We start from the raw sequence: 96,594 nt of genomic DNA on the forward strand, positions 1-96,594 counted from the left end.
TGGGAAAAGTATGTTGTTCACCGCTTCTATGCATGGCAACCCAGAAATCTATCAAATGAACTTGGAAACCCGTCAACTGCAGCGTATGACCAACGACAGTGCCATTGATACTGAAGCGCGTTATGCGCCAGATGGTAAGTCATTTATCTTTACTTCTGACCGTGGTGGTTCTGCACAAATTTACCGTTATGACTTGGCAAATAGCAGCTATAACCGTCTGACCTTCCGTGGCGCATTCAATGCACGTGGTACGCTCAGTGCCGATGGCAAAAAACTAGCACTGGTCCACCGTCCAAGCGGCAGTAACTATAAAGTCGCTATTCAAGATTTAAACTCAAGTGTCACCAATATTTTAACACCAACCAGTTTGGATGAGTCACCTAGTTTCTCGCCAAATGGGCAGATGGTGGTGTATGCAACGCGTGAAGGTTCACGTGGTTTGTTATCGATCATGTCACTGGATGGCCGTTTCCGTATGAATTTACCAAGTGAACAAGGTGAAGTCCGTGAACCTGCTTGGGCACCCAAATAACTTTTTAATGACTAGTCATTTAATAATCATCAATTTTCATGGAGATGAAGAATGAAATCGATCAAACTTTTAGCCCTTCCAATCTTAGCGACTGCTCTTGTGGCTACAGGTTGTGCGAGCCGCAAACCTGCTGCAACAATTGAAGCAGGCCAAAACCCAAATGGCTCAACCACAGTCAATACTCAAGGTCTAAGTGAAGATGCTGCTTTAAATGCACAAAATCTTGCAGGTGCATCAGCAAAAGGCGTGACTGAAGCCAACAAAGCATTTTTAGCAAAACGCGTTGTACATTTTGACTATGACAGTAGCGACCTCAGCAATGATGATTACCAAACGCTACAAGCCCATGCACAGTTCTTAATGGCAAATGCAAATTCGCGTGTAGCGTTAACAGGTCATACCGATGAGCGCGGTACACGTGAATACAATATGGCATTGGGTGAGCGCCGTGCCAAAGCGGTTGAAAGTTTCTTAATCACCACAGGTGTGAGCCCAAACCAACTTGAAGCAGTTAGTTACGGTAAAGAAATGCCAATCAATGCAGGCCATGACGAAAATGCATGGAAAGAAAACCGTCGCGTAGAAATTAACTACGAAGCAGTTCCACCACTTTTAAAATAATGCTGGTATCACAACTGAAATAAAAAAAGCGCTCCTTTCAATGAGCGCTTTTTTTATGACTTAAACTTGTTCAGGCTTAGGATTTTCATCAGATTCTTCAGCATGTTGCATAGATTCAATCATGTCATGTTTATTGAACTTTTTATACTCAGCCTTTGCTTCGTAGTCTTGCCACGCTTTTTTCACACTATCGTCTGAAATATCATCTAAGTTAATCCCTTCGCTCGGCGTTGGAGTCGCATCAAATTTTTGCGTTGTCATTGTTGTGCTCCTATTTTTACCTGATATCCCTTCCATCAACATAGCACTTTCCACAAGACTTGCAAGGGTAAAATCGCAGCAAATAGTCGAGTTTAATTGTTCTTTTGTCTCGTTCTCGACTAAAATATAGCGCAATGTTGATTTTGTTACGTATTCAAGTTTTAGTGGAGTCCTCCCCCTTATGTCATATCTCAATCTGTCCCAATTTTTAGAACAACAAACGGGAAATCTTACGCCTGAATTGGCACAAGTAATTAGCACCATTGCTGCTACTTGCCAAACCATCGATCAAGCTTTACAAAAAGGTGCTTTAGCTGGTGTCTTAGGTAGCGCGCAGCATGAAAACGTGCAAGGTGAAGAACAGAAAAAACTGGATGTGATTTCAAATGATTATTTGATTGATGCTCTAAAAATCCACCCACAAGTTGGTGGTTTAGCGTCTGAAGAATTGGATGAATTCACACCAGCTCAAGAAAATGGCAAATATTTAGTTTTATTTGACCCTCTTGATGGTTCAAGCAACATCGACATCAATATGTGTGTGGGTACTATTTTCTCAATCTTGCCTGCAAAAAATGCTGTGACACAAGCTGAAGACTTTATGCAAGCAGGCAACCAACAAGTTGCTGCGGGTTATGTACTTTATGGCCCATCAACCATGTTGGCACTAACAGTCGGCGCAGGTACGGTGTTCTTTACCTTTGACCCAGAAACTCAACAATTCTTGCTCACATCTGAAAATATTCAAGTGGCAGCAGATACCAAAGAATATGCCATTAACTCATCAAACCAACGCCACTGGGAAAACCCAGTAAAACGTTATATTGAAGAACTTCTCGCAGGTAAAACAGGTCCACGTGAGAAAGACTTCAATATGCGTTGGGTGGCTTGTATGGTGGGTGACATTCACCGTATTCTTTGCCGTAGCGGGATTTTCATGTATCCATACGACCTCAAAGATCCGAAAAAAGCAGGTCGCCTGCGTTTAATGTATGAAGCAAACCCTATGAGTATGCTAATTGAACAAGCTGGCGGTGCATCAACAACGGGTCGCGTTCGTATTTTAGACATCGAACCAACTGACCTACACCAACGTGTCCCTGTGATTATTGGTTCTAAAAACGAAGTCGATTTAGTGACCGGCTACCACAACTAATTTTTTTAAATGCGCATAGCCATCTGAAGCGTTATGCGCATGAGTCTCTCCCATGTCAATCGTTTTTCTTGAATCAAAAGACAACCCAAAGATTAAACATCTGCGCGGTTTAATAGAGCAAAGTAGCTACCGTAAAAAGCAAGGTCAAACTGTGCTTGAAGGGACACACTTAGGCTTAGCTTGGGTTGAAAAAAAGAAGAAACTCAATTCTATTTTCACCACTGAAAATGCACTCGAACACCCTGATATTTGCGATATTCTAGATGAATATGAGGGTGCTGTTTTTGTCATTGCTGAAAGCCTATATCGTGACTTAAGCACATTAGGAACCACTTTGCCCTTCTTGGCAGTTGTAGACTTACCAAGTTCAAGCCAAAGTGTAGACTTTAGCTTGGATACCTTGATTTTGGAAAACATTCAAGATCCAGGCAATGTAGGCACATTACTGCGCTCTGCTGCTGCAGCAGGTATTAAGCAAGTTATTTGTACCAAAGGTTCTGCAGCACTCTGGTCACCACGTGTATTACGCGCAGGCATGGGTGCACACTTCTCACTCAACACCTATGAAAACGTTGCCATCGAAGATGTACTCGAACGCTTTGAAATTCCAGTGTATGTGACCAGCTCACATCAGGCTGAAAGTTTATATCAAAAAGATTTAACACAAGCTTGTGTCTGGATCTTAGGCAATGAAGGCCAAGGAGTTTCTGACTTTGCTTTGGCACATGCTCAAGCACTGAGCATACCGCAGCCCGGTGGCCAAGAATCTCTCAATGTCGCTATTGCGGGTTCAATCTGCTTTTTTGAAATGGTACGTCAACGACTTTAAAATCGTTAAGTTATATTAACTAAAGTCTGCTCAGCAGAAAAAATAGATTACACTAGAAAAAATAATTACTTGTGTTGTCAACCAAACCATTATTTCCAACGTTATAGGCACATGATCGAGGAAATAATGGTGGGTATCCGATGACAGGATTTTCCATCTCTATGGATTTAGCACCCAAACAGTCTAAAACGCAGGATTCTAGTACTCTTAAGAGTACAGCAGAGTCTCGCCTAAAAAACTTCATGCAGGAAGTGACTGGTCGTGCGTTAGTAATGATGGAAAGTGCCACCCAAAACCAGCAAGGTATCGCCATGGATTTGGTGCAAGAAGCTTTTATTTCATTACACAAATCTTATTCCGATCGATCTACAGAAGAATGGTATCCCCTGTTCTATACCATTTTAACCAATAAATTACAGGATTGGCGTCGTAAAGAAGCACGTCGAGCACAACCCTTTTCTTTCTTTAAAAAAGTCAGTCTTGATGATGACGATTTTGAAGTCAATGAGGTGGTCGATGAAAGAGCGCTGAATCCTTCAGACTTCTTAAGTCAAGCTGTCACTGCGGATGAAATTCAAGAAGCCATTGCTGGTCTTCCGGTTCGTCAGCAGCAAGCATTTATGTTACGTGCATGGGAAGGTTTTGATACTGCAACCACTGCGCAAATCATGAATTGCTCTGAAGGCAGCGTTAAAACTCATTACCACCGTGCGATTCAAGGCTTACGCAATGCTCTCGCACATTTGAATCCACATCTAGGAGGATCATCCGAATGAAAGATGATTTCTTAAAGCAAGTAACCTCCAAACTTGATGGGCTCGCGCAACACCACAAAAACAAACCCGTGGTGATGCAACATGTTCTTGATGACATTCAAGATCAAAAGTCCTCACGTTATGGCCTTTGGAAAATGTCAGGTTTTGCTTTAGCCGCGGCTATTGCTGGCTTTGTCGTACTTCCGAACTCTGTAACCCTTGATGAAAAGCCACATAACCAAGTGGTTTCGACTCCTAAACTTTCACCTCAAATGGTTGAAGATTTAGAAATGTTATTGGTTTTAGGTGAGGACACTGTTCCACATGGCAGCTAAACGTGTCGCTTTCGCACTTTGCACGCTAGGTTTTTTACAAACCAGTTTTGCAGGTTTTGATCGTTTTTGGATTTTTTCTAAAGATGCAGATACCCAAGTGTCTGAAACATGGGAGTCGTTGTCTGAAGAAGAACAACGAGCGTTGATTCAACGTTACCAATCCCTTAAAGAACTGCCCGATGCGCAAAGTGCAGCCCTGCAACAACGTATGGACTGGTTTACTCAGTTACCTGAGCAAGAAAAGCAAAAAATGCGTGACACTTGGCAACAGATGAGCACCCAAGAACGACGTGATTTACGTGTACGCATGCAAAAAGCAGATGCAGATGAACGTGTGAATATTCGAAATGAATATATCAACAAGTACATCCATAGCAACACTGCTACACATTAAGATGCCTAGCCGAATATAAATACTATAGAAACGCTCATAAAAAAATGCCTCATGTGAGGCATTTTTTTATGCTTACATTTATATTTTTCGTCGTTGTCTAAACCACGCTAATGACAACAATCCAAGCACCCCAAGACCACCCATTGAGCCACCACCACCGCCACTCGCTTCCGTATTGGTATTTTTAGCAGTGTTTGTAAAATACATCATCGCAGATTTAGACTCTTCAGCCTCTGCATCATAGATCACATATTCAATTTCATAAGGGAATGGACTGAAATTATTGCGGACTTCAACTTCAATATTCCCACCATAACATACATATTTTTCATATTCCCCCGGACAAGAACCTGTACGTTCTGGCTTAATATTAATGCCTGCATCCTGACGTACAATACGAAGAGCAAGATCCTTTCCATTCGCATCACGGTGAAATGCTGGACGCTGATGTTCTGCCGCGACTGTACTAATCGGCCCATCACCATCATCACTATCATTTGCCAGTGGATTTACATTGAGTTTTAAAGTGCCACCATAATTCAGGGTGTATTCATCCGTTTTGGCAATCGGTTGTATATTGCTAAACTCCGCTTTTAAAATCCCCGAAGATGTTGCCTGCGTAGCCTTACTCTTCACGCTATATTGGCAATAGACATATTCCGTGCTGGTTGTAGGCTTACCATCGGTGCGGTAAATCATGATTTGTTTTAAATCATCCTTCCACTCACAGCGTAAAGTTGGATCCGCTCTGAGTTTTGAGGTATCCAACACACCATCTTTGGCGCTGAGAACACCTACACCTAATACCTGAGTTTCAGTAATGGTATAATTCTCAGTGTTCATTTCTTTTAAAGCCGACGTTCCATCAGCAGTGTTGACCACAGCCTCATCTTGCAAGACAAACTGAAAGGGATCGACATAAATCGCTCGGTATTTTTGATGTAGTTTGGTTGCCGCTAAAAGCTCTTTATAACGCTTTAACTCTTCATTAAACTCGATCAAAAAGTCTGGATTGGTGTTTTTATCGGCGATTAATTCTTCCAATTCCTTAATATTATTCTCATACGCCTGAAGACGTTCTGCCTGCGAGGTATTTTTCAAATCAGCAATATCCGCTGCTGCTAAACGACGCAACTCAACCGATCCAATATCACAGCTGTTAGCTTCCGCAGGTGCTAACATCAATGTTCCGTCGACAATACGGTCTAGACCACGCTGGTCACTATCATTGCAGCTCAATTTACTGTTGGTATCTAGTAAATCAACTCCTCCACTATTCACTTTCGGAAAATACATTGGGCGGAATAAATTATATTTTGATGGCGAAGTTAAGGAACTGAGTAGACTTCCTATAGCCACATTTTTCACATCAATATTGGTATCTGTCGTACCATCGAGTATTCGTGCACTTGCTGCCAGTTCACATTGACTAGTTGCAGTATCAAACGCATTGTAACCTGCCGTCACACCGGCATCATATTTGTCGGATAGTGTCTGAGAACCGACATAGCGGCATGATGTATTTCCATTATATGCAAGTACATTGTAATACAACGACTTCGTACCGAAATCATCATAATCCAAAACGCTCGCTGCACTGTTTTCTACAATAGTGTTATTTGACAATAATAAATTACTTTCAAGACTCAGATTATGCTCTCGGGTATTAACGGCATACAAAATGCTCCCGTTTACGGTACTCGCAGTATTTTTTGCAATCGTATTATTCGCCATAGCAACTTTTGGATTACCACAAAAATCAAATGTATTTAGATTCGATATCTGACCATTTGAAATAATACTATTCGCTCTAAACTCTATATTCGTTTTTACATCCAACAGCCCTGCATAGCATTGCATTGCAAGAACACTACCCACAGTCGCTTGGTTGTCTTGCAATACACTATTATTTACAGTCACCTGATGCTCACCAGGACCAACGAGATAGAGTGCTCCACCTTTTTTATCGGACTTTGAGTTTAGAATTTGTACATTATTTAAGGTTAATGCTCCACCGACCAGTAAAGCACCGCCTTCATCTGCCGAATAACCATTTTCTAGAATGACATTCTCTAGCGTCAAACTGGTCTTAGTAATGGTATTAAATAAACGTGACTTTCCACCCGCATCAATCCGTGAAGTCAACTCACCTAGGGCAGGATACTTAAAAGTGATGGGATTTTTTTCACGATCTAAATATGGGCTTTTCCCAAAAACCACCACTTTAGACTCGGGAACAATTTCCTTATTCAGTTTATACGTCCCAGCTTCTAACTGAATATAATCGGTTTGACCTGAACCCGTATTCCCAGCACTACAGCCACCATAAGCCTTATTTAAGCTGGCTGTTTTGATTGCCTCACGGAGTGAACATTGATTCATGTTTACATTATCTTCATCTTCAAATGTGTTGACATGAATTGTTCTATCTTCTGCAGCCATTAATGTCATAGCAGCTACCACCATGACACTCAATAATCCTTTTTTAAAGTGTTTCATGTTTGCCCTTTTCTTTTTATTTTCGACGCAGCAAAATTAAAGCAAATAACCCCAGTAAGCTCAGAATACCCGCGCTTCCCCCAGAGGTTTTAATTTTGTCACTTTCCATATGATTTTGCGGTTCTTGTACAATTTGTACATTCACTTCGACGAACGGAATATGTTCATCAAAACGTGTCGTGGTTGTGACCAGCTGTAACCTGAATATATCAGCACCATGCCATGCTCCATTTGGCGTGTAAGTAATATTTCCTAGTTCATCAATCACCACTTTGCCTTTGGATACCGTTTGCGTCTGCTGCACCCGCATACAACCCGGCTGCCATTCTTCACCGTTTGGCGCTTTAGCCGATTTGAACAAGCTTGCACATTCGGTTTTGGACAGTAAATCACTATCGCCAAGCAGATCTGCAACTGAAAGTTTAGCTACTTGCCCCGCAATCAGATCTTCACCAATTAAGCTAATGGTCGTTGGGACCTCAATCTCGATTGAACCACGGTCACAAAAGGTATTATTCGTATTTCGATTCACACCACGTTGATCTGAATTTTCACAGCCAATTAAAGAATCCGTTGTGTTTACAACCACTTTACCCTTGTTCACAATTGGAGAATCTAACCAATGCATCTGACTCATTAAAATGCGTGGACGGATATAGCCTAAAAATTTTTGGTTGGGAACAATATAAGGACACAATAAACTGTCAGCATCTGCAGACATGGTTTTACACTCACCCACCACATCACTGCCTGCAATCAAAGCGCCAGACCAAAACTCATTCGGATAATAACTCGCACCACTGCCACAGTCACTTTGCGTGACTAAGTTGTTCTGAAGAACTGCTTTACTTAAATCCCCAGCACAGTTTTGTGTGATGGTATTTTCAGCATTCCCTAAAACTATACTATTGGCCAGATAAGCCAAGTTTGTAGATGGATTGAAATAAATCCCTTTACTGTTTCCCACCACCGTTAAGTTATTCAAAGCCATGCCATCTCGGACATTGACGACATAACCTGTATTTTTCACAAAGGTACTACTGACCAGACGTGATGCTAAACTGGATAAGGTTGTATCTTCTTTAACAGCTGCATTATTGACAGAGTAAATATTGGCACTGCTTCCATCTGTTGTTTTATTTTCTTTGAAAACTGAATTATAAATCCGAAAAGAAGGCGCATCCCCATACAAAATAGCACCTTGTGCCGCTTGGTTTTGCTCAACCAGAGTAGAGCGAATTTCAACTAGACTACGACTGATACCATCTTCGAGCAAGGTTGCGACATTGTAAATCGCACCCCCTTGCCCTGCAAAACCACCTGTTAATTTGACGTATTCAAGACCTAAATATTCATTGTTATAAATTAAACCACCTTGATTCACACCGCAGTCTTTCGCACAGCCCTGTAGAGTAACCTCTTTTACTAACACACGAATTAAAGCATTCTCAGCATTATCAACCCTTAATAAGTTGTCAGAACCATTCATTTTTAAGATGGCATTACTTAAACCCTGAACAGTTTCTTCCCCCACAGAACTGTCATAACTTGTTCTGAGTGTTAAATCTTTTTTGATCGCAAGATGGGTATTTAGCAAATAGGTTTTATTTTTCTCAAGCATGACGGTGGAAATCGCATCTTTGCCCCCGCAGCCATAATAACCCGCCTCAGGCATACCCTGATTAATATAGTCGATAGCTTCGCGAAGTGAACATTCCGTGTCATTTTTGACAATATCGTCAGTGATGGTCACTTTAATATTGTCCGAATAGGCATGACTCGCCACCAATAGCGTAGCTACACCTATGCTCTTCTTGAGCATAACGATCTCCTTGCTTTTATTTTATCTTTTCTTTTTATTCTTAGATTGCAAAATCCCTGCAATATCTAACAATTTTTCGTACTCTGTCACAGCTCGGACAATTTCTCAAGTAATATTATGATTTACCGATATTCGTCAATTAGCGCATAAATTTGTCTGAGATTTGCATTACTCAGTTTGGTTTTCTCACCTTTTAGCAGTTGAATTAGTTGTTCTAAACTTTGCAATAATACCGAGGTTTGATGCGGCCCATGCGCAAGTAAATAATCAATAATCTGTTGATCGATATGAATCCCACGACGCGATAAAACCGACATCACTAATGTAGAACGATCGGCATACAAACTTCCGTTTGGTACTTTCACACTTACAGCTTGCGTCAGGCGAGATTGTAAATCAGGTAGTTCAAGTTTTAATTCAATCGGTGCAACACGAGAAGAGAACACCAATTGGCCGCCTTCTTCATTATTGTAGTTGATCAAGTGAAAAACCGCTTTCTGCCAATGCGGCACACCGCTTATGGCTTCGATGTCATCTAAAGCGACAAGGTCAAAACGCTCTAAAGAAGTAATTGCTTCTGTTGGCGCATCCAACAGTTCAAGTAGTGAAACTTGAATCGCTGTTTTACCCACATCCAAATAAGAATCACAAATTGCTGAAAGTAAATGACTTTTCCCAGAACCTGCACCACCATACACATAAAAACGATTCATTAAACCCGCATGTAACTGACGAATCGCATCGATAACATGCCCCCATCCCGGCCCAGAAAAATCACTGATTCGGGCATCGAGTTGGGGTTCAATATCTAGTTGCAATTGACGCATGCTGGTTTGTGTATCCTAAATTTCTTTATGGTCTATCTGATCAATCTTACTTGAATTTTCAGATGCTTGCTGAGCTTTTACCGTTTGATTTTTTAGTTCAATATCAACATCGACTTGATCGGTTTCAATCGTAATTGAACCCGCTGATGAATCTTGCACAACATAAGTAGATGTACTATACATTGGGCTGTTTTCATAAAACTCACGTGCATGTCTTAATAAGACCACAATCACAGCAGCGACAGGCAATGCAATTAACATTCCTAAAATACCACCCAATTGAGCACCAGCCAGTACTGCAAATACTACAGCAACTGGAGACAAACCAATTTTATCACCTAACAAGAACGGCTGTAGAATATAGCCTTCTACCGCCTGACCAATCATAAAGACTACGCCAACCAAGAGTAATTGCATCCAATCAATACCAAACTGGAATAAACTTGCAATCACTGCAGCAATAATCCCAACAGCAAAACCTAAGTAAGGAATGATACTGCACAGCCCAGCCACCATTCCAATAATCAAGCCCACTTCAAGTCCAATCAACTGTAAGCCCATTGCATAGACCACACCCAAGAGCACCATGACCAAAAACTGACCTTTGACAAAAGCACCAAGTACGCTATGGCATTCTTTAACAATCACTAAGGTCTGTTCTTCATATCGCCGTGGAATAAGACGACGGAAACTGTCCAGCATGCGATCCCAATCTAATAAAAAATAGAATGCAATAATTGGGATCAGTACAACCGTACCACCAATCTGAATGAAGTTCAGTCCAGACTGAGCCAATTTGGCAATCATAGCCTGAATACTGTCAGCACTATAGTTGGTCTGTACATATTCCATAATCGCAGCTGAAATCTGATCAACATCTAATTCCATTGGGACCAAATTAAAACTGTCAGATAACCAAGGGAGGAATTTATAATTTGCCCAATGTATACCTGAAGGAATGCTGTTCTTCGCATACATCAGCTGTTCCCACACCAGTGGAACCAAATACCAAAATGCCAATGTAATGACAACGCCAATACCGATAAAAACAGCACTAATAGACAACCAACGTGGTAAGCCAATTTTATGCAGTTTATCGACCAGTGGACTAAACAGATAAGCGACTAAAAATGCACCAATAAAAGGTAAAACAACAGGCTTGAGTAGATACAACACCCAGAGTATGAGCGCGATTCCTGCCAAAATAAAAATACGTTTAAGTGTACGATCTTGCATGCAATCTCGCCTTTGTCAGATTTAATCGTTATTGAGAAAAATATTTTAGTAAAGATAACATTTTAGCGCAGAAATAACATATGTGTTTCGTATATTCAGGTATAATCGCCCCGCGAATGCGGAGACTTCATTATGAGCAACTCAACTTCTACCCCAAACACTGGTTTAAGCTACAAAGATGCAGGTGTCGACATTGAAGCGGGCGACGCGTTAGTCGATCGTATCAAATCTGTCGCGAAGCGTACTACTCGTCCTGAAGTAATGGGCGGATTAGGTGGCTTCGGTGCACTTTGTAAAATCCCTAAAGGTTATGAAGAACCTGTTCTCGTATCTGGCACAGACGGTGTTGGTACAAAATTACGTTTAGCATTGAATTTGAACCGTCATGACACGATTGGTCAAGACTTGGTTGCAATGTGTGTAAACGATCTTCTTGTATGTGGCGCTGAGCCATTATTCTTCCTTGACTACTATGCAACTGGCCATCTTAATGTAGATGTGGCTGCAAACGTAGTTACTGGTATCGGTACAGGCTGTGAACTTGCAGGTTGCGCATTGGTTGGTGGTGAAACTGCCGAAATGCCTGGCATGTATGAAGGCGAAGATTACGACTTGGCAGGTTTCTGTGTAGGCGTAGTTGAGCAAAGCAAAATTATTGATGGCTCTAAAGTCAAAGCGGGTGACGTTTTAATTGGTGTTGCATCAAGTGGTGCTCACTCAAACGGTTACTCTCTACTTCGTAAAATTTTAGATGTGAAAAACGTTGACTTGACGCAAATCGTTGATGGTCGCCCACTTGCTGATGTTGCAATGGAACCAACACGTATTTACGTGAAGCCTATTCTTCAACTTTTAAAAGAAGTTGATGTACACGCAATGGCGCACATTACTGGTGGTGGTTTACCAGGTAACTTACCACGCGTATTGCCGAATGGAGCTCAAGCTGTTGTGAATGAAGCATCTTGGGAATGGCCAGAATTGTTTAAACTTCTTCAACGTGAAGGTGGTGTTGAACAGTTTGAAATGTATCGCACATTCAACTGTGGCGTAGGCATGGTCTTAGTTGTTGATGCTGCTGATGCGGATAAAACAGTTGAACGACTCAATAGCCTTGGTGAAAAAGCTTTCACTATGGGACATATCGCTGACAATGCTGAGTCAGTTGAAGGCGCAGACGAAAAAATCCGCGTGATATTCGCTTAAGCCATATGATTAAAATTGCTGTTCTGGTTTCAGGAAGTGGATCAAACCTTCAAGCCTTGATTGATGCCAATCTATCAGGCCAAATTGTGGGTGTGATTTCCAACAAACCTGAAGCCTATGCGCTACAGCGTGCTGAAAATGCAGGTATTGCAACAGCAGTCATTGAGCACAAACAGTATCCTCATCGTGAAGCCTTTGATGGTGTCATGCATCAACAATTGCTTGATTGGAATGTGGACTTAGTGGTTCTTGCTGGCTTTATGCGTATTTTAAGTGAGAAATTTGTCAGTGCTTGGGAAGGGAAAATGATCAACATTCACCCTTCTCTTCTACCGCATTACAAAGGTATGCATACCCATCAGCGCGTACTAAATACTGGCGATCAACTGCATGGCTGTACCGTGCACTATGTGACGGCTGAACTTGATGCAGGTCAAGCTTTGGCACAAGGTGTACTGAAAGTTGGTTCACATGATGGTGTGAATAGTTTGGCCCAACGTGTCCATACGCTTGAGCATATCATCTACCCGCAAGTGGTAGAGTGGATTTGTACACAAACGATTCAGCATACAGACCAAGGCGTTCTCTACCGCAATACCCTGATGCACGAGCCAATTCAGTTTTGCAAATTTTAAAATAAAAAAACGCCTCCTTGGAGGCGTTTTTTTTATGGCTACTGAAAAGTACTATTAAACATTTTCTTGAATCAGCGTCTTAATCAGAGCAACCGTTTCCTCTGGTCGCTCCAAAGGAAACATATGGCTTCCCTCAACGATTTGATAAGGAATGCCAAATTTCTTTTTCACTATTTGTGGAAAACCTGGACCAATAAAAGGACCTTTTTTAGCAATCATTAAATGCATCGGCACTTGTGGTTTGCACTGAGGCAGCCACCATAAAGAGGGATTGGTTCTGAAGATATGAACTTCATCCATTTTTGCAATCGTAAGTTCAACACCACCACGGACACGATCTTCCGTTAAAGCATAGTCAATATAAGCTTGAAAACAGTCTGAATCAAAGTCTTTATAAAAACCTTTTGGACGTAAAAGTTCAGCTGCTTGCTCACGGCTTTCCCAATGGTCACGACGCCGTAAAGATAGCGCTGCTGGTGACATGGTATCAACCATTTTTAACTTCAACATTTTCGCAAAGTGTAATGCAAATGAGGCTTTGCCCATGATCAAAGGTGGGTCCATCATGATGACTTGTTGAAATAGCTCAGGACGCTGTAACGCCGCCTGAAACGTCAACACTGATCCTAATGAATGTCCCAAACCAATCACTTTACGACCCTGTGCCTGACGAACAATACTGTCAATCACTTGCTGAGTTAAGCTTTTCCAATGGTTATCAATCGGGTAGCTTTTATCTGGCCCTAATAAAGGGACATAGATCACATCATACTGATCTGACAGTAAATCAAATAATTTCTGATAGACTTTAGAAGGCACGCCATTGGCGTGCGCAAAATGAATTAAAGGTTTCATTGGAGTTTCGTAGTCTGTTCAGATTGCATTTGATTTGAAAGTGAAGATGCAAAACCAGCTCCCATAGATGCACCTAAACGGCCTAATACAGCATCTAGTGGGCTATGTACCACCGTATAATCCATCGCTTTATCGGTATTTAGTTCACGTTTTAAAGTATGTAAATTACCAATACGATCAGCAATACCCAGTTTTACCGCCTGATCCCCTGTCCAGAAAAGACCTGAGAAGAGTGCAGGATCGTTCGACTTTAACTTCTTGCCACGACCTTGTTTCACAGCATTAATAAAATGCTCGTGTACATTATCAAGTACACCTTGAACATGTGCGCGCTGCGCAGGGTTAACGGGTTGTGTCATTGACAATAAAGCTTTGTTTTGACCAGAGGTCATGGTGCGGTCTTCAACACCCAGTTTTTGCATGAGACCATTCACCCCATAGTTCGGCATAATCACACCGATTGAACCCACTAAACTCGAAGGATTTACCAAGATTTCGTCCGCAGCGGATGCGATATAGTAAGCACCTGATGCACCTGTATCACCAATCACCGCATACAATTTTTTATCGCTATGCGCTTTTTTCAAATATTGAATTTCTTGCCAAATTTCATCCGACTGAACCGGAGAACCGCCTGGTGAGTTAATATTGAGCACCACCGCTTGGCTTTGTTTATTTTCAAAAGCTTTCTTTAATGACTTAATCGTGTCATCACTGTTTACGCTTTGCTCATCAGCGGCAATGGTACCAACAATATCAACTACAGCAATATGTTTAGATGCAGTTGCATCAGTACCACTGGTCGAACAGCTCTTGGTCATGGCTATCAGAATAAACAAAAGGTAGGCAAAAGTTAGACATTTGAAAAAGATACCCCAGCGACGTGCACGACGTTGTTCTTCAACTGAAGCTAAAACTGCTTTCTCTAAAAGTTTCCATTCGTTTCCTGTCGGCTGTTCATGTACAGGCTGTTGTTTCGGCGTTTCATTTTCTGGTTTTGGTGGCCAATCGGACATATAACAATCCAAACTTGAATAAAATTGCCCTCATTATATACACTGATTTGTAGAAAACTGTCGAAACCGTTTATTTTAGCCTATAATATTTTATGTTTTTATCCACATGTACCATTGACTCTAAAGAATGACTAAAGCACAAGAGCAAAACTCGACTTATCGTTTACTGCGTTTTGTAAGCAAACAACCTATTAAATTTGCACGTTTTTTTGCTAAGGGTTTAGCAGGCTTAGTCAATCTTTTAAAAATCAGTAAAAACAATGATGCTCTCAGACTCAACTTAAAAATTGCGCTGCCTGAGCTGAGTGATGAGCGACGCGAAGTGATTGCGAAGCAAGCAGTACGTAATGAACTGACCACCTATTTTGAGTTTTTTAGTATTTGGGGTTCAAGCAATCAGAAAAATATTGAACGCGTCCAAAAAGTACATGGCGAACATTTGCTACATGAGGCGCTTGCTGCTAAAAAAGGTTTAGTCTTAATCGTACCTCATTTTGGCACATGGGAAATTATGAATAGTTATGTTGCCCAATTTACTGAAATGACCATTATGTACAAGCCCGTGAAGGATCCTGGCGCCGACTTATTTGTTCGTGAGGCACGCAGCCGTGAAGGCGCTCACCTTGTACCGACCGATGAATCAGGGGTACGCCAAATTTTTAAGGCGCTCAAACAAGGGGGAACGACCGTAATTCTGCCCGATCATACCCCAAAACAAGGCGGTGAAATGATTCCTTATTTTGGCTTTCCTTTAGCTTCAAGCAACCTGAGCGCCAAACTGATTCAAAAAACCAAAGCCAAGGCTCTATTACTTTATGCTATTCGTAATGATGATGGCTTTGATATGTACATTGAAGAAATGAGCGAAAGTATTTATCAAGGTACAGCCAATGATGGCACCTTCGTCATTCACCAAGCCATTGAGGACTTGGTCCATCGTTATCCTGAGCATTATCATTGGACCTATAAGCGCTTTAAGGCCAACCCTAAAATTCGAGCACTGTATAACCTTCCCTTTAATGAGGCTGTGACGCGTTTAGAGCAATTGCGTATGGAACAACAGATTCAGTCGACTGCAACCACTGTCGACTCTGACGTTGTGTCGTCAGTTCAATAAGCCCTGTAGGCTGCACAATAAAACCGATACTACCTTGCTCTACTGTTGTTAAGAGTGGGATATTTAAAGCTTTCAAACGAGTTTGCGTTACTGTACTTGGATGTCCATAACGGTTATTGAACCCTGCTGAGGCAATTGCTAATTTCGGTTGATAATGTTTTAAAAACGCATAGGCTGAACTATGTCGACTGCCATGATGCCCCAAGACCAATACATCAACTTTTAAGTCCGGATAATCCTGTAATAATTGAAACTCGGTTTGCCAGCCAGCATCGCCCATAATCAGAAAAGACTGATAAGGCTGTACATCCTTCACCTGTATATAGACCACACAAGATAGCTCATTTTGCTGATATGGCACTTGTGCCAATTGATTGGCTTTCGGTGACAAAATTTTGATTTCCACTTGTTCAGACCGGTGCCAGATCTGACCTTGTTGGCAATAGTTAAAGTTTGACGTAGTTGCCACATCCAATTGCTGATTAGAGTAAACTTGATTGATCGACAACTCATTTTTTAATGTGGCATAACTTCCACTATGATCTTGATCCAAATGTGTAAGTATTAGCTGATCTAATTTCCTCACGCCTTGCTTCGATAAAAATGGCTGAATAATTTGCTTAGCAACACTAAACTTCGTTTCATCATAAGAGCCACCAACGTCAATCATGGCATGCTGTTGGCCATGTTGCATATACACGGCTTGTCCCTGACCGACATCCAGTACGATCAACTCAAAAGGACTGTTTTGGCTACTAAACCCCAACAAAGGAATCAAACCTAGCACCAGCCATGATTTTGGTAGACTCGGTTTGGGCATAAAAACAATGATTAAGAGCAAAATCAGTAAAATGACTTGCCAAGTATTGAGCGCAATCGGATACAACTTAATCGGTAGTAGCGCATCCAGCACATTGAATATGCCCAATAAAAATACCAGCACCCAATCTGCCAACTGAAACAAAAGGCTGCTCAGCGGTTCAAAAAGATAAAAAGTAAATGCTGCCAAAACCTCCAGTGGTACAACCAGTAAACTGATCAGTGGAATAGCGACAAGGTTACTGATTGGGCTCACCCATGAGACTTGCTTGAAGAAAATAATCACCAAAGGCATCAGAGCCACAAATATTTTCCACTGCGACTCAACCAAAAATTTTAGGCTAAAAACGAGTCTTTTCTGCCAAGACTGCGGGCGAGTCAAATCGAGCCGAATAGTGGTTTGATAAATGCGTAAAAGTACAAAGCACGCACCATAGGACAACCAAAAGGCAGCTGATAGAATTGAAAAAGGATCAAACAGTAAAAGGAGGGATGCACTCAATAAGAGTAACGTCAAAGCTGAAATTTTCTGTCTGAGCCAAATAAACACACTTAAACAGAAACAACTGAGTAAAGTACGAAGTGCAGGAATCTCAAAACCGACAAAGGCACAATACAGCAATACGCAGCAACAAAATGGCAGTAACAATGCATAAGGTCGTGGGATTTTTAGAAAAATCTGTGGCCAATAACGATTCAGCACCTTTTGTAACAGCCAACACAGCATCACGGCAAAGATCAACACATGTGGCCCAGAAATCGCTAACAAATGACTAATGCCAAAACGTTGAAAAAAGTCTGTCGTCTCCTTATCTAAGAAACTTTCATCCCCAGTCAGAAGTGCTAGAATTAAGCCCTTATGGCTTAAGGGCTGGCTATAAATAAAATGACGAATGTTTAATCGCTGATGTTCTATACCCAGTTGAATTTTATTGAGTACGCCCTGCTGTTTTCTTAAATAATGGGTATAGCCTAACGCATAAATTTCTGACTCAGACAAGGGTTGTATTTGCTTGAGTTTAAAACCCGACATGAGATTACGTTGCAGATACCACTGCTCAACATCGAATACACCTTGCACCGCATAACTATGTGCAGGACGAATTTCTCCTGTCAATCGGTAGTATTTCCCAAGTTCCAAGACCTCTTGTTGATCTGAGATCCTTTTTTGAAAACCCAACCACTGCACTGGTTGCACATGTCGGTTCAAGACCTGTATTTCTTGCTGAATGGTCTCAGCACCCAGTTGGTTAATTTTTGCTATATAAACAATGACTTCAGCATCTTCAACTTTTGTTTCTTTATAGGCTAGACGCTGTTGCAAAGCCGATTGTGCATAATGATATCCCGCAGTTAAAAACAGCATGGAATAAATCAGTCCACATATAAACTGCAAAATAAGGGCGTGTTTGTGCTTAAAGAGAAAAAGCTGTAAAGGCAAAAGTAGGATGACTAAAATCAGCGCTGGATAAAAAAGGTGATTTAGAATGGGGATGGTCTGCCCCATCAATGCAATTCCTACAATCCAAGCAGCAGCATATAAAAATTTCATTCTTTTATTCAGTTATTTTTTTTATTGGCGCCATAATAAAGCCCACCGAAGTGGGCTTCAATAGATAGTGGCTTTATCTCATATTTTTATCGGCACTCAGCCTAGTCATTGACCCAAAGACCATCCTGCATATGCAAAATAGAATCGGCGGACTGAGCCAGTTGTTCATCATGTGTCACGATCAACATCGCCATATTGAACTCCTGACGTAAATCCATCAGCAGTTCAAAAATTTTGCTTGCTGTTTTCCGATCCAAGTTGCCTGTTGGTTCATCTGCCATCATCAACGCAGGCTTGGCCACCAATGCACGCGCTAATGCAACCCGTTGCCGTTCCCCGCCCGAAAGCTCACCTGGTTTATGGGTTAAACGATGCGTCAATCCTACACGCTCGAGTAAATATTCGGCTTGCTTTTGTACATCCTTAAAGTTGGTGCCTTGACGTAACATCAATGGCATTGCCACATTTTCCAAAGCAGTAAATTCAGGCAACAGATGATGAAACTGGTAAACAAAACCTAAGTGTTCGTTACGTAAATAACCACGCTCAGCTTCATTCAAACTGTCAAAACGACTGCCCTGCAAAAACACTTGGCCCGAACTCGGACGGTCTAAACCACCCAAGACATGCAACAAAGTACTTTTACCCGAACCACTCGACCCCACAATCGAGACAAATTCACCTGCTTTAACTTGTAGAGAGAGACCTTTAATCACCTCAACAGTCGACTTACCATCGGTAAAATGCTTTTCAATATTTTGCGCTTCTAAAACAATTTTACTCATAACGTAATGCCTCCGCAGGTTGGATTTTTGCGGCACGCATTGCAGGATAAATAGTTGCAAGGAAACTTAAGACTAAAGACAGTGACACAATGGTTAATACATCTTGCCATCTTAAATACGATGGTAAGTAATTGATAAAGTAGGCATCAAACAGATGCAGTCCCATCACATTGTTTAGCCAACCCACAAAACCACTAATTCCAGAGGCGAAAACAATGCCGAGAATCGCGCCCGATACCGTACCAATTACACCAATAATCGTGCCCTGAACCATAAAAATACGGGTAATGGTTGCAGGTGAAGCACCAAGGGTACGTAATATGGCAATATCCGATTTTTTATCGGTTACAACCATCACCAAGGACGACACAATATTAAATGCAGCCACCAAGACAATCAGGAAGAGTAATAAGCTCACCATAGCCTTTTCCATTTGGATCGCACTAAACAAATTGCCGTGAGTATAGGTCCAATTCGAGGCATAAAAACCACTTGGCAGATCCATCACAATTTCATCAGCTACTTTAGGTGCTGCAAAAATATCATCCAATTTCAAGCGAATGCCTTGCGCGCCATCAGGTAAGCGTAACAACGTTGATGCATCATTCAAGGCAATGTAGCCCATCATCGAATCGACCTCAGCACCAATGCTGAAAATGCCCACAATTTTGAAACGTTTAAAACGCGGTACCACACCCGCTGGTGATGGTGTTGCCTCCGGTAAAACCAAAGTCACACTATCATTTAAACCTAAACCTAAGGCATCGGTCATTTGTTTGCCTAAAACAATACCAAACTCACCTTTTTTTAAGTTATCAATACCACCTTCAACCATGTGGTCTTGGATAATCGAAACCTTTTTTTCATATTGAGGTTCGATCCCCGTGACCATAATTCCAGCCACTTGGCCTTGTGCCGTAAGCATCCCCTGCAATTGAGTAAACGGTGCTACGCCTGTGACGTGTTCCTTTGTCTCAATTTTTTTTGCAAGTTCAGGCCAATCTGTTAAAATTTGTGTTGAAGAAACAGTGGCTTGAGGTATCATTCCAAGTACACGTGTTTTCAACTCTCGGTCGAAACCATTCATTACAGATAAGACTGTAATAAGTACAGCCACACCCAGTGTTAGACCGATCATCGAAACCAGTGCAATAAAAGAAATAAAGTGGTTGCTACGCCGTGCGCGAGTATATCTCAACCCTATATACAGCGAGATTGGTTTAAACATACCATCTAGTCCGAGGTCATAATTATGGAAAATTTACAGCATCAAAACGTTCAACCAGAACGTCGTGTGATGTCACGAATCGATGCGGCCTTGAGAATTAACTATCAGATCATTTCTGATGATGTTGCCCTGAATGACCCTTACGATCCTAATTTTGTTTTACCGCGCTATTTTCTACTACTCGCAGAATTAGATCAATTTGATCATGCACTAAACTACGAATTAGAACAATTATCTGAAAAAGATCAACAAATTGCTCGAATCTTATCCCTATTTAACCAGAAATTAAACCTGATCACGGGGTCTTTGTACGACACAATTGTACAAACCATGTTACCTACGCCTGAACATGTGAACTTTTCAGAAAGTGGTTTGAGTTTCTATAGTGATAAACAAATTCAAGATGGTACTTATATCCACTTAACCTTGAGCCATCCTGAAAACTTCTTCCATATTGCCGCGATTGCACAAGTGGTGTACAGCAATGAAGAGGAAAATGGCAAGTGCCGTACGGGAGCATACTTTATTACCTTGCACCCGCAAGATCGTGTCAAATTGGCCGACTGTATTTCTTTGACGGTCGAAGATCATTAAAGCCAGAACCTTGGACTATTTTTGGCTTTTTAACTTTTGGGCAAGTTTCCGACTTGCCTGAAGATCTTTATAAAAGTAAACAAACAAACCTGACAGTAAAACCACTGCACCCAAAATCACCATCATCGAGAGTTTTTCTTGATTCAGCACAGCACCTATAAATAAAGCAATCATCGGTGTCATAACAGTAGTCAGCGATAAAGTCGTGGGTTGAATTTTCTGCACCAATTTAAAATAACAGAACATCGCAATCAATGACGCCATGACGACCGTATATAGCAGCGCCAAGCAAGTTTTCAAATCGGGCATTTGCTGCGGTGCATGCTGCCAAATAAAAGGCACAATACATATAGCCGCCAATGTCGACACCAAAATTGAACCTGTCGCTTGTGCAACGGGTTCAATATTCGCATTGACTTTTTTCACCCAGAAAATAGAGGCTGCATAAGAAAATACACTAAGTAACATCAGTCCAATCCCAAACGGATGGACATGCTGTGCTGTACCTGCAAGGCAAATTATCGCAAGTCCCAGCAGTGCAATACACATTCCAAGCCACTGCATCGCACTCAAATAAGTCTTAAAGTAAAAACGCCCGATCAACCCTGCCATAATCGGTGCTAAGCCAAACATCAATGCAATCATGCCTGAACTAATATAGTTGGTCGCCACATAGGTAAAAAACTGCGAGCCAATCAAGCTAAAAGAACCAGCCAAATAACTATGCCAAGCAACTTTATCGGTAGGGAAATGTCGCTTTAAAACCAATAACAAACAAATAGCCAAAGGCAGCGCAATGAAAAAACGTAATACCAACGCCCACAGCATATGTAAATCGGTCACACTCCACACAATCGCTAAAGGCGTTGTGGACCAAATAAAAACCAATAATCCATAGGTTGCCATCAGATTGGCTTTAGAAGACATAATCAGCTCAATGCTAAATGGCAGTTTTGCGTTTTTGCTTTTGAATGGTTTGGTCTAAAGAACTAGAAAATTCGCGTTTATCACGCTCAGAAATAGGTGGTGGCCCACCCGTGTTTACACCTGCTCCACGTAATGAATCCATAAAATCACGTAAATGTAGGCGGGCTTTGATATTAGCGGTAGTATAGATTTCACCACGTGGGTGAATTGCGATTCCACCCTTTTCAATCACCTGTGCTGCCAGCGGAATGTCTTGTGTCATCACAATATCATTCTCTTTCATGCGTTCGATGATTTCTTTATCCGCGGCATCGGCCCCACTCATCACTTGAATTGAATTTATACGAACGGAAGGCGTAATCCCGACATTTTGATTGGCCACAAAGGTCACTTCAAGCTGATAACGATCTGAAGCACGTAAAATCACTTCACGTAAAATTTTAGGCAATGCATCTGCATCGACCCAGAGTTTAAATGGCAGCACTGCACATCCATAAACAAAAGAAACTACCTTAGTCTAACAAACTCAGTGCTTGAGCATAATAGATAAAACCGCTCAAAATCCCTAATACAACGCTTGTGTCATACTTTTTAAGTATCAGATGAAAATACTTTACTCTTTTGTCTGTCAAATAAAGTAAGGCTTTAGTCTTTTTTGATGATTTTCCAGTAAAAATAAAATATAGCACTTGAAATATAGAAATAACCCTCGATTTAATAGGGATATATAACCTCATTCAATCGTGCATATGAACAATCAAAATAGTCCAGAAATAATCACCATTGATGACCAAAACTTTGGTAGCCACGTCGAGCATTGGAATTTACTCACAGATAACCCTGCACAAGATGTCCCTAAATGGTTAGGTTTAGCTTTAAATGCACCAATCATGCCGATGGGTTTATGCCAGACTGAACAAGATATGGATGCGGGTTGTTGGCTCATTCAAGGTCCAAGTCAAGCGGCTGTTCAGCTGACTCAAGTCATCGCGGTTGAAGACAATAAACCCAAGGCTGTTAAAACTGCATTTCCAAGTTTTAATAGTCCCTATAAAGTGTCTGCTGTGGTTGAACGCATCATTCGCGGTGAATCCAACACACAAGCCGTTTTACGTTTAAACTTAGGCAATAACAGCATCGTCTACGCTTATGACAGCTTATATAGTGTCAATCATGCTCAATACCAAAAAGACCAAACCTATATTGCACATCTCAATGCATGGGCATATGAACTAGAAGCGGTCGCAGAACACGAGCAACTGGTGGTTGATGACCCGGCATCGATTAAACATCATCGTGCCTTGAACGATATTTTGGCAGCAAACAATGGCATTGCTCCTGCAAACCTACAAGAACAGATTGATGCATGGGAAGCAAAGTCGGATGATGACAAAGAACCTGTGACTGTTGATTTTTCAAAAATGGTCGCTTATTTGTATGGCGAAAAGATCGGTCAGGAAGATGAAGCATGGTTCCAAGGGAATATTGTGGGCAAAACCAATATGCAGTTTATGGAACAAGACTACACTCTGCTTGATGTTGCCTTGATTCATGAAGACAACCAACCTGCAACACTGATTCGTATTGCCACTAAAAATCCAGAGTACGCCAACTTTAATATTGGACAATACATTCGCGGCAATATTTGGATTCAAGCCAACATTTATGCATTAAATCAATAATTTATAAAAACAAGCCAACGTAAACTATGCAAGATCGATGTATAGTCTGCGTTGGCTTTTTTATTTATATCAATACGATTTATTTTAATTTGAATTCATTTGTATAAAACTTATCCACATATTTTATTATCTCTTGCTATTTTAAATTCATTTAAAAGAACTTTTATCCACAGTTTTAAATTCAATTATCTTATTTTAACGATGAATAATAAAATCCTAAGTTCTATGACTTTCAGATAGTTAGTTATTGATAGCTACTGGCTTCTGGGTTAACAGAGCATAAACTTGAATATTTAAGTGATTATGTATAGTGGAGATCTGATTATTTTTAATTAGTACTTTATTTAAGCATTTTTTTATGTTAAAAATACAAACATGCAATAGGATTTTAACGATAATTAAATCGGAATAAAAACTTCCATGAAAATTATGCAAGAAGAAAATATACAGCATGTTGAACATCAATTAGAAAAGCGTTATCAGCTTGACGCTTATTCGTGCATGTTTTTTGTGTTAGGCATGATGATTTCTGCCTACTTCTTACATCAGTTCATCCTGTAACTGATTTCACGTCGCAGCCCAATTCAAAAAAGCCAACTTTGTTGGTTTTTTTATGTCTAATAATATCTGCTACGCCATATCACTGGATCATTCTTTCCATGTTCTACGCTAAGAAACATGGCACCCGCAAAATTACTTGTATCTCATAAACAAAGTTGCTCCCTCCCCCCTTTACTTGTCGCACTCACCTACCATCGCACAAATCGTTAAAAAGTTTTAGGCTTTTAGATATGCCTGCACTTACAAAATAGCAATTTTATATATAAAAAAACCTGTAAGTCTAAACTTACAGGTCTCTGAAAATACTATAAAAATTAGAACAAACGGTTCATACCATTTAAAGTCGCTACACGATATGCTTCAGCCATCGTTGGATAGTTAAACGTCGTTTCTACGAAATAATTGATGGTATTGTTTGGACTATTCATCACCGCTTGACCAATATGAATAATTTCCGAAGCGTTATTACCGAAGCAATGCACACCCAGCACTTCCAAAGTTTCACGGTGGAATAAAATTTTCAACTCACCCACTGTGTCACCCGTAATTTGCGCACGTGCCAAATGACGGAACGAAGCCTGACCCACTTCATACGGAATTTTTTCTTCGGTTAACTCTTGTTCAGTTTTACCAATCGAAGAAATTTCTGGAATGGTATAAATTCCTGTCGGAATATCAACCACAGGTTCTACACCCACTTCACCGCTCATATTTGCACCTGCGCAACGACCTTGGTCATATGCAGCAGAAGCCAGTGAAGGCCAACCAATCACATCACCCGCAGCGTAAATATTTTCCACTTCGGTTTGGTATTGATCATTGACTGTAATTTGACCACGGCTGTTTGGCGTAATACCCACATTTTCTAAGCCTAAGCCATCCGTATTTCCTGAGCGACCATTACACCACAAAATAGCATCTGCTTTAATTTTCTTACCACTTTGCAAATGTAGCACCACGTGATCATCATAGGTTTCAAGATGATCAATCTGCTCATTATGGCGAATCAAAACACCTTGTTGACGTAAGTGATAAGACAAAGCATCAGAAATTTCATCGTCTAGATAACTCAACAATTTGTGCTGTGTATTAATCAAGTCAACTTTATGATCGAGTCCAATGAAAATAGACGCATATTCACAGCCAATCACACCCGCACCATAAATGATGATTTTTTGGATCGAATAATCGAGGTCTAAAATTTTGTCAGAATCGAATACACGCGGATGGTTAAAATCAAGCGCCGCAGGACGGTATGGACGGCTACCCGTTGCGATCACGATTTGTTTGCACATGATCGTTTCTTTGATGCCTTCAGGGCTAAATACTAAAACCGTATTCTGATCTTGAACATAGGCACGACCGTGGTAAATATCAATTTTATTGCGGTCATAAAAACGTGAGTGTGTATCAACCTGTTGTTGAATCACTTTATGTGCATTTTGAAGCACTTGCTTCATTGTAAACTGGCGCCAGTCACCCATTTTTTTAAACATTGGGTCACGGCGATAACGGATAATACTCGATACAGTTTGACGTAAAGCTTTACTTGGAATGGTCCCCACGTGGGTACAGTTACCACCGAGCTGCTCACGCACATCCACAATCGCAACACGCTTTCCAGATTTGGCAAGTTTCATTGCCGCGCCTTCACCCGCAGGGCCTGAACCTAGAACGACCGCATCGTACTTAACGAAAGTTCCACCAACGACCTCTTTTTTACGTGGCATTCAACGCTCCTTCTTTAAAAACTTATTACTTATCTTGGGCATATTATGACGTAATTGCAGGCAATTTGCTGTATTTAGCTTACATATATTAAGTGATAACCACATTTAGTAAATGAATAGTATTTCCGCCCTATCAATTCGCATTTCCGCTATACTAATACTGCTATTTTTAGCATCTCCCCCGTCAAAAACAGTGGAATAGTTGAATATGTCTGAAAACCGTAAACCTGAGCAGGGTATCAAACTTCGTGGCGCAGAAAAGGTCGCGCGTATACCTGTAAAAGTTATTCCTACGGTTGAAACGCCACGCAAGCCGGATTGGATTCGCGTGAAAATGGCAGCACCCGAAGAAGTACAACGCATTAAATCAACCCTACGTGAACAAAAACTGCATACCGTTTGTGAAGAAGCTGCATGTCCAAACCTACCTGAATGTTTTGGTGGCGGTACGGCAACCTTTATGATTATGGGTGACATTTGTACACGTCGTTGTCCTTTCTGCGACGTGGCACATGGCCGTCCAAATGCACTTGACGCAGACGAACCACGTCACATGGCTGAAACAATTTCAAACTTAGGTTTAAAATATGCCGTGATCACGTCTGTAGACCGTGATGACTTACTTGACGGTGGCGCACAACACTTTGTTGACTGTATTAAAGAAGCACGTGCATTAAGCCCGAATACTTTACTTGAGATTTTGGTACCTGACTTCCGTGGTCGTATGGACATTGCGCTTCGCATTATGACTGAGTGTCCACCTGATGTGTTTAACCACAACATTGAAACGGTACCGCGTTTATACAAAGCGATGCGTCCAGGTTCAGACTACCAACACTCTTTAAATCTATTGAAAATGTTTAAAGAATATTGCCCTGACGTTCCAACCAAATGTGGTTTGATGGTCGGTATTGGTGAAACTGAAGAAGAAGTCATTTCACTTTTAGATGATTTGCATGCACACGGCGTTGACTATGTAACAATTGGCCAGTATTTACAGCCTTCTAAAGAGCATGCGCCGATTGACCGCTTCGTTACACCAGAAGAGTTTGAACGCTACACTGCGCATGGTCAAAAGTTGGGCTTTAGAAATATTTGGGCAGCGCCGATGGTTCGTTCAAGCTACTTCGCTGACCGTCAATACTATGGCGAACCTGTACCAGCAGTACGTCGCAAAGCAGATCCTGCGAAAAAGATTGCTGTTCAAACGATTGAAGCTTAATTTGCTGTGGTGTTAAACAGTTAAAACGCAAGAATTAAAAGCCCTCATATGAGGGCTTTTTTTATTACGATCTTCGTTCTTTATATTTTTCAATTACGTATTCATACATTTCTAACACAGTCATTGTTCAATAAACATCCTAATCTAATTCAAAGTCTAAAATAATCGTGATGCTACACATCACATCAAATTCATTTTATTACACCTTTTTAGTCTACGTTTTGCCTTATTTTCCGTGGAGTTCTATAAAACGTATGACTCACCTCACGGTGTAAACAACGGGAGGTTTCAATGGGTTTCATTTTCGCCATTTTATTTTTAATCTGTATCCTCTGGGCCATTTTTTATTTTGAACTCAGTCGCTTATTTGGGGCTGCGATCATTATTTTTGCATCCCTCTTCGCTGCTATTTTTATCAGTCCGTGGTCATTACTTCTAGGTCTGCCCTTAATTATTCTCAGCCTGATTGTGGTTATTGATCCATTACGAAAGTCTTTAATCACTCAACCTGCCTATAAAGCTTTAGCCAAAGCCATGCCGAGTATGAGCAGTACCGAACGCGAAGCATTGGATGCAGGCACCAGTTGGTGGGAAAAAGAATTATTTATGGGTGCGCCTGATTGGAAAAAATTTGATGGTTATGTCTACCCAACTCTGTCTGCTGAAGAGCAATCCTTCTTAGATCATGAAGTTGAACACCTTTGTGGTTTACTGAATGAATGGGAAATTCATCATCACTTAAAAGATCTTCCTGTTGAAGCATGGCAATACATCAAAGAACAAGGCTTTTTAGGTTTAATTATTCCCAAAGAATACGGCGGTCGTGCCTTTAGCTCCTTTGCACAAAGCCGCATCATGAGCAAAATTTCTTCACGTTCACTAACCACTGCAGTCAGTTGTATGGTGCCCAACTCGCTAGGGCCAGGTGAATTACTTTTACATTATGGAACTGAAGAACAAAAACAACGCTACCTACCAGGACTCGCCAAAGGTAAAGAAATCCCCTGCTTTGGTTTAACCAGTCCCGAGGCTGGTTCAGACGCGGGTGCAATACCGGATACAGGCGTGGTCTGCTATGGTGTGTTTGAAGGCCAAGAAGTACTCGGTTTACGTATGAACTTTTCAAAACGCTGGATTACACTGGCGCCTATTGCGACTGTGATTGGTCTCGCTTTTAAACTCTATGACCCTGATGGACTATTAGGCGATGCAAGCAAAACTGAATATGGCATCACCTGCGCCTTATTACCTGCCAGTCATGACGGTGTCCAAGTCGGTGCACGACATAATCCTGGTTCACCCTTTATGAATGGCACGGTCGATGGACAAGATGTTTTTATCCCACTCGATTGGATTATTGGTGGGGTGGAAAATGCAGGTAAAGGTTGGCGCATGCTGATGGAATGCTTAGCTGTAGGTCGTGGGATTTCACTGCCAGCGCTCTCCACTGCTTCAGCTGAAATGGCCTATTTAAGTGTCGGTGCTTTTGCCAAAGTCCGCCAACAATTTAAAATTTCTGTAGGACATTTTGAAGGCGTGCAAGAGGCCACCAGTGATATTGCCAGTGGTACATATATGCTCGAAGCTTTCCGCTATATGGTCACTTGTGGTTTAAACGAAGGCGGCAAGCCCGCAGTGATGACAGCCATGGCCAAATACTATGCCACCGAAACCATGCGTAAAATTGTCAATCATGGGATGGATGTCGTTGGCGGACGGGCAGTACAAATGGGGCCGCGCAATTTTTTAGCATTGAATTATCAAGCCATCCCCATTTCAATTACCGTTGAAGGGGCCAATATTTTAAGCCGTTCTTTGATGATTTTTGGTCAAGGCTCAATGCGCTGTCATCCTTATTTATATGAAGAACTTCAACTCCTTCAAGCAGAAGATACAAAGGCAGCTTTAGCGCCTTTCGACACGCTACTTTTTAAACATTTGGCTTATACTTTTAACCGAACAGCCCGTTCATTTAGTTATGGCATCTTCGGTGTTCTTTCAGATGCTTCCGCACAGACAGATGCTTTCTCGCGTCCTTTTTACAAAACCATTAACCGTTACAGTGCAAACTTCGCCTTAACCGCAGACCTGTGTTTAGGGTTACTTGCAGGCGATATTAAACGCAAAGAAATGCTTTCAGGACGTTTGGCTGACATTCATGCCCATCTATTTATCGCGAGCGCTATTTTGAAGTTTTATGAAAAAGGACAACGTAGTGAGGCGGAACAACAACATGCTCAACTGGCTTTAGAAAAAGCATTTGTCCAAATTCAGGATGCATTTGATGGACTATTCGCAAACTTTCCTATGCGAGCCGCTGCTTGTGTAGTCAAGTTCATCTGTTTCCCTTTTGGTCGTGTTGCCCAGCAACCAAGTGATCAGCTAAAAACGCAATTAGGACGTGTGATCATGGAAAATAATCCTTTCCGTGAACAACTAAAGCAGCATGTTTTTTACAATACCGATCCCAATGACGTCTTTGGGCGTATGGAAAATGCCTTCCAAGCAGCATTAAAGATTGATCCACTGTGGACGAAGTTTAAAAAAGCGGAGTCTAAAGGACAATTTGAAGGCTTAGATTTTGAATCACATATTCAACATGCACTTGAAACAGGATTCATAAGCCCTGAAGAAGCAGATCAGTTGATTCATTACAATGCTCAACGCTTCGATAGTATGCTCACCGATATTTTCGATCATGAGCTTGAACAGACACTAGATTTAAAGAATCCCTACCATACTAAAGCTTCCGATATTCAACCATAACCCTCTCATCGGTTTTCGAAACCCCTAAAAGATAAAAGTCCGTTTACGGGCTTTTATTTTATCCACACAATATAACCCAAGACATCAAAGCGAAGTTTTAAATCCAATACACGTTTAAACGGTAATAGAACTCTTCCACTTCCAAACGGACTTGATATCCCAGCTGGGTCAGTTCTGCTGAAAGATGACGAATATCTTCTAAGGGTAAATGTTTTGGCAATACGGTAAATACTGCAGTATTTCCCTGTTTCGCACTCTCCTCAATTAGTGATGCTAAACGTAATTTATAGACTTCAATATCTAAATACGCTTGGTTGGACATAATTTTTGCCTGTTCGGCATTAATAAAAGCAGCCATCTTTTCCTCCAAATTCGCCCAAGTATTGACTATGAAACTAACGCAGATCAAAACAGCGTATAACGTGATTTGGTAACACTGTGTAGCCATTCCTTAGAGAAATAACAATAAGAATCAAATCTATTTAAAAAGGCAGCGACTACAATCCAAATTTTTCTGTTCACCAAACTCACTTACCGTTACAGAAAAAATAAATAAAGTTACCATCTATTTTATTTAAATAATAATTGTTATCATTTGCAATATTGTTTACTAATACACCAACTCTCTTCCATGAATAGCACCACTCAAATTGATGCCTTGGTTCATTCGGAAAAAGTCCGTCCGAAGCCTGCCAAAAAGAAGAAAGTCGACACACCACTTAGCTACCGTCTGATGGTGTTGTATCGATTTGCACTTGCCTTGCTTGGAGGTTATCTCCTTGCTGCGCTCTCTGCATTAACCATTGCCAAACTTTTTATTGCAAATCCTGTGAATGCAGCCATGAGCGCCACCCTCATTGCATTTTGTCTTAACTGTGCTGCCTTTATTTGGGTCTTTATGGTTCAAAAAACCTTAAAAGCAACGCTCGGCATTGCTGTGCCATGTATTGCACTGTATGCCCTACTCAAATTTTTAGGATAGTTTTTCAATGCGTGTTGATCAAAAAGCGGAAGGACCGCGCCAATCCATGTCATGGTTGCATACATGGGCCAGTCTCATTTTAGGGTGGCTGCTGTATGCAATTTTTGTGACTGGAACCCTGAGTTTTTTTCAAAATGAAATTTCTACTTGGATGAAACCAGAAACACATCAATCTATCCCTGCGCAGTCTCAAGTACAACAAATGCAGGTCGCGCTCAACTATTTACAGAAAAACCACCCAGATGCTGGCAGTTGGAACATTCAACTGCCCAACTCACGCCAAACCACAACTGAAGTGACTATTCGTGCTGTTGGCGAAGATCCCAAAGCACGTCGTGGTGGGACACGTATCACCTTAGACAGTGCGACTGGTGAAGTGATTGAACCACGGGATACGCGTGGTGGTGGATTCCTATATCGTTTCCATTTTGAATTGTACGGTTTACCCCGCCTGTGGACGCGTTGGTTGGTCGGGATTGCCACCATGTTCATGTTGGTCGCAATTGTCAGCGGCATCATTACCCATAAAAAAATCTTTAAAGATTTCTTTACCTTTCGCTCTGGCAAAGGTCAGCGTTCGTGGCTAGATGCACACAACGCAACCGCTGTCTTTGCATTGCCTTTTCATCTAATGATTACCTTTAGTGGCCTACTACTGCTCATGTTTATGTTCATGCCTTGGGGAATTAACCAAGCGTATGAAAATCGACAACAGTTTTTACGTGACCAACAGGCCAGCATGATTGAACAGCCCCAAAAGGCTGAAGATGTGCAGCGCGAAGATCGAGGTCAACGCGAAGGCGAAAGAGCGGCTCGTGGAGAACGCGGACAGCAACGCGGTGAACGTGCTCAAGGTCGTGGTGAGGAACGTCCAAAATCCGAACTCCGCCCTGCACCACTGACAGACTTAGCGCCAATTATGGCAGCGGTACAACAACAGTGGAAAGACAATCCAATTTCTTCAATTAACATTATTTCACCCAATACAGACCAAGCCAAAATTGAGTTGCGTGCCTTGCGTGCTGAAAGCGTCGCGCATCGCAATGTGTATGCAACCCTCAACTATAATGGGGTCACGGGTCAAGATGAAACGGATAAAAATATACGAATCAAAAATCCATCGATTCCAAGTGGCATATATAACGTGGTCACCGTCTTACACGAAGCGCGTGGCCTCGACTTAGCGCTGCGTTGGTTATTATTCTGCTCAGGTATTTTAGGCACGCTCATGGTGGCTACGGGTCTGATCCTTTGGTGTGTAAAACGTGCTCCCCAACAGCAGAAACAAGGCTATAAATCATTTGGTTTCCGACTGGTTGAAGTCCTGAATATTGCAGCCATTATTGGTTTGCCTTTGGCCTGCGCGGCATATTTTTATGCCAATCGTTTCATTCCAGCAGATGTAGAAATGCGTCTAAACTGGGAAATTCGTAGCTTCTTTACAGTATGGTTACTCACGCTGATTTATGCCATTTTCCGTACCCACCGCCAAGCATGGTTAGACTTACTTTTATTGGCAACACTCGCTTTCGCCCTGCTGCCAGTGGTCAACTTGATGACAGGCGGTCAAGCTTTGTGGAACAGCATTGCGCAAGGCCAGTGGATGATTGCATCGGTTGATTTAGCCATGTGGGTAATGGCAGTGATTTTCTATTTCGCTTATGACAAAGTTAAAAAACATCAAGGTTTGCCGAATAAAAAAGTGAAAGTACCTGTTCAGGAGGCCGAAGCATGATTTGGTTTCTGATCATTTGGACTTTAGCAACCTTAGGTTTTTTTGCTCTTGCTAGCAGTATGTCTAAGCACCAAAAACAAATCTTTGCTAAAGAACTGACACTTCAGCAAACACGCTTAGCAACCACTGTGGGTTGGTTCCTGTTAATTGTTTCTTTGCTCATTTGCTTAACACAAGGACATTGGAGCATCGAAATCAGTTATTGGGTCGGCGTAATTAGCTTCGCTGCACTGTTTGTTGGACTTTGCTTAAGTTATTTTGAACAAAAAATTAAGAATATCGCTGTTTCAGTTTTACTCTTATTTATATTCAGCCTAACTTTGCACCTGATCTGAACCTAAAAGCCAATCTTCGGATTGGCTTTTTCACTTGAAAGCATTAGGCTATCCACAGTTTAAATCTTTGGTTATTTGTATGCCTAAATCTCCTAAAATTCCTGCTGAATTGGTCAACCTTGCAACAACAGGCAATAGTGACGCTCAATTTGAACTTGCTGAACTGTATATGCAAAGTGAAAATGAAGATGACATTACGCTTGCAGAAGAATGGGCGCTCAAAGCAGCAGCATTGGGTCATGTAGAAGCCATGTATTGGCTGGGTGAAGGTTATGCTTTTTATGCCAAAGAACTTCGAGAAGAAGATCCAAGCGAAGCTGAAACCTACTTTGGACATGCACATCACTGGTTAAAACAAGCCGCTGAACTGAAACACCCTACTGCAATATTAGAGTTGGCTGGTTTTTACCGTCGTGGTGATGTGGTTGAAAAAGATGTCGCTAAGTCAATTGAACTGGTACAACAAGCAGCGGAACTGGGTGAGGCTCAAGCCATGCGTGATTTGGCATTCATTTATGAAAATGCGCTAGGTGTCGATACAGATGAAGCAAAAGCCAAATACTGGCACGACAAGGCAGATGCCGCAGAGCAAGAATAAGTAAAAGCCCATCCTTTGATGTCATGCCAGTTAGTGAATAAACTGACTGGCATTTTTTAAATTTCATTCGATACGCCATAAGGTCATCCGCAACCTCAGCAAGATTAAAAGCAATGCTTTTATTTGCAGCGTAAGACGAAGTAGTCGCCTTTAAAATGAATTGTTTTTTGCAACAAAAGGCGCTCTGCATTCAGAAAGTAAACAGATTTTTCGGAAGACAAATGTTTTTGGTTCTTTTGCCGAAACAAAAGAACGCCCAAAAAATTGAACTTAAAACTAAAACTTACGCACAAAAATAATCTCTAAATCCTGCTTCGGCACAAAATTCTTTTCTGTCATTTGAAATTGTGTCGAACTGATCTTTTTCACCTGACCCTTCCAACAAAATGAAACCAGCTCATTCGGGTCACGCTCAATGGTCAGTTTAAAACTTTGAATAGGTTTCGCCCAATTTGCACCCGTTTTTAAGATATAGCCCAAGGCTTGATAAGGTGGATATTGCGACTTGGCCTTTTTCAAACCCGCTTTGAAGTTTTGATCCATACAATAGATCTTCTCATCTTCTTCAGGATATAAAGAGACCGAACCACCGACCAATGGCATGTATTCATGTTGTACATGGGTCAACGCATTGGCCTTAAACTTCTGCTGCCAACTATAAATGATTTGCGATTCCCAATAAATTTCATCATCCGCCTGATAGGGCTTTAAAAGCTGCTGCACTGTTTTGTCCTGACAACGATACAAACGCTGATTAAGCGTAGAATCTTGCTGCAATAACCACGGATACATCAAATCTCGATCTGAAAAACCACATTTTTTCAAACCCGCAGTCACATCAACGACTTCACCATTGGAATTGAAGTCCCCACTAGCTGTTAAAGCGGGTAAAAATGCACGCACATGGGTTTCTGGCTGAATCTTTTGTGCATTGGCTTGTACTTTAAAGCTTTGAATCAATTGTTCGGTATGCGCAAAATCGCTTTCACGCGAACTGCCCACACGCGGCAAGGGAAATAAAACAGTTTCCGTAATATCTTGAGCGGTAAGATTTTTAAATTGGTAATTCACCCGAATGATGTTTTTACTAATAAACAAATCTTCACTTTGCATACTGATTTTTGGATTTTTCAGATATTGCACACCGCCCGTTGCCACATAACCCGCGCTGTCATTCGCACTGATCTGCATAGAAATGAACACGCATAGTCCGAGGATCTTTTTCATTTAACGTCTTCTTTTCATGTTTATTGTGCTGTTTCCATGCGAGCGCTTGAATGATCAAGCACAATCACTTGTCGGCAGATGCCCTCGACTTGACGTTGCTGTTCAAATACAGATGCAGGCATCGCATCAAAACTGTCAAAGAAACAGATTTCCTGCTCATCTATAGAATAAACCAGTGAATGGTTTCCGACGCCTTCTAAAGTATCGTAATAGACAATGATAAATTTATTTTGCTCAAATGCCTGTTGAATTTGTTGATAATTGATGGCCGCTAAAACTGGCAGCTTTAGTTGCTCAGCTTCTGCATAACTCAATTTTTCTTGTGCTTGAAGCTCTGTGTCTTCATCAGTATAAAATTGAACATCAAAGCCAAATTTCTTTAATCCGACTGCCAAGCCAATGGTTGTCGTTCCGTTTTCTGCATCGTAACCACAGACCTCTATCAACTGTTCAATATCCGCATCGATATATAAATGCTGGAGTAGCATCCATACTGCATAAATACCGCCATTAGCTTCAAGGTTCATTAAGGATTCAGGGATATTCACGGCCATAACACAATTCAAAAAAGATGATTGTGTTGATAATAAACAAAACATCGTTGGAACTGAATCAATTTCCAAGTACAATACTTCGCTAGTCGAGGGATGCTGCGACTTTTTCACAGGTACATAAATGTGAAATCGCTAGGCTCGACGATCCGGTTCAAATCCCTTTTGAATCAACAACGGCATCCGCGAACTGAATGATCAATTTTTTATATTAGGAGATCGTGATGAACGCGGTTACTGCTTCATTTACAGATTACAAAGTTGCTGATATTTCACTCGCTGACTACGGCCGTAAAGAAATCAAACTTGCTGAAGCTGAAATGCCAGCTTTAATGGGTCTTCGTAAGCGTTATGCTGCTGCAAAACCACTTGCAGGCGCAAAAATCCTTGGTTGTATTCACATGACCATTCAAACTGCTGTTTTAATTGAAACATTAGTTGAATTAGGCGCAGAAGTTCGTTGGACTTCATGCAACATCTTCTCGACTCAAGACCACGCTGCTGCTGCAATTGCAGCTTCTGGTGTTCCTGTATTTGCTTGGAAAGGCGAAACAGAAGAAGAATACATGTGGTGTTTAGAACAACAAATCAATGTGAATGGTACCCCTTGGGATGCCAACATGATTTTGGATGATGGCGGTGATTTAACCCTCCTTGTTCATGAAAAATACCCTGAAGTGATTGCAAAAATTCATGGCGTAACTGAAGAAACGACGACAGGTGTACAACGTCTGTATGAAATGCTTCGTGACGGTACTCTGAAAGTTCCTGCAATCAACGTCAACGACTCAGTAACTAAGTCTAAAAATGACAACAAATATGGTTGCCGCCACTCACTGAATGATGCAATCAAACGCGGTACAGATATGCTTTTATCTGGTCGTCGTGCGCTTGTGATTGGTTATGGTGATGTAGGTAAAGGTTCTGCTCAATCACTTCGTCAAGAAGGCATGATTGTACGTGTAACTGAAGTTGACCCTATCTGTGCAATGCAAGCATGCATGGACGGTTACGAAGTTGTATCTCCATACAAAAATGGCGTACAGACTGGTAAAAAAGAAGACATCAATGTTGACCTTCTTGAAAACACTGACCTGATCGTAACGACAACAGGTAACTACCACGTATGTGACGCTGCAATGCTTGATTCATTAAAAGCAGGTGCAGTGGTGTGTAACATCGGTCACTTCGACACTGAAATCGACACAAACTACTTACGTGGTTACAAGTGGGTTGAAGTGAAACCTCAAGTTCACCAAGTTTATCGTTCAGAAGATGAAAACAACTACTTGATCCTTCTTTCTGAAGGTCGCTTAGTTAACCTAGGTAATGCAACAGGTCACCCATCACGTATTATGGATGGTTCATTTGCCAACCAAGTCTTGGGTCAAATGCACTTATTCGCTGAAAAATTTGCTGATCTTCCAGAAGATCAAAAACAAGCGGCGATTCGTGTAGAACTTCTTCCTAAGAAATTAGATGAAGAAGTTGCTGCGGCAATGGTTGCTGGTTTTGGTGGTGTCTTGACTCAATTGACTCAAGAACAAGCAGACTACTTAGGTGTAGCTGTTGAAGGTCCGTTCAAATCTGACGCTTATAAATACTAAGTTGCAAACCTCTCCTAACCTCTCTTGCGCTGAACTTTAAAGCAGTGCTTAAAGTCTGCTCAGGAGAGGGACTTTCATTACCGAATGATGTTAGCAGTGAAATCTTGTTATCTCTATTCAATGTAATGAATCCCCTTCTCCCTCTGGGAGAAGGATGGGATGAGAGCAAATACAAAAAATAGCATTTATAAAAAAGGATTTGATGATGAGCAAAAAAGTTCCAATTTCTTTTGAGTTTTTCCCAACCAAAACCGATGCTGGTGCAGAAAAACTTAAAGTCGTACACCAAGAACTTCAGTTATTAAACCCAGAGTTCTTCTCAATTACTTACGGTGCTGGTGGTTCTACCCGTGAACGTACCCTTGCTGCCATTGCTGAATTCAATGGTAAAGGTACGCCTGTTGCACCGCACTTATCTTGTATTGGCGATGACAAAGCACGTATTGCTGAATTACTCGACATCTACAAAGATCAAGGCATTGACCGTATTGTCGCTTTACGTGGTGATTTACCTTCTGGTCAAGTCGGTTTAGGCGAGTTGCCATATGCAACAGACCTCGTTCGCTTTATTCGTGAGCATTCAGGTGATCACTTCCATATAGAAGTTGCCGCTTATCCTGAAATGCATCCACAAGCAGAAAGCTTTGATTTAGACATTCAACGTTTCTGCGACAAAGCCAATGCTGGTGCCAATGCTGGTTTAACTCAGTTCTTCTTTAATCCAGATGCCTACTTCTATTTTGTAGATCGCATTCAAAAAGAAGGTGTGAATATTCCAATTGCACCAGGCATCATGCCAATTACCAATGCCAGCAACTTGATCCGCTTTGCAGACGGTACGGGCGCTGAAATCCCGCGTTGGATTCGTAAGCAACTGGCAACATATGGTGACGATACCGCAAGTATTAAAGCCTTCGGTCATGAAGTGATTGTGAAGCTTTGTGAACGTTTACTTGCCGGCGGCGCGCCAAGTCTGCACTTCTACACCATGAACACGACTGACCCTACCCGCCAGCTTGTACTAGACCTCGGTTTAGCATAAGCATTTAAACTAGATTCACCCTATTTGAGAGTAAAACCGAATGCCTCGTTTTTTTATGGAAGCAGAACTCAATGTTGATCACACTGTCGAACTGACTGAAACTGTGTTTCACCACTGGGTAAAAGTTTTGCGTGCTCAAGTCGGTGAAACGGCTACTTTGTTTAATGGACAAGGCGGCGAATATGAAGTGACCTTAAGTGACGTTGCTAAAAAGTCAGCATTAGTTCAGGTCACTGCTTTTAACCCAACCAATCGTACGCCTGCGTTTAAAACTTTACTCGGTCAAGTCATGAGTAAAGGTGATCGTATGGACTATGTCATTCAAAAGGCAGTTGAATTAGGCGTTTCGGAGATTCAACTATTAACGTCTGAACGCTGTGAAATGCGTTTAAAATATGACCGCGATCAAAAGAAAATTGATCACTGGCAAGGCATCGCCATCGCAGCTTGTGAACAATGCGGCATGAATATTGTTCCAAAAATCCTTGCACCACTCAGTTTAGAGAAATGGCTCGCATCCGAATTACCTGCGACTCGACTTGTACTCGCCCCGAATAAAGAAAAAATCGATGTTTTGGCACATGCGACACCAAACATTGCACTACTCATTGGGCCTGAAGGTGGTTTAAGTGAGGCTGAAATTACAACAGCCAATGAGAACGGTTTTATTAACTGGTGTATTGGTGAGCGTGTATTGCGTACAGAGACAGCGCCCGTCGTCGCTTTGTCAATCCTCAACTACAATTTAGTGATTTAAATCACATAAACAGCCGAGTCACCCTTTTGTTCTGTTAATATATTGATTATTATGTACAACAATATTACCCTTGACTTATATCAAAATATAAATTGATTGTGTTTTACACAATGTATTTAAATTTGAAAAAAGACACAACACAACGCCATTGGGTCATAAAAAAAATAAGGTTTCGCGATTCATGCCAGATATTTCTACAGAAAATCTTGATCGGCACTTGCAGACTGCGCAAATATCGCATTCCATTAGCCATCTTCGTTTCCTCATCAGTAGTTTACTGATTCTAAATTTTTATATTTTCTGTGCATATCACTATAATTTTTCTCAAGATTCTTTTTATTTTAACCTATGGTTCTTTGTTTCTGAGTTTATTCTCAGCATTTTTTGGCTCGTGAACACCGTGTATTTCAACCCGAAAAATCACTCTGCCAAACATGCGCACCGCTGGATTCAAGGCATCTGTTTAAGTATTGGTCTTTTGGTTGCAGCAGGCGTCGTCTGTATCTATTACTATTTACCCAGCCTATCTGGCAATTTTAACTATACAAATGCCCTACTCTTGTCTGCACTTTTAGTGATCGTCACACAGACCGTTTGCCTTACCTATTTAACGCAGCGCATTAGTTATTTTTGTTTGGTTTTTATTCCCTCCATTAGTCCTTATGTCCTCTCGCAATTTATCAACTTCGATGCCAATCACACTCTTTTTCACCTCACTGTAAACTTTATTCTGATTGTGATTTTGCTTTGTGCCAACGCCACTAACCGTATTAATCAGCACTTATCCCGCCTCTCAATTAAAAATCGAGAGTTGAAAAAAGAAGCTGAAAAACAAGTCGCTTGGACCGATGATTTATGCAAACAACTACAAAATGAAGTGAATAAATCCAAAGAAATTGAACAACAGTTACAACTGAATAATCAATTGCTTGAACAAAAAGTACGTGAACGAACCTTTGATGTAAATCAAATCAACAAAGACTTAAAGAACAAACAAGAAAACCTATCGCTTGCCCATGAAATTTCAGGTATCCGTCCTTGGGATTGGAATATTAAAGATAGGCTCATTTCATTGACCAATCACAAACAAGAAAAAGTACTTAAAAATTCCACAGAGCATCAACTTCAGCTTCAGTACCTGATTCATCCAAATGATATTGCCCCGTTTAAATCTGCAATGAAAAGTCATTTACGGGGTCATTCAGACCGCTATGAAGCCACTTACCGTGTGCAACACAATAACGGGAAATGGTACTGGGTACATGACACTGGGCGTGTCATTGCTCGCGATCCAATCAATCAAAAACCGTTACAAATGGTCGGTATTCGACGTGACATTCAACATGAAAAAAGCAACCAAGAACGTCTGCGACTAGCAGCGAGCGTACTTGAACAAGCTGAACAAGGGATTTTCATCTTAGATGAAGACCTGCGTTATATCGACGTAAATCCCTTCTTTGAACGTTTGGCTGGCTTTGAAGCTGCACAAATCAATGGCAAACATTTGTTTGATATTGTTGCGAACTATAAGTCGCTTCAACGCACCACACATAACCAAATCATTGGCCAACTCCTTAAAAAAGGCGAATACGACGGTGAACTGAATGAAAAGTTTCTGTCGGGCAAAGAGTTGTGTATTTGGATGCATCTGAATGCCGTTACCGATGAGCAAGATCGTGTCACGCATTATATTGGTATCGTGTCCGATTTAACCGAACGTAAACTACAAGAACAGCGTCTTTCTTATTTAGAAAACTACGATACGCTGACTGATTTACCCAACCGTTTTTACTATAACTATCAGCTTCATCAATATTTGGTTTCTCAACAAGATAGCATTAAACAACTGGCGATTATTCGGCTCAATATTGACCGTTTCCGTCCATTGAATGAATTCTTAAGCAATAATGGAGGCGATGAGCTGCTGCGCCAAGTTGCCCAGCGCCTTCGTTTGACCAATGCTGAAGCCCTGATGGTGGCTCACTTGAATGGTGATGATTTTGCAATTGTATATGAGGTCTCTCATATTCGACCCTCAGTTCAGGAACATATCGATCGCATTAATAAAGCCTTTAGTCTGCCTTTTGATATTTTTGGTCAAGAACATATTATTACGCTTTCAATGGGGATTTCGCAGTACCCTGAACATGGTCGTCAACTGGACTACTTAAACAACTGTGCTGAACAAGCGCTGAGTGAAGCAAAACGTTTAGGTGGAAATGCCACAAAGTTCTACAGCCTGAGCAATACCGTTGCATTGGAAGAAGGGATTTATTTAGAGCGCGATTTAAGACTGGCGATACAAAACAATGAGTTAGTGGTTTATTACCAGCCCAAAATCAACTTTCACAATCAGAAAATTTATGGTTTTGAGGCACTGGTACGCTGGAATCATCCAACCAAGGGCATCGTACCGCCAGGTCTGTTTATTCCTATGGCAGAAAAAACCAGCTTGATTTCAGACATCGGTCGCATTGTGATTTTACAAACCGCGAAGCAAATCAAAGAATGGAATAAATTGGGTTTTGATAATATCTGTGTCTCGGTCAATGTGGTTGCCCAACAACTACAACGCGGACAGCTTTTAAAGGACCTAGATGAAGCCCTTGATCGATACAAAATTAGTGGCAGCAGCCTCGAATTAGAAATTACAGAATCCACTTTGGTTGAGAACTCGGAAACGGTAAAAAATCTCCTTGAAACCATCAAATCACGTGGCATTCATATTTCTTTAGACGACTTTGGCACAGGTTATTCCTCGCTGTCTTACCTCACTGACTTCCCAATCGATACTTTAAAAATTGATCGAAGCTTCATTTCAAAAATTGGGCACTGCAAACAAGAAGCTATTGTGAGTGCCATGATTGCCATGGGGAAAGCCATGGGTATGACCGTGGTGGCGGAAGGAATTGAGACCGAACAACAACTGAGTTACCTGCAAAACTTAGAATGTGATATCGCGCAAGGTTATTTATTTTCAAAACCTCTTCCACAGCTCGATGCTACCCAATACTTAAGAGATCATCTAGATACGCCCTCTTATACATACTTAATATAAATCAGACTGTTTTAGCTCTAAGTTTGCCTTAAAAAGCACCAGCTATCACTGGGATATACCAGCAACTAATGGTATATTCGGTCTTGTCTACTAAAAAACCACCAGCTCCGCTGGCTAACCCACGCTACAAAGAGATTCAGATGGACGATCAATCATTAAAACAGCAAGCTTTGTATTATCACGAATTTCCAACTCCAGGGAAAATCAGCGTTACACCAAGCAAGCAGCTGGTCAACCAACGTGACTTAGCTTTAGCTTATTCACCAGGTGTTGCTGCACCATGTTTAGAGATTGAACGCGACCCGTCTACTGCGGCGCTTTACACAGCGCGTGGTAACTTAGTTGCTGTGGTCAGTAACGGTACAGCCGTACTTGGCCTTGGTAACATTGGTCCTTTAGCGTCTAAACCTGTTATGGAAGGTAAAGGCGTACTGTTTAAAAAATTCGCTGGTGTTGACGTTTTTGACATCGAAATTGCAGAAAATGATCCTGACAAAATCGTGGACATTGTTGCTGCATTAGAACCGACTTTTGGTGGTATCAACCTTGAAGACATCAAGGCACCAGAGTGTTTCTATATCGAGCAAAAACTACGTGAACGCATGAACATTCCTGTGTTTCACGACGACCAACATGGTACTTCTATTATTGTCGGTTCTGCTTTGCTAAACGCTTTGCAGTTAAATGGCAAAAAAATTGAGGAAATCAAGATTGTTGCTTCAGGCGCAGGTGCTGCAGCATTATCTTGTTTAGATCTTCTTTGTGCAATTGGTGCGAAGAAAGAAAATATCGTTGTGGCTGACTCTCGCGGTCTGCTCACCACGAAACGTGAAGGCTTAGATGAGTCTAAAAAACGTTATGTACAAGATATCGAAGGCACTCAACTGGCTGACGTGATTGCAGGCGCAGACATGTTCCTTGGTTTATCTGCTGCGGGTATCTTAACCAAAGAAATGGTTAAGGTCATGGCGAAAGATCCGATTATCTTTGCACTTGCAAACCCAGATCCTGAAATTCTTCCTGAACATGCACATGAAGTTCGTGATGACGTGATCATGGCGACAGGTCGTTCAGACTATCCAAACCAAGTGAACAACGCACTTTGCTTCCCTTACATTTTCCGTGGTGCTCTTGATGTAGGCGCAACAACGATCAATGAAGAGATGAAAATCGCATGTGTCTATGCAATTGCGCGTATGGCACACATTGAAGCAGATGCAGCATCTTATGGTGAAAAATCAGCATCTTTTGGTCGTGACTACCTTATTCCACGTCCACTCGATCAACGTCTGATTTTAGAAATTGCACCTGCTGTCGCACAAGCAGCAATGGACTCTGGTGTAGCTGATCGACCAATTCAAGACTTCTCTGCTTATCGTCAGCGTCTGTCTGAGTTTGTCTACAACTCTGCATTTATGATGAAGCCTATTTTTGCTCAAGCAAAATCCGACCCAAAACGTATTGCCTATGCTGAAGGTGAAGACCTACGCGTACTTCGTGCAGTACAAATTGCGGTCGATGAAGATCTTGCAAAACCAATTTTAGTCGGTCGAACTGCGGTTATTGAAGCGAACATTAAAAAGTTAGGCTTACGTCTTGAACATGGTGTGAATATCACGATTGTCGATCAAGAAAAAAATCCTGACTACGAACTGTTTGCAGATGACTACTACACGCTCATGCAACGTAAAGGTGTAACACCTGAATATGCGCAACGTGAAGCACGTCGTCGTTCGACCTTGATCGCGTCGATGTTAGTGAAACATGGTAAAGCAGACGGGATGCTATGTGGTACGTATTCAAGCTACGATATCCACTTAGACTTCGTTAAAAACATCATTGGTAAAAAAGAAGGTCACAACTCTTTCTTTACATTGAATGCTTTAATGCTTGAAGACCGCAACCTGTTCATTGCTGACACTTACATCAACCGTAATCCAACGGCTGAACAACTGGCTGAAATGACTATTTTAGCCGCTGAAGAAGTGCGTCGTTTTGGTATGACACCACGTGTTGCGCTACTATCTCACTCAAGCTTCGGTTCAGACCAGACCGACCCAAGCGCACAAAAAATGCGTAAAGTGTTTGAGATTTTGTCGCAAATCGCGCCAGAACTTGAAGTTGAAGGTGAAATGCATGCGGATGCAGCATTGGATGAAAACATTCGTAGCTTTGCATACTCAAACTCACGCTTCAAAGGTTCTGCGAACCTATTGATCATGCCGAACTTGGATGCAGCCAACATTTCATTTAACCTGTTGAAATCAACGTCAGGTAATAATGTCACCATTGGCCCTATCCTACTGGGTGCAGCAAAGCCAGTTCATATTTTGACACCGACAACAACAACACGTCGTTTAGTGAATATGACTGCACTAACTGTAGCTGAAATTCAAGAAGCGGAGAAAAACGGCGAATAATTGTTTGTCGTTGTACTCGCATCTTGTGACTTGAGAAAACCTCTATTCTGTAGCATGATGGCTGTAAGAGTAGAGGTTTTTTCATGCAAGTTTATTTAGTAGGCGGTGCGGTCCGAGATCAGCTTCTGGGTCACCCCTATCACGAAAAAGATTATGTAGTTGTCGGTGCAACACCTGAACAACTGCTTGCCCAAGGTTTCCAACCTGTAGGTAAAGATTTTCCTGTTTTTTTACATCCTGAAACCAAAGATGAATATGCGCTGGCCCGCACCGAACGTAAATCAGGGCATGGTTATCATGGCTTTGAGTTTTATACCGACAGTACCGTTACCCTAGAACAAGATTTAATTCGACGCGACCTCACCATCAATGCCATCGCCATGGATGATGAAGGCACACTGTATGACCCCTATGGTGGCCAGCGCGACTTAGAGCTGCGTGTTTTAAGGCATGTTTCTGATGCTTTCGTAGAAGACCCTCTACGCGTCCTCCGTGTTGCACGATTTGCTGCACGTTATAAAACCCTAGGATTTACGGTAGCCGAAGAAACGTTGGCACTGATGCAGCAACTCGCAGACTCGGGTGAACTGGAGGCACTAACTCCTGAACGCATTTGGAAAGAAACCTCTCGTGCTCTGATGGAAGATCATGCCGATGAATACTTTGAAGTGCTACGTCGCTGTGGTGCTTTAAAAGTACTTTTTCCAGAAATCGCGGCACTTTACGGTATTCCACAGCGCCCTGAGTATCACCCTGAAATTGACTGCGGTATTCATACCATGATGTCACTACAGCAAGCATGTCGTGCCAACTACGCACTGGATGTTCGTTTTGCTGTTTTAGTGCATGACTTAGGCAAAGCTTTGACACCTGTGGACGAGCTACCGCGTCACATCATGCATGAAGAACGTGGGGTCAAACCTGTGACAGAAGTGTGTGAGCGTCTAAAAGTTCCAACGCAGATGAAACAGCTCGCAATTACGGTCTGTAAAGAACATTTGAAATGTCATCAAGCTCTAACCTTAAAACCAGGCACTTTATGGCGCTTACTGCAACGCTTAGATGTACTACGTCGTCCAGAACGGGTTGAAGCCTTTGTGCAGGCCTGTGAATGCGACTCACGTGGTCGTTTAGGGCTTGAAGACCGTGAATACCCACAATCTGCATATATTTTAAAGGTGATGGATGTTGTGCGAAATATCAAAGCGCAAGACCTACCTGCGGATATTAAAGGTCCGGATATCGGTGAAATGCTGATAGAACGTCGAATACACGCGATTGGAGAGCTAAAGGCTCAGTACAGTTAAAACTTGATCGACTCAAATAAAGCGCCACAATCGGCGCTTTATTTAATTTCACTTAAGAAATGGATGCGGGAAAGGTAATCACCTTTTCCAACTGCATGTGTTCTGTTGCAATCATTAACAAACGATCCACACCTAAAGCAATACCTGCACATGCCGTCATTTGAGGCAAAGCAGCCAATAAAAACTCATCGATCGGCATCACATGTAAGCCTAACTTTTCACGTTCAGTATTATCGGCTTCAAAACGCGACCGCAACACCTCCGCATCAATCAACTCATCATATGCATTGGCGAGTTCCAAACCTTCAATATACAGCTCAAAACGTGCTGCAACCAATTCATCGTCTTCATCCATTTTAGTTTTGGCAAGCGAAGCCAGCTCTGGTGGAAAATCGGTCAGAAACACTGGCGTATCAAAACCTAGACTTGGCTCTACAAAATGTGAAAAGAGCAAATCGATATAGCCAAGGCGGTCATCGCCCAAGTCCAAATTTAAACCCACGCGGTTACAGCAGTCTTTTAACTCTTTCAAACTGGCTTGTAGTGGGTTCAAATCCAAACGATCCATAAACGCATGCTTATAGCTCAAAATGGTAGGACGAACCTCTCCAAAGCGCTGCTTTAATGTGACATTCAATAAATCTGTCACTTCAAACATTAAATCTTTCAAACTGAAAGTCGGTCTATACCATTCCAGCATGGTAAATTCACTATTGTGTTTACGACCATGTTCATCATCACGGAAGACTTTACAGATTTGATAAATCGGCCCACTACCACTGGCTAGTAAACGCTTCATGGCAAACTCAGGTGATGTCTGCAAATAATGTGTTTGTTGCTTACCTTGTACATGTCGCTGTGCTTGAACCGAAGCCAAATATACATCAGTCACACCAGCTTGAGATAAGATTGGGGTTTCAACCTCAAGCACTTCACGTTCAGCAAAAAACTGGCGAATTTGGCTGTACATTTGCGCGCGAGCACGCATGGCTTTTAAGTCACAGGTTGGCTGATAATGGATCACGTCCTGACTCATGCCTTCGGCCCTCCGTGTGCAGCCCATTCACGGCGTAATGGATAAGTTTTTCTTAAATAATCAAAGGCTTTTTGATCGATCATCCCCTCTTTTAAGCATGCACGTAAGGCTTGGTCATCCCGTGCAATCGGGTAGATTTCATTTAAATGCTGTTGAAGTGCAGATTTCAAATCTTGCCCTTCAAAATACTGCGCGCACACAGGTAACTGTGACTCGAAGCTTTTATGTGCCTCAAACTGGAAAGTTTTACAAAAAGCCTCGTAGATCATTTGTGTACCACGCGCCTTGCCTTCTAAACTATAACCTGCGATATGTGGTGTCACCACACTTACTGCTTTCAACACTTGTTCAGAAATCACAGGCTCATGCTCAAAGACATCTAGTACCACTTTGCGCTGCGTTTTTTCGATGTCGGCCAATAAAGCTTGCTCTTCAATCACAGGTCCACGCGCAGAATTAATCAATATTGCTGTCAATTTCATCGCAGCCAAAGCTCCGGCATTGAACAAATGGTAAGTTGGATGTGGTCCTGTTTGGGTTAATGGTACATGTAATGAAATCGCATCGGCAGTACACAATAACGTATTTAAATCGACCTGCTGAATCGCATCTTGCTGTACAAAAGGATCATGACCGATCACATTCCAGCCCAATAATTGGGCCATATAAGCTAAGCGAGAACCGACATTTCCTAGGCCAATAATGCCCAAAGTAAAACTTTCTTCAGCGTTCAGCAATGCTGGATTCAAATGAAGTAAAGCTGTAATCACATATTCAGCCACCGCCTGCGCATTACAACCTGCGGCATTCGCCCATTGAATATTCTGCTTTTCAATAGCGTTAATATCTAAGTGGTCTGTACCAATCGTTGCACTACCCACATATTGAAGTGTGGTGTTATTGATTAATGCTGGATTGACTTGAGTTACGGAACGCACCAACAGTGCTTTGGCATCTACAACATCGGCATGCGTTAAAGTACGCCCTGCTTTGTGCTCAACTTCACCAAATTCGGCAAAAAAATAATCGGTAAATGCGAGATTTTCATCTGCCACGATTTTCATAATGTCTTCCAACGCTTTGTTGACTCTATGATAACCGTTGCACAAGCTCAACACTATGTTGCTCTGCAATACATCTGAATAAACAGTCACGATGTTTCATCTTCATGGTAAAAAACCGAATACTTTAAAGAATTGTTTAATATAGATTTACTTCGTTCAAAATACTGAAAAATATAAAGTCAACTCCGTAAACGCTATGATAGTACAAACAACTAGACAAATAATTTAATACTGTTATAAAAAAACCTTCTCCCAACATTTCAGAGAGAAGGCAAAACCTCAAGCAAGTAATAAGCGAGATGAATTATTTAGATTTATAAGAGAGTTTCATCCCCACGATATAGCCTGTATTGTCCTCAAACTCGCCAACAATACGACGATCCGAAGTTTCACCTTCCGCATCACCAAACCACATATAGCGACCACCTACGCTGAAAGCCATTTTTTGACTAATATTGTATTTAGCAGCCAAACCCGCACCCCAATAACCCTTCACAGGACCTAAAGTTGGTGCGGGGTCACCTGCACCTGAGTCCCATAAACCAGAGACTGCAATTGCTAAATTTGGCGACAATTGTTTGCCTAATCCAATTTCGACTGCCAATTGATCTTCAGAATAATCAACTAAAGGTAAACCTTTACCTAAAGCTTCTGTCGTTGCTGCTTTCAGTACTGGTGGATAGTAGGCAAAATCACTCCATGGTACATAACGAACTTTTGTATATACAGCAGTCGTTGCATTGAGGCCTGTTTGCAGATTTAAATTCACAGATTCAGGTGTCGTAATAGTCCCTGAATTTCTGTGGGAATAATCCTCTGTGAATACCATGTCTGCTAATGGCACATCTTCATTAATCGTTGTTTTATGCTCAACTTCCGAGCGATAGGTTAATGAAGCCAAAATCCCCATTTCAGGTTTGGCATAGCTTAGACCTGCAACCCACCCTACCGCGATGTCATCAAAATGATTGTTATAACCACTATTTGCTCCATAAGTTAAACCACGTAAATGAACATCAGCTTGAAGCTGCTGAAGTACTGGACCACCATAAATCATGACATTTTTATTTAGGTTATAGCCTAAAAGTGTTGTGATGTTTTTCGATTTCACATCTACACGTGTATTGGCATCTCCTGCTGGACGGTCTGTTGCAATGAAATTATTATCACCCTCAAACTTTACTTTAGCACCAAAAGGTTCGTCATAAATCACTGCAAGGCGTAACTTCGGATTTATGTCAGTTTTTACTGCATAATTAAGCATTTGGAAGTCTTCAGCCATATCTGAAACTTTGTTTCCACTGCTGTCTGTACCTGTGATATCAGGTGAAATATAGGTATAACCGACTTCAGCATAAGTGCCAGATTCAAATAAAGCATCTATTTGTTGTGGCGAACGTTCAAGACCAGCGGCATAAATCTGGCCTGCACATACGGACAGTATCGCCCCAATGAGATGCTTCTGATTCAATTTCATTTCTATTCCTTTAGTTACGTTTTAAAAAGTGAATACTTGTCATTCATTCCGTAGAAAAGTATTCATCTTGTTGAATTAAATAATTTTTATTTAATTCAATGAATTGCCTAATGGCGTATTAAGGGACATTGAGTCCAATGTCTTTAACTGGGTATTTCTTAAAAGTACTCATGTGGTAACGCACTAGATTCAAAGCACGTGGATAGCCCCACTCAAAACCATGATGGCTTGGAATTTGTTCTTTCGGATCGATATATAAGTTGTAGGCCCAAGGCGCAGGATTGGCAGCAGACATGACTGTGCTATCAATATTCTTGCGTGGTGATGTAGTTTCCATGACTCTGAAATGCACTTTAAACTCATTCCAACGTAATGCAGCGAACTGATTCCCTGAATAGAAAAATGAGGTTTCACGGTTTGATTCTCCATCATCTGCAAGCAAGAAACTCGTTTGATCAATACCATCGAAATAACGGTCTTTTGGGATTTGGTTGCTTTGTCCGCCCAATGCAACGGAAGTATTAAATAAGTCAAGAATGTCAAAAATACCGTCGCTGACACGACCTGCTTTAATCATACCCGGCCAGTATGCAATACCGGGTACACGGATTCCCCCTTCCCATGTCGTGCCTTTGCCACCTTTCCAAGGATGAAAGCCTGAATCTGGCCATACATCCTCATTAGCACCATTATCAGAAGTGAAGAACACCACTGTATTTTCAAGTTGCCCCGTATCTTTTAAAGTCTTCATCAGGCGACCAACGATGTCATCGACTTCAACTACACCATCTTTATAAGGGTATTTTGCAGGGCTTTTTCCTGCATATCCTGGTGCTGGATAATTGTCATTATGTACCCGTGAAAAAGAATGAACGAGATAGAAAGGTTCATTTTTCTTGCCTGCACGACGAATAAACCCATCAGAATAATCTGCAAACTTTTGATCCATCCGACTAATATCATCAATCGTTTTAATCGACTGCTCGACCTTTAATGGCCGACCTTTGACACCACTGGTAATTTCAGGCGGTTGAATTGAACGCATTGCTTCCAAACGCTCAGGGTCATGAATCAAATTTGGGTATAAACGCTCATCTGTCATTTCGCTTAAATTAGACACCACTTGTAAAAAGCCGAAATATTCGTCATAACCATTTTGTTGTGGATAAGCACCTTCGATTTCACCCAAATGCCATTTCCCGATCATGCCTGTGTGGTAACCCGCTTTTTGTAACAATCCAGCGGCAGTCACTTCACCATCCCATGGATTTGCTTTAAGTTTTTCTCCTGTCAGAATCGGTCGAACCAAACCTGTTCGAACTGGTAAACGTCCTGTCATCATGGCCGCACGTGAAGGTGTACTCAGCGGTTGTGCGTAGAAAGAAGTAAAGAGCAATCCCTCTCGAGCCAATTTGTCGATATTTGGCGTCGGTGCACCAACTGTTGTACCACCACCATTGGCACCAATATCCCCCCACCCCATATCATCTACAATGAAAATTAGAATATTTGGAGTACGACCTGTTTTTTGTTTATATGCATTCAGTTTTTTCTGGGCTGCTGCACTTTGCGCTGGATGAATGATCGCAGGCTCCATGTTTTCAGAAGTAACCACTGCCTTTAAAAATGGATCATCAGCAATCGTTTTACCTTTTTGATAACTTTGCTGAGGTGCAGCCTGTGTTGTAGCAAAAATCGCAGATAATAAAGTTGCCCCAATGGACAAACACAATTTAGACTTTTTGATATGCATGATATCCTCCTTGACCGTTTTTAGTTACAGGTATCCCTACCAGCTTTTGCTCGCATTTAAATTTTTATAAGTAATGTGTTAGGTGTTACAAATGATTCGAGAAATCTAGATTTTTGTTGCTAGAAATCTCAGTAGACACACAAAATAAGCTTGATATAAAAAGAAATATGTTCTGTGTTTAATATATTGGTTAGTCATCTAGATCCTACATCCTTTTTTGAGCACAACTCTTATGCATACCCTACATAAGAGCTATATGTTTGTTATCTTCGAATTCGGTTACTTGGTTCTATTCGTATTCGATTTCACATCGATATTTTTTAAATATGCTTTAGATTTTAAAGAAACCCACAATCATCCCTAATAGTGGGTTTCTTTAAAACATGACTTACGATTTTTCACTCCGAGCTGGAGTATTAAATCTGCTTCAGAAGATTAGCAGTCATAAAGCGTAGAACAACCATCCGAAAGAATGGTTCTAGAATGGTTTAGAAGAATAAATCATCAAATAGAAAGGTTTTTGGTGCGACCACAGCCTGTAGCAGCACCCTATACAGAATGTGTTTAAATTTATTGTTTAAATTTCCACCATATCGAAGTCAACTTTACAAACCCCACAATCAGGACAGGTCCAGTTTTCAGGAACATCTTGCCATGGCGTACCCGCAGCAATTCCCTCCTGTGGCCATCCGAGTTGCTCATCATAAATCCATCCACAAACCAAACATTGGTAGCGCTTCATGTTTAGTCCTCGTGTATAAGGGATGACTGACAAAACAATCCCGCAAACTTCTGCTGAATTTTCTGTTTGGCTTTAGGGTAAATATTCATTTTACTGAAATCGCCTGCATAATGCTCCACCACCCGTTGATCCATCAATTTAAACCACCACTTTGGAATTAGTGCCGGTAGAATCATGGCCCCATAACCTGCTGGAAGCTGGGGGACGTCTTCATAGTTTCTCAGAGTTTGGAAACTCCGCGTTGGGTAAGCGTGATGGTCAGAGTGACGCTGCAACTGATATAAGAAAAGATTCGTCACCAAGTTGTTATTGTTCCAACTATGTTCTGGCTGAGTGCGTACATATTGGCCATTTTCAAGCTGCTCCCGCTTTAAGCCATAGTGCTCAATATAATTTACGACTTCAAATAACGTAATGCCGTACAAGGCTTGAGTGGCTTGGGTAACCGCAATATTTTTCCCAAAACATTTTAACATCGCCGCATGATAAAGCCCTGACATCGCCCAGCCTTGCAACAACTCATTCTTGAGTGACCAGAATCCATGCCCTTGACGCTCTAAACGTCGAGTTTCAATTTCAACTGCCGACTTAAAACTGCCCACAACCGTTCTTGGCCAAAATTGCCAAAAAGACTCACCCATTTGCGAAGAAGCAGGGTCCTCAGGTGTCGCCACACGGCGATGGTGCCCATAAGGATGCTCAATTCGAAAATGATTATATGCCGTCGGTACCAATGCCAAATGCGACAACATTTGTTCTAATTTATTCGGTTTATGGCTCAGCTCATGTGCAGTATTAATCGCAACACCATTCAGCACCCCCAATAACGTGCCAATAAGCACACGATCATGTGTTGGGGTGCTATCACGACTGGCGAGGTACAAGGCATAAAAGTTGGCACTGTATTGCAGTGGAATAAACAACTTCACAATACGGGCATAGTAGGGATCGGCCTCTAAGGCTGCAATTGCAGCATCAGGTGGGTTTTCGCTGTCCTCACCAATCAATTTGTCCAAAGCTGGCATGACCACGTGCATAAAAATCGGGCCTGTCGAGGCAAACACCGAACGTAGTTTTTTGGGGCCAAACTGATAGCCTGCCAAAGCACCCATAGCAATACATGGGTAAGCCAAACCAAATAACCATAAATGCCGTTTTTTATCCTTAAACTGATGTTCACTGTGCTGCTGCTCAAGCAAGGTCAGTGCATTCATGCGGAACTCCTTTTTATTTTAGATAGAACGCTTGCGTATTATTGGTAAAATCAGTTGTGATCATTATTCATTTTCGGACACTATATATTCAAAACAGGACATCACTTTAAAAATATGAATCCTCATATTCCATCTATTCCAGCCCGATATTATTTGCGTTTGCTGCCTTTATTGCTGGAGCGCGAGATGGATTTGACTGAGCTTTTTCAGCTGTTAGGAACAGATTTGAGCAGCTATGTACAACAGGAGGATGCCAAGCTTTCGCTGGCACAAATTGAAACCTTAGTCAGCTATTTACTTAAATTTCCAGAAAACCGTGATTTGGCCTTTGAGCTCGGTCGCTCCTTAAAATTGAGCGCCCATCATTTGGTGGGCTATGCCTTACTCAGCTGTGAAAATGTCATGCAAGCCTTAGGCGTGATGTCGCAATATTTCAGCTTAATCATGCCGAACTTTCGACTAAAAGTGACTGAGTTAAGTAACGTCGTGGTTTTGGACATTCACCCGCTGCAAGCCATGAGCACGCTCACATTGAATTTTCATTTAGAAGCCATTGCAGTAGGTTTTTGCAGCAGTTTTGCTGAATTGCTCAACCAAAACGTTAAACCCTATGACATTCATGTATCGGTGTTTCAACCGACTTATGTTCAGGCTTTACAGCAATTCAAGCCCGCTCAATTTCACTTTGGTACACTCATTCGTCCTAGCATTAAAATCTTTATTCAAGCGGATAATTTAGACACGAAGCTCCCCAAAGCAGATACATTTTCATTGAACATTCTGGAACAACAGTGCCGTGAACAACTGAAACAAATCAGTTTAGATGGAGAGATTATTGACTGGATCAGCATGATGCTCCGTGAAGCATCTCCACCGCCTAGTTTTGAAGACTGCGCTCAAATGTTAAATGTCTCAAGTAAAACTCTGCAGCGCTATTTAAAAAAGCAGAATGCCAATTTTAATACCATTCGTAAGCAGGTCATTTTAAGCCGTGCTGAGCACCTGCTGATGCACACCAACAAAAGCATCACCGAAATGAGTTTTGAGCTGGGCTACTCCACCGCAGCGAATTTTTGTAGGACATTTAAAGCTGAATTAGGTACCACACCACAGATGTATCGGCTGAATTCCACGCCGAAGATAAGCTGACCTTTGTAGTTTCAATAAAAGACACTTTAATAAGAGTTCATACCAAATAAAACAATGATTATCCTGCCAAAATAAATGTCACAATGCCTACTGGTTTTTATTTCAATATCAATAGTTATTTGATATATAACTGTATAATAAAACAGATTTTAAATTTATTTTTTGGGGCAAGGATGCGCGAAACTGATCACGAAATTATTCAACTTTTTAAACAACACGTTCACCCGCTTTCAAGCAAACTCACCGAAATGTTAAATGAACATTTCTCCCACCAAACAGAACGTCGTGGTTGCGGCTATACGCAGGCGACACGTGTTTTAGCGGACTATATTAACAGCACCAGACTCAGCCAAGATTTTGCCGACTTAAAACTGTTTGACCAATATGACACCAAGACCTTAAAAGTATTACTTGAGCAATCACAGTACATGATTTCAGATTGGCATAATTTAGATTTGAATGACCAAATTCAACCGCTGCTCGCAATAGAAAACAGCTCTGAATTTGCTCAGCAAGTGGAACGTCAGCGACAGTTACAACAACAATTACGCAGTATCACCGCACAAGCGCAACTGGAAGAAACTCAAATTCTGTGCCAATTGATTGCCGATATTATTCTCCCGCAAAGCACAGCGAAAACGGGTTTGGTTGAGCTCAAAGCCTTGACTGAAAAACCGAAAGTCGGTTCTTGCCCCATGGCTGAAAATTTCTTCCTTAAAATTGCCCATGGCCGCGTCTTAAGACAGGGCGAACTCAATATTTTTGTCGATGAACAACAGCAGCCCTTATTACTGGAAAAACTCAATATGGGAGATGATCATTCCTGTATTAGCCTAAAACCGATCCTGATGAATGGGGTGTGTTTGCCTGCGGGTTCATTGTTCTCAGTCAACTATGATCGTACAGCCATTCAAAACAAAACTCAAAACCAGCAATATAAAGGCTATGTGATCCCCTATTCTGAGATCAACGGCTTTTGGTTTTTAAGACTCACGACCTTAGCCATTTCTCCTGAAAATCGCGCACGTGCTTTTACAACACATTATCAGCAGCAAGTTGAAAATGGTTTATTTAGTCCGGGAACTACACGCCTACAACAATTGGTTGATGTCGCGACCGCGCAAATACGGAACTAAACGCATGCTACAGGTTTGCTACTCACCAGATTATTATGCTCAGACCCATACCAACAGTATGGAAAAACTGCGCGCTGTCGCTGATGCTTTAGATTCGCTCGGTATCGCGCAGTTCCATCGCCCTGAAAAGCTCTCCATAGATATTTTAAAACAACTACATGATCCGAAATATGTCGATGCTTTTGATACAGGCTTCCCTGAAAAGCTAGCCACTTTCCAAGGTTTTAAGCCTTGGAATACTCAACTGCGTGATGCGGTTTATCAGATTAATGCAGGGCAAGTTCTTGCAACAGAATTGGCATTCAAACATCAAATTTCGGCCAATATCGCACAAGGCTTTCATCATGCGGTTTACGAACACGGTGGGTCTTTTTGTACCTTTAACGGACTGGCTTTGGTCGCGCAACAATTCCCAGATAAACGTATTTTCGTGCTGGACTGCGATCAGCATGGCGGTAATGGTACGGCAGAATTTACCCGCCGTTTTGACAACTTTTTTAATTATAGTATCTATGGGTTGGCTTTTGGCTGTCCGACCTACGAACGTTCAGAAACCTATCATGTACATAAACATCAAGGAAACTTCAGCCAATACATTTTAGCAATCCATCAAGCCTTTCAACGTGCCTTAGACTGGAATGCTGATTTAATTATCTTTCAGGCGGGAATGGACTGCCATCAAAATGATCCTTGCGGCTCATCATGGTTCAGCACAGAACTGATTGAAAAACGAGATGAAATTGTGTTTCGCTTGGCCAAAAAGCATCAACTGCCTTTGATGTTTGTTTTAGCTGGCGGTTATCAAGCACTACCAGAACTGGTCAAGCTTCATGTGGGAACGTTTCAAACTGCTTATCAAACTTACTATACTGAATAAAAAATGCCAGCATATTGAAATACACTGGCATGGATAGCTCGGCTATTTAATTAAGAAAAATCAAGCTCTTTCTCAAAACCTTTTAACTCATAACGCGCCATCGCTAAGTTAGACTTGGTACGGTCAAGTACCAAATATAAAAACAATGTTTCATTGCTATCAAGCGGACGAATCAAATGATATTGCTTACCCAAAGTAATCAAAATATCTTCAATGTTATCGTTCAATTGTAATGCTTTCGCAACCTTGCGCTTAGAACGTACAACTTCAGTATTACCTGCAGCTGCTAATTCTAAGTCCACACCACTCCCCTGAGTCGCGAGTGCTAAGCCACTGTCACTGTCGACCAGCGCAGCAGCAACAAAACCATCAATCCCTGTTAACGCATCTAAACTAACACGTGCCATCTTATTCTTACCTCTAGTTATAGGGTTACCCCAAAAAATTTAAAGACCTAGTTTCTTACGCAACTTTCCAATAAAACCGCGTAATTTATTCATTTGTCCTGTTTCTACTTGTTGTGTATCTACCTGATACTTCACTTCATTTTGATCAATAAACCGACCTAATTGCAGTAGAACAGCACATGCTACAAAATTCAATACCCTTTCATTACTTAAAGTTAAGGATTGTTTTACTTGATCAATTTGTGCGCCTTGTGAGAAGGACGTTGCCATCTTTAAAAAGTCACGACGTTGTAAATTTTTTTCAAACTGAGGCCATATTTCAAGTTTAAAGTTCTGATTCAAACTGATCTGCGGTAACTGAATCGCAGGTGAAGCATTCACCACTTTCCATAGCCAAACTCTTAAGTCATAAACGTCTTTATCTTTAATCGTATCTTGGACCAACTGCGCAGTTGCATACGTTTGGTTCAAGGTCTCATTAAACTGAATCTCTTTATTCGGCTCGACCCAAACACGTTCGGTCCGTGTATCGACCAAAGCGAGAAAACCATGGGCATCGAACAACTGAATATAGCCATTACGTGGTGTAAAAATTTCGTTAAAAACCTGTTCCGTGGTCATTACTGGGTTCAGCACTGTAGGCATAACAGATTGAACAGGCATAATGACTTCAAGCGTTGACTTCACAGGCGCGGTAAGTTCATGTTGTGATTCTACCTTTCTAGATAACCAATCATGCAAATGCTCTATGTTTGAAAATGGATAGAACAATTGATCTCCGACAATGCGCCCTGCATTTTCAACCTTTTTGACCAGACGCAAATACACAATATTTTGAATAGTCAGCAACTTTTGAATGCCCGGTGAATTAAAAAACACATCATTGACCAGCAATAAATCTATTTTATGCTCAGCAAGATTGACCCATCTCACATTCAAATTTTCAGGTAAAGACAGTAAAATTTGTTCTTTTAGTTGCTCTAACGAGTTTAAACTTAAACCAAATACTGCAATATTTATTACGTTTTTCATGCCCAAACCCACAACAACCTCACCCTTCAAATCACTGCATCACGCCGATTGATATAATTAAAAATTAATAAATATAGAATTTCTTATGATGCAATGCTGAGCGGTGCATTGCTTAATCGCGCACTTAACTCTTTGTAGTAATACAGCATCTGCCCCATCAGAATATCAGTGTGCGTGACAGCCACCATGACCATAGGATGCAATGGATGGTTGACAGCCGTTAAAAAGACTTTGCCATTGTCCGCATCAAGGGTAATGGTTTGGCACCCCATCAATTGAATTTCTGTAATAAATGCATTTACCATAGCCAAGATAGAGCTGCTGACTGCTGCAATTTTTCCTCTATTGTCGATATTTTTCTTTGAAGCCAAAGCAAGCTCAAAACCATCCGATGAGCACAACATCACAAAGTCGATGCCTGTAACGGTATTTAAAAAACGTTGTAACTCGATATGGGCAGACTCAATCAGTGCTTGCGGAATTTCACGTGAACTATTCATTTATTCTACCTATGCAACTGCAGATTCAGCTTGCATTTCTATTGTTGCAATTAGTGTTTCAATCATCAGTAAAACATCATCTTGTTCACGCGCATCAACGGCAAACAGCGGAAATTGTTTTTGATGGATCTGCATCCAATCACGGTAAATTTTGAGCTTATGCTGATCTTCTTGATCTAAATGTGTAATGCCAACCACCACATTTGATCCATACTGCTCAAATGCTTTTAAATAAAACTCTAAATCTTTTAAACGATCTGCTTGGCTATGATCAATCAAGATCACGATTCCTATTGCACCCTTACAGACAATAGACCACATAAAATCAAAACGATCTTGGCCTGGAGTACCGTACAGGCCTATCTGCGTACCGTCATCAAGGCTAATTTCACCGTAATCAATACCCACAGTCGTCAAAAATTTATGATGTGCTTCGGTATCAGTGTTTACTGCTTCTGTCCTCACGACAGGAATATCAGACAATGCTTGAATGGCCGCAGATTTTCCTGCCCCCATGGTTCCTCCGAAAACAATTTTGTACTGCTGTAGTATCATCAAGAAGCCCCAAGAACAACAAAATGCCTAATAAGTCACATTATATTTAATTTTATTGACAAAAAACATCAAATTTTAAACCATTCAGTAAAACTCACTTACACATTCCCCTACTTTTTGTATACCTTTTAAGCTTTTTTATACACACGTATATTATTTAAATTAACTTAAGTATTTGTCTTTTCTTATTATTTAAATTAAATAATAAGAATCATACTCAGTTAAGTAGTGATTGGCTTTTTTTACCAGACAAAATTCAATCTATAACTCAGATCAAAAAATATATTTGAAATATTTTTTTCAATCAATAAAACAAGAAACTTCACGTTTTTCTTATACTTAGTCGATGGACTCTTCGCTTAATTTCTATATTTAAACAAAATCTCACACGTCGATTTTGATTCTTTATTCGGGCTTGAACTGTACTCTTTGGCTTATTCAAAGAAGGGATAAGTTTTTTTCTAGTGGTTTATTTTCATTACAGAATGAAACTGGTAAGGCTCATCAGAGCTGTAATCACGATGAACTTTGAAGAGGCTTCAGTTATTCGATGCATTTATCTCACTAACGTTCTCATCATAAAAAAATCCTCTAAAGTATTGGAGGATTTTCGGTACAGATGGAAAGCAAGCTTACACTTGCACACTCGCATGACGCTGTTGTCGTGACGCTGGCAAAAGTTCTTCGAACCTCTGCATCAGTTCAGAGTTTTCAGTCTGCCATTTCGGCTGTTTGTCTTTATCAATCAACAAGGCACGGACACCTTCAAGCATGTCACCCTGCTCAAACCAGATATCTTGTAAATCGCGCTCCAACTGCATGCACTGTTCTAACGATAGCCCACGCCCTACATGCTGAAGTTTTAGGCTGATTTTCTTGGCCAACAAAGAACGCTGTTGTAAGTTTGCTAAGATTTTTTCAGCCCAATCCATATAATCACTATCTAATGTATTGGCGAGGCTGTCTTCAATTTGAGCCAATTCAGCATGAGAAAAATGCTGACGAATCGCATCTTCATACTGTTTTAATTCACTAGGCGCAGGTTCTTTTAAATAACGCGCAATAGTCTGTTCAATAGATTGTTGGGTTAATTGCGCGGCATGTCCCAGTTCTGTTTGTAACTGCTGTAACTGTTCACTCGGTACTAAATAATCAATTAAATCTAAGTGCAAAGCATCACTACTACTAATCTGTTCACCCGTAACAGCCATGTACACGCCCACATCGTCTAAACGAGACAGAAAATGGGTTGCACCGACATCGGGAAAAAAACCAATCGCGGTTTCTGGCATGGCAAAACGTGATTTTTCACTGCTAACAATAATCTGGCAAGCTTGTGCCAAACCAAAACCACCACCCAAAACATAGCCATCTAAAAACACCAATACAGGTTTCGCATATTGGCGCAGGCTTTTTAGCATGTGATATTCATCGGCAAAATAGCGCTGATAATTGGCAGTTCCATTTTGATAACTGTCATAGAGGAAACGAATATCCCCGCCTGCACAAAAGGCTTTCGGGCTATTGGAGTTAATCAAGACGGCTTGAACTTGTTCGTCCTCTCGCCACAGTTCTAGCTGCTGGCTAATGCCATGAATCATGCTTAAGGACAGTGCATTCAGATGACTCGCGCGATCTAGCGTAATCACACCTAAATGCCCTTGGAGGCTGATCTGTAAATTATTTTCCATGCTCAGACTCCTTTTATTGATTTTTAAATTGTGCTGGACGCTTTTCCACAAAGGCTTTCATGCCTTCTTTCTGGTCAGACGTAGCAAAGATGGAATGGAAAGTACGACGCTCAAAACGTAACCCCTCACTCAAACTCACTTCAAAAGCACGATTAATGCTTTCTTTTATCATCATGGTGGCAGTGAGGGATCTTTCCGCAATTTTTTCCGCAGCTTCTAGGGTAGAAGCCAATAATTCTTCTTTCGGTAGCACACGCGCCACTAAACCACTTTGCTCTGCCTCAACCGCGCCCATTTGCCTTGCGGTTAAACACATTTCCATGGCTTTGGCTTTACCCAATGCCAACGTTAAACGCTGCGTTCCACCAATACCAGGAATCACACCGAGTGTTACTTCAGGCAAACCAAATTTGGCATTATCCGCACAATAGATAAAATCGCACATCAGGGCCAACTCACAGCCGCCACCCAGTGCATAACCACTCACCGCAGCAATCAAAGGTTTACGACGCTGCGCAATCCGATCTGCCAAATGGAAAAAGTCATCAAAATAGATATTCGGGAAATTCAGCTCGGCCATTTCTTTAATATCAGCCCCCGCGGCAAAGGCTTTTTCCGAACCCGCCAACACCATACAGCCAATCTCAGCGTCGCGTTCAAACTGGTCTAAGGCTTGGTTAATTTCAGCAATCAGTTGACTGTTTAATGCATTCAGCGCTTGAGGACGGTTCAGTGTAATGACCCCGACACCCTTGCGCTTTTCAACTAAAATTGTGTCCCACTGTAAGTCTTCAATGAAAGTTTTTTCCCATTGCATGTTGCGATCCTTCTTCTATAAACCAATGCACATGTAACGTTAAAATCTCGTGATCACTTACATGTGCAAGGGTCAGTTTTTCGATATTGGGTTTATAAACTACGGGCAATTACGAGGCGTTGAATATCACTGGTGCCTTCGTAAATCTGACAAATCCGAGCATCACGATAAATGCGCTCAATCGGAAAATCTTTCAGATAGCCGTAACCCCCAAAGATTTGTAAGGCATTTGAACAAACCCGCTCGGTCATTTCAGAGGCAAATAATTTCGCCATCGAAGCTTCAGTCAAACACGGTTGACCCGCTTCTTTTAAACGCGCCGCCTGATGTACCAACTGACGAGCTGCGGCAATTTCTGTTGCCATACTGGCAAGTCGAAACGACACCGCTTGCTGCTCAAAAATGGGCTTCCCAAAAGCTACGCGCTCTTTGGCATAACGCGTCGCTTCCTCCAAAGCGGCACGCGCCAATCCAACAGCCTGCGCGGCAATGCCAATACGTCCACCTTCCAAATTAGATAAAGCAATTTTTAAACCTTCGCCCTCTTTGCCGAGCAACATACTTTTGTGCACACGCACATCAGTCAAGGCAATTTGGCAGGTGTCAGAGGCATGTAAACCCAATTTTTCTTCGACCCGAATCACTTCATAACCCGGCGTATTACGCGGGACTAAAAAGGCACTCATACCTTTTTTCCCTGCGCTAGGATCGGTCACGGCAAACACGATAATCACGCCTGCATTGTGCCCTGAAGTAATAAATTGCTTGGCACCATTGATGATGTAATGGTCACCATCTTTCACGGCGCGGGTTTTAATGGCTGCGGCATCGGAACCTGTGTGTGGTTCAGTCAGTGCAAAAGCGCCTATCATTTCCCCTTTGGCTAAAGGCACGAGGAATTGCTGTTTTTGCTCCTCAGTACCAAATTTCAAAATCGGCACGCAACCCACTGAATTATGCACACTCATAATGGCTGAAGTTGCACCATCCGCAGCCGCAATTTCTTCTAACGCCAGTACATAGGCCAAGTTGCCTGTTGCCGATCCCCCCCATTCTTCAGGCACCAACATGCCCATAAAACCCAATTGCCCCATTTGCTGTAAGGCTTGCGCAGGAAAAGTTCCCTGTCGATCCCACTCACTGGCATGCGGTTTAATTTGTTCTTGGGCAAAGCTTTTTGCCATGTCCTGAATCAAGACTTGTTCTTCAAAAAACATACCTTGTCGATCCCACTCACTGGTATTCGGTTTCATCTGTTCTTGGGCAAAACTTTTCGCCTTGTCCTGACTCAGGAGGTGTTCCTCAGTGAATTGCATACATCCTTTCCTTACAATCTCTTCAATTTAAACAGTAGCCACAGTTTGTTGTTTAGCAATTTCCTGATTGCGCAGTAAAAAGCGTTGAATCTTCCCACTTGGTGTTTTTGGCAGTTCAGTCACAAACTCAATCAAACGCGGATAGGCATGGGCAGATAAGCGTTTTTTCACAAACCGGCTCAGTTCATTTTCGAGTTCAGTACTGGCTGCACTTTCACCAGATAAAATTACAAAAGCTTTAATCACTTCGGTTCGTTCAGGATCAGGCACACCAATCACTGCGGCTTCAATCACTGCATCATGCTCTAGCAATGCACTTTCGACATCAAATGGGCCCACGCGATAGCCTGAAGTGGTAATCACATCATCACTACGTCCGACAAAACTCATGCTGCCATCGGCATGTATTTCAGCGGTATCACCCGTTAAATAATAATGTCCAATAAAGGGTGATTTACGGCTTTCTTGATAACCACCAAACCACATCATCGGAGATTGGCTAATATCCACAGCTAAAATTCCCGGACTATCTGCACCTAACTCCTGACCTTGTTCATCCAAAGCGACAACACGATAGCCGGGACTGGCAAAACCTGCCGAACCTGCGCGAACCTCATGTTCCAGCGCATGGTGATTACACACCACCATCCCAACTTCGGTTTGGCCATAATGATCAAAGATCGGGGCATCTAACACTTGTTTGAACCAGCGAAACACTTCAGGATTCAATGGCTCACCTGCACTGCTGACGACACGGAATTTGCCACGGAGTTTCGCCATTTGCTGCTGATCTGCCGCCATCATCATGCGGTAAGCTGTGGGTGCACCTGCCAAGTTATTCACACCATAGTCTTGGACAATTTGACATAAGCTATCTGCAGTAAATGCGCCTTCATAAAAAATGGTTGGATGACCCAATAACAGTGGGCCAGTAATGCCGTAATACAAGCCATACGCCCAACCCGGATCGGCAATATTCCAAAACGAATCTTCAGCTCTTAAACCAATCGCATCTTGCATATAGGCACCAAATGCAATCAGCGCTTTGAGTGGCACTTGTAAGGGTTTAGCAGGGCCTGTCGTGCCTGATGTAAACATCAACAAGAATGGATCTTGGATGTTCATCATCTCCAATTCGCACTGATCAGATTGGCGATCGACCTCTGCCCAAAAACTATAATCTCCTTGATACAGCCCTGTACCTTTGGCTCCCGTGACCGTCACAATGGCAGGGCAACCGTCTACTTCATGCAATTTGTCGCGATTACCGACATCGGTGACCACCAATTTACTTTGAGCCAACTGTAAACGATGCTCAATGGCTTTGGGACCAAATGCAGTAAATAAAGGTTGATAGACTGCACCAATTCGCCATGCCGCTAAAATGGTAATAATCAGCTCAGGCGTGCGTGGCAATAAACCCGAAACACGGTCACCTTTGCTAACCCCTTGCGACTTTAAAAAGTTAGCAAATTGGCTGGCACGTTGTTGTAACTCTCGAAAGGTATATTGCTCTTTACGACCATCTTTACCCTGCCAAAACAAAGCAATCTGCCCCGGCAAAGCATGTCGATCACAGCACTCATAACACGCATTCAGCGCATCGACTGAACCTGATAGAAACCGTTGCGCAGCCTGCTGTAAATCAAAGCTTTGCTGCGCTTGTTGATAATTTGAAGTCATCCTTTCACCTCAGTCACATTTTTTGTTATTCACGACAAGGGTTTTTATAGAGCGCATTCATTGCGCTCCTGTGTTTCTTTTGTATTAACTCTCTCGGGGTAAGTATTGCTGGATAATGCTGGAAAAATCTAAATGCGCATTGCCTTGCAAACACAGTTGTTGATAAAGCTGCTGTGCCAAACCACCGAGTAATACAGGTTGCTTGACTTGGCCTGCCGCTTCAATGGCCAAACCTAAATCTTTGAGCATGAGTTGCGAAGCAAAACCGTCGGTATAACCACGACCTGCGGGGGCATTCGGGCTAATATCTGGCCATGGGTTACAGATTTCAGAACTCCAGCAACGACCACTTGAACTATTGATCACTCCTGCCAGTGCATGGGTATCAATGCCCAGTCGACTGCCCAAAGCCATACCTTCTGCCACGGCCGCCATAGAAATACCGAGAATCATGTTATTGCAAATTTTAGCAATTTGCCCTGCTCCCACCGCACCACAGTGCACGGTGTTTTTTCCCATAAAGCTTAAAATCGGCTTCACTTGCTCATAAGTCGCATCATCAGCGCCGACCATAAAGGTTAAGGTGCCTGCTTTGGCGCCAATGGTGCCACCAGAAACTGGCGCATCACAAACCTGGATCTGATGCTTCAAGCCCTCAGCAGCAACATCTTTAATGGTTTGCGGATCGATAGTACTAGAGTCAATACAGAGACTACCTGCTCGCATCACCGCCAGAATCCCCGTTTCACCCAAATACACGTCACGTACATGCTTGGCCGCAGGTAACATACTGATGACGACATCTGCTTGCTCAGCCGCAGCTTGCGGACTGTCACAAATAATCCCACCACTTTCAGCAAACTGTTGTAAGGCTTTTTCACTCAGATCATAGCCCAACACTGTTTGCCCTGCTTTGAGCAGGTTCTGTGCCATCGAACCGCCCATATTCCCTAAACCAATGAAAGCTATCTTCATCTCGCTACTCCTTAGCGTAAACTGATGGTGGTATTGACTTCCCCTGCTTCTTGGCTGTCTTCAAACCAACGGCTGGTGATGGTTTTGGTTTGTGTATAGAACTGAACCGCTTGTTTGCCATAAGGGCCTAGATCACCGAGCTTTGAGCCACGTGAACCTGTAAAGCTAAAGAATGGCACAGGGACTGGAATTGGAATATTGATACCCACTTGACCAATATCAATACGGTTTTGGAAGGTCCGTGCCACTGCACCACTTTGAGTAAATAAGCCTACGCCATTCCCAAATGGATTGGCATTCACCAGTTCAATCGCCTCATCCAACGTCTCGACACAGAGAATCGTCAATACTGGACCAAAGATTTCTTCTTTATAAATACGCATATCCGTCGTGACATGGTTAAACACCGTGGCCCCGACAAAGTTGCCATTTTCATAGCCTTTGACTTGAATATCACGACCATCCAGCAGCAGTTCAGCACCTTGTTCTACACCACTGTTAATCAGATCAATCACACGGGCTTTGGCACGCGGTGAAATCACAGGGCCAATGTCCGTATTCGGCTCATGTCCTGCATTCACACTCAAGGTTTTGGCTTTTGCGACCAATTCATTGATCCAGTGTTTACTGTCACCGACCATGACTGCAACTGAAAGCGCCATACAACGTTGCCCTGCTGCACCAAAGGCTGCACCGACCATGGCATTTAAGGTTTGTTCTTTATTAGCATCAGGCACCACCACCACATGGTTTTTCGCGCCCATCATCGATTGCACACGCTTGCCATGTTGACCTGCCAAGTTATAGACATGCGTACCAACCGCAGTTGAGCCCACAAAAGAAATGGCTTTAATGTCTTGATGCGTACACAGGGCATCGACCACCTCTTTGCCACCATGCACCACATTCAGTACGCCTGCAGGAATACCTGCTTCAATTGCCAACTCGACCAACATCATGGTGGAGAGCGGATCTTGTTCAGATGGCTTCAAAACAAAGGTATTGCCGCAGACGATTGCCATTGGGAACATCCACAAAGGAATCATCGCAGGGAAGTTAAATGGCGTAATGCCCGCACATACACCTAGAGGTTGTTGCAAGGTATAGGTATCTACGCCACGTGCCACCCCTTCGGTATATTCGCCCATTTGCAACGTGCCAATTGAACACGCATGTTCCACCACTTCCAAACCACGCTGAATATCACCTTCCGCATCCGCCAAGGTTTTGCCTTGTTCGGCTGTAAGTACCTGTGCAATTTTCTTGGCATTATCACGAATCAGTTGCTGTAGTTTCAGCATAATGCGCATACGTGCTTGAATCGGGGTTTCTCTCCAGTTGGCAAAAGCAGATTGTGCTGAACTAATCGCGGCCTGAATTTCCTCAGGTGTTGCAAAAGGCACTAAGCCAATCACTTCCTGCGTTGCAGGATTGATAATGTCTTGCCATTGCTGGGTTTTAGACTCGACAAATTCACCGTTAATCAAAAGTTTAGCTGTGGTAATTTGGATTTTAGAAACCGTATTCATAAACTCTCCATAGGCATTCATTTTTATTGTGTCACTGTTGAAACATACGACTTAAACCGTATATTCAATTTCTGCTTTTCAACTCAGACTAGCAAAGAAAACTTTGACCACCAATGCAGATTGGTGCACGATGGTTGTGCAATTTTGCACAGGATGTGGAAAATAAAAAATGAAAGTAGATTGGGATCATCTGCAGTTTTTTTTGGTCTTGGCACGCGCTAAAACCCTGACCAATGCAGCACGGATTATTGGAGTCGAACACAGTACTGTGGCAAGGCGGGTACAGTCTTTAGAAATCGCTTTAGGTACGCCGCTGTTTAAACGTGAAGCCACAGGCTATGAACTCACCGTCGATGGCATGGCACTAGTGCCGCGCGTAGAGCAAATGGAACAGGCCTTTTTGCAAATTCAGAAACCGCAACAGCCACTTGAAGGACGAGTGCGCATTGGCGCACCTGAGGGTTTCGGCACAGCATTTTTAACCCAGTTATTGGCCGAACTGTCATTGCAATTTCCACTACTCACGATCGATCTGATTCCTGTACCGAAGATGATCAAGCTGTCGCATCGTGAAGCGGATATTGTGATTTCGATTGACCGTCCAAAATCAGGTCCCTACATCATTACCCGACTGACCGATTACTGTTTAAAAATTTATGGAAGCAAGCGCTATCTGGCACAGCATCCGCCTATACAGCGGATGGAAGATTTAGCGACCCATCGCTTTGTCAATTATATTGATGATCTGATTTATAGTTCGGAGCTGTATTGCTTGGAACGGCTACCCATTCCTCTGACGGCAAATTTTCGTAGCAGCAGTATTTTGGCACAGCAAATTGCAGTCAATGCAGGGGCTGGATTGGCCATTTTGCCGCAATTTCTAGCCCATGACCAACCCGACTTAGAACAAGTATTGCCCGAAAAGGTACGCTTCACGCATACCTTTTGGATGCTGACGTTTGTTGATTTACAACACGAGCCACGGATTAAATTGGTCTGGGATTATTTGCGGAAACAAGCCGACTTAAAACAAAGCATGCTGATGGATTAAATCATCCACAGCAGGTTCTTATTTATATTCCCCCGTCGCAATACGTCGAGCCAGTTGTTCCAAACGATCGACTTTTTGTCGTTGTGGTAAAACATGGCAGACCATCTCGGCGGTATAATCCACAGCAGTATTGGGAATCAGCGGTCGAGTCTGACTTGTTACATAGTCTTGACTACTGAGTAACGAGCCATTTTTTTTAAAATTGGCAGATGAACGAATGCTATAGACTTCATTGTCACAGCCAACTCTGTATAGCGCGAGTGAGTAATCCCCTAACTCCAAGCCGTCTTTTTCTTTGTCACTCTTAATGAGATATTTGACCCAATATTCAACTTCATTACGACTCATATCAAGCATTTTAACTCGATCAAAATCGACATAAACATATTGTGAACGATCATAATTGGCATTCACAAACGTCCATTCGGCAAACGCAGATCCTCCCCACAATACACAAAGAAAACCCAATAAAATACGACTTAACACATCACTATCCCCCAAGATAGACGGGCAAGATTATAGCAACTCCCTTATATAAAGCACATGAAAAATCAAACTAACATACTGAAATATATCCATTTAAATAGCTATAAATTAGAAAGTTTCAGCACATATTTCTCTACTTAGTTATAACTGGTTATCACTCTAGATAGACTATGTGGTTTGTTTTGCATACGGCGAATAGCCTATTTTGTTTACTAACACGCAGTGTAATCCTCTTGATATTTTCAAATAGCTACCATTATTGATTTTAGCGTGGTGATCTTGGAAGCCAAATTAAAGCCGTAAAAATATCAATAGCCACAGTCCTTCCATTTATTTTAGTAGCACTATGAATATGTTTAACTTTGCAAAATCGACGACAAAAATTAAAGCCATGCATGTGCATGGCTTTACTTGAAGGGATTGAACTAACTCGTTTTATAGCTTTAAGCTGGAATTTGTTGCGTAATACAGTGAATATTACCACCGCCCAACAAAATTTCACGCGCTAGTACACCTGTAATTAAATAGTCAGGGTACATTTGCTGAAATAAGCGCTGTGCTTGTTGATCCGTGCTTTCATCGAATAATGGGAAAATGATCTGCTGGTTACTAATCAGGTAATTCACATACGAACCTGCCAAGCGATTGCCTTCAACACGCTCAATCGCATTGCCTTTTTGCACATCGTTGGTTTCATTTTCACGCGCATACAGTGGGCCTGGTGCTGGTAGTTTCCAGACTTTTAAACGACGACCTTGTGCATCCACTGTATTTTCCAAAACCTTCAATGCCGCCATAGAACGTGCATATTGAGGATCAGTTTCATCATCGGTCCAGTGCAATGCCACTTCACCCGGGCGAACGAAACAGCACATATTATCTACATGCCCATCTGTTTCATCGTTATAGACCCCATCTGGTAACCAAATGAAAGTCGTGACGCCTAAACACTCTTGTAAAATTTCTTCAATGTCGTCTTGTGTTAAATCTGGATTACGATTTGGGTTGAGCAGGCATTCTGCCGTGGTTAAGAGTGTACCTTCACCATCCACATGGATGGAGCCACCCTCTAGCACTAAGGGTGTAGAAAAACTTTCCAGCTCATGCATCGCAGAAATTTGCTTGGCAATGAGCTGGTCTTGATCCCATGGGAAATACAAGCCGCCATCTTCTCCGCCCCAAGCATTGAATACCCAGTCAATACCGATACGTTCACCATGTTCATTTTTAACAATCGAAGGTCCAGTATCACGCGTCCACGCATCGTCACTTTCCATTTCATATAATGTCACTTCTGCAGGCATAGTTTTGCGTGCTTTTTCCATTTCTGAAACAGGAACAGCCATAAATACAGGCGTCTTTTGTAAAATAGCCGCTGCAACTTGGGCAAAAGCCTGTTGTGCTGGCTGTGCATTGTCACGCCAGTTATCAGTACGATACGGCCAAATCATCCATACTGCTTCTTGCGCTGCCCATTCACCCGGCATACTAAAACCCTGTTGCTTTGGGGTTTTGATTGTTTTTTGCTTTTCAACTACAAGTTCCATTTTAAACTCTCTTGAATTTTAACATTTCCAAATTTTTGCTTTAGTGAATTAAAGTCGTTCACTCACACTGTTTTAAGCTTCCTCAATTGGCGTTCCCAAAGAGATTGGCTGCTTTTTAATTTTCTTATACAACACCAAGCCAATGCCTACGCATAACCAAACCCCACCAAATTCGAGGGCTGATTTTTCCAAGTTGATCCATAAACCTAACAATGAAAATACAGATGCAAAAGGTAAAAATAGGTTCATAAACATATTTTTAAAGCCTGATCGCGCTTTAGCAATTACAAAGAATTTCATAAAGACCGAGAAATTCACCATGGTAAAGGCAATTAAGGCACCAAAACTGACAAAACTCACCACCGTTGCAAGGTCGACATAAATTGCCAATAACGAAATTAAACCGACAAAGAAGATTGAATAAAGTGGCGTACCGAGTTTTGTACTGACCGATCCAAACACTCTTTTATTGAATACTCCATCACGCCCCATAATGTACATTAAACGTGAAGCGCTGGCATGGGTTGCTAAACCTGAAGCGAAGGCATTCATAATTTGCACGCTTAATAATGCCGTTTGAAATGCTGCACCACCCACAATCAAGGCAATTTCAGGCAAAGCTTCGTCAGGGTTGTTAAATTGAGCCAAGGTTGGGAATTGCAATGTGACAAACCACGACACCGTAATAAAAATTGCACCCCCCAATAATGTGGTCCAAATAATTGCCTTTGGAATGGTTTTAGTTGGATTTTTCGTTTCATGTGCGAGTGTCGAAACTGCATCAAAACCTAAATACGAAAAACACACCAATGACACTCCCGCAACCAGTGTACCCAGTTCTGGCTGACCACTAAACATTGGTTTCATGGTTACAACGTGGCTATAACCTTGTGAACTTCCAATTCCTGTCACCACCAGATAGATAAATACCAGCATCATGATCAAAGTCGCAATCACAAAAACAAAGCTGAAATTGGCAAGAATATTAATGCGAAAGCTATTAATCAGGGTAACCAGCCCAACCATGATCAGCACCCAAGCGGTATAGGACACATCAGGGAACAGTGAATTTAAATAAAAACCAGCCAACAACGCATTAATCAGCGGCAACAGCATGTAATCTAATAACGAACACCACCCCACAAAAAAGCCCATGGTTTTGCCACAAGTTTCACTAGTGTAGGTATAAGCAGAACCTTCCTTGGGTGAGAGTCGACTAAAACGTGCATAACTTACTGCGGTTAGCAACATGGCAACCAATGCCAATAAATAGGCTAACGGAACTTGACCATTGGTAACTCTAGAAATAATACCAAATGTATCAAATACCGTCGCTGGTGCCATATAGGCAACCCCAATGACAACCACTTGCCAAAGGGAGAGACTCCTGTGTTTATTCTCGCCTTCCATGCTTTTACTCCTGTAGCAATGCAAGCACTTTCTTCCGTGCATTAGTTGTTTCAACTAACAACACCTATATTGAGAAGGACATCCTTTTCCTTCCCAATACTCCGTAAAACTACATTTAAATTGTTATCACATTTTCTTCTAAATAACTTTGCATGCCAGACTCACCCAACTCACGGCCAGTTCCACTCTTTTTAAAGCCACCCCACAAAGAACTCGGATGAATCATTTGGAAAGAGTTAATCCAGATATGTCCAGCACGCAGCCGCTTAGCAAGTGATTTACCATGATCGACTGAGCCCGTCATAATGGTTGCAGCCAAACCAAACTCCGAATCATTTGCCACTTGAACGGCTTCATCTTCTGTTTTAAAAGTACGGCAGCACATGACTGGACCAAAAATTTCTTCTTTCCACAGACGGCTATCCGTCGGAACATTGATATAAATTTGCGGACGAATATAGAACCCTTGTGCAGGACATTGAATATTTTCCGCATCAATCAATGCGGTCAGTTGTTCTTGCTCTGCAATGGCTAAATATTCATGCACTTTTTTGAATTGTTTGTGCGTGGTCATTGGACCCATGCTGAACTGACCATCGGCTTCTTGACCCAATAAAATAGATTCAGTGGCTTGTTTCAGTTTTTGATAAAACTGATCTGCTATTGATTCATGCACCAACACACGCGACATGGCAGAACACATTTGACCCGCGTTATAGAACATACCACCAACGGCTTTTTCCACAGCATCATCAAGATCAGCATCATCTAATACTAAAAATGCAGATTTCCCGCCCAGCTCTAACGTCACACGTTTCACTGAACTTGCTGCAGCTTGCATGACTTGAATGCCAATTTCGGTACTACCGGTGAAAGAGACTTTTTGTACTTCTGGATGGCGTACCAAATGTTCAGCCGCAACTGCATCCCCCAAGACCAAATTAAATACGCCTTGCGGAAAATCAATTTGATTGAGCAGTTTAATGAATTCAAGTTCTGGTAATGGCACCAGTTCAGAAGGCTTAAACACCAACGTACAGCCTGCTGCCAAAGCAGGTGCAATTTTCCATGCACTGGTAATTAAAGGGAAATTCCATGGGGTAATTAATGCCACCACGCCCACTGGGTTTTGCTGATGGGTAAGTTCAGTGCCGTGATCAGTCTGACTGGTTTTGCTGAAAGCAAATTTTTGCACTAAATCGGCATAGTAGCGGTAGCACTTAATGCTGTTCTCAACATCGACTTTGGCTTGACTGATGGACTTGCCATTGTTGTGATGGGATAGTTCAACCAGTTTGTCTTTAGACTGTTCAAGCGCATCTGCGATTTTATTCAGCCATGCTGCACGTTCTGCTGCACTGGTATTGCTCCAGCTTTCCAAAGCTTGGTTTGCTGCTTCAACCGCAGCATCTACATCATGGGGTGACGCTGCAATGAAATACGCGAGTGCTTGTTCACTACGCGGATTGATCACCGCAATCTCGGTAGAGCCTGTCGTTGCAGCCCATTGTCCATTGATATAATTTTTCATCTTTTTACTCGCCTTTGTTTGTGTCCATCATTGGAGGCTTTATCCGTCTCTTTTGTGTCCACCACAGCAGGACCATTGTTCCATGTTGTCTTTCTTGACTTTTATCTTCTACGTTGCCCAAAGCTATTATTCAGGCAAACAACCGCTGAGCAACCTGCCCAAATGGGTCAGGTTGTCAGCTATTTAAGTGAAATTAAAACTTAGAGATGACCTTCAGCTTTTAATTCTGCAATCGTGTTTTGAATTGCCCCACGTAAAGTTCTAACCACAAAGTCAACTTGTTCACGCGTTAAAATTAACGGTGGAGACAACACGTTCATGTGCCCAACTGGACGTACAATCAAGCCGAGTTTTTGGCAATGATTGGCGATACGTTTACCCACACCGACTGAACCATCAAACAACTCTTTGGTGTCTTTATTGCGCAAGTTTTCGATACACATCATGAACTTCTTGCCGCGTACCTGACCGACAATTTCCAAATCAGCTAAAGTTTTCAGTTGCTCTTCAAAATACACACCAACGTCTTGCACGTGTTCACAAATATTTTCACGCTCAATGATTTCAATGTTTTTCAGTGCTGCAACACAGCTCACAGGATGACCTGAATAGGTAAAGCCGTGTGTCAATAAGCCACCCTTATGATGCGGTTTGCTGATCGCGTCATAAATTTCATCAGAAATAATGGTGGCACCCAAAGGTAAATAACCTGAAGACAAACCTTTAGCACAGGTGATGATGTCTGGAACAATGCCGAACACTTCTTCAGAAGCAAACATATGACCTAAACGACCAAATGCCGTGACCACTTCATCCGACACATACAACACGTTGTATTTCTTACACACCGCTAAAGTTTTCGCATGGTAGCCTTCTGGTGGCACAATCACACCACCTGCACCCATAATTGGCTCAGCAAAGAAGGCTGCCACATTGTCTGGACCCAATTCCAAAATCGTATCTTCCAGTTGCTGCACTTTTTCATTACAGAAATCTTCCATCGATTGCGACTCAGGCTTACGGTATGGGTTCGGACATGAAACGTGATGCACCAATTGATTGTGAATTTCAAAACCAATATGGTCGGCTTCAATGCCGGTTAGACTCATACTGATATAAGTACTGCCGTGATACGCATCTTTACGTGCAATCAATTTTTTCTTTGACGGCTGACCAATTTGATGGAAATAATGGTGAATTAAACGTACTGCCGTGTCATTTGCGACAGAACCACCACAACCAAAAAAGACATGATTTAAGCCTTTTGGTGCATGTTCAGCCAATTTTGCTGCTAATTTTGCCGCTGGTGCTGTGGTTTGATGACCGAATGGTGAAAAGTATGGCAGCTCCATAATTTGTGCAGATACCGCATCGGCAATTTCTTGACGGCCATAACCCACATTCACGCACCACAATCCACCAATACCATCTAAGTATTTATTGCCATGTGCATCATAAACAAAGACATTTTCACCTTTCTCCATAATTAAAGAACCTTCTTCTTTAAATGTGGTGAAATCTGTCCATGGATGAATTACATGATCTTTGTCTTTTTGCCAAATATCTTGAATATCAACTTCTACAGGTAATTTAGAGTTCATACTTTGTCCTTCCTAACGCTTCGCAACACCTCAATCCTGAGGGCTGCATTTTAACTATATATTTATTGAATCAATTATTTAGACAGCTTCTGCACAATGCTGCTGCACTGCATTCGCCTGCATAGCGTCATAATTTAAGATGGCATTGAGCAATACATCTGCACCCTGCGCCGCATCAATGGCATAGACATCTTCCGCTTCGTTATGACTTAAGCCATCAATACATGGAATAAAAATCATGGTGGTTGGGCAGTGCTTGGCAATATTAATTGCATCATGTCCTGCACCACTGACAATGCTCTGATTCGAATAACCCAAACTATCTACTGCTTGTTGTACGGTCTCAACACATTCTGCATCGAAATAAGTCGCAGGGCTAAACCAGTGCTCACTAATGCTGATCTCTAAATCATGATGTTCAGCAAGTGTATGCAAAATATTACGGGTTTCCACTTCCATTTCTTTCAAAACAGCATCATTTGGATTACGTAAATCAATGGTCCATTGAATTTGACCTGGAATAGTGTTGCGTGAAGAATTGGCGACTTGCATTTCACCAAAAGTGACCAATCCTTCAGGGAAACGTTTACGGATATTACGCTCTAACTCCGCAATCATTGCTGCTGTACCCACCATGGTATCTTTACGCATATACATTGGTGTAGTACCCGCATGTGCCGCCTTACCTCTGGTTTCGACATCTAACCACAAAATGGCTTGTCCACCTGTAACCACACCAATTGCAATTTGGTTCTGTTCTAAAACTGGACCTTGTTCAATATGTGCTTCGTAATAGGCTTTGAACGGGCGCGCTAAAGATGTTGTCCCTAACTGACCTGTACGCACCAATTCAGAATAGACAGAAATACCTTGTTTATCTGTGCTTTCATAGACTTTTTGCTTTGGCAATAAACCCGTAAACACCGCAGAACCCATCATGGCTGGGGTAAAACGTGCACCTTCCTCATTGGTCCAAACCACAACTTCTAAAGGATGATAGGTCGTGATATCCTCTTCAGCCAAGCGCTGTAGTACTTCCAAACCAGACAAAACACCATAGATACCGTCAAAACGACCGCCTTTCGGTTGTGTATCTAAGTGGCTGCCCATAACAATGGGTAAAGCTGTTGTAGAAAGACCTTCACGTCTTAAAATTAAATTGCCAATTTCATCATAATCTATTGAAAGGTTGATTCTTTTAGCCCAATCGATCAGTAAAGAACGTCCCGCAACATCTTCATCCGATAATGCTAAACGTGTATTCCCGCCTTTATCCGTTGCGCCAATTTTTGCCATTTCCATCAGCATGTGCCACAAACGTTCCGCATTCGCTTTCATTACTAGAAACATCCATTTTATAAAATATTTTTTTGTGTTTTTACAGAACACCAAATTTCATAAATTCACTCTAGAAAAAAAACTGCATGGCAACAAGTTATATATTTTTAACCGAAGTATTAGTAAAACTTATACCCTCTTATTTCATACCAAGTTTATTGCCAGCACCATCATAAATCGCTTGCAAAACAAACCCAAATTAAAAAATAAGACGCAGCATTCAAAAATGATTAGTGCATTGATATTAATCAGATTTACAAAAATTAAATTGTGGATTACACACGTAAAAGAACAAATATTGATTATTTTAAATACACTTTTAATTCAATGATTACCTATACCGCATTTTTTAAATATGTATTTTGATTATTTAACACACAATAATTTGATCTAGAAATAATCATGCTCGAAGATCAATTAAAAGTATACGTACCAATACCATGTAATCACCGCATCACCTAAATGCACACAGGTTTAGTAATAACTTTTATAAACTCAACCATTAAAAAAATGCACAGCGATGAAATACAAAGGATTATTCTAAGATTTCAGAATAACCCTCCTGTATATTCAATCAACTCAATCAGAGTATGACTAGTCTTAGAATGCCTTAGTGATACTAAAAACTACCGAATCATCGGCGTACTCTAATTCTTTATTGATATTTGAATCGACGTAATACAAATCAAAAGTAAAGTCGTTGTAGCTATAATTTCCGCCTACTTTATAATCATAGTAAGAGTCTTCTTGATCCGTCGCCCACAAAACATCGTAGGCTTCATGACTTGAAAACTGGTTATAACCGACTTGGGCGTAAGCACTCCAATTTTCAGCAATTGGGTAATTATAAGTGCTTTCATAACGTAGCATTTTGCCAGTGTTGAAATAATATTCAGGAGAATAATAGAAGGTAAAATTCAAGGTATCTTCAGCACCTATCAATCCCGTACCTGTAGCACCCAATGAATATTCTTCATAATTCGGATCTGGTAAAGATTTGTCCGCGCCTGGATAATTAATATCCGCGTATTGAACATTTAGTGCAAAACGATCATTAACCTGATAATCATAGCCCAAGTAATAATCTAGCTCAATGCTACTACCAATACCAAGTTCTTGATTCGCTGCAAACAGTTGCGCATATAAGCCTGAATCATGGTCAAAGCGTAAAAAACCTTGTACTGCTGGATCACCTTCAGTTTGTGAATAGCCACGCGAATAATAATCAGTTAAAAATGAAATTGTACCACTGCTCGAAAATCCCTTTAACCAAGTTGATTCTGCACCTGTTTCTGCATGTACACTTGAAATTGCCATTATTGCCAATACACTACAAACTAACTTATTTCTCATCATTAACGTTCCATCAATTCCATGATTTTTATTTAATTTTTTATTGTCATTCATTTTTTAAGAAAGCATAGAACCAATTCCAACAATTCAAGAGGAACCATTTAAGCATAAATAATTATATTATTTTTCATAAAGTTACAATTAACAATCAATAAAAACTGCAACTTGAGAAACAAATTAAAGCCAAACGATGCAAAGAAAACCCTGAACTAGTGTCCAAATAGGAAAATGAAACCTCTTAAAAAAGGTATTCAATTGGCATCAATTACATGGGGCTGATCGACATTTAAATACTTATCAACTCCACCATTGAAATCAAATTTATCTTCATATTTTTCAAACTAAAGAGTTTAAATTGACTCAATACTATGAAGATATAGAAATTTATACATTCTGCTAATGATTCATGTTAAAGACACTTCTTAACTCATTAATAAAATATTGTTCAACTAAAGATAACTCACGATCTTTATGCCATGCTAATGAAATTGGGATAATGGATACATAAGGAAAAGGTGGAAGTTGCTTAAATAAATGATAGCTGCTGCTTTTTTCAATGATATTTTTAGGTAGTAGACCAATTCCAATTCCATTTTTAATAAAACGAATCACTTCATCCATATTATTTGTGGTGACAAGCAATCGATTATTTTTCAAAATTTTTTCTCGAACTTCACTTAGCGGCGACAAAGGATCATTTAATTGTTCACTTTGAAAAGAAATGAAGCCATGCCCTTTAACTTGATCTATGGACTCGATATTTTCTGAATACAACACATGTTGATCACTACAAAATAAAGCATATTTTTGATTAATTAAGGTCTGATAGTTTAATTTGGAATGCTGAATTTGATTTATCCCAATCCCTAGTGCTGGAATTTTTTGTAATAGTAATTGTTGAATTTCTTTACTTTTAAGCACATCAACTTGAAAATCTACCTGCGGATATTTCTGATGAAAATCATGTAATAATTTGTCGTACCGCATCGACTCAATCCGACTGAGTACTAAAAGTTTAATTGTTCCAGATAAACTATTTTTTTCAGTATTTAATTTTTCCTCATAATCCATCAACTGACTGTAAATCATCATACTGGCTTCAAATACAATCTCACCTGTGGCTGTTAAATAAAACTTTCCTCCCGTCCGTACAATTAGCGTTTCACCAATCTGTTCTTCCAGTCTTTTTAAACTTTGACTGATGGCCGACTGAGTCAAAAATAATTTAATAGCCGCTTTATTCAAACTCCCTTTTTGTACAATCACACGAAAAATACGCAGCAAAGACCAATTACATTTATCGAGTAATACATTTGATCTCATAGCTACACCTCATCCTCTGCGATCTCATAAACATTATTATGATCATATCAAAAATATAAAAACCTAATTTTTACCCTGCACTGACATCTGAGTACTTCCGACACCATTACATATGTACGTTTCCACAAGACTCCAAAACTCCATCATTTTCACAATTACTCTTAAAATGACGTTGAAAAATTCATTCACTTTGAAGAAAAGTTTCATGGATTAGAATATAGGACTATGTAAAATTTGTCCTTTTTGATGTCCATAGACGAGAGCCATTTGGATCTAAATACTCAGAGCCAATTAATATTAATCATCGAGGATGCCCCTAACTCCTAAAAGTTGAGACTTTCAATCACACGGCTATTTTTTATCAGTAATATGGATTAATTTGTGAGAAAAATATGAAAAAAAAAGCCCCCTGTAACTACAGAGGGCTTTTTAAATTTGGCGGAAGCGGTGAGATTCGAACTCACGGAGGGGTATAAGCCCTCGTCGGTTTTCAAGACCGGTGCATTAAACCGCTCTGCCACGCTTCCATGTGCGCCATCATACGGAGCTTTTGTTTTGATGACAAGTAAAACTTACCGTCAAAGCAACCAACTGCATATTGTTTCATCAAAAACTTATAATTTCGAAGCGATTTCTGCACCTTCGCGAATCGCACGCTTCGCATCTAACTCAGCCGCCAGTTTAGCACCACCAATAATGTGATAATTCGCGAGTGTATTTTGCTCAGCACTTGGCATCAGATCCTTTACAGACTCCTGCCCTGCACATACAACGATAGTATCAACACGTAGCAATTGATCTTGTCCTGCCATACCCACCCAAAGCCCTTCATTAGTCACAGCTTTGTACTGAACTCCACGCAACATACGTACTGCATGCTTTTTCAACTGTGCACGGTGTACCCAACCCGAAGTTTTACCTAAACCTGCTCCAAGTGCTGAGGTTTTACGTTGTAATAAATAAATCTCACGAACAGGCGGATGAACTTCTGCGACCTGCGTGCCTCCTTCAGAAACATAATTCGGGTTTGGATCTACGCCCCATTCACGTTGCCAATCTGCAAGTGGTTGTGGCTGAGGTTGATGCTCTGGTTTCAATAAATACTCAGACACATCAAAACCAATCCCCCCAGCACCAATCACCGCAACTTTTCGACCGACAGGTGCGCCGCGTAACACTTCTGCATAAGACAAAACTTGCGGTAAGTCACTCCCTTCGATACGTAATGCACGTGGCACAACACCTGTTGCAATGATAATTTCCTCAAAGCCTTCACGCTCAAGCTGCTCACGATTCACCTTGGTGTTTAAACGTAAGTCGACGCCAGTTTTTTCAATCTGTACTTTGAAATAACGAATGGTTTCATGAAACTCTTCTTTACCCGGTACAACTTTTGCCAAGTTGAACTGACCACCCACCTCATGACTTGCTTCAAACAAAGTCACTTGGTGTCCACGACTGGCTGCAACCGTCGCGGCCGACATACCTGCGACACCACCACCCACAACCGCAACTCGTTTCGGTTGTTTAGTTTTCAAATAAACCAACTCTGTTTCAAACGCTGCACGTGGGTTGACTAAACAGGTTGCACGTAGGTTTTTAAAAATATGATCTAAACATGCTTGGTTACAAGCGATACACGTATTGATCTCGTCGATACGATTAGTCGCTGTTTTATTCACCCAAAAAGCATCGGCCAATAACGGACGTGCCATTTGCACCATATCGGCTTTGCCCGATGCCAAAATCTCTTCTGCGGTATCTGGCATGTTAATACGGTTTGAGGCAATCACTGGCACAGCCACGTACTTTTTCACTTCCGCAGTATAGTCAACAAAAGCAGCACGTGGCACAGAAGTCACAATGGTCGGAATTCGCGCTTCATGCCAGCCAATTCCTGTATTCAACAAAGTAATACCTGCTTTTTCTAGTGCTTGCGCAATGGTAATTACTTCTTGCATGGTATTGCCATCATGGACTAAATCTAGCAATGACAAACGGAAACAAATAATAAACTTCTCGCCGACTTGTGCACGTATCCCTTTGACGATTTCGACCGCAAAACGCATACGGTTTTCAACCGGCCCACCCCAACGGTCTTCACGTTGATTCACATGACGGCTAAGAAATTGATTCAGTAAATAGCCTTCTGAACCCATAATTTCCACACCGTCATAGCCCGCCTTTTCGGCAAGACTGGCACAGTTGACGTAGTCATCAATGGTATTCAAAATTTGTTTTTCAGACATTTGACGCGGTTTAAAAGGCGAAATCGGTGACTTGATTGGGCTGGAAGACACAACAAAAGGTTGATAGCCATAACGTCCAGCATGCAAAATTTGCATTAAAATTTTTGCGCCATGTTTATGTACGGCATGAGTCACTAAACGATGCGGAGCAATATCCCCCAGCGTATTCATCGTCCCGCCCGCAGGAAGAAGCCAACCTTGACGGTTTGGAGAAATCCCGCCTGTAATGATCAGACCAACACCACCTTTAGCACGCTCACCGAAGTATGCTGCCAATTTTGGATAATTATAAAAACGATCTTCCAAGCCCGTATGCATGGAGCCCATCACCACACGGTTTTTAATGGTGGTAAAACCCAAATGTAAGGGTTTTAAAATATGTGCATAGCTATTGGTTGTCATCATGAATCCTTATCTTTGGCTTTGCAACTTGTTGCATACTACTTTAGCTGTTTTTTTAAATATTGGGATGACAATTTATAAAAAATTCTTGGCATCTACGGTCAATTCAACTGAGCTCTCAAATCATACGACAATAAAAAAACCAGTGACGCTGCCCTCACTGGTTTAGTTTTTTAGACCAAAGCCCTTTACTGCCAATGCTTTAACTTACTGGTTTGACCAATACCCACATTAAAACTATTGGTTGGATCAAGCTTTTCATAATGCGTTCGTAGTGCAGGTTTTGCTACATATAAATGTCCGACATTATGCTCAGCTGGGTATTCTGCCCCACGCGCATCCAGTAAATGCCACATTTGGTGTTCCATCGCCAAAGGATCCACGCCCTTTTTCACAATATAGTCCTGATGAAACACATGACATAAAAAATGACCATAATAGAGTTTATGAACAATCAGATCATCCATCTCTTTGGGTAAAGTTTCCACCCACTCGCGATCATTACGACGTAATGCAATATCCAGAGCCACAATATCTTCAACTTCTGAACGGTGCGTATCCCGATAGCGAATTGCTGCACCTGCAACAGCAAAACGATGTAAAAATGCTTTACGTCCTTCTTCCTCGCTACAGTGGAAAAAATCACCTGAGCTTTTATCTTGGAAATAACGTTTTAAAAAGCTTTCAACTTGCTCGACATCTTGATTTTCAATCCGAATAACCAAATGATGTTCATACAGATCACGGAAGGCATTCATCCGTTTCGGTAAATGATTGGGCAAAAATTTGGTGATCAATTGCAGGACTTTATCTGACAGTCCTTTCATACCAAATTTTTCTAAGTACGCATCGACCTTATCTTTCATTGCAAATGCAGCAGGTACTTTGGCTGTACCTAGCTTTTCAATGAACATGAAGGTGTCTTTACCGTACTCTGCCCCAATGTCATAAGCCACGCGGTGGATGTATTCCCCTGCAATCGGCAATCGCGGCAAATCTTTTAGTAAAAAACGGCGGATTTCAGTCAAATCATCATGTGAATTTGTACCCACGTAGAATACTTGGCTTGGAATTTTTTCAAAGGTATCCAAACGTACGGCAAAGACACATACTTTACCTGCTGAACCCGATGCTTCATATAAACGAGATGGATCGGCATTAAAACGCGCGGGCGTATTTTCATCCACTTGTTTAACATCATGTCCATAACGATGGTCCGATGCGCAGCAGCCTGAGTTATTGATAATATCGCCGATTTGATAATTTTTCGTTTCAAGCTTGCTTAGAATTTCTTCAGGTGTTTCGCCTAGGTTCACTCCCAAGTGATTCACTAACTCTAACTGACCATCATCATTAACACGGGCATACAAAGCTAACTCAGTATAAGCAGGACCACGGCGTACCAAAGCACCGCCTGAGTTATTACAGACGCCGCCTAAAACTGAAGCTCCAATACACGATGAACCAATCACCGAGTGTGGCTCCCGATTAAATGGCACCAATTCTTTTTCAAGTCTATCTAATGTTGCACCGGGTAAACAAATCACTTGCTGACCGTCATTAATGACCTGAATGCCAACCAAACGACGCGTGCTGATCAGAACCACAGGGCGGTCATAGTCATCGCCAAAAGGTGTTGAACCACCAGTCAAACCTGTGTTGGCTGCTTGCATAATTACAATACAATCTGCATCAACAGCCGTTTGCAATACTTGCCACTGTTCCAGTAATGACCCAGGTGCAACAACAGCCAGTACTTTTCCTGCACCGTAACGACGACCTTGGCGGTATAAACGTGTGTCTTTATCGTCAGTTAAAACGTGTTGTTTACCCACAATAGTGATGAGCTTTTGAATAGTTTGCGGTGCGTCTAAATTGGATTGCATTTTATATCCTGCCCATTAATTTTTTGAGCTTTTCAATAAAGCTAGATTATGAAATAACACATTCATTTTTTAAGCGTATTAATCACGGTATTCGATGTCGTGTGGCGGCATGGATGCCGGCGTTGGGCGGGGTACAGGACGTACCCCTCGCCCAACAAAAGATTTTTGTTACTTTTCATCTTTGAAAAGTAAGGTATCGCCTACGCAATTGAACTTAAATTTTTTAATTCAAAATGAGGCAAAGGATGCTTCTTTATATTCATTCGCTTTTATTAGAGAGTTTTACTCAGCCAACTCTCGTTCTAACTTCACTAAACAGTCAGACGTAATATCAGCAATGGTTTTTGCACCTGTTAAAGTCATTGCCACACGCATTTCTTTATCAATTAAATCAAGCAGATTTGAAACACCCTCACCGCCTGCCGCACCTAAAGCATAAACAAAGGCACGACCGAGCATACACGTGTCCGCACCCAACGCCAGCATACGTACCACATCTAAACCATTACGAATACCCGAATCCGCAAGGATTTTAATATCACCCTTGACTGCATCTGCAATTGGTGGAAGTGCACGTGCAGAAGATAAAACGCCATCCAGCTGACGACCACCATGGTTTGAAACCACAATCCCATCTGCACCGAAACGCACTGCATCTTTGGCATCTTCAGGATCTAGGATGCCTTTAATGACCATTGGCCCATCCCAAAACTCACGAATCCACTCAAGGTCTTTCCACGAAATAGACGGATCGAAGTTAGAACCCAACCAACCGATGTAATCTTCTAGGCCTGTAGGTTTGCCTAAGTATTTAGAAATATTGCCTAAGTCATGCGGACGTCCCATCATGCCGACATTCCACGCCCAATGTGGGTGGAAACACGACTGCATATAACGGCGCATTGCTGCATTTGGGCCACTCATACCCGAGTGGGCATCACGGTAACGCGCGCCCGGAACAGGCATATCCACGGTAAACACCAAGGTTGAACAGCCTGCCGCTTTAGCACGTTCCAAGGCATTTTTCATAAAACCACGGTCACGCAGTACATAGAGCTGGAACCACATTGGACGCTGAATCGCAGGTGCAACTTCCTCAATTGGACATACTGAAACGGTAGAAAGCGTAAATGGAATACCCTTTTTATCTGCAGCGACAGCAGCTTGAACTTCACCGCGGCGTGCATACATGCCTGTTAAACCTACAGGAGATAATGCAACAGGCATCGACAAAGTTTCATCAAACAGTTTGGTCTCTAAACTTAACTGTGACATGTCGTTCAGTACACGCTGGCGCAAAGCAATTTTTGATAAATCTTCTACATTGCGCTTCAGGGTATATTCTGCATACGCACCACCATCGATGTAATGGAATAAAAATGGCGGTAAACGACGTCGTGCCGCTTCACGGTAGTCATTGGCAGAAGAAATAATCATGCTTATATCCTGTTTAATCGACTGGCGCGCTGACGACGAGCTTCTTCTTCATCAATCATTCGCACCTGTTGTACTACAAACTCAATGTGTCCACAGACTGCTTTACGTGCAGCTTCTGGATCACGACGTTCAATTGCATTCATGACTTGAAAGTGCTGATCATGCAATTGATCAAAACGGTGTGCTTCGCTATAGACTTTTCGGCGTCCCAAAGCGACGTTGAACTGCAACAAATCAAACAGACCACGCATCATCTGAATCAAAACCAAATTATGAGATGCTTCAGCAATCGCTAAATGAAATTTCGCATCTGCACGAGCCGCCTCATCATCATTTCCCAAAGCCTGAAAATGGTTAATCTGATCATAATGATGTCTGATGTTCACCAGATCTTCTTGGGTTGCGCGTTGTGCTGCATACCAAGTTGTTCCACCTTCTAAAATAATGCGCGCCTCTTGCACATCAAATCGGTAGGCAGGATCTTCACTCATCAAATTACTAATCGGTTGTACAATTTGATAACTGGACCACGTTGCAGGTAATTGTTTTAAAAAAGTCCCCGCCCCCACTTTGCTGACCAACATACCCATGCTGGTCAACTGCGAAATGGCCTCTCTTAAAGAAGAGCGAGAGACTTGAAGCTGTTCACACAGTTTTCTTTCAGCAGGCAGACGGTCCCCAACTTGCATATTGCTTTGTTCAATCAATACACGCAGGCTTTGTACAGCTTTATCGGAGACTTTCATCTGCTTTCCTTAACGTTGATACACAATTTGTGTTATGGAATCATCCATGGGAACACATAGGCTTGTAGAGTAATCATAATACCCATCATAATTGTGAACGTTATACTGTGTTTTAAGGTAAAACGGAATAAATCAGACTCTTTACCAACCAGTCCTACCGCCGCACATGCAATCGCGATCGATTGAGGTGAAATCATCTTACCAGTCACACCACCACTGGTATTGGCTGCCACCAGTAAAACTTCTGGCACACCAATTTGCTGAGCCGTAGTGGCTTGAAGTGCTGAAAACAGTGCATTGGCAGAAGTATCTGAACCCGTGAGGAATACACCCAACCAACCCAAGAAAGGCGAGAAGAACGTAAATGCCGAACCTGTATGTGCAAGGGCCAAAGCCAAGGTCGAAGACATACCCGAATAGTTTGCGATAAAAGCAAAAGACAACACCATACCAATTGAATAAATGGGAACTTTCAATTCATTCAGGGTTTCACCAAAAGTTACCACAGCATCTTTCGGTTTCATCTTCAAATAGGCAATGGTGATCAATGCTGCAATAAAGATCGCAGTTCCTGTCGCCGAGATCCAATCAAACTTATAGATCGCGTCATAATCTTTAATTTCAGCAACTACAGGTGGCATTTTTTGAATCATTTGATGCAAAAATGGTACTTTGATTGAAATCACGAGATCATGCAATGCACCGTCTTTGGCAAATAAATCCTTAAACGGTTTCACACTCCAGATCGTCACCATCACAGTTAAAATCGCGAATGGAGACCATGCTTTTGCAATTTGTCCTACAGTGTATTTTTGCTGTTTTTGTGCAGCCACATTTTCACTCATCGTTGCATCTTGATCTGCAAAACGGAAAATGTGCTTCGGCTGCCAATATTTAAACAAAATTGTTAAAGAAACCAAGGATGCAATTGCAGCCGTAATATCGGGTAATTCTGGACCAACAAAGTTAGAAGTTAAGTATTGTGCAATTGCAAAGCTACTTGCACCCACCACAACTGCTGGCCATGTTTCTTTAACACCACGCCAGCCATCCATGATTGCCATAATCCAGAACAACACGATTGGCACCATAAATGGTAGCTGACGGCCCACCATTTGGCTGATTTCCATCGTATCGACACCAGATACTTGTCCAGCAACAATAATTGGAATACCCATCGCACCAAAAGCCACAGGTGCTGTGTTTACGATTAGACAGAGACCTGCTGCATATAAAGGTTTAAAACCTAAACCGACTAATAGTGCTGCGGTAATCGCCACAGGAGCACCAAAGCCTGCCGCACCCTCTAAGAAGGTACCGAAAGCAAAACCCACCAACAGCATTTGTAAACGCTGATCTTCAGTAATTGAGAGAATAGAAGAACGAATGATGTCGAACTGGCCTGTCTTCACTGAAATTTTATACAGGAATACAGCACCAATAATGATCCATGCAATCGGCCATAAACCGTAGAGGAAACCATAAGCCATCGATGCGAATGCCATCAGCACCGGCATCTTATAGGCAAATAAAGAGACAAGAAGTGCAAGTACAACGGTGATCGTACCCGCCACACTGCCTTTTAAACGAAATACCGCGAGCGCCAAAAAGAAGAAGATAATCGGAATCAGTGCTATTAGACTTGAAATCCAAATATTCCCCATCGGGTCATACATTTGCTGCCATTGAAGCATTGTCATCTCCTTGAAATGCTTACTAAGATTTAATTTTGAGCACATTATTGGTACTTTTACCAATATTGGACAGACCAATATGAGCAACTGTAAAGAGAAACAAACCAATAATGACTTATACTTGGCTTATTTTGATTTAAAATGAAGTAAAACTTCAATTAAAATTTATTATTGGTATGACCAATATAGGCCACCTTTATAAACCAGATCATATTTTAATCAAATAAATATCATTGTTTTTGCTGATATTTTTATTAAAATAATGCCAACTTTAGACTTTAGTCTAATAATATAAAAAATAATCACTCAACTTAAACCCTGCTTAATACTCAAAAAATGGAAAAATCACACAATATTGGTAATACCAATTTAAACCCAAACCAACCTCCCCACTTTTTTGATTAATTTACAGCCTAAACATCTTCTAAAAAGACAAAAATTGAGCACACAATATAGAAACCGATTTTATCCAGATTTTTTTCAACAGTATCGATATGCACATGAGCTTTAATATTTTTAAAGCCCTATGATTTTTTAGAAAAACCATTTGGAAAAGTGCTACAATCGGGGACATATTTATTCTTTCAGGCCACCCATTCTCGGTGCCTATATTTATATCGTTAGGATTAACAATGACTGATAATGCAACTATCTTGCAGAATGTCCCAGTTGGCAAAAAAGTTGGTATTGCCTTCTCTGGTGGTCTAGATACTTCAGCTGCACTTTTGTGGATGAAACAAAAAGGCGCAGAACCTTATGCTTATACAGCAAACTTAGGTCAGCCTGATGAAGACGACTACGATGCGATTCCAAAAAAAGCGGAAGCGTATGGCGCAGTAAAAGCTCGCTTAGTTGACTGCCGTTTACAGCTTGCACTTGAAGGTATTGCTGCGATTCAATGTGGTGCGTTCCACATTTCAACTGGCGGTGTACCGTATTTCAACACGACGCCGTTGGGTCGTGCAGTAACAGGGACTATGCTTGTTACCGCAATGAAAGAAGATGATGTAAACATCTGGGGCGATGGTTCAACATATAAAGGAAACGATATTGAACGTTTCTACCGTTATGGTTTGTTGACCAACCCTGCCCTTAAAATCTATAAACCTTGGTTAGACCAAACGTTTATTGATGAATTAGGTGGCCGTGCTGAAATGTCGCAATTCTTGATCGACAACGGCTTTGACTACAAAATGTCAAAAGAAAAAGCGTATTCAACTGATTCAAACATGTTGGGTGCGACCCACGAAGCAAAAGATCTTGAATACCTCAATGCAGGGATCAAAATTGTTGACCCAATCATGGGCGTTGCATTCTGGAAAGACGACGTAGAAGTTAAAGCTGAAGAAGTATCGATTACTTTTGAAGAAGGCTTCCCAGTTGCAATCAATGGTCAACGCATTGAAGACCCTGTTGAGTTCATTCTTGAAGCCAACCGTATTGGTGGTCGTCATGGTCTAGGTATGTCTGACCAAATCGAAAACCGTATTATTGAAGCAAAATCTCGCGGTATTTATGAAGCTCCTGGTATGGCTCTACTTCATATTGCTTATGAGCGCTTGGTTACCGGTATTCATAACGAAGACACGATCGAACAGTACCGCATCAATGGTCTACGTTTAGGTCGTTTGCTTTACCAAGGTCGTTGGTTCGACTCTCAAGCATTAATGCTTCGTGAAACTGCTCAACGTTGGGTTGCGAAAGCCATCACAGGTACTGTGACTTTAGAGCTTCGTCGTGGCAATGACTACACCATCATGAACACTGAGTCTGAAAACCTCACTTATGAAGCTGAGCGCTTGACGATGGAGAAAGGTGATTCAATGTTTACGCCAATGGACCGTATTGGTCAGTTAACTATGCGTAACTTGGACATCACCGATACTCGTGCGAAACTTGGTATTTATACCAATACTGGTTTATTAGCAGTCGGTACGGGTTCTGCTGTTCCACAGTTAAAAGACAAAAACAAATAAGTTTGTTGAATGTCAAAAAACCGCTCCTAAGAGCGGTTTTTTTATTTTAGCGATTCATTCTATACACGTCGATGTGGTTAAAGGCTGATAATAAATCTGATTACGTCCCAATTGCTTGGCACGGTATAAAGCCTGATCTGCGATCCCCAGTAACTCGACTTTGCTCAAATCAACCTCGCCTTTAAAGACTGTAATCCCTAAACTAATGGTCACAAATGGAGACACTTCAGACATTTCATGCGGAATTTCCAAACGCTCAATCGCTCGGTAAATATTTGAAGCCACCGCATAAGCGCCATGTGCATCAGTTTCAGGTAATAACACCACAAACTCTTCGCCGCCATAACGCGCCACAAAATCCATATGTCGAATCGCATTTTTAATAGATTTTGCAATCGATGAAATCACATCATCGCCCTTTTGGTGACCATAACAGTCGTTATATTTTTTAAAGAAATCAACATCGATAAACAAAATCGACAAGGGTGTTTCATCCTGACGTGATTGCTCATAATAGGTATCCATCATTTCGTCAAAATTACGCCGATTTGAAATCTTGGTCAGCTCATCATTCTGACTTAAATGCAGCAACTCTGAGGTGTGTATTCGATGTATTTTTTCACTAATCTTGGCGCGACGAATATTTAAAAAAATGATGCGCTCGCGGGCGTAGATCATGCGACTGATAACAAACCCCAGCAAACAGCTACCAAACATCACACGCCCCATCACGATCGCATCAAACTTGACCAGCGTTGAAATCAGGACTAAAAATGAAACCCCAGCGGCTGCTACACCAGTCATAAAAATATATCCCGGCTTCACCCCAGTCAGTAAAAACCCCAATACATAAATCATGCAGATAATCATCATTGCTTGATGGCGCAAAGCTTCGGTATGTACTGACATGGTCAACCAAGTCGTCGAGACCACAGCCCAAAACACAGCAAACATGGCTGCATAGGCAAAAAAAGGCTTTAGTTTGGTAAAATGTGAAAAAACATAAAGGAATAAAAGACAAACAGCACCATTTAGCAGCCCCAGTAAACAATGAATAAAATCTTGTTTAAAGTGAGAATGTTCAATAATCCAGTAATCCCCCGGAATCATTAAAATGGCAAAAACAAAATAAGCCAAAACACCAGACCAAAGAAAGTCATTAATATTGCGACGCGCGCGCTCTAAGTTTAGTCGCCAAAACTCTTGCTCTAATTTCTGAGGAAAAACCTGACCAATACGACGGTTGTGTCGTGTAATCAGCTCTTCCATTTTTTCTTTATCGTACTGAAGTTTGGCGAGGTTGTATTTATATTCCATACCAGACCAGATTTAATTCTTGTAGTTGCTTAAAAATAACACAAATTTACAAAGATAAATCATAATAATCAGACAAGATGCCTTTATTTGTCATTACCATTTTTGCTGTATATGCATTATCATCTGTTTTATTTCTTTGACAGAAATCGCCTTGAATACGATTACGATTCTCCAGCCAGATGACTGGCACGCTCACCTTCGTGATGGTCTTGCATTACAACGTACTGTTCCCGATTTAGCCCAACAGTTTTCACGCGCTATTTGTATGCCAAATACCGTACCTCCCGTTAAAACGGTTGAGGAAGCGAATGCGTACCGAGAACGCATCATGGCGCATGTACCAGAAGGCAATGCCTTCGACCCACGCATGGTGTTGTATTTTACTGACACAACTTCGCCTGAAGAAGTCAAGAAAATTAAAAATTCTGAGTTTGTAAACGCGATTAAACTCTACCCTGCTGGTGCGACCACCAACTCAGACAATGGTGTAAGCGACATTCGTAAAGTCTATGCTGTCATTGAGCAACTTGAAGAGCATCAGGTTCCATTACTGTTGCATGGTGAAGTTACACACAATCATGTCGATATTTTTGACCGTGAAAAGCGCTTCTTAGACGAAGTTCTTTCTCCGTTGCTGAAACAATTTCCAAAACTGAAATTGGTTTTAGAACACATTACGACTAGTGAAGCGGCCAACTTTGTTTTAGAACAAGACCGCAATGTGGCTGCAACCATTACTCCACAGCATTTACTGTTTAACCGTAATGATATGTTGGTTGGTGGCATTAAACCGCACTTCTATTGCTTACCGATTTTAAAACGTCAAACCCATCAGCAAACTTTGCTCGAAGTTGCGACCAGTGCCAACCCTAAGTTTTTCTTAGGTACAGACAGTGCACCGCACTCTAAAAATGCCAAAGAAAATGCATGTGGATGTGCAGGCTGCTACAGCGCGCCAACGGCAATTGAACTTTATGCTCAAGCATTCGATCAAGTGGGTAAGCTTGAACGCCTTGAAGGTTTTGCCAGCCACTTTGGTGCAGACTTCTACGGTCTACCGCGCAATACTTCAACAATTACACTGGTAAAAGAAGACCAAGTCATCCCTGAGAGTTTAGACTATTTGGATGGTGAACAAATTATTCCGCTGTATGCGGGTAAAACCATTCAATGGAGAAAAGTGTGACAAATGAAACATTGCCAATAATTGGTCAGCGTTTCCGTGGTTTTCTACCTGTTGTTGTCGATGTCGAAACAGCAGGTTTTAATGCACAGACCGATGCCTTATTGGAAATTGCCGCAATTCCGATTATTTATAATGAAGAAGGTCAATTTGTACCGGGTCCTGCACATCATGCGCATATCAACCCATTCGAAGGTGCAAATCTAGACCGTCGCTCATTGGACTTTATTGGTATTGATCCCTTTAATCCCATGCGCATGGCCATGGCCGAAGACGAAAAAACAGCATTAAAACGTATTTTTAAAGCCGTCAATGAAGTTCGTCGCCAACAGAACTGTACACATGCGGTCTTGGTTGGTCATAACGCTCACTTTGATTTAGGTTTTGTACAGGCAGCGATTGCACGTACAGGGACTAAAAATCAAAACCCATTTCACAGTTTTTCTGTATTTGACACCGTCACCTTAAGTGCTGTGATGTTTGGTCAAACTGTTCTTGCGAAGTCATGTATTCAAGCAGGGATTGAGTTTGATGGTAGAGAGGCACACTCAGCTTTATACGACACTCAAAAGACCGCTGAACTGTTCTGTTATATTTTGAACAAACTCGCACCACACCTACTTGACACTCTGGTGGCGGATCAATAAGATACCGCCATCCTCGCAACGTCCCTATCGTCTAGAGGCCTAGGACATCGCCCTTTCACGGCGGTAACCGGGGTTCGAATCCCCGTAGGGACGCCATCTTTTTCTAGAAAATAACACTTTTTATTTAATCGGTTCTGATTGACCTCCGATATTTCATTTCAATTTTAACCATGCACTCGCTATACGATGCTTCGTGTTTTTCAAGGTTGATTGCTATGCTTAAGAAATTTTTAATCTTTTTATTGATTCTATCGCCTTCTATTTTTTATCTATGGTTTGTCCAACAAGGGACCAATAACACCAAACAAGACCCTGTTGCACAAGAACTACATTCAATTGCTGAAAACAGCTCTTCTTATCCAACACCCGACCACTAAAAAATAGTCTTTAAGCATTTGTTTTTTAAATTGATACCGATAGTTCATCAGATAATTTCAATTCACGTGATTTTTCATCTTATTAAAAACTAGAATATACCTTTAAGCCCATTGTTTGATTTTCTATGCAATCTGCAACGCCGCCTTCGCAGTCTTCAACTGATTCACCGCAAAATACCTCATTAAAACGCGCCATGAGCACACGCCACCTGATCATGCTATCGCTTGGTGGTGCCATTGGCACAGGCCTGTTCATGGGCTCAGGCGAAGTGATCTCTCAGGCAGGCCCTCTCGGTGCTGTACTGGCTTATATTATTGGCGGCTTGATCGCATATATGGTCATGCTTTGCCTTGGAGAGCTTGCAGTACATTTACCTGTTTCTGGTTCATTTGGTGCCTTTGCAACACGTTATATTGGCCCTGGCACAGGCTATATGGTGTCGTGGATGTATTGGCTCGGCTGGTCAGCAACACTCGGTACCGAATTTACCGCAGCAGCCATTTTGGTACAGGAATGGTTCCCACAAACGTCGATCTGGTTATGGACGTTAATCTTTGCCAGTGGTGTACTGATTTCAAACCTCAGTTCAACCCGAGCTTTTGCAGAGTCTGAGTTTTGGCTGTCCATGATCAAAGTCGCAACTGTACTCATTTTTATTCTTTTAGGCTTTGCCTGTATTTTCGGTATCATCCCTTTTCAGGGGTATGAATCTGCCCCCTTATTTAACAACTTAACCACACAAGGCTGGCTACCAAATGGTCTTATTCCTTTGTTTACCACCTTATTAATTGTGAATTTTGCTTTTAATGGTACAGAAATGATTGGCATTGCCGCAGGTGAAACTGAAAACCCAGAAAAAAATGTACCCAAAGCCATTCATGCCGCGGTTTGGCGCCTCATTATTTTCTTTGTTGGTACTATCATTGTCATCAGCTCGCTACTTAGCTATAGCAACACCGGTTTGCAAGTGGGCGGGCATGGTGGCTTAAGCAGCAGTCCGTTTGTGACTGTATTCACCCAAATGGGCATTCCCTATGCCGAAGACTTTATCCGTTTTGTGATTATCACGGCATTATTATCAACCGCAAACTCAGGCTTATATGCTGCATCACGCATGATGTGGGCCTTGTCCTCACAAAACCAACTCCCCAAGATTTTTGCCAAAGTAAGTAAATCTGGGGTGCCTTATATTGCCATTTGGGTCACTATGATTGGTGGCTTACCAGGCTTGCTCTCTGAGCAGTTTGGTGCAGATGTCATTTTTAAGAACTTGATGGGTGTTGCAGCATTCACTATGGTGATTGTCTGGATGAGTATTTGCTGGAGTCAGTTTAACTTTCGTCGCCAATGGTTAAAGCAAGGCCATGCTTTATCGGAGCTGAAATTCCGTACCCCTTGGTATCCGTTGGTTCCGATCCTAGGCTTTATCTGCTGTACTGCGACAGGTTTAAGTATGGCGGCAGACCCTGAAATGCTTTCAGGTTTTATTGGCTGCTTGCTCTTTATGGCCGCTTGCTATGCCAGTTACTATTGGCTCTATCACAATAAAAACTAAGCATCTTCAGCAAAGTGAGCTCAAGCTTATTTTTTGAGCTCACTTTTGCAACAATAAAAAATTCATTCAATTTAATTACTTGTTTTGCCTAATGTTTGAACTTTCAACCATCACAGAGCAAAAACCCTTTTGACAAATAGGCCTTTAATCCTTAATATACGCATCACCTCGCAACGTCCCTATCGTCTAGAGGCCTAGGACATCGCCCTTTCACGGCGGTAACCGGGGTTCGAATCCCCGTAGGGACGCCATATCTTGATCTTATCCGATCAACACTTATTCATAATTACTATTATTTCATTGCAGATTTGCAGTTTTTCACTACAATAGCCCGCTTCATTCCTGAACTTATTAACGCTTATGCACTCATCTCCGAATGATGCTTCGCATCAGGGCAATTCTGCGCCTTTAAAACGCGCTATGAGTACTCGACATCTGGTTATGATTTCGCTTGGTGGCGCAATCGGGACTGGCCTATTTTTAGGATCGGGTGAAGTCATTGCACAAACGGGGCCTGTAGGTGCCATTATTTCTTATTTCCTCGGCGGGATCATTGCATATATGGTCATGCTGTGTTTAGGGGAACTTGCTGTTCATATGCCTGAGTCTGGCTCATTTGGCGCCTATGCCAAACGCTATATCGGACCAGGTACAGGTTATACCATCACATGGCTGTACTGGCTAACGTGGTCAGTCACGCTAGGAACCGAGTTTACAGCTGCCGCACTGCTCATGCAGGAGTGGTTTCCAGATAGTTCAATGTGGATGTGGACTCTAATTTTTGGTGCATTTGTATTTAGTTTAAATATGATTTCGACCAAATGGTTCGCAGAATCTGAGTTTTGGTTGGCTTTAGTCAAAGTTATCACCGTTGTTATTTTTATTTTATTGGGTCTACTCGCTATTTTTGGCGTGATTGGCTACAGAGGCTATGAAGCTGCGCCTTTATTTAGCAACTTAACAGCTCAGGGTTGGTTCCCAGAAGGCTTGTTCCCTATCTTTACCACCATGTTGATCGTGAACTTTGCATTTTCTGGTACAGAGCTGATTGGTGTTGCTGCGGGTGAAACCAAAGATCCTGCTAAGAATGTACCCAAAGCCATCAATACTGCGATTTTCCGCTTATTGATTTTCTTTGTGGGTACCATCTTGGTCGTGACTTCACTCCTTCCGCATCAAGAGGCAGGTTTAGCAGCTGAAGGCGTGAGTAGCAGTCCATTTGTAACCGTATTCCAGCACATTGGCATTCCTTATGCTGAAGATATCATTCGTTTTGTGATTATCACTGCGTTGCTATCTGCTGCGAACTCAGGACTATTTGCCGCTTCGCGTATGATGTGGTCATTGTCTTACCAAAAACAGTTGCCAGCAGTCTTCTCAAAAATCAATGCACGTGGTGTCCCTTACGTGGCAGTCATCGTGACCATGATTGGCGGTATGCCGGGTTTACTGTCTGAACAGTTTGCACCTGAAGCCATTTTTACAAACCTTTTAGGTATTGCAGCGTTTACCATGGTCGTCGTTTGGATGAGTATTTGCTTAAGCCAATTTAACTTCCGTCGCCAATGGTATAAACAAGGACGTAAAAAAGAAGAATTAGGTTTTGCAGCACCCCTGTTCCCTATTGTGCCAATCCTTGGCTTTATCTTCTGTTTTATCACCTGCGTCAGTATGGTGTTTGATCCAAGTATGCGTATTAGCTTCTTTGGTTGTTTACTGTTTATTGCAGTATGTTATGCAAGTTATTACACCTTTTATCACAAGAAAACTTAATCCTTACTGTTAAAAAGAGCGACTTCGGTCGCTCTTTTTTTTATACTGTTTTTATCGAGTACATCATCGGTGCATGCCTGATGAATATTGTATGGATTCACGGGATGAATCAGCAGCATAAGACTGCGCGTATCCTGCTTCAACATTGGCTTGTGATCTTACAACAGGTACTGAGCGAACTTGGCCGCGCAGATGACCTTCCCTATCTTCAGCGGCACAGTCGGCTGGCCTTTTATGGAGATCTTCTAACACGTCAGCATTTAGAAAACACCCTCAACGCCAGCACCCTCATGCCGCAACACTGGTCACCTTTTTCTTTTTTACATCCTATTCACCTGACGCACACCGCTGCACCCAATATCGAACATCAAGCTGAAATTTCTAAAAACCCCCAGCTCACCATTTCAGATGAACTCTCATTCAATAATAAAATTAAATACATCAGCCTCCTCGGCAAAGATCTGGCCTTACGCGACTTAGCTAGTTTAATCAACCACTTCCCAGAGCTGCATAGTAGCTTTATTCATCGTTTTTTGATGGAAGCGTATCTATATTTATCCAATCCACACTTCATCCACACCGTGCATACGCGTCTGCATGAGCACTTACACGGTACGAAACCCAATATTGTGATTGCCCACTCTTTAGGCAGCGTGATTGCCTATAATTATTTAATTCAGCACCCTGAACTTAAGATTCAAGCACTAATTACCCTCGGTTCACCACTTGCTTTTCGCGTTATCCAGTGCCATTTACAGCAACCTATTCAACGGCCTGCAGCTTTATGTGGCGATTGGATCAATTTTTATTCAGATGCTGATTTTCTGAGTGCTTTTCCACTGAACCAAAAACCGTTTGCTTTTACTCCCGCCATTATCAACAAGCAAATCACCACCGATCTTGCTCATCCTCATCTGATCGAAGGCTATTTACGCCATCCCGAGTTCATCAACAACTTGCTCAAGTTGCTTAAAAAATCGGCTTAAATCATATGATTTTTAATCATTTTATCTAGATTGTTTTAAATTTATGCACTCAACACTTAAAACTAGAATTATTTAGAGAAAAGCGTTTGACACCCCTCTATTTTCGCCCTAATATACGCCCACCTCTGAAATGTCCCTATCGTCTAGAGGCCTAGGACATCGCCCTTTCACGGCGGTAACCGGGGTTCGAATCC

Annotated in this window: 82 protein-coding genes and 3 tRNA genes (1 of these 85 running past the window's edge); 38 read left to right on the top strand and 47 right to left on the bottom strand. The window is 41.7% G+C overall.

The window, feature by feature from the left end; genetic code table 11:
• Positions 1–532 carry the 3' portion of a Tol-Pal system beta propeller repeat protein TolB gene (gene tolB / locus PTT44_RS09645; protein WP_005399723.1) on the top strand. The gene continues 752 nt to the left of window position 1, outside the view, so only the last 532 of its 1,284 coding nucleotides appear in the window; its start codon lies beyond the left edge, outside the window; the stop codon is at positions 530–532.
• A gap of 51 nt (positions 533–583) precedes the next feature.
• Positions 584–1,153: a peptidoglycan-associated lipoprotein Pal gene (gene pal / locus PTT44_RS09650; RefSeq protein ID WP_168159064.1), complete on the top strand. Its 570-nt coding sequence runs from the start codon at positions 584–586 to the stop codon at positions 1,151–1,153.
• A gap of 60 nt (positions 1,154–1,213) precedes the next feature.
• Here the strand turns inward: pal and PTT44_RS09655 are convergent, their stop codons facing one another.
• On the bottom strand, positions 1,214–1,414 hold the full coding sequence (locus PTT44_RS09655) for an NF038105 family protein (RefSeq protein ID WP_004980614.1): 201 nt from the start codon (positions 1,412–1,414) through the stop codon (positions 1,214–1,216).
• Between the two features lie 181 nt (positions 1,415–1,595).
• Between PTT44_RS09655 and PTT44_RS09660 the strand changes: the two genes are divergently transcribed.
• From PTT44_RS09660 to PTT44_RS09680, 5 genes are all read left to right on the top strand, one after another.
• Positions 1,596–2,570 (top strand): class 1 fructose-bisphosphatase, encoded by a 975-nt coding sequence (locus tag PTT44_RS09660; protein WP_058952079.1) that lies wholly within the window; start codon positions 1,596–1,598, stop codon positions 2,568–2,570.
• 52 nt (positions 2,571–2,622) lie between these two features.
• Positions 2,623–3,399, top strand: a complete 777-nt coding sequence (locus PTT44_RS09665) for a TrmH family RNA methyltransferase (protein ID WP_078425975.1) — start codon at positions 2,623–2,625, stop codon at positions 3,397–3,399.
• Positions 3,400–3,560: 161 nt separating this feature from the next.
• Complete coding sequence (locus PTT44_RS09670; protein WP_004693886.1) at positions 3,561–4,175, top strand: RNA polymerase sigma factor; 615 nt, start codon at positions 3,561–3,563, stop codon at positions 4,173–4,175.
• Positions 4,172–4,489 carry a hypothetical protein gene (locus tag PTT44_RS09675; protein WP_004693889.1) on the top strand — a complete coding sequence of 106 codons (318 nt, stop codon included), beginning with the start codon at positions 4,172–4,174 and terminating at the stop codon, positions 4,487–4,489. The genes PTT44_RS09670 and PTT44_RS09675 overlap by 4 nt, the downstream gene beginning before the upstream one ends.
• Positions 4,479–4,883, top strand: coding sequence for a DUF3106 domain-containing protein (locus PTT44_RS09680; RefSeq protein WP_010326404.1), 405 nt, complete (start codon positions 4,479–4,481; stop codon positions 4,881–4,883). Before PTT44_RS09675 ends, PTT44_RS09680 begins: the two co-directional genes overlap by 11 nt.
• A gap of 78 nt (positions 4,884–4,961) precedes the next feature.
• Here the strand turns inward: PTT44_RS09680 and PTT44_RS09685 are convergent, their stop codons facing one another.
• The 4 genes from PTT44_RS09685 to cxpE all read right to left on the bottom strand — a co-directional run bounded on the left by PTT44_RS09685 (position 4,962) and on the right by cxpE (position 11,267).
• Entirely contained in the window at positions 4,962–7,382 is a 2,421-nt protein-coding gene (locus tag PTT44_RS09685) for a CSLREA domain-containing protein (protein ID WP_168159065.1), read from the bottom strand.
• Between the two features lie 16 nt (positions 7,383–7,398).
• Positions 7,399–9,204: a rhombotarget A gene (gene rbtA, locus PTT44_RS09690; RefSeq protein WP_168159066.1), complete on the bottom strand. Its 1,806-nt coding sequence runs from the start codon at positions 9,202–9,204 to the stop codon at positions 7,399–7,401.
• 122 nt (positions 9,205–9,326) lie between these two features.
• Positions 9,327–10,031, bottom strand: a complete 705-nt coding sequence (hda, locus tag PTT44_RS09695; protein ID WP_058869325.1) for a DnaA regulatory inactivator Hda — start codon at positions 10,029–10,031, stop codon at positions 9,327–9,329.
• 15 nt (positions 10,032–10,046) lie between these two features.
• Complete coding sequence (gene cxpE / locus PTT44_RS09700) at positions 10,047–11,267, bottom strand: chloramphenicol efflux transporter CxpE (protein ID WP_168159067.1); 1,221 nt, start codon at positions 11,265–11,267, stop codon at positions 10,047–10,049.
• 132 nt (positions 11,268–11,399) lie between these two features.
• Between cxpE and purM the strand changes: the two genes are divergently transcribed.
• Both purM and purN read left to right on the top strand, forming a co-directional pair.
• Positions 11,400–12,470 carry a phosphoribosylformylglycinamidine cyclo-ligase gene (gene purM / locus PTT44_RS09705; protein ID WP_058869323.1) on the top strand — a complete coding sequence of 357 codons (1,071 nt, stop codon included), beginning with the start codon at positions 11,400–11,402 and terminating at the stop codon, positions 12,468–12,470.
• A gap of 5 nt (positions 12,471–12,475) precedes the next feature.
• Entirely contained in the window at positions 12,476–13,105 is a 630-nt protein-coding gene (purN, locus tag PTT44_RS09710) for a phosphoribosylglycinamide formyltransferase (RefSeq protein ID WP_168159068.1), read from the top strand.
• Between the two features lie 54 nt (positions 13,106–13,159).
• Here the strand turns inward: purN and PTT44_RS09715 are convergent, their stop codons facing one another.
• Both PTT44_RS09715 and sppA read right to left on the bottom strand, forming a co-directional pair.
• Positions 13,160–13,960: an alpha/beta fold hydrolase gene (locus tag PTT44_RS09715; protein WP_168159069.1), complete on the bottom strand. Its 801-nt coding sequence runs from the start codon at positions 13,958–13,960 to the stop codon at positions 13,160–13,162.
• Entirely contained in the window at positions 13,957–14,976 is a 1,020-nt protein-coding gene (sppA, locus tag PTT44_RS09720; protein WP_148826360.1) for a signal peptide peptidase SppA, read from the bottom strand. The genes PTT44_RS09715 and sppA overlap by 4 nt, the downstream gene beginning before the upstream one ends.
• Positions 14,977–15,103: 127 nt before the next feature.
• Between sppA and PTT44_RS09725 the strand changes: the two genes are divergently transcribed.
• Positions 15,104–16,093 (top strand): lysophospholipid acyltransferase family protein, encoded by a 990-nt coding sequence (locus tag PTT44_RS09725; protein WP_273795624.1) that lies wholly within the window; start codon positions 15,104–15,106, stop codon positions 16,091–16,093.
• Here PTT44_RS09725 and PTT44_RS09730 read toward each other — a convergent pair.
• The 3 genes from PTT44_RS09730 to PTT44_RS09740 all read right to left on the bottom strand — a co-directional run bounded on the left by PTT44_RS09730 (position 15,993) and on the right by PTT44_RS09740 (position 20,477).
• Positions 15,993–18,464: a DNA internalization-related competence protein ComEC/Rec2 gene (locus PTT44_RS09730; RefSeq protein ID WP_168159071.1), complete on the bottom strand. Its 2,472-nt coding sequence runs from the start codon at positions 18,462–18,464 to the stop codon at positions 15,993–15,995. The genes PTT44_RS09725 and PTT44_RS09730 overlap by 101 nt on opposite strands.
• 101 nt (positions 18,465–18,565) lie before the next feature.
• A complete protein-coding gene (gene lolD / locus PTT44_RS09735) occupies positions 18,566–19,249 on the bottom strand; it encodes a lipoprotein-releasing ABC transporter ATP-binding protein LolD (protein WP_062034694.1) in 684 nt (227 codons plus the stop codon).
• Positions 19,242–20,477 carry a lipoprotein-releasing ABC transporter permease subunit gene (locus PTT44_RS09740; protein WP_004980646.1) on the bottom strand — a complete coding sequence of 412 codons (1,236 nt, stop codon included), beginning with the start codon at positions 20,475–20,477 and terminating at the stop codon, positions 19,242–19,244. The genes lolD and PTT44_RS09740 overlap by 8 nt, the downstream gene beginning before the upstream one ends.
• Positions 20,478–20,501: 24 nt before the next feature.
• Here PTT44_RS09740 and PTT44_RS09745 point away from each other — a divergent pair, with 24 nt between their 5' ends.
• On the top strand, positions 20,502–21,071 hold the full coding sequence (locus PTT44_RS09745) for a PilZ domain-containing protein (RefSeq protein ID WP_168159072.1): 570 nt from the start codon (positions 20,502–20,504) through the stop codon (positions 21,069–21,071).
• Positions 21,072–21,086: 15 nt separating this feature from the next.
• Here the strand turns inward: PTT44_RS09745 and PTT44_RS09750 are convergent, their stop codons facing one another.
• Together PTT44_RS09750 and PTT44_RS09755 are read right to left on the bottom strand one after the other, a co-directional pair.
• Entirely contained in the window at positions 21,087–21,998 is a 912-nt protein-coding gene (locus tag PTT44_RS09750; protein ID WP_168159073.1) for a DMT family transporter, read from the bottom strand.
• A gap of 13 nt (positions 21,999–22,011) precedes the next feature.
• Positions 22,012–22,482, bottom strand: a complete 471-nt coding sequence (locus tag PTT44_RS09755; RefSeq protein ID WP_168159074.1) for a YaiI/YqxD family protein — start codon at positions 22,480–22,482, stop codon at positions 22,012–22,014.
• A gap of 265 nt (positions 22,483–22,747) precedes the next feature.
• On the opposite strand from PTT44_RS09755, the gene PTT44_RS09760 reads away from it, so the two are divergent.
• Together PTT44_RS09760 and PTT44_RS09765 are read left to right on the top strand one after the other, a co-directional pair.
• Positions 22,748–23,680 carry a hypothetical protein gene (locus PTT44_RS09760; RefSeq protein ID WP_168159075.1) on the top strand — a complete coding sequence of 311 codons (933 nt, stop codon included), beginning with the start codon at positions 22,748–22,750 and terminating at the stop codon, positions 23,678–23,680.
• 420 nt (positions 23,681–24,100) lie between these two features.
• Positions 24,101–24,241 (top strand): hypothetical protein, encoded by a 141-nt coding sequence (locus tag PTT44_RS09765; protein WP_004693924.1) that lies wholly within the window; start codon positions 24,101–24,103, stop codon positions 24,239–24,241.
• A 314-nt stretch (positions 24,242–24,555) separates the two neighbouring features.
• Here PTT44_RS09765 and sthA read toward each other — a convergent pair whose 3' ends face one another.
• The gene (gene sthA, locus PTT44_RS09770; protein WP_004693926.1) at positions 24,556–25,971 is read right to left on the bottom strand and encodes a Si-specific NAD(P)(+) transhydrogenase; all 1,416 of its coding nucleotides are present in this window, start codon (positions 25,969–25,971) and stop codon (positions 24,556–24,558) included.
• A gap of 208 nt (positions 25,972–26,179) precedes the next feature.
• Here sthA and lipA point away from each other — a divergent pair, with 208 nt between their 5' ends.
• Together lipA and PTT44_RS09780 are read left to right on the top strand one after the other, a co-directional pair.
• Positions 26,180–27,193, top strand: a complete 1,014-nt coding sequence (gene lipA, locus PTT44_RS09775; RefSeq protein ID WP_004693928.1) for a lipoyl synthase — start codon at positions 26,180–26,182, stop codon at positions 27,191–27,193.
• 291 nt (positions 27,194–27,484) lie between these two features.
• Positions 27,485–29,959 (top strand): acyl-CoA dehydrogenase, encoded by a 2,475-nt coding sequence (locus PTT44_RS09780; RefSeq protein WP_273795625.1) that lies wholly within the window; start codon positions 27,485–27,487, stop codon positions 29,957–29,959.
• 97 nt (positions 29,960–30,056) lie between these two features.
• Here the strand turns inward: PTT44_RS09780 and PTT44_RS09785 are convergent, their stop codons facing one another.
• Positions 30,057–30,317, bottom strand: a complete 261-nt coding sequence (locus tag PTT44_RS09785; protein ID WP_004980661.1) for a hypothetical protein — start codon at positions 30,315–30,317, stop codon at positions 30,057–30,059.
• A gap of 273 nt (positions 30,318–30,590) precedes the next feature.
• On the opposite strand from PTT44_RS09785, the gene PTT44_RS09790 reads away from it, so the two are divergent.
• The 4 genes from PTT44_RS09790 (at position 30,591) to PTT44_RS09805 (ending at position 33,609) form a co-directional block, all read left to right on the top strand.
• Complete coding sequence (locus PTT44_RS09790; protein WP_078425965.1) at positions 30,591–30,941, top strand: hypothetical protein; 351 nt, start codon at positions 30,591–30,593, stop codon at positions 30,939–30,941.
• A gap of 7 nt (positions 30,942–30,948) precedes the next feature.
• Positions 30,949–32,676 carry a PepSY-associated TM helix domain-containing protein gene (locus PTT44_RS09795; RefSeq protein WP_168159077.1) on the top strand — a complete coding sequence of 576 codons (1,728 nt, stop codon included), beginning with the start codon at positions 30,949–30,951 and terminating at the stop codon, positions 32,674–32,676.
• A complete protein-coding gene (locus tag PTT44_RS09800; RefSeq protein WP_168159078.1) occupies positions 32,673–33,011 on the top strand; it encodes a DUF3325 domain-containing protein in 339 nt (112 codons plus the stop codon). Before PTT44_RS09795 ends, PTT44_RS09800 begins: the two co-directional genes overlap by 4 nt.
• A gap of 79 nt (positions 33,012–33,090) precedes the next feature.
• Positions 33,091–33,609: a tetratricopeptide repeat protein gene (locus tag PTT44_RS09805; RefSeq protein ID WP_168159079.1), complete on the top strand. Its 519-nt coding sequence runs from the start codon at positions 33,091–33,093 to the stop codon at positions 33,607–33,609.
• Between the two features lie 276 nt (positions 33,610–33,885).
• Here the strand turns inward: PTT44_RS09805 and PTT44_RS09810 are convergent, their stop codons facing one another.
• Both PTT44_RS09810 and PTT44_RS09815 read right to left on the bottom strand, forming a co-directional pair.
• Positions 33,886–34,836: a DUF4424 family protein gene (locus tag PTT44_RS09810; protein ID WP_168159080.1), complete on the bottom strand. Its 951-nt coding sequence runs from the start codon at positions 34,834–34,836 to the stop codon at positions 33,886–33,888.
• 20 nt (positions 34,837–34,856) lie between these two features.
• Positions 34,857–35,390, bottom strand: a complete 534-nt coding sequence (locus tag PTT44_RS09815; RefSeq protein WP_168159081.1) for a cysteine peptidase family C39 domain-containing protein — start codon at positions 35,388–35,390, stop codon at positions 34,857–34,859.
• 221 nt (positions 35,391–35,611) lie between these two features.
• On the opposite strand from PTT44_RS09815, the gene ahcY reads away from it, so the two are divergent.
• From ahcY to PTT44_RS09845, 6 genes are all read left to right on the top strand, one after another.
• On the top strand, positions 35,612–36,994 hold the full coding sequence (ahcY, locus tag PTT44_RS09820; RefSeq protein ID WP_130234983.1) for an adenosylhomocysteinase: 1,383 nt from the start codon (positions 35,612–35,614) through the stop codon (positions 36,992–36,994).
• Between the two features lie 205 nt (positions 36,995–37,199).
• A complete protein-coding gene (metF, locus tag PTT44_RS09825) occupies positions 37,200–38,036 on the top strand; it encodes a methylenetetrahydrofolate reductase [NAD(P)H] (protein ID WP_151835897.1) in 837 nt (278 codons plus the stop codon).
• A 40-nt stretch (positions 38,037–38,076) separates the two neighbouring features.
• Positions 38,077–38,793: a 16S rRNA (uracil(1498)-N(3))-methyltransferase gene (locus tag PTT44_RS09830; protein WP_010326381.1), complete on the top strand. Its 717-nt coding sequence runs from the start codon at positions 38,077–38,079 to the stop codon at positions 38,791–38,793.
• Between the two features lie 181 nt (positions 38,794–38,974).
• Positions 38,975–41,851, top strand: a complete 2,877-nt coding sequence (locus PTT44_RS09835) for a bifunctional diguanylate cyclase/phosphodiesterase (RefSeq protein ID WP_168159082.1) — start codon at positions 38,975–38,977, stop codon at positions 41,849–41,851.
• 140 nt (positions 41,852–41,991) lie between these two features.
• A complete protein-coding gene (locus tag PTT44_RS09840) occupies positions 41,992–44,271 on the top strand; it encodes an NADP-dependent malic enzyme (protein ID WP_168159180.1) in 2,280 nt (759 codons plus the stop codon).
• Positions 44,272–44,354: 83 nt separating this feature from the next.
• Positions 44,355–45,578, top strand: coding sequence for a multifunctional CCA addition/repair protein (locus PTT44_RS09845; RefSeq protein WP_148826378.1), 1,224 nt, complete (start codon positions 44,355–44,357; stop codon positions 45,576–45,578).
• Positions 45,579–45,630: 52 nt separating this feature from the next.
• Here PTT44_RS09845 and epmA read toward each other — a convergent pair whose 3' ends face one another.
• The 6 genes from epmA to PTT44_RS09875 all read right to left on the bottom strand — a co-directional run bounded on the left by epmA (position 45,631) and on the right by PTT44_RS09875 (position 52,864).
• Positions 45,631–46,614, bottom strand: a complete 984-nt coding sequence (gene epmA, locus PTT44_RS09850) for an EF-P lysine aminoacylase EpmA (protein ID WP_168159083.1) — start codon at positions 46,612–46,614, stop codon at positions 45,631–45,633.
• Positions 46,611–47,678 carry a 4-phosphoerythronate dehydrogenase gene (locus PTT44_RS09855; RefSeq protein WP_168159084.1) on the bottom strand — a complete coding sequence of 356 codons (1,068 nt, stop codon included), beginning with the start codon at positions 47,676–47,678 and terminating at the stop codon, positions 46,611–46,613. Before PTT44_RS09855 ends, epmA begins: the two co-directional genes overlap by 4 nt.
• Before the next feature lie 304 nt (positions 47,679–47,982).
• Entirely contained in the window at positions 47,983–49,155 is a 1,173-nt protein-coding gene (locus PTT44_RS09860; RefSeq protein WP_168159085.1) for an OmpP1/FadL family transporter, read from the bottom strand.
• 118 nt (positions 49,156–49,273) lie between these two features.
• A complete protein-coding gene (locus tag PTT44_RS09865; protein WP_273795626.1) occupies positions 49,274–50,908 on the bottom strand; it encodes an arylsulfatase in 1,635 nt (544 codons plus the stop codon).
• A gap of 577 nt (positions 50,909–51,485) precedes the next feature.
• Positions 51,486–51,650 carry a rubredoxin gene (locus PTT44_RS09870; RefSeq protein ID WP_168159086.1) on the bottom strand — a complete coding sequence of 55 codons (165 nt, stop codon included), beginning with the start codon at positions 51,648–51,650 and terminating at the stop codon, positions 51,486–51,488.
• A 2-nt stretch (positions 51,651–51,652) separates the two neighbouring features.
• Positions 51,653–52,864 carry an alkane 1-monooxygenase gene (locus tag PTT44_RS09875; protein WP_168159087.1) on the bottom strand — a complete coding sequence of 404 codons (1,212 nt, stop codon included), beginning with the start codon at positions 52,862–52,864 and terminating at the stop codon, positions 51,653–51,655.
• A gap of 114 nt (positions 52,865–52,978) precedes the next feature.
• Between PTT44_RS09875 and PTT44_RS09880 the strand changes: the two genes are divergently transcribed.
• The 3 genes from PTT44_RS09880 (at position 52,979) to PTT44_RS09890 (ending at position 56,026) form a co-directional block, all read left to right on the top strand.
• Complete coding sequence (locus tag PTT44_RS09880; protein WP_273795627.1) at positions 52,979–54,013, top strand: helix-turn-helix domain-containing protein; 1,035 nt, start codon at positions 52,979–52,981, stop codon at positions 54,011–54,013.
• A 173-nt stretch (positions 54,014–54,186) separates the two neighbouring features.
• Positions 54,187–55,149 (top strand): hypothetical protein, encoded by a 963-nt coding sequence (locus PTT44_RS09885; protein WP_168159088.1) that lies wholly within the window; start codon positions 54,187–54,189, stop codon positions 55,147–55,149.
• Between the two features lie 4 nt (positions 55,150–55,153).
• Positions 55,154–56,026: a histone deacetylase gene (locus PTT44_RS09890; protein ID WP_168159089.1), complete on the top strand. Its 873-nt coding sequence runs from the start codon at positions 55,154–55,156 to the stop codon at positions 56,024–56,026.
• A 50-nt stretch (positions 56,027–56,076) separates the two neighbouring features.
• On the opposite strand, the gene PTT44_RS09895 is transcribed toward PTT44_RS09890, so the two are convergent.
• The 10 genes from PTT44_RS09895 to PTT44_RS09940 form a co-directional block, all read right to left on the bottom strand.
• Positions 56,077–56,433, bottom strand: a complete 357-nt coding sequence (locus PTT44_RS09895) for a hypothetical protein (protein ID WP_087526884.1) — start codon at positions 56,431–56,433, stop codon at positions 56,077–56,079.
• 39 nt (positions 56,434–56,472) lie between these two features.
• Positions 56,473–57,465, bottom strand: a complete 993-nt coding sequence (locus PTT44_RS09900; protein ID WP_216076737.1) for a hypothetical protein — start codon at positions 57,463–57,465, stop codon at positions 56,473–56,475.
• Positions 57,466–57,548: 83 nt separating this feature from the next.
• A complete protein-coding gene (locus tag PTT44_RS09905; RefSeq protein ID WP_168159090.1) occupies positions 57,549–57,965 on the bottom strand; it encodes a roadblock/LC7 domain-containing protein in 417 nt (138 codons plus the stop codon).
• A gap of 9 nt (positions 57,966–57,974) precedes the next feature.
• On the bottom strand, positions 57,975–58,520 hold the full coding sequence (locus PTT44_RS09910; protein WP_168159091.1) for a GTP-binding protein: 546 nt from the start codon (positions 58,518–58,520) through the stop codon (positions 57,975–57,977).
• Positions 58,521–59,152: 632 nt separating this feature from the next.
• The gene (locus PTT44_RS09915) at positions 59,153–60,217 is read right to left on the bottom strand and encodes an enoyl-CoA hydratase/isomerase family protein (protein ID WP_252726138.1); all 1,065 of its coding nucleotides are present in this window, start codon (positions 60,215–60,217) and stop codon (positions 59,153–59,155) included.
• Between the two features lie 7 nt (positions 60,218–60,224).
• Positions 60,225–61,028, bottom strand: coding sequence for an enoyl-CoA hydratase (locus PTT44_RS09920; RefSeq protein WP_168159093.1), 804 nt, complete (start codon positions 61,026–61,028; stop codon positions 60,225–60,227).
• A 92-nt stretch (positions 61,029–61,120) separates the two neighbouring features.
• Entirely contained in the window at positions 61,121–62,245 is a 1,125-nt protein-coding gene (locus tag PTT44_RS09925) for an acyl-CoA dehydrogenase family protein (RefSeq protein ID WP_168159184.1), read from the bottom strand.
• A gap of 126 nt (positions 62,246–62,371) precedes the next feature.
• Positions 62,372–64,027 carry an AMP-binding protein gene (locus tag PTT44_RS09930; protein ID WP_168159094.1) on the bottom strand — a complete coding sequence of 552 codons (1,656 nt, stop codon included), beginning with the start codon at positions 64,025–64,027 and terminating at the stop codon, positions 62,372–62,374.
• 84 nt (positions 64,028–64,111) lie between these two features.
• Positions 64,112–65,002 (bottom strand): 3-hydroxyisobutyrate dehydrogenase, encoded by an 891-nt coding sequence (gene mmsB, locus PTT44_RS09935; protein WP_062035426.1) that lies wholly within the window; start codon positions 65,000–65,002, stop codon positions 64,112–64,114.
• An 11-nt stretch (positions 65,003–65,013) separates the two neighbouring features.
• Positions 65,014–66,531 (bottom strand): CoA-acylating methylmalonate-semialdehyde dehydrogenase, encoded by a 1,518-nt coding sequence (locus tag PTT44_RS09940; RefSeq protein ID WP_168159095.1) that lies wholly within the window; start codon positions 66,529–66,531, stop codon positions 65,014–65,016.
• A gap of 169 nt (positions 66,532–66,700) precedes the next feature.
• Here PTT44_RS09940 and PTT44_RS09945 point away from each other — a divergent pair, with 169 nt between their 5' ends.
• On the top strand, positions 66,701–67,582 hold the full coding sequence (locus PTT44_RS09945; protein WP_168159096.1) for a LysR family transcriptional regulator: 882 nt from the start codon (positions 66,701–66,703) through the stop codon (positions 67,580–67,582).
• 18 nt (positions 67,583–67,600) lie between these two features.
• Here the strand turns inward: PTT44_RS09945 and PTT44_RS09950 are convergent, their stop codons facing one another.
• The 14 genes from PTT44_RS09950 to lldP form a co-directional block, all read right to left on the bottom strand.
• A complete protein-coding gene (locus tag PTT44_RS09950; protein ID WP_168159097.1) occupies positions 67,601–68,068 on the bottom strand; it encodes a surface-adhesin E family protein in 468 nt (155 codons plus the stop codon).
• A 443-nt stretch (positions 68,069–68,511) separates the two neighbouring features.
• Complete coding sequence (aguA, locus tag PTT44_RS09955) at positions 68,512–69,615, bottom strand: agmatine deiminase (RefSeq protein WP_168159098.1); 1,104 nt, start codon at positions 69,613–69,615, stop codon at positions 68,512–68,514.
• Positions 69,616–69,687: 72 nt separating this feature from the next.
• Positions 69,688–71,025 carry an APC family permease gene (locus PTT44_RS09960; protein ID WP_168159099.1) on the bottom strand — a complete coding sequence of 446 codons (1,338 nt, stop codon included), beginning with the start codon at positions 71,023–71,025 and terminating at the stop codon, positions 69,688–69,690.
• Positions 71,026–71,140: 115 nt separating this feature from the next.
• On the bottom strand, positions 71,141–72,556 hold the full coding sequence (locus PTT44_RS09965) for an aldehyde dehydrogenase family protein (RefSeq protein WP_168159100.1): 1,416 nt from the start codon (positions 72,554–72,556) through the stop codon (positions 71,141–71,143).
• A gap of 200 nt (positions 72,557–72,756) precedes the next feature.
• Positions 72,757–74,157 carry an aminotransferase gene (locus PTT44_RS09970; RefSeq protein WP_168159101.1) on the bottom strand — a complete coding sequence of 467 codons (1,401 nt, stop codon included), beginning with the start codon at positions 74,155–74,157 and terminating at the stop codon, positions 72,757–72,759.
• A 78-nt stretch (positions 74,158–74,235) separates the two neighbouring features.
• Positions 74,236–75,495, bottom strand: coding sequence for a Zn-dependent hydrolase (locus PTT44_RS09975; RefSeq protein WP_168159102.1), 1,260 nt, complete (start codon positions 75,493–75,495; stop codon positions 74,236–74,238).
• Between the two features lie 600 nt (positions 75,496–76,095).
• Positions 76,096–76,851, bottom strand: coding sequence for a TorF family putative porin (locus tag PTT44_RS09980; protein WP_168159103.1), 756 nt, complete (start codon positions 76,849–76,851; stop codon positions 76,096–76,098).
• A gap of 393 nt (positions 76,852–77,244) precedes the next feature.
• A complete protein-coding gene (locus tag PTT44_RS09985; protein ID WP_168159104.1) occupies positions 77,245–78,171 on the bottom strand; it encodes a LysR family transcriptional regulator in 927 nt (308 codons plus the stop codon).
• 436 nt (positions 78,172–78,607) lie between these two features.
• Positions 78,608–78,698, bottom strand: a tRNA-Ser gene (locus PTT44_RS09990).
• 87 nt (positions 78,699–78,785) lie between these two features.
• A complete protein-coding gene (locus tag PTT44_RS09995; RefSeq protein ID WP_273795639.1) occupies positions 78,786–80,822 on the bottom strand; it encodes an NADPH-dependent 2,4-dienoyl-CoA reductase in 2,037 nt (678 codons plus the stop codon).
• A gap of 188 nt (positions 80,823–81,010) precedes the next feature.
• The gene (gene dld / locus PTT44_RS10000) at positions 81,011–82,708 is read right to left on the bottom strand and encodes a D-lactate dehydrogenase (RefSeq protein ID WP_168159105.1); all 1,698 of its coding nucleotides are present in this window, start codon (positions 82,706–82,708) and stop codon (positions 81,011–81,013) included.
• A gap of 282 nt (positions 82,709–82,990) precedes the next feature.
• Positions 82,991–84,145, bottom strand: coding sequence for an FMN-dependent L-lactate dehydrogenase LldD (lldD, locus tag PTT44_RS10005; protein WP_005399760.1), 1,155 nt, complete (start codon positions 84,143–84,145; stop codon positions 82,991–82,993).
• Positions 84,146–84,147: 2 nt separating this feature from the next.
• Positions 84,148–84,891 carry a transcriptional regulator LldR gene (gene lldR / locus PTT44_RS10010; protein ID WP_004694009.1) on the bottom strand — a complete coding sequence of 248 codons (744 nt, stop codon included), beginning with the start codon at positions 84,889–84,891 and terminating at the stop codon, positions 84,148–84,150.
• Between the two features lie 32 nt (positions 84,892–84,923).
• On the bottom strand, positions 84,924–86,591 hold the full coding sequence (gene lldP, locus PTT44_RS10015) for an L-lactate permease (RefSeq protein WP_171527542.1): 1,668 nt from the start codon (positions 86,589–86,591) through the stop codon (positions 84,924–84,926).
• Between the two features lie 626 nt (positions 86,592–87,217).
• On the opposite strand from lldP, the gene argG reads away from it, so the two are divergent.
• Complete coding sequence (gene argG / locus PTT44_RS10020) at positions 87,218–88,561, top strand: argininosuccinate synthase (RefSeq protein ID WP_004694013.1); 1,344 nt, start codon at positions 87,218–87,220, stop codon at positions 88,559–88,561.
• Between the two features lie 54 nt (positions 88,562–88,615).
• Here the strand turns inward: argG and PTT44_RS10025 are convergent, their stop codons facing one another.
• Positions 88,616–89,878, bottom strand: a complete 1,263-nt coding sequence (locus tag PTT44_RS10025; protein WP_168159108.1) for a GGDEF domain-containing protein — start codon at positions 89,876–89,878, stop codon at positions 88,616–88,618.
• A 151-nt stretch (positions 89,879–90,029) separates the two neighbouring features.
• Between PTT44_RS10025 and pyrC the strand changes: the two genes are divergently transcribed.
• From pyrC to PTT44_RS10065, 8 genes are all read left to right on the top strand, one after another.
• Positions 90,030–91,064, top strand: a complete 1,035-nt coding sequence (gene pyrC, locus PTT44_RS10030; RefSeq protein ID WP_010326368.1) for a dihydroorotase — start codon at positions 90,030–90,032, stop codon at positions 91,062–91,064.
• A complete protein-coding gene (gene rnt / locus PTT44_RS10035) occupies positions 91,049–91,708 on the top strand; it encodes a ribonuclease T (RefSeq protein ID WP_005399764.1) in 660 nt (219 codons plus the stop codon). Before pyrC ends, rnt begins: the two co-directional genes overlap by 16 nt.
• Positions 91,709–91,728: 20 nt before the next feature.
• A tRNA-Glu gene (locus tag PTT44_RS10040) sits at positions 91,729–91,804 on the top strand.
• Between the two features lie 119 nt (positions 91,805–91,923).
• Positions 91,924–92,085 carry a hypothetical protein gene (locus tag PTT44_RS10045; RefSeq protein WP_168159109.1) on the top strand — a complete coding sequence of 54 codons (162 nt, stop codon included), beginning with the start codon at positions 91,924–91,926 and terminating at the stop codon, positions 92,083–92,085.
• A gap of 125 nt (positions 92,086–92,210) precedes the next feature.
• Positions 92,211–93,641 carry an amino acid permease gene (locus PTT44_RS10050; protein ID WP_168159110.1) on the top strand — a complete coding sequence of 477 codons (1,431 nt, stop codon included), beginning with the start codon at positions 92,211–92,213 and terminating at the stop codon, positions 93,639–93,641.
• A 175-nt stretch (positions 93,642–93,816) separates the two neighbouring features.
• Positions 93,817–93,892, top strand: a tRNA-Glu gene (locus PTT44_RS10055).
• Between the two features lie 109 nt (positions 93,893–94,001).
• A complete protein-coding gene (locus PTT44_RS10060) occupies positions 94,002–95,414 on the top strand; it encodes an amino acid permease (protein WP_078388883.1) in 1,413 nt (470 codons plus the stop codon).
• Between the two features lie 80 nt (positions 95,415–95,494).
• Positions 95,495–96,400 carry an alpha/beta hydrolase gene (locus PTT44_RS10065; RefSeq protein WP_171527543.1) on the top strand — a complete coding sequence of 302 codons (906 nt, stop codon included), beginning with the start codon at positions 95,495–95,497 and terminating at the stop codon, positions 96,398–96,400.
• Positions 96,401–96,594 lie beyond the last annotated feature (194 nt).

It is taken from the genome of Acinetobacter sp. Gutcm_16, assembly GCF_028649355.1.
Classification (GTDB): domain Bacteria; phylum Pseudomonadota; class Gammaproteobacteria; order Pseudomonadales; family Moraxellaceae; genus Acinetobacter; species Acinetobacter johnsonii.

Coding starts and splice junctions, on each gene's coding strand:
- sthA (WP_004693926.1), bottom strand. CDS start 25,971: ATGCCACGTAAAAAAGAGGTCGTTGGTGGAACTTTCGTTAAGTACGAT.
- PTT44_RS09715 (WP_168159069.1), bottom strand. CDS start 13,960: ATGAAACCTTTAATTCATTTTGCGCACGCCAATGGCGTGCCTTCTAAA.
- lolD (WP_062034694.1), bottom strand. CDS start 19,249: ATGAGTAAAATTGTTTTAGAAGCGCAAAATATTGAAAAGCATTTTACC.
- PTT44_RS09980 (WP_168159103.1), bottom strand. CDS start 76,851: ATGATGAGAAATAAGTTAGTTTGTAGTGTATTGGCAATAATGGCAATT.
- argG (WP_004694013.1), top strand. CDS start 87,218: ATGACTGATAATGCAACTATCTTGCAGAATGTCCCAGTTGGCAAAAAA.
- PTT44_RS09905 (WP_168159090.1), bottom strand. CDS start 57,965: ATGAATAGTTCACGTGAAATTCCGCAAGCACTGATTGAGTCTGCCCAT.
- PTT44_RS09855 (WP_168159084.1), bottom strand. CDS start 47,678: ATGAAAATCGTGGCAGATGAAAATCTCGCATTTACCGATTATTTTTTT.
- PTT44_RS09840 (WP_168159180.1), top strand. CDS start 41,992: ATGGACGATCAATCATTAAAACAGCAAGCTTTGTATTATCACGAATTT.
- PTT44_RS09680 (WP_010326404.1), top strand. CDS start 4,479: ATGGCAGCTAAACGTGTCGCTTTCGCACTTTGCACGCTAGGTTTTTTA.
- PTT44_RS09805 (WP_168159079.1), top strand. CDS start 33,091: ATGCCTAAATCTCCTAAAATTCCTGCTGAATTGGTCAACCTTGCAACA.
- PTT44_RS09925 (WP_168159184.1), bottom strand. CDS start 62,245: ATGTTTTTTGAAGAACAAGTCTTGATTCAGGACATGGCAAAAAGCTTT.
- PTT44_RS09895 (WP_087526884.1), bottom strand. CDS start 56,433: ATGGCACGTGTTAGTTTAGATGCGTTAACAGGGATTGATGGTTTTGTT.
- PTT44_RS09740 (WP_004980646.1), bottom strand. CDS start 20,477: ATGTTTAAACCAATCTCGCTGTATATAGGGTTGAGATATACTCGCGCA.
- PTT44_RS09870 (WP_168159086.1), bottom strand. CDS start 51,650: ATGAAGCGCTACCAATGTTTGGTTTGTGGATGGATTTATGATGAGCAA.
- PTT44_RS09890 (WP_168159089.1), top strand. CDS start 55,154: ATGCTACAGGTTTGCTACTCACCAGATTATTATGCTCAGACCCATACC.
- PTT44_RS10060 (WP_078388883.1), top strand. CDS start 94,002: ATGCACTCATCTCCGAATGATGCTTCGCATCAGGGCAATTCTGCGCCT.
- PTT44_RS09940 (WP_168159095.1), bottom strand. CDS start 66,531: ATGAATACGGTTTCTAAAATCCAAATTACCACAGCTAAACTTTTGATT.
- PTT44_RS09795 (WP_168159077.1), top strand. CDS start 30,949: ATGCGTGTTGATCAAAAAGCGGAAGGACCGCGCCAATCCATGTCATGG.
- PTT44_RS09965 (WP_168159100.1), bottom strand. CDS start 72,556: ATGAAAAATTATATCAATGGACAATGGGCTGCAACGACAGGCTCTACC.
- PTT44_RS09745 (WP_168159072.1), top strand. CDS start 20,502: ATGGAAAATTTACAGCATCAAAACGTTCAACCAGAACGTCGTGTGATG.
- PTT44_RS10045 (WP_168159109.1), top strand. CDS start 91,924: ATGCTTAAGAAATTTTTAATCTTTTTATTGATTCTATCGCCTTCTATT.
- aguA (WP_168159098.1), bottom strand. CDS start 69,615: ATGGAACTTGTAGTTGAAAAGCAAAAAACAATCAAAACCCCAAAGCAA.
- PTT44_RS09800 (WP_168159078.1), top strand. CDS start 32,673: ATGATTTGGTTTCTGATCATTTGGACTTTAGCAACCTTAGGTTTTTTT.
- cxpE (WP_168159067.1), bottom strand. CDS start 11,267: ATGCAAGATCGTACACTTAAACGTATTTTTATTTTGGCAGGAATCGCG.
- PTT44_RS09910 (WP_168159091.1), bottom strand. CDS start 58,520: ATGATACTACAGCAGTACAAAATTGTTTTCGGAGGAACCATGGGGGCA.
- lldD (WP_005399760.1), bottom strand. CDS start 84,145: ATGATTATTTCTTCTGCCAATGACTACCGTGAAGCGGCACGACGTCGT.
- PTT44_RS09900 (WP_216076737.1), bottom strand. CDS start 57,465: ATGAAAAACGTAATAAATATTGCAGTATTTGGTTTAAGTTTAAACTCG.
- PTT44_RS09750 (WP_168159073.1), bottom strand. CDS start 21,998: ATGTCTTCTAAAGCCAATCTGATGGCAACCTATGGATTATTGGTTTTT.
- PTT44_RS09985 (WP_168159104.1), bottom strand. CDS start 78,171: ATGAGATCAAATGTATTACTCGATAAATGTAATTGGTCTTTGCTGCGT.
- PTT44_RS09885 (WP_168159088.1), top strand. CDS start 54,187: ATGCGCGAAACTGATCACGAAATTATTCAACTTTTTAAACAACACGTT.
- PTT44_RS09945 (WP_168159096.1), top strand. CDS start 66,701: ATGAAAGTAGATTGGGATCATCTGCAGTTTTTTTTGGTCTTGGCACGC.
- PTT44_RS10050 (WP_168159110.1), top strand. CDS start 92,211: ATGCAATCTGCAACGCCGCCTTCGCAGTCTTCAACTGATTCACCGCAA.
- PTT44_RS09785 (WP_004980661.1), bottom strand. CDS start 30,317: ATGGCTGCTTTTATTAATGCCGAACAGGCAAAAATTATGTCCAACCAA.
- PTT44_RS09730 (WP_168159071.1), bottom strand. CDS start 18,464: ATGAAATTTTTATATGCTGCTGCTTGGATTGTAGGAATTGCATTGATG.
- lldP (WP_171527542.1), bottom strand. CDS start 86,591: ATGACAATGCTTCAATGGCAGCAAATGTATGACCCGATGGGGAATATT.
- metF (WP_151835897.1), top strand. CDS start 37,200: ATGAGCAAAAAAGTTCCAATTTCTTTTGAGTTTTTCCCAACCAAAACC.
- PTT44_RS10025 (WP_168159108.1), bottom strand. CDS start 89,878: ATGGAATATAAATACAACCTCGCCAAACTTCAGTACGATAAAGAAAAA.
- PTT44_RS09665 (WP_078425975.1), top strand. CDS start 2,623: ATGTCAATCGTTTTTCTTGAATCAAAAGACAACCCAAAGATTAAACAT.
- PTT44_RS09685 (WP_168159065.1), bottom strand. CDS start 7,382: ATGAAACACTTTAAAAAAGGATTATTGAGTGTCATGGTGGTAGCTGCT.
- PTT44_RS09860 (WP_168159085.1), bottom strand. CDS start 49,155: ATGAAATTGAATCAGAAGCATCTCATTGGGGCGATACTGTCCGTATGT.
- rbtA (WP_168159066.1), bottom strand. CDS start 9,204: ATGCTCAAGAAGAGCATAGGTGTAGCTACGCTATTGGTGGCGAGTCAT.
- pal (WP_168159064.1), top strand. CDS start 584: ATGAAATCGATCAAACTTTTAGCCCTTCCAATCTTAGCGACTGCTCTT.
- lipA (WP_004693928.1), top strand. CDS start 26,180: ATGTCTGAAAACCGTAAACCTGAGCAGGGTATCAAACTTCGTGGCGCA.
- PTT44_RS09930 (WP_168159094.1), bottom strand. CDS start 64,027: ATGACTTCAAATTATCAACAAGCGCAGCAAAGCTTTGATTTACAGCAG.
- PTT44_RS09815 (WP_168159081.1), bottom strand. CDS start 35,390: ATGGCCGTGAATATCCCTGAATCCTTAATGAACCTTGAAGCTAATGGC.
- dld (WP_168159105.1), bottom strand. CDS start 82,708: ATGCAATCCAATTTAGACGCACCGCAAACTATTCAAAAGCTCATCACT.
- PTT44_RS09810 (WP_168159080.1), bottom strand. CDS start 34,836: ATGAAAAAGATCCTCGGACTATGCGTGTTCATTTCTATGCAGATCAGT.
- ahcY (WP_130234983.1), top strand. CDS start 35,612: ATGAACGCGGTTACTGCTTCATTTACAGATTACAAAGTTGCTGATATT.
- PTT44_RS09835 (WP_168159082.1), top strand. CDS start 38,975: ATGCCAGATATTTCTACAGAAAATCTTGATCGGCACTTGCAGACTGCG.
- PTT44_RS09845 (WP_148826378.1), top strand. CDS start 44,355: ATGCAAGTTTATTTAGTAGGCGGTGCGGTCCGAGATCAGCTTCTGGGT.
- PTT44_RS09760 (WP_168159075.1), top strand. CDS start 22,748: ATGAACAATCAAAATAGTCCAGAAATAATCACCATTGATGACCAAAAC.
- PTT44_RS09660 (WP_058952079.1), top strand. CDS start 1,596: ATGTCATATCTCAATCTGTCCCAATTTTTAGAACAACAAACGGGAAAT.
- PTT44_RS09995 (WP_273795639.1), bottom strand. CDS start 80,822: ATGACAACCAATAGCTATGCACATATTTTAAAACCCTTACATTTGGGT.
- PTT44_RS09765 (WP_004693924.1), top strand. CDS start 24,101: ATGAAAATTATGCAAGAAGAAAATATACAGCATGTTGAACATCAATTA.
- purN (WP_168159068.1), top strand. CDS start 12,476: ATGATTAAAATTGCTGTTCTGGTTTCAGGAAGTGGATCAAACCTTCAA.
- PTT44_RS09975 (WP_168159102.1), bottom strand. CDS start 75,495: ATGAAAGCGAATGCGGAACGTTTGTGGCACATGCTGATGGAAATGGCA.
- PTT44_RS09830 (WP_010326381.1), top strand. CDS start 38,077: ATGCCTCGTTTTTTTATGGAAGCAGAACTCAATGTTGATCACACTGTC.
- purM (WP_058869323.1), top strand. CDS start 11,400: ATGAGCAACTCAACTTCTACCCCAAACACTGGTTTAAGCTACAAAGAT.
- hda (WP_058869325.1), bottom strand. CDS start 10,031: ATGCGTCAATTGCAACTAGATATTGAACCCCAACTCGATGCCCGAATC.
- PTT44_RS09670 (WP_004693886.1), top strand. CDS start 3,561: ATGGATTTAGCACCCAAACAGTCTAAAACGCAGGATTCTAGTACTCTT.
- PTT44_RS10065 (WP_171527543.1), top strand. CDS start 95,495: ATGAATATTGTATGGATTCACGGGATGAATCAGCAGCATAAGACTGCG.
- lldR (WP_004694009.1), bottom strand. CDS start 84,891: ATGAAAGTCTCCGATAAAGCTGTACAAAGCCTGCGTGTATTGATTGAA.
- mmsB (WP_062035426.1), bottom strand. CDS start 65,002: ATGAAGATAGCTTTCATTGGTTTAGGGAATATGGGCGGTTCGATGGCA.
- PTT44_RS09655 (WP_004980614.1), bottom strand. CDS start 1,414: ATGACAACGCAAAAATTTGATGCGACTCCAACGCCGAGCGAAGGGATT.
- PTT44_RS09970 (WP_168159101.1), bottom strand. CDS start 74,157: ATGAACTCTAAATTACCTGTAGAAGTTGATATTCAAGATATTTGGCAA.
- sppA (WP_148826360.1), bottom strand. CDS start 14,976: ATGTCCGATTGGCCACCAAAACCAGAAAATGAAACGCCGAAACAACAG.
- PTT44_RS09790 (WP_078425965.1), top strand. CDS start 30,591: ATGAATAGCACCACTCAAATTGATGCCTTGGTTCATTCGGAAAAAGTC.
- PTT44_RS09865 (WP_273795626.1), bottom strand. CDS start 50,908: ATGCATATCAAAAAGTCTAAATTGTGTTTGTCCATTGGGGCAACTTTA.
- rnt (WP_005399764.1), top strand. CDS start 91,049: ATGGAGAAAAGTGTGACAAATGAAACATTGCCAATAATTGGTCAGCGT.
- PTT44_RS09920 (WP_168159093.1), bottom strand. CDS start 61,028: ATGCAATGGGAAAAAACTTTCATTGAAGACTTACAGTGGGACACAATT.
- PTT44_RS09675 (WP_004693889.1), top strand. CDS start 4,172: ATGAAAGATGATTTCTTAAAGCAAGTAACCTCCAAACTTGATGGGCTC.
- PTT44_RS09960 (WP_168159099.1), bottom strand. CDS start 71,025: ATGGAAGGCGAGAATAAACACAGGAGTCTCTCCCTTTGGCAAGTGGTT.
- PTT44_RS09725 (WP_273795624.1), top strand. CDS start 15,104: ATGACTAAAGCACAAGAGCAAAACTCGACTTATCGTTTACTGCGTTTT.
- PTT44_RS09880 (WP_273795627.1), top strand. CDS start 52,979: ATGAATCCTCATATTCCATCTATTCCAGCCCGATATTATTTGCGTTTG.
- PTT44_RS09780 (WP_273795625.1), top strand. CDS start 27,485: ATGGGTTTCATTTTCGCCATTTTATTTTTAATCTGTATCCTCTGGGCC.
- epmA (WP_168159083.1), bottom strand. CDS start 46,614: ATGAGTCAGGACGTGATCCATTATCAGCCAACCTGTGACTTAAAAGCC.
- PTT44_RS09875 (WP_168159087.1), bottom strand. CDS start 52,864: ATGAATGCACTGACCTTGCTTGAGCAGCAGCACAGTGAACATCAGTTT.